Here is a 115,343-nt window from a genome sequence, read left to right as displayed (position 1 = left end):
AGAGGAAGCTTGAAGATATCCGTACGAAAATGCAGGAAGCTGTAGAAAACGAACGTTTTGAGGAAGCGGCAACTTTACGTGATGAGGCCAACCAAGTGAAACAGCAACTGTCCGATGGAGGTGATGATCAACATGTCATTTGAAAAATTCATCAAACAGGAACTGACAGGTTGGATGGTGGCGGAAGGTGAGCATGCTGACATCGTCTTGTCCACAAGAATCAGACTAGCTCGCAACTTACAGGATTATCCATTCCCTATAAGTGCCACGCAAGAAGATGCAAACGACGTAAGCAAGGCATTGAACCAAGCGGTCGAGACGATGCAGGATGATCACTTTACGAGTATTACAATGGAAGATTTATCACCGCTTGAACGGCAAATTTTAGTTGAGAAGCATTTAGTCAGTCCACAGTTGATCAATCCTAAAAAACACGGATCCGTTTTGCTGTCAGAAGACGAAACGATTAGTATTATGGTGAATGAAGAAGACCATATTCGCATTCAATGTATTTATCCAGGCTTTCAAATAGATCAGGCATATGAACAGGCTGATCAAGTAGATAGCGAACTTGAAGTGAATTTGAACTATGCTTTCGATGAAACATTTGGCTATTTGACAAGTTGTCCATCCAACACCGGTACGGGAATGCGCGCGTCAGTCATGATGCATTTACCGGCACTAACTATCACGAAGCAAATCGAAAGAATAATACCTGCGATATCCAGACTTGGAATGGTCGTGCGTGGAAGTTATGGAGAGGGCAGTGAAGCGCTAGGTAACATTTATCAGATTTCTAATCAAATCACACTCGGCAAATCAGAAGAGGAAATCTTGAAAGATTTAGAGAGTATTTCAAAACGCCTGATTGCACACGAAAAGAAGTCACGTGAATTATTATTGGCTAAGTCGGAAGTTCACTTGGAAAATAGATTATTCAGGTCACTCGGTACACTGACCCATTCGCGAATCTTGCCGTCAGCCGAAGCGGCAAAATGTTTGTCTGACGTCCGTTTGGGTATAGATTTAGGTATCATTGAAAATATTGATATGACAATTTTGAATGAATTGATGATTTTCATGCAACCAGGTTTTCTGCAACAATATGCGAAAGAAGAATTAACATCTGATGAACGAGATATCCTTCGTGCACAATTATTCCGGGATCGTCTAGGAATAGAGCGATCTGCCGCACCAGAAAAAGATAATGATTCGTTATGAGCAAAGCTTTTGCAAGAAAGTCTTATAGCATTTATAATTAATCAAAGATAGTCAAAGTCAATATGCGGATTAGGTTGTATCGCGAACTGACATGAATATATATAGTTATATGAAACAAAGCATTGATGTGTTATTTTGCATAACATAGAATATAGTCCACTGAAGAAGGAAGAGGGGAATGAATATGATGTTTAATCGATTTACACAACGTGCACAAAAAGTTTTGCAATTGGCTCAAGAAGAGGCTATTCGTTTAAAGCATGAATCTATTGGTACTGAGCATATTCTGCTTGGTTTGATTCGAGAAGGTGGCGGCATCGCAGCAAAAGCTCTTGAAGCAATAAGTGTGAATGCAGATACTATTGAACGAGAAGTAGAAATTCTAGTAGGTGTAGGTTCTAAAGATGTGGGTCCGATCGTTCATTATACTCCTCGTGCAAAACGCGTGATCGAATTATCTGTTGATGAGTCTCGTAAGTTAGGACATTCTTATATCGGTACAGAGCATATTTTGTTGGCATTGATTCGAGAAGGAGAAGGCGTAGCTGCACGGGTTCTGAATAATGCAGGCGTTAGCTTGAACAAAGCTCGCCAGCAAGTACTTCAGTTGCTTGGCAATGATGAAAGTTCTGTTGGCAACCCAGCGAATTCTACATCAGCGGCAACACCAACATTGGATGGCTTAGCGCGTGATTTAACTGAAATCGCACGTGAAGGCACGCTGGATCCAGTAATTGGACGAAGTAAAGAAATTACACGTGTTATCGAAGTCTTGGCACGTCGTACGAAAAACAACCCAGTATTGATCGGGGAACCGGGTGTAGGTAAAACAGCGATTGCAGAAGGTTTGGCACAGCAAGTCGTAAGTAACGAAGTGCCTGAGATCTTGCGTGACAAGCGTGTTATGACGCTAGACATGGGTACAGTCGTCGCAGGTACAAAATATCGCGGCGAGTTCGAAGATAGAATGAAGAAGGTAATGGAAGAGATCCGTCAAGCGGGCAATATTATCTTGTTCATCGATGAATTGCATACGTTAATCGGTGCAGGCGGAGCGGAAGGTGCTATTGATGCATCTAATATCTTGAAGCCGTCTCTTGCACGTGGTGAACTACAATGTATCGGTGCTACAACACTTGATGAATACCGTAAATATATTGAAAAAGATGCAGCGCTTGAACGGCGTTTCCAACCGATCCAAGTTGATGAGCCTTCTGTAGATGAAACAATCCAGATTATTAAAGGCTTGCGCGATCGTTATGAAGCGCATCATCGCGTGAAGATTACGGATGAAGCAGTCGAAGCAGCAGCGAAAATGTCCGACCGCTACATTTCAGACCGTTTCTTACCAGACAAAGCGATCGACTTGATTGACGAAGCTGGATCCAAAGTGCGCTTGCGTTCGTATACAACTCCACCTAATTTGAAAGAGCTTGAAGTGAAACTTGAAGCAATCCGCTCTGAAAAGAATGCAGCTGTTCAAAGCCAAGAGTTTGAAAAAGCCGCTTCTTATCGTGATAAAGAGCAGAAAATGAAAGAGGAATTGGAAACAACGAAAGCAGCTTGGAAGGAAAAACAAGGACAGACTGAGTCCGAAGTGACAGTGAATGATATCGCGTCAGTCGTAGCAATGTGGACAGGAGTTCCTGTTGACAAGATTGCGGAAACAGAGTCTGCTAAATTACTGAACATGGAAGAAATTTTGCATCAGCGTGTCATTGGTCAAAAAGAAGCTGTGTTATCTATTTCGAAAGCTATCCGTCGAGCGCGTGCAGGATTGAAAGATCCTAAACGTCCAATTGGTTCATTCATTTTCTTAGGCCCAACTGGTGTAGGTAAAACTGAACTGGGTCGTGCATTAGCAGAAGTGATGTTCGGCGATGAAGATGCGATGATTCGTATTGATATGTCCGAATACATGGAGAAGCATTCTACATCTCGTTTGGTCGGATCACCTCCAGGTTATGTAGGATACGATGAAGGCGGTCAGTTAACGGAGAAAGTTCGCCGTAAGCCGTACTCAGTTGTATTGCTAGATGAAATTGAAAAAGCGCATCCAGATGTTTTCAATATCTTACTGCAAGTATTAGAAGACGGACGCTTAACAGATTCTAAAGGCCGCACAGTTGATTTCCGTAACACAGTAATTATTATGACATCGAACGTTGGAGCGACTGAATTGAAGAAAAACCGCTATGTCGGCTTTAATATTCAAGACGGCGAATCCGATTACGATGACATGAAGGAAAAAATGCTTGCGGAATTGAAGAAAGCATTCCGACCGGAGTTCTTAAACCGTGTGGACGACATGATCGTCTTCCATTCGTTAGAGAAAGAACAATTACGTGAAATTGTCAGCTTGATGAGTGAAGAGCTAGCTAAGCGTTTGGCTGAACAAGATATCGAGTTAGTGTTGACGGAGTCGGCTAAAGACAAAATCACCGATGAAGGATATGATCCGGAGTACGGAGCTCGTCCACTACGTCGTGCGTTGCAAAAACACGTAGAAGATCGTTTATCCGAAGAGTTATTAGAAGGTAAAGTTCTAATGGGTGGAAAAGTAATTGTAGATGTAGAAGATGACAAGTTCGTTGTACGTACGGAGAAACAAACTGTAGCAACTGAAAAATAATAATAGGATAATCCGGATAGCTCGCTCGCTTAGTTTTTAAAAAGCGTAGCGGGCTGTCCTTTTCGTATTTTCAAATAAGGAGAGAGTGTATGGCTAAGCGAAAGTCAAAGTTCATGTGCCGTTCTTGTGGATATGAGTCCGCTAAGTGGATGGGACGTTGTCCTGGTTGTGGGGAATGGAACACGATGGATGAAGAAGTAGAGATTGTGCAAAAAGGACCGCGTGCTGCATTTCAGCATGGTGACAGAGTGAAGCATAAAGCTTTGCCTATTAGTCAGGTAGAAATGGCTGAAGAGCCACGGGTTAAAACGGAATTAGAGGAATTAAACCGCGTACTCGGTGGTGGGATTGTTCCGGGATCGCTCATATTAATTGGTGGCGATCCAGGTATCGGGAAGTCTACATTGTTGCTACAAGTCTCATCGTTACTTGCGAATCAACAACAGCGTGTACTATATATTTCTGGAGAAGAATCGATTAAACAAACTAAGTTACGTGCAGAACGATTAGGCGTGAAGTCAGATGAGTTATATATTTATGCCGAAACTGATCTTGCGATGATTAATGAAACTGTGGATGAAGTGAAACCGAAATTTGTGGTTGTGGACTCCATTCAGACTGTTCATCATCCTGAAGTATCATCAGCGCCAGGAAGTGTATCGCAAGTTCGTGAATGTACAGCAGAACTAATGCGTATAGCGAAAACGCAAAACATTGCCATATTCCTTGTAGGTCACGTAACAAAAGAGGGACAGATTGCAGGACCGCGACTACTTGAGCATATGGTGGATACGGTTCTGTATTTTGAAGGAGAACGTCACCATACGTACCGCATTTTACGTAGCGTTAAAAACCGCTTTGGTTCTACCAATGAAATTGCAATCTTTGAAATGTTGCAGGCTGGATTAAAGGAAGTTTTAAATCCATCTGAAATGTTCTTGCGTGAGCGATCGCAAGGTGGAGCAGGCTCTACTATTGTCGCTTCCATGGAGGGCACACGGCCTATACTTGTTGAAATTCAAGCATTGATGACAGCATCAAGTTTCAATTATCCGAAGCGTATGGCGACCGGATTGGATCAAAACCGTGTACAGCTATTAATGGCGGTATTGGAAAAACGTGCTGGGATGCTATTGCAGACACAAGATGCGTATATTAAGGTTGCAGGCGGTGTTAAGTTAGATGAGCCGGCCATTGATTTAGCAGTCTTGCTAAGTATTGTTTCTAGTTATCGCGACACGGCTGTAGGCGCGCGCGATTGTTTTGTTGGTGAAGTAGGGTTAACAGGTGAGGTTAGACGGGTATCTAGAATAGAACAACGCGTTACAGAAGCGGCAAAGCTTGGCTTTGACCGCATCATTATTCCATCATCTAATTTGGGCGGTTGGGATATTCCAGACGGGATCGAAGTGGTGGGCGTTGAGACGATCACAGAAGCGTTAGGAATGGCCTTCAGATAATGTCTATTTATATGGCGGGATAAGTAGAAAGGTAAGAAACTTTCCCGCTATTTAGATAGTCCTAGTAGGGGGAGTGAGGAATTTTCAGAAATTCCTCACTTAACCTAAGCGGCTAACTGCAATTCGTTGTATACTATTAGGAAGGAAAAGGAGGTGGAAGAATATGTTGAAAAGAGTGGTCCAAGTTTCATTCTTATTAATCGGAGGAACTCTCGGTGTTTTATTTTTACCGTACTTATTCGCTATGTTTGAGTTTACATCACGCCCTATCATAGAAAATCCTTATGTAGAGGCAATTATAGGAGCTATCATTCTATTTTTATTAAGCTTATTTTTAACTGAACCGATTGTGAATTTTATTAAATGGATTGAAGAAAGACTTCTAAAAGCGCCGATCATGGATTTATTATTCGGTACGATCGGATTAGTCGTAGGGTTAATCGTAGCCTTTTTATTCAGTTTCGGACTAAGCGCAATTGGTTTTCCAGTAGTGTCTTCTGTTGTTCCTGTCTTATTGTCTATTCTTCTCGGCTATTTAGGTTTCCAAGTAGGTTTTAAAAAGTGGGAAGAGTTTATTAATGCATTTTCTAATTTACGCATGACAACAGCAAAAAAGAAAGAATCGACAGAACCTGTTGTCGCTCCACCACAAAAAGACGTATATAAATTACTGGATACAAGTGTCATTATCGATGGACGTATTGCAGATATAGTGGCGACAGGATTTTTACAGGGAATTTTAGTGGTGCCTCAGTTTGTACTGACTGAACTACAGCATATAGCCGATTCATCCGATACGTTGAAGCGAACAAAAGGTAGACGTGGCTTAGATATTCTAAAGCGTTTGCAAAATGATGATGGTCCTCAAGTGCTCATTACGGACGAAGATATTCTGAATGTAGCCGAAGTGGATTTAAAGTTAGTTAAACTGGCGAAGAAAATGGATGGATTGGTTGTAACCAATGATTTTAACTTAAATAAAGTCTCGGATTTGCATGGTGTTGCGGTATTGAATATAAATGATCTCGCTAACGCAGTAAAACCAGTAGTCATTCCGGGTGAAGAAATGCATGTAGTCGTAATCAAAGATGGTAAAGAGCATAATCAAGGCGTCGCATATTTAGATGATGGCACTATGATCGTCATTGAAGATGGTCGGTCTCATATCGGAGATGCTATTGACGTCGTAGTCACGAGTGTATTGCAAACATCTGCAGGACGAATGATTTTTGCTAAACCAAAAGGTCGATAACCAGCATAGAAAGCAGAGTGACAAACGTGAAATATACAGTGATGATTCCTGCTGCAGGAAGCGGTAAACGAATGGGGGCTGGACAAAATAAGCTCTTTCTGAAAATTGGAGAGCATTCAATTTTGTATCATACAGTCAGTGTGTTTCAAGAAGACCCTAATTGTGAAGAAGTCATTATGGCTGTGAAGCCGGAAGAGCAAGTTGCAATTGAAGAGATTCTCAAACAGTATCAACACGTGAAACCTATTACATTTGTAAAGGGTGGTGGTGAGCGTCAAAACAGTGTTGCGGCTTGTATCTCTGCTTACAAAGGGAAAGGTATTGTTCTCGTCCATGACGCAGCTAGACCTTTTTTGAATTCATCCATCATTACGGAACTGGTGCGTACTGCTAATGAAAAAGGTGCAGCTATAGCGGCAGTTAAGGCGAAGGATACGATTAAGTACGCGGTAGATGGTACTGTAAAAGAAACCTTGGATCGTGAAAAGCTGTGGCTCGTCCAAACGCCTCAGGCATTTCAATACGAATTGCTGAAAGAAGCATCGGAGTCGGCTATTGCAGAAGGTTTCCTTGGCACGGATGAATCCATGTTAGTGGAACGTCTTGGCTACAAAGTCCAAGTGGTGGAAAGCTCGTATGATAATGTAAAGATGACGACCCAAGAAGATCTTGCTATAGGTGAAATCTTATTGGCTAGAAGAAAGTAGGAGGAATAATTACATGTTTCGAATTGGACAAGGTTTTGATGTGCATGCATTTGAAGAAGGTAGACCACTCATTATCGGTGGTATTACCATTCCGCACTCAAAAGGATTGATAGGTCACTCCGATGCGGATGTGCTATTGCATACAGTAACAGACGCTGCACTTGGTGCAATTGGTAAAGTGGATATTGGTACACATTTCCCTGACACGGATGACGCGTTTAAAGACGCTGACTCTGCTGTTTTATTGGAAACTGTATGGGCGATGGTGAAAGAAGAAGGCTACCGTTTAGGTAATATTGATTGTACAATTATTGCGCAACGTCCAAAAATGGCACCGTACATTGGAGATATTCGTGAGCGCGTGGCGGAATTGCTCGAAGCGGATCTGTCGCAAGTGAATGTGAAAGCTACGACTACGGAACGTCTAGGCTTCCCAGGGCGTGAAGAAGGAATCGCAGCCATGGCAACGATTTTACTGATGAAAAACCAGTAACTTTCAAAACGTCCCTTAGAATGCTAAAATAGATAGGAAATTATATAAGAACGTAATCAATACGAAACGGAGAGGTAAATATTATGACACAAGAAGTACGTGTGCGTTATGCACCGAGTCCAACAGGCCAACTACATATTGGCGGCGCGCGAACCGCGTTATTCAACTATTTATTCGCTCGTCACTATGGCGGAAAGTTTATTGTTCGTATTGAAGATACAGATATAGCGCGAAATGTTGAGAGTGGTGAACTTTCACAACTTGAAAACTTGACGTGGCTCGGTATCCATCATGATGAATCCATTGATGTCGGTGGAGAATACGGCCCATACCGCCAAATGGAACGTCTGGATTTGTATAAGAAATATGCAGACGAAATGCTTGAAAATGGACATGCCTACAAATGTTTCTGTACACCTGAAGAGCTAGAAGCAAAGCGTGACGCACAGAAAGAAGCGGGAATCGCAGCACCTATGTATGATGGTACTTGTCGTCATTTAACAGCAGAACAAGTAGCGGAAAATGAAGCTGCCGGGAAGTCATACAATATCCGTATGCGTGTTCCTGAAAATACTACGTATACGATTGATGATCTCGTGCGCGGTGAAGTAACGTTTGAATCAAAGGACATCGGTGACTGGGTTATGGTTAAGACGAATGGAATTCCTACGTATAACTTCGCAGTAGTAGTCGACGATCACTTGATGAAGATCTCTCATGTTTTCCGTGGAGAAGAGCATCTGACGAATACACCAAAACAACTAATGGTATTTGACGTATTTGGTTGGGATCATCCACGGTTTGGTCATATGACGCTGATCGTCAATGAGGAACGTAAAAAGCTTTCAAAACGTGATGAGTCAATTATTCAATTCATTGCACAATATAAAGAGTTAGGCTATTTGCCTGAAGCGATGTTTAATTTCTTCTCCTTGCTTGGTTGGTCCCCTGTCGGAGAAGAAGAGATTTTCTCACATGACGAACTCGTAGAACAATTCGATGAATCTAGATTGTCAAAATCTCCTTCCATGTTCGATACGGATAAGCTGACGTGGATGAATAACCAATATATAAAAAAATTGTCCTTGGAAGAAGTAATTGAGTTAACATTGCCACATCTACAAGCGGCAGGATTGGTTTCAGAAAATATGTCTGCTGAGGAACAAACGTGGGTTCACGATTTGATCGCGCTATACCACGGCCAGTTGAGCTTTGGTGCTGAAATCGTCGAGTTATCCGCCCAGTTCTTCCATGACACATTGGAATATGATGAAACAGCATCTGAAATTTTGGCGAGCGAACAAGTGCCTGAAGTGATGACGTCACTTAAGAAGCAACTAGAAGAATTGGAAACATTCGATGCACCGTCTATCAAATCGGCAATTAAAGCAGTTCAAAAAGAAACAGGACATAAAGGGAAGAATTTATTCATGCCTGTGCGTGTCGTGGCGACTGGTCAGACATCAGGACCTGAACTACCGGATGCCATTGCACTTATTGGTAAAGAGAAAATCCTCCAACGCGTTGGAAGATTCGCAAAATAAACAATATTGACATTTCGATGAGTTTCTGTAAAATGAACTTAATATACCATTGTCATATAGAAAGCGTCGAAAAGGAAAGTACGTAGTGGATACTCTATAGAGAGGGTCATCTAGGCTGGAAATGACCTGAGTCGTTCACTATCGAAATGCACCTTTGAGCGATGAGCCGAAACTAGTAGTAGGCCATACGTACAGTCTGCGTTAAAGACATTAAGCGGGGGACAATTATGTCCTCAAGCGGAGTGGAACCACGCATTTAATGCGTCTCTGTCATCATACGTGACAGGGGCGCTTTTTTTATCTTAAGAAATTACGCTATAGGGAAAGTCGCCGTCATGGGAAAGAAGAAAAAAGGGGGAAGTTCATTGTTCAAACGTATGAAAGAAGATATTCGATGCATTTTCGATCAAGATCCGGCAGCTCGCAGCACGGTTGAAGTAATCTTAACGTATTCTGGGTTGCATGCAATTTGGATGCACCGTATTGCGCATGTATTTTATAAGCGTAATCTTCGGTTTTTGGCTCGGGTAGTATCGCAAGTTAGCAGGTTTTTCACAGGTATCGAAATTCATCCTGGAGCTGTGATAGGCAGACGTCTTTTCATTGATCATGGGATGGGTGTAGTCATAGGGGAAACATGTGAGATTGGCGATGACGTGACACTTTACCAAGGGGTTACATTAGGTGGAACAGGAAAAGAAGGCGGTAAGCGACACCCGACACTTTGTGATAATGTATTGGTTGCGTCGGGTGCCAAAGTACTTGGTTCCATTACGATTGGGGAGAATAGTAAGGTTGGAGCGGGCTCGGTCATCTTGAAAGAAGTGCCGCCAAACTCTACAGTAGTGGGGATACCAGGGAAAATCGTTATTTCAAATGGTGTACGTGTAAAGAATAAACTAGATCATTCCACGCAAGATCCAATTGCGGATGAAATCAAACGATTAGAAAAGCAAATTCAAGAGTTGAAGCTGCGTACTGAGCAGTTGGAAACCGTGAATGGAGAAAAGGGAGATTTACATGAGCATTCAACTTTATAATACATTGACACGCAAGAAAGAAAAGTTCATTCCAATAGAAGAAGGAAAGGTTAAAATGTATGTCTGTGGACCCACCGTTTATAATTATATTCATATCGGAAACGCTCGTCCTGTGATTGCATTTGATACGATTCGTCGCTACTTGGAATATCGCGGCTATGAAGTGAATTATGTCTCAAACTTTACAGACGTAGACGATAAAATCATTAAAGCGGCAAATGACTTAAATGAAGAAGTAGGAGACTTGACTGAACGTTTCATTGCGGCTTATCACGAAGATGTCAGTGCTCTTGGTTGTGAAGTAGCGACAGCGCATCCTCGCGTAACGGAGCACATCGAAGACATTGTAGAATTTATTCAGGTTCTTATCGATAAAGGTTTTGCCTACGAATCTCGTGGGGACGTCTATTTCCGTACACGTGAATTCGAAGGCTATGGGAAACTTTCACACCAATCCATTGATGAATTAAAAGTAGGTGCGCGAGTAGAGGAAAATGCAATCAAAACAGACCCTCTTGACTTTGCGCTTTGGAAATCAGCGAAAGAAGGGGAAGTCTCATGGGATAGTCCTTGGGGCAAAGGTCGTCCGGGCTGGCATATAGAATGCTCGGTAATGGCCAAGCAGCTTCTTGGGGACACGATTGATATTCATGCAGGTGGGCAAGACTTAACATTCCCACATCATGAAAATGAAATTGCGCAATCTGAAGCGGCTACAGGTAAAACTTTCGCCAACTATTGGATGCATAACGGTTATATCAATATTGATAACGAGAAAATGTCGAAGTCATTAGGGAACTTTATTTTGGTACATGATATTCGTAAGCAAATAGACCCGAAGGTGTTGCGTTTCTTCATGCTTTCCGTACACTATCGTCATCCAGTTAACTTTGCACAGGATCTTGTAGAAAGCGCGGCGAATGGACTGGAACGTATCCAAACTGCGTACAGCAATTTGCAGCATCGTTTAACGATTTCGGCTGATCTAGCAGAAGACTCCGCATCATGGTTAAATAAGATTAACGAACAAATTAAGGCATTTGAAATGTCGATGGATGATGACTTCAATACGGCTAATGCGATTGCCGCCGTATTTGAACTATCTAAACAGGCAAATGTATACTTGCTTGAGAAAAATACAGACCGTCACGTACTTCAGCAATTCATCGATGCGTTAGATCAATTAATGGGTGTGCTTGGATTGCCATTTGATAGCGCGGATGAATTAGTGGATGACGAAGTAGATGCATTGATCCAAGAACGTCTTGATGCTCGAAAGAATCGTGATTTTGCACGTGCGGATGAAATACGCGATGAACTAAAAGCGCAGGGAATCATTTTAGAAGATACAGCACAGGGCACTCGCTGGAAAAGAGGGTAACGGTGTGGAGAATTTACGTGAAATAGACGTTAAACAACTCAATGCACTTGCTCTCGCATATATGGGCGATGCTGTATATGAAACAGCGGTCAGAGAGCATTTACTGCGCCATGGACGTGTAAAACCGCAAATTTTGCATAAAGAAGCTACACGCTTCGTTTCTGCAAAAGCTCAGGCGCGGATTATCCTAACGATGAGAGATCAACAAATTCTCACAGAAGAAGAATTAGCGGTAATGCGCCGTGGTCGCAATGCGAAAGCAGGGTCCGTCCCTAAAAACACTGACGTTACTACGTATAATTATAGCTCCGCATTCGAAGCGGTTCTCGGGTATGTACATTTATTGGATCGGCAAGAGCGTCTGGCTGAACTAATAGAGACGGCGATTCGACTAGTGGAGCATCCTGAGGAGGAGAAAGCATGACAGAGCTAGAAATTGAACTGATTGGTGGAAGAAACCCTGTTGTGGAAGCACTGCGTTCGGGCAGGCAATTGAATAAAATCTGGGTAGCGGAAGGTGTCAATAAGAAGAGTATAGGTGAAATAATAAAGCTCGCTAAAGAAGCAGGAGTGGTTGTGCAGACAGCTCCGAAGCAGAAACTAGATGGCATGACGGATCTGAGTCACCAAGGAATTCTCGCTTCAGTTGCTGCCTATGACTACGCGGAGTTGGAAGACTTATTCGCAATTGCTAAAGAGAGGCAGGAAGATCCGTTCTTCATTATTCTAGATGAGCTAGAGGATCCGCATAATTTGGGGTCTATCATACGAACAGCGGATGCTTCGGGTGTTCATGGCATCATTATTCCCAAAAGACGCGCTGTTGGTTTGACAGGCGTAGTAGCGAAAGCTTCGACAGGTGCGATTGAACATATACCGGTTGTGCGAGTGAATAATTTGTCTCAAACTGTGGACGAGCTTAAGAAGCAAGGGGTATGGATTGCGGGAACAGACGCTTCCAACTCCACGGATTATCGCCATATGGATGCAACGTTACCTTTAGCCGTCATAATAGGTAGTGAAGGAAAAGGAATGTCACGCATTTTGCGCGAGAGGTGTGATTTCCTTTATAGTTTACCGATGGTTGGCAAAGTTACGTCTTTAAATGCTTCAGTAGCGGCGGCGTTGTTGATGTATGAAGTTCTACGAAAGCGTCAATCCGCTCAGGCTCCGTCATGAAGAAAGATGTGCTGCTCGTTGATGGATACAACATCATCGGGGCGTGGCCTGAATTGCAGCAACTGAAACAAGAAGATTTTGCGCAAGCGCGTGATCGGCTTATCGAGAGGATGGCGGAATTCCAGGCTAATAGGGGATGGCGCGTTATTGTGATATTTGATGCCCACCTAGTGCCTGGTATCGAAAAACGAAAAAAGCAATATCGTGTGGAAGTTGTCTTTACTAGAGAAAACGAAACAGCGGATGAACGCATTGAAAAGTTGGTATCCGAATTATCCAATCGCTTGACGCAAATTCACGTAGCTACTTCTGATCTCGTAGAACAATGGGTAGTGTTTGCTCAAGGTGCACTTCGCATCTCTGCAAGAGAGCTGGAAATTGCTATGAAAGAAGTAGATCGTGTAATCGCACAAAGGTTAAAAGATTCATTAGAACAAAGGCCTCTATCAAAGATTCCTCTGACGGATGAAGTGGCAGCGGAATTTGAAAAAATGAGACGTGGTGGAAAATGAGTAGTTGACGTGAAATATTACCGCGTCTATACTGGCATATAAAACCAATTAGTACTCTGGGGTGGAGAGGTTGGTATGGGATATGGAAAATGTGAAAAGTAAAAACGGGTTTTCTAAACTATCTGATGAAGAAATGGTGGAATTGATCCATCTGGGAAATTCGGATGTATTGGATTTTCTAATTACTAAATTTCAGCCGATTGTCCGGATGAAAGCAAGAACATATTTCATTATTGGTGGAGATCGTGAAGATATCATGCAAGAAGGAATGATCGGACTTTATAAAGCCATACGTGATTTCCGTCCTGATAGATTAAGCTCTTTTAAAGTCTTTGCTGAGCTCTGTATTACGCGACAAATTATTACAGCTATCAAAACTGCCACGCGTCAAAAACATATTCCGCTTAATACGTCTATTTCATTGGACAAGCCAATGTATGATGAAGACCAAGAGAGGACGTTGCTCGATATCATAGCGGGCTCTACACTAGATGACCCTGAAGACTTGATGATCCATAAAGAAAACTTCACATTCATGGAAGAAGAGATGAATAAAGTGTTAAGTGGATTGGAAAGAGAAGTATTAACATTGTATTTAGAAGGTCAATCCTATCGTGAAATTTCTGAAGTGCTGAATCGCCAAGTGAAATCAATAGATAATGCTTTACAACGGATCAAACGCAAGCTGGAACACTCGATGGCAATGGATCTGGTACGCTAAACAAATCGAATGTAAATTGACATGTCGTTGGTTAAATGGTACTCTTTAGCAAGACTATTGTCTTGAATTAGGTGAATCAAAATGACGAAAAAAATAACTTTAAGCTGTGAGATATGTGGTTCGCGAAACTATTCTTTACCCGCTAGTAACAACAGTCGAGAGGGAAGAATGAGTATAAAGAAGTTTTGCAGTCATTGCAATGCGCATACATTGCATAAGCAAACCATTTGACCAGTTACATAGAGTTCGAATCAGAACGCTGTGTCATTCGGAAGGGTTGGAGAAGAATGGGCAAGATTACCGATTTTTTGAAAAAAGTCGTTTCGGAAATGCGGAAAGTAAGCTGGCCGAAACGTAAAGAATTAACAAAGTATACCGTAGTCGTTATTTCGACGGTTATTTTCATGGCGGTTTATTTCTTTGTAGTGGATCTAGGCATCTCCGGAGTAATGAAATGGTACACTAATCTGTAGTAAATAAAGTATGAATAGCGTGAGAATATCCCGTTTTGATGAATGAACGGGTTTTTTCAGCTTTAATTTAAGGGAGGGACGGACGCATAGTCCTCAATGTCATGGAAATGGATAAAAATTGGTACGTTGTGCATACGTACTCAGGGTATGAGAACAAAGTTAAGGCGAATCTTGAAAAACGTGTCGAGACAATGGGTATGTCAGACAAAATATTCCGTGTCGTCATTCCAGAAGAAGAAGAGACGGATATTAAAGATGGTAAAAAGAAGACTGTTATGCGTAAAACGTTTCCGGGCTATGTCTTGGTAGAATTGATCATGACAGATGATTCTTGGTACGTTGTTCGCAATACACCGGGTGTTACTGGGTTTATTGGTTCTTCGGGTGGGGGAGCAAAGCCTACTCCGTTGTTGCCGGAAGAAGTAGAATTCATCCTAAAACAAATGGGTGTAAAAGAACAGCGTGTAGATGTCGACTTCGGCGTAGGCGAAAGTGTGACGGTGCTTGAAGGGCCGTTTGCTCACTTTGAAGGTAAGGTAGAAGAGATCGAAACGGACAAAGGTAAAGTCATTGTGAGCGTCGATATGTTCGGACGCGAAACGAAGATGGAGCTTTCGTTCGATCAAGTAGAAAAAATGGATTGATGGGTAATAGGGATTTTCCTCTTGCCAAATCTGTGTAATGGTGGTATCATTTCAAAGGTCAGACTTAGTCTGTACGGATTAACCAATTCTACCGACATCGTCGGCAGGCACATATTTGAGTGGGAGGGGCAACCCAATGACCACATCACGGACTTAAGGAGGTGTGTCTCGTGGCTAAAAAAGTTACTAAAGTAGTGAAATTGCAAATTCCAGCTGGTAAAGCAAATCCAGCGCCACCGGTAGGGCCGGCATTAGGTCAAGCAGGTGTTAACATTATGGGATTCTGTAAAGAATTTAACGCTCGTACAGCAGATCAAGCTGGTCTAATTATTCCAGTTGAAATCTCAGTATTCGAGGACCGTTCATTTACATTCATCACAAAAACTCCGCCAGCAGCAGTTTTGCTGAAGGTTGCAGCAAACGTTCAAAAGGGTTCAGGTGAGCCTAATAAAAACAAAGTTGCTACGGTTAAGCGTGATAAAGTTAGAGAAATCGCAGAACAAAAGATGCCAGACTTAAACGCGGCGTCAGTTGAAGCGGCGATGGCAATGGTCGAAGGTACTGCTCGCAGTATGGGATTCAAAATCGAAGACTGATTTTGTTTTTTCATAATAAAGCAATTGTTTGAAGGTGAAGGCTGCGGTCGATTGAGATGCGCAGCCTTCATTAAGTGGGAGGTTTAATCCGTTAAAACCACAAATGAGGAGGAAAATTCTGATGGCTAAAAGAGGTAAAAAATTTGTAGATGCGGCGAAGCTTGTAGATCGCACAGCTACATACACTGCGCAAGAAGCAATTGAACTTGCTAAAAAGACAACTACTACTAATTTTGATGCAACAGTTGAAGTGGCTTTCCGTCTAGGTATTGATACACGTAAAAACGATCAGCAAATCCGTGGAGCAGTAGTGCTTCCAAACGGTACTGGTAAAACTCAACGCGTATTAGTATTCGCTAAAGGTGATAAAGTTAAAGAAGCAGAAGCTGCAGGCGCGGATTACGTAGGTGACGCAGAACTAATTGCTAAAATTCAACAAGGTTGGTTCGATTTCGACGTAATCGTTGCTACACCTGATATGATGGGCGAAGTGGGTAAGATTGGTCGCGTTCTTGGACCAAAAGGTCTTATGCCGAACCCGAAAACAGGTACAGTAACATTTGACGTAACGAAAGCTGTTGAAGAAATCAAAGCAGGTAAAGTTGAATACCGTGCGGACAAAGCTGGAATTATCCACGCGCCAATCGGGAAAGTATCTTTCGATAACGAAAAGTTGGAAGAAAACTTCTTAACAATCTTTGATACGATTCAAAAAGCTAAACCAGCAGCAGCAAAAGGAACATTCATGAAATCAGTAAACGTTACGACAACTATGGGTCCTGCTGTTAAAGTAGATCCGTCAAGCGTTACTGTTAAAAAATAATTGACAAGCACAAAGTGATCTGTTAAGATTACGCTTGTTATGATGATAACCATTTGTACCGAAGACAGCAGGTGTGGCTTGCCACTTAATGCTCCTGCCGAGGACAAGACGCTCTTTTTTAAAGATGACGACTTTTCTGCCCTCATGTCTTAGACATTGAGGGCTTTTTATATCGGTATAAGTGACCCTAATTACCAGGAGGTGTCAACATGAGCAAAATTTTAGAAGCTAAACAAGCGGTCGTTTCAGAAGTTGCAGAGAAGTTACAAGGAGCAGCATCTGTAGTAGTTGTCGATTACCGTGGTCTTACGGTTGCACAAGTTACAGAATTGCGTAAACAACTTCGTGAAGCAGGCATTGAGTTTAAAGTGTATAAAAACTCTATGGTGCGTCGTGCAACTGTAGATGCTGGACTAGAAAGCTTGAACGAAAACCTTACAGGTCCAAACGCTATAGCATTCTCCACAGAAGATGCAATAGCGCCAGCTAAAATCTTGAATGAATTTGCTAAAAAGAACGAAAAGCTTGAAATTAAAGCGGGTGTGATCGAAGGAAACGTTGCATCAGCTGAAGAGATAAAGGCATTGGCTACTCTACCGTCTCGCGATGGTCTACTATCTATGCTACTCAGCGTTCTTCAAGCGCCAGTACGAAACTTTGCACTTGCTACAAAAGCGGTTGCAGAACAAAAAGAAGAGCAAGGTGCTTAATTTCGCATTTTGACAGTGACCGGAACAAATTAGCCGGTTAAATACAATATTCCAGGAGGAACTTAAAATGACTAATGCACAAATTCTAGACGCAATTAAAGAAATGACAATTCTTGAACTAAATGACCTTGTTAAAGCAATCGAAGAAGAATTCGGCGTAACAGCAGCAGCACCAGTTGCAGCAGCTGGAGCAGTTGCAGAAGCAGCTGAAGAGCAAACTGAATTCGATGTAATCCTTGCATCAGCTGGAGATCAAAAGATCAAAGTTATCAAAGCTGTTCGTGAAATCACTGGCCTAGGATTGAAAGAAGCTAAAGCTCTTGTAGACGAAGCTCCTAAAGCTGTTAAAGAAGCAGCTTCTAAAGAAGAAGCAGAAGAAATGAAAGCTAAACTTGAAGAAGTTGGCGCATCTATAGAAATTAAGTAATTTCTATTTCCCTGAGAAAAGCCCGTCTATTTGACGGGCTTTTTTCTTCATATACAGATATTCTAACTCTACGCAGGAGGTGTATGTATGGGAGAGCATTATTATTCGAAAAATCCTCAAGTTTCAAGTGCCCCCAAGCAATGGAAAGCTGAGATTCGTAATAAAGTCTTTTCTTTTACAACGGATGCTGGCGTATTCAGTAAAGGTGGCATAGATGAAGGATCAAAATTACTCGCTGAAACGTTTAAAGAACCAACCATCAGGGGAGACTTGTTGGAAATAGGTTGCGGCTATGGGCCGATCGCGTTGTCTATTGCGTCGGAATTCCCTGAACGGCTTGTCCATATGGTGGACGTTAATGAGCGGGCATTGGTTCTATCTAAAACAAATGCGCAGCAAAACCAGATCACTAATGTACAAATTTATGAAAGTAGTGGAGTCGATCAAGTTCAATCTAACGACTTTGCTGCAATTATAACGAATCCGCCTATCAGAGCGGGTAAGCGTACGGTCTTTTCGTTCTACGACGGTGCTTATGCAAAACTGGCTTCAGGTGGGGAGTTATGGGTTGTCATTCAAAAGAAGCAAGGAGCACCGTCTACGGTGGATCACTTGAAGAAATTGTTTGGTAATGTGGATACGGTTGCTAAGAAAAAAGGCTACTTTATTTTGGTGGCCAAAAAAGATTGACAGGATCTATATCATGTAGTAGCATTATTAAATGCATAAATATTTATATTGCAGCTGTATGCCCTTTTGTGTGATATTGTAGAGGAAAAGGCATATTGATGTTTGGATAAAGATTGTGAAATCGAAAATGAGCTCTTGTCGGAACTCGTTTTCTTTTTGTTTTTTCGAAGTCACAGCGGAATTTCTGATTTTGCAAAAAACTAATATTGTCTTAATGAGGGGTGAATGAGTTGACAGGTCATTTAGTTCAGTATGGTCAACATCGTCAGCGTAGAAGTTTCGCGCGAATCAAAGAAGTACTCGATCTGCCGAATTTGATTGAAATTCAAACGGCATCTTACGAGTGGTTCTTAGAAGAGGGGTTACGTGAAATGTTCCGGGATATTTCGCCTATCCAGGATTTCACAGGTAACTTATCTTTGGAATTTATCGATTACAAACTGGGTGAACCAAAATATCCAGTAGACGAATCAAAAGAGCGCGATGTGACATATGCCGCACCACTTCGTGTAAAAGTACGTCTTCATAACCAAGAAACTGGCGATGTGAAGGAACAAGACGTTTTCATGGGAGATTTCCCACTTATGACGGAAAACGGAACATTCATTATAAACGGAGCAGAGCGTGTTATCGTTTCACAGCTCGTTCGTTCGCCAAGTGTTTACTATAATGATAAGACGGACAAAAATGGTAAGCGTGGATTTGGCGCTACTGTTATTCCGAATCGTGGAGCGTGGCTGGAATATGAAACAGATGCAAAAGACGTAGTACATGTCCGTATCGACCGTACTCGTAAGTTGCCAATCACTGTTTTATTGCGTGCGTTAGGCTTCTCTACTGATCAAGAAATCATCGACTTAATCGGTGATAATGAGTATTTACGGAACTCATTGGAAAAAGATAATACCGAGACTTCAGAAAAAGCGATGCTTGAAATTTATGAGCGACTTCGTCCAGGTGAACCACCAACACTAGACAGCGCAAGAAGTCTTTTGTATTCACGTTTCTTCGATCCGAAGCGCTATGATTTGGCGAATGTCGGTCGTTATAAAATGAATAAGAAGCTTCACTTGCAAAATCGACTGTTCAATCAAACAGCTGCTGAGACACTTGTCGATCCTGAAACAGGTGAGATTTTAGTGGAGAAAGATCAGCTGATCGACCGACGTACATTGGATAAATTACTACCGTTTTTATCTCAAGGTATCAATACTGAGTCGATCGAACATGTAGGGTCTATATTGGAAGAGCCAATGGTGATTCAAACGCTAAAGATTTACGCGCCGAAAAGTGAAGAAAAACAAGTAATAAATGTTATTTCTAATGCGGAAGTAGACGAGTCTATTAAACATATTACCCCGTCTGATATCGTTGCTTCTATTAGCTATTTCTTTAATCTTTTGCATGGTGTAGGACACACGGATGATATTGACCATCTTGGTAATCGCCGTTTGCGTTCTGTTGGTGAATTGCTTCAAAACCAATTCCGTATCGGTCTTTCCCGTATGGAACGTGTAGTTAAAGAGAGAATGTCCATCAACGACACGCAATCTATAGTGCCTCAGCAACTGATTAATATTCGTCCTGTTATTGCATCAATTAAAGAGTTTTTCGGAAGCTCACAGCTTTCTCAGTTTATGGACCAAACAAATCCATTGGCTGAATTGACACATAAGCGTCGTCTATCTGCACTAGGACCTGGTGGTTTGACTCGTGAACGAGCAGGTATGGAAGTTCGTGACGTTCACTACTCTCACTATGGTCGTATGTGTCCGATTGAAACGCCAGAGGGACCGAACATTGGTCTAATTAACTCGTTGTCTACATTTGCGAAAGTGAATCGATTTGGTTTCATTGAGACGCCTTATCGTAAAGTAGATCCTGAAACGAATCGTGTTACTTCGCAAATCGATTATCTAACAGCAGATATTGAAGATAACTATGTAGTGGCACAGGCAAACGCGCTGCTTGAAGAAGACGGATCCTTTACTAATGAAGGCGTGGTAGGACGTTTCCAAGGGGATAACACTGTATTCCGCCGCGAACAAATGGACTATATGGACGTCTCACCTAAGCAAGTTGTGTCGGCAGCTACTGCATGTATTCCATTCTTAGAAAATGATGACTCTAACCGTGCGCTAATGGGTGCAAACATGCAACGTCAAGCGGTTCCTTTATTAAATCCTGAAGCACCTCTTGTTGGTACGGGTATGGAACATATTTCTGCACGTGATTCAGGAGCAGCAGTTGTTTCTAAATACCACGGTATCGTAGAACACGTAGAAGCGAAGGAGATTCGTATTCGTCGTATTGAAGAAGTAGGCGGTAAAGAAGTCAAGGGCGACCTTGTTGTTTGTCGTTTATCTAAATTCATTCGTTCGAACCAAGGGACTTGCTATAACCAACGTCCGATTGTGAAAGTTGGCGATCGTGTAAAGCCGCTTGATATTCTCGCAGACGGACCGTCGATGGAACAGGGAGAACTTGCACTCGGTCGTAACGTTCTAACTGCATTCATGACATGGGATGGCTATAACTATGAAGATGCGATTATCATGAGTGAACGTCTGGTAAAAGATGATGTATTCACATCTGTTCATATTGAAGAGTATGAGTCGGAAGCACGTGATACAAAGCTTGGGCCAGAGGAAATCACGCGTGATATTCCAAATGTCGGAGAAGACGCTTTGCGCAACTTGGACGACAGAGGAATTATCCGTATCGGTGCAGAGGTTCGCGATGGCGATATCTTGGTCGGTAAAGTAACGCCTAAGGGAGTTACGGAATTGACTGCCGAAGAACGTCTTCTGCACGCAATCTTTGGGGAAAAAGCACGCGAAGTTCGCGATACATCATTACGTGTACCTCACGGGGCAGGCGGAATCGTTCTGGACGTTAAAGTCTTTAACCGTGAAGATGGCGATGAGTTATCTCCAGGAGTTAACCAGTTAGTGCGTGTATATATCGTACAGAAACGTAAAATCTCTGTCGGAGATAAGATGGCAGGACGCCACGGTAACAAAGGTGTTATTTCTCGGATCTTACCCGAGTCGGAAATGCCGTTCTTGCCAGACGGTACACCGATCGATGTCATGTTGAATCCACTTGGTGTTCCATCACGTATGAATATCGGACAGGTCCTTGAAATGCATCTCGGTATGGCTGCACGTAGTCTAGGTATTCACACTGCTTCTCCTGTATTTGACGGTGCGAACGAGGAAGATGTTTGGAACACAATGGAAGAAGCTGGTATGAACCGTGACGGTAAAACCATGTTGTACGATGGCCGTTCAGGTGAACCATTTGATAACCGCGTGTCAGTCGGCGTTATGTACTTGATTAAACTTGCCCACATGGTAGACGATAAGTTGCACGCGCGTTCTACTGGACCATACTCACTCGTTACACAGCAACCACTTGGTGGTAAAGCCCAATTCGGTGGACAACGTTTCGGGGAGATGGAAGTATGGGCACTAGAAGCTTATGGTGCTGCTTATACATTGCAAGAAATCTTAACAGTCAAATCTGATGACGTCGTAGGTCGTGTGAAAACATATGAAGCGATTGTCAAAGGGGATAGCGTTCCTCAACCAGGAGTACCTGAATCATTTAAAGTACTAATCAAAGAGCTTCAAAGTTTAGGGTTAGACGTGAAAATGTTGACGGAAGAATTTGAGGAAATTGAGCTGCGAGATCTAGATGATGAAGAAGATTTGCAACCAACTGACGCATTGAACTTGATGAAAGAAGATCAACCGATCGCCTAAACTAAAAGCGAAAAGCGCCGTTTAGCCTCGACAGCCGCTGGAAGGGTAGCAGTGAAAGGGACATTTTCCTTTCGAAGGCATCCTGAAACGACCCGAGAAGCTGGCACTTATAGCTAGATGTCACCTAAAGCGAAAAACATTGATCTGAAATATAAAAAACGAACAAAAACGAATAGAAGAGGGCTTCGAGCACCCTCTTCTATTCTATTCAGTAAGATGAACGTCTTACGTGAATGCACTACTACAAGTTAAGTTGACTGATAAGCCATTATGGCGATTAGACTAAAGGGAGGTTGGCTCCTTGATAGATGTTAATAATTTTGAGTATATGAAAATTGGCCTTGCTTCACCTGACAAGATTCGTTCTTGGTCTTATGGAGAAGTGAAAAAACCTGAAACTATTAATTACCGTACACTAAAACCGGAGAAAGACGGATTGTTCTGCGAGAGAATATTCGGTCCAACGAAAGACTGGGAATGTCACTGCGGTAAATACAAACGAGTTCGTTACAAGGGTGTCGTTTGTGACCGTTGTGGAGTAGAAGTAACGCGCCAAAAAGTACGTCGTGAACGAATGGGTCACATCGAGCTTGCGGCACCTGTCACGCACATTTGGTACTTCAAAGGGATTCCTAGCCGTATGGGCTTAATTCTGGACATGACACCGCGTGCGTTGGAGGAGATTATTTACTTCGCGTCTTACGTAGTTGTCGAACCGGCAGATACACCACTTGAGCGCAAGCAATTGCTCTCTGAAAAAGAATACCGTCTATACCGTGAAAAGTATGGTTCTAAATTCCAAGCTGCAATGGGTGCAGAAGCAATCGAGCAACTACTTCGTGCAATTGACTTGGATAAAGAAACGGATTCATTAAAAGAAGAGTTGAAAACAGTACAAGGTCAGCGTCGTACGCGTGCAATCCGACGTCTAGAAGTTGTAGAATCATTCCGAAACTCTGGAAATCGACCGGAATGGATGGTGTTGGAAGTACTACCTGTCATTCCTCCTGAATTGCGTCCGATGGTCCAGCTAGATGGTGGACGTTTTGCAACATCTGATTTAAATGATCTTTATCGTAGGGTTATTAACCGGAATAACCGCCTAAAGCGACTATTGGATCTGGGAGCGCCTGGTATTATCGTTCAGAACGAGAAGCGTATGCTTCAAGAAGCAGTAGATGCACTTGTAGACAATGGCCGTCGTGGAAGACCTGTAACAGGTCCAGGTAACCGACCATTGAAATCCCTTTCTCATATGCTAAAAGGTAAGCAAGGGCGTTTCCGTCAAAACTTACTTGGTAAACGTGTAGACTACTCTGGCCGTTCGGTTATCGTAGTAGGTCCTAACTTAAAAATGTACCAATGTGGTCTGCCTAAGGAAATGGCGATCGAGCTATTTAAGCCGTTTGTCATGAAAGAGTTAGTAGAACGCAACTTGGCGCATAACATTAAGAGTGCGAAACGAAAGATTGAACGCCTTCATTCTGAAGTATGGGATGTACTGGAAGACGTCATAAAAGAACACCCAGTACTTCTTAACCGGGCACCGACGCTTCACCGTCTAGGTATCCAAGCATTCGAACCGATACTGGTTGAAGGACGCGCTATTACGTTGCACCCGCTCGTATGTACAGCTTATAACGCTGACTTTGATGGTGACCAAATGGCTGTTCACGTACCGCTATCTGCTGAAGCGCAAGCTGAGGCGCGCCTATTGATGCTGGCTGCTCAAAACATTTTGAATCCAAAAGACGGGAAGCCAGTCGTTACTCCTTCACAGGATATGGTTCTTGGAAACTATTACTTAACAGTCGAGCGTAAAAACGCAGCTGGAGAAGGTTCTGTGTTCAGTGATCCAAATGAAGCGTTAATCGCTTATCAAACAGGGCACGTTCACTTGCATTCCCGCATCGCGGTTCAGGCTGGCAGTATTAACAATCCAACATTTACAGATAAACAAAATAGTCAGCTATTGCTAACGACGGTGGGTAAAATTATTTTCAACGAGATTCTACCGGAAACGTTCCCGTACATCAACGAACCGACGAATGAAAACTTACAAGTGGAGACGCCTGAGAAGTACTTCATCGACGGTACAGTTAATGTAAAGGAACACTTGCAAGAAGCAGAACTGATCACACCATTTAAAAAAGCAATCCTTGGGGAAATTATCGCGGAAATCTTCCGTCGCTTCCACATTACAGAAACTTCTAGAATGTTGGATAGAATGAAAAACCTAGGATTTAAATATTCTACTCGCGCTGGCATCACGATTGGTATTTCCGATATTGTGGTTTTACCGAATAAAGCAGAAATACTTAATGAAGCGCAAGAAAAAGTTGATAAAGTAACGCAACAGTTCCGACGTGGTTTAATTACCGAAGAAGAACGATATGATCGTGTCATCTCTTATTGGAGCCATGCGAAAGATGTGATCCAGAATAAGCTAATGGATTCATTGGATATTGAAAACCCAATCTTCATGATGAGTGACTCTGGAGCTCGTGGTAACGCATCAAACTTTACACAGCTAGCTGGTATGCGTGGACTAATGGCCAACCCGGCTGGACGGATTATTGAACTTCCGATCAAGTCTTCTTTCCGTGAAGGTCTGACGGTACTCGAGTACTTTATCTCGACACACGGTGCGCGTAAAGGTCTTGCTGATACAGCATTGAAGACTGCCGACTCAGGATACTTGACTCGTCGTCTCGTAGATGTAGCGCAAGATGTCATTGTTCGTGAAGAAGATTGCGGAACCGATCGTGGTCTGGCAATCACAGCATTAACCGAAGGAAATGAAATGATCGAAACATTGTTCGAGCGGATTGAAGGTCGACACACGAAGAAGACGATCAAGCATCCTGAAACAGGTGAAGTCATTCTTGCGAAAAACGGATTGATCACTGCAGATATAGCTAACGTAGTAATTCAAGCAGGCATTGAAGAAGTGACAATTCGTTCGGCATTTACTTGTAATACAAAACACGGCGTATGTAAAAAATGTTACGGTATCAACTTAGCTACTGGTGAAACGGTAGAAGTAGGAGAAGCAGTGGGAATCATTGCGGCACAATCTATCGGAGAACCAGGAACGCAGTTAACGATGCGTACATTCCACACAGGTGGAGTAGCCGGAGACGATATTACACAAGGTCTTCCACGTATTCAGGAGATTTTCGAATCCCGGAATCCGAAAGGTGTAGCGGTTATTTCTGAGATTGCAGGTACTGTAGTTGAAATTGATGAAATTCGCGAAGGTATGAAAGAAATCACTATTGAAGGTGAAGTGGAAACACGTAAATATCCTACGTTGTACAATGCGCGTTTAAGCGTAGAAGTTGGCGATGTGGTTGAACGTGGACAAACTATTACCGAAGGTTCTATTGATCCTAAACAATTAATCGTAATAAAGGACGTTTCAACTGTACAAGAGTATCTGTTGAAAGAAGTTCAAAAAGTTTACCGAATGCAAGGTGTAGAGATTGGTGATAAGCACGTTGAAGTAATGGTACGTCAAATGCTTCGTAAAGTTCGAGTAATTGAAGCGGGAGATACTGATCTTCTTCCAGGTTCATTACTGGATATCCACCAATTCTCTGAAGCGAACGCAAAAGTGTTGTTAGCAGGCAAAGTTCCGGCTACTTCACGTCCGGTTATTCTCGGAATTACGAAAGCTTCACTTGAAACTGAGTCATTCTTGTCGGCCGCATCGTTCCAGGAAACAACAAGAGTTCTTACGGATGCAGCGATTAAAGGTAAGACAGATGAGTTGCTAGGACTGAAAGAAAACGTCATTATTGGTAAGTTGGTCCCTGCAGGTACTGGAATGCAGAGATACCGCCAAATTACAATGGAACGTGATGAAGTAGAAGAAACTATTACAGCTGAATAAAAATAAACGGGACATCGTTCCCGTTTATTTCTTAAATTTGTTGACAAGTCATTCTAGAAATGATAATATACAAAAGGTTGATAGTTGTTGACCGTTAACTTTTCAGAAAGAAAAAATGTTCTTTTGAATAAGTGCAAGGCGATAAGCAATCATCATTATAAAATAACAGTAAGCAGAGATCTCTGGAGTTACTGTCACCCGTTTTTGTGTGTGCACGCACAAGAACTTTGTTTTTACTTAAAAATGAACCACCTGGGTGTGTGGTATTATAAAAAACTCGGAAGGAGGAACAACCTGATGCCTACAATTAATCAATTAGTCCGCAAACCTCGTAAATCGAAGTCGGAAAACTCTAAGTCACCGGCTCTAGGAAAAAGCTACAACAGCTTTAAAAAGTCTATGACTGACGTGAACTCACCACAAAAAAGAGGTGTTTGTACACGTGTTGGTACTATGACTCCTAAGAAGCCGAACTCGGCACTACGTAAGTATGCTCGTGTTCGTTTAACTAATACATTAGAAGTAAACGCATATATTCCAGGTGAAGGCCACAACTTGCAAGAACACAGTGTGGTACTAATCCGTGGAGGACGCGTAAAAGACTTACCGGGTGTTCGTTACCATATCGTACGTGGCGCACTTGATACAGCTGGAGTTACTGGCCGTATGCAAAGCCGTTCAATGTATGGAGCTAAAAAGCCTAAAGTTAAGAAGTAATACAAAACTAACAATATTGAAAGGAGGAACTAATTATGCCTCGTAAAGGTCCTGTTACAAAACGTGATGTACTACCTGATCCGATTTATAATTCCAAGCTTGTAAGCCGCCTTATCAACAAAATGATGGTAGACGGTAAAAAAGGTACTTCTCAAAAGATTCTTTATGGAGCGTTCGAAATTGTTAAAGAACGTTCTGGACAAGAGCCACTCGAAGTATTCGAAGCAGCTTTAAATAATGTAATGCCAGTTCTTGAAGTGCGCGCTCGCCGTGTAGGTGGAGCTAACTATCAAGTACCGGTTGAAGTACGCCCTGAACGTCGTTCTACTCTAGGCCTTCGTTACCTTGTAAACTATTCACGTACACGTGGGGAGAAAACAATGGAAGAACGTCTAGCGAACGAAATTCTTGATGCATCAAACAACACAGGTGCTTCTGTTAAACGCCGTGAAGAAATGCATAAAATGGCTGAAGCCAACAGAGCATTCGCTCACTATCGCTGGTAAGGTCGGATAAACAATAGCAGTAATCCGAAACGGAAGGAGATTACAAAATGGCTAGAGAGTTCTCACTAGAGAATACTCGTAACATTGGTATCATGGCTCACATTGACGCTGGTAAGACAACGACAACAGAGCGGATCCTTTTTTACACAGGTAAAATCCACAAGATTGGTGAAACGCACGAAGGTGCATCACAAATGGACTGGATGGAGCAAGAGCAAGAACGTGGAATCACGATTACTTCTGCTGCAACAACAGCAGCATGGAAAGGTCACCGCGTAAACATCATCGATACACCGGGACACGTAGACTTCACAGTTGAAGTTGAACGTTCACTTCGTGTGTTGGATGGTGCTGTAGCAGTACTTGATGCACAATCAGGTGTAGAACCACAAACAGAGACAGTTTGGCGCCAGGCGACAAACTATAAAGTACCACGTCTCGTATTCGTAAACAAAATGGATAAAACAGGTGCTGATTTCCTTTATTCAGTAGGTACACTACGTGAACGCCTACAAGCGAATGCACACCCTATCCAATTGCCAATTGGTGCGGAAGATAACTTCTCAGGAATTATCGACTTAATCGAAATGAAGGCAACTATGTATGGAAATGATCTAGGAACAGATATTACAGAGGAAGAAATTCCTGCTGAACATCTTGAACTAGCTAAAAAATACCGTGAGAGCCTAATTGAAGCTATTGTAGATTTCGATGAAGATCTTATGGAAAAATATCTTGGCGGCGAGGAACTTACAACAGAAGAAATTACAACAGCTATTCGTAAAGCTACGTTGGCAGTCGAATTCTACCCTGTTGTTTGTGGTACTGCTTTCAAAAACAAAGGTGTACAACTAGTACTAGATGCGGTAGTAGACTATCTACCATCACCACTTGATGTACCACCAATGATGGGCTTTAACCCCGAAACTGAAGAAGATGAAGTGCGTGAGTCAACTGATGAAGCACCATTCTCTGCTTTAGCATTTAAAGTCATGACGGATCCTTACGTAGGGAAGCTTACATTCTTCCGTATCTACTCAGGAGTTCTTCAGGCGGGTTCTTATGTAACAAACTCTACAAAAGGCAAGCGCGAACGCGTAGGACGTATCCTACAAATGCACGCTAACAGCCGTGAAGAGATTTCTGAAGTACACGCGGGTGAAATTGCTGCTGCTGTTGGTTTGAAAGATACAACTACTGGAGACACACTATGTGACGAGAAACAATTGATCATTCTTGAATCAATGGAATTCCCTGAGCCGGTTATCTCTGTAGCAATCGAACCAAAAACAAAAGCGGACCAAGATAAAATGGGCCAAGCCCTTGGTAAGTTACAAGAAGAGGATCCAACATTCCGTGCGCATACAGATCAGGAAACAGGAGAAGTAATCATCGCGGGTATGGGTGAACTTCACTTGGATATTATCGTCGACCGTCTACGTCGTGAATTTAAAGTGGAAGCAAACGTGGGTGCACCACAAGTATCTTACCGCGAAACATTCCGTCAGTCAGCTGAAGTCGAAGGTAAATTTGTTCGCCAATCAGGTGGACGTGGACAGTTTGGTCACGTATGGATCGAATTTGGTCCAAACGAAGAAGGAAAAGGATTCGAATTCGTGAATAATATTGTGGGTGGATCTGTTCCTCGTGAATACATCCCAGCAGTTGAAGCAGGAGTTCGTGATTCATTAGATAACGGTATTTTGGCTGGATATCCTTTAATCGATGTCAAAGCACGCCTGTTTGACGGATCTTACCATGACGTTGACTCCAACGAGATGGCATTTAAGGTCGCTGCGTCAATGGCTTTGAAAAATGCTGCATCAAAATGTGATCCTGTAATTCTTGAACCAACAATGAGAGTAGAAGTTATCATTCCGGAAGAATACATGGGCGATATCATGGGTGACATTACATCACGCCGTGGCCGTGTAGAAGGTATGGAAGCTCGTGGTAACGCACAAGTAGTTCGTGCAATGGTTCCACTTGCTGAAATGTTCGGTTATGCAACATCTCTACGTTCAAACACGCAAGGACGAGGAGTGTTCTCAATGGTGTTTGATCACTATGAAGAACTTCCAAAATCTATCGCTGAAGAAGTAATCAAGAAAAACAAAGGTGAATAATACAGTTCATCCTTGTTTCCTATAAGTAATACTTGTAAGATATGGATAGTCGAGGGGACGCTTTCGGCTTCCATGCTAAAAAAACTAAACTTGTTCAAATTAAGGGAGGACCTCTAAAATGGCTAAAGAAAAATTCGACCGCTCCAAGGAGCACGCAAACGTAGGAACAATTGGTCACGTTGACCATGGTAAAACAACTTTGACTGCTGCAATCGCAACAGTTCTTTCTAAAGCACAAGGTGGAGAAGCAAAGTCATACGCTGACGTTGATAACGCACCTGAAGAAAAAGAGCGTGGAATTACAATCAGTACTTCACACGTAGAGTACGAAACTGATAAGCGTCACTACGCACACGTTGACTGCCCAGGTCACGCTGACTATGTTAAAAACATGATCACTGGTGCTGCGCAAATGGACGGCGGAATCCTAGTAGTATCTGCTGCTGATGGCCCGATGCCACAAACTCGTGAGCACATCCTTCTTTCTCGTCAAGTAGGTGTTCCTTACCTAGTTGTCTTCATGAACAAATGTGACATGGTAGATGACGAAGAACTACTTGAATTAGTAGAGATGGAAATTCGCGAACTTCTTTCTGAGTATGACTTCCCTGGTGATGATATTCCAGTAATCAAAGGTTCAGCTCTAAAAGCTCTTGAAGGTGAGCCTGAGTGGGAAGAAAAAATCATCGAACTTATGCAAGCTGTAGATGACTATATCCCAACTCCAACACGTGATACTGAAAAGCCATTCATGATGCCAGTTGAGGATGTATTCTCAATCACAGGCCGTGGTACAGTAGCAACAGGACGTGTTGAGCGTGGAGTAGTTAAAGTCGGAGATGTTGTTGACATCATCGGTCTTGCTGAAGAACCAAAATCTACAACTGTAACAGGTGTAGAGATGTTCCGTAAACTTCTTGACTATGCAGAAGCTGGCGACAACATCGGAGCTCTTCTTCGTGGTGTTGCTCGTGAAGATATCGAACGTGGACAAGTTCTTGCTAAGCCAGGAACAATCACTCCACACACTCAGTTCAAATCTGAAGTTTATGTTCTATCAAAAGAAGAAGGTGGACGTCACACTCCATTTTTCTCAAACTACCGTCCTCAGTTCTACTTCCGTACAACTGACGTAACAGGTATCATTCAACTTCCTGAAGGCGTAGAAATGGTTATGCCTGGAGATAACGTTGAAATGACAGTTGAACTTATTTCTCCTATCGCGATTGAAGAAGGTACTAAATTCTCAATCCGTGAAGGTGGACGTACAGTTGGAGCTGGCGTTGTAGCAACAATCACAAAATAATTTTTTGATCCCGCCTTTAAGGCGGGATTTTTTTGTTTTCAGTAATACCAAAGTCAGTAACGTATATCCGAGCGTATCCCGAGCCACTGTACAGAGAAATGTAAATGGGATTCTATAAACGACCTTCAAATCACGTGCAAATTGCAAGAAAAGGTGGTAGGATAGTAAACGGATTAAAAGTTAAACTAATTTCTTCAAAAGGGTTGCGCAAACCTTTTATATTATGTATAATGTTGAATGTTGGTCTTTGACTGCGATGAAGCGAGAGGTTACCGATACACCCGGCCGCTTTGCCATGGCGCGTGTAAGGAAAATTTTCGTGGAGAATTGTCTAGAAAATAGGCGAAAGGGAGGGAAAGTAATGGCAAAACAAAAGATTCGTATTAGATTGAAAGCTTACGATCACAGAATGATCGATCAGTCAGCTGAAAAGATTGTTGAAACGGCTAAACGTTCTGGAGCTAGTGTTTCAGGTCCAATTCCGTTGCCAACTGAAAGATCAGTTTACACGGTATTGCGTTCTGTTCACGTATATAAAGATTCACGTGAGCAATTTGAAATGCGTACTCACAAACGTTTAATCGATATCGTGAATCCAACACCACAAACGGTGGATGCACTTATGAAGCTTGATTTACCATCAGGCGTCGACATCGAAATTAAACTATAAAACATAAAAAACAAACAATATTACAGGAGGTGTGACTAATGACCAAAGGAATCTTAGGAAGAAAAGTCGGAATGACGCAAGTATTTGCTGAAAACGGCGATCTAATCCCAGTAACAGTGATTGAAGCTGCTCCAAACGTTGTACTTCAAAAGAAGACAATCGAAACAGACGGCTACGAGTCAATCCAAATAGGATTTGATGATAAACGTGAAAAGCTTTCAAACAAGCCTGAGCAAGGCCACGTAGCAAAAGCTAACACGGCACCTAAGCGCTTCATTCGCGAAGTTCGCGGAGCTGACGTTAGTGCATACGAAGTTGGTCAGGAAGTCAAAGTCGATACGTTCGCAGAAGGCGAAGTAGTAGACATTACAGGAGTTTCAAAAGGTAAAGGATTCCAAGGTGTTATTAAGCGCCACGGTTACTCACGTGGACCAATGACTCACGGATCACGTTTCCACCGCGCACCAGGTTCACTTGGAGCAGTCGATGCACAACGCGTATTCAAAGGAAAGAAATTACCTGGACGTACTGGTGGCAAAACAGTAACGATCCAAAACGTTGAAATCGTTCGAGTTGACGCTGAGCGCAACTTGTTATTAGTAAAAGGTAACGTTCCTGGCGCTCGTAAATCACTTGTACAAGTGAAAAGTGCTATCAAAGGAAACTGAGTAAAACAGAAAGGAGGAAACAGGAATGCCTAAAGTATCTGTAGTAAGTCAAACAGGTTCTGCTGTCGGCGACATCGAACTAAACGATGCGATTTTTGGAATCGAGCCGAATGAAGCAGTATTATTCGAAGCAATTGTTCAACAACAAGCCTCTTTACGCCAAGGTAATCACAAGGTTAAAACTCGTGCGGAAGTGGCAGGCGGCGGTCGTAAACCGTGGCGTCAAAAGGGTACAGGTCGTGCTCGTCAAGGTTCAATCAGATCACCACAATGGCGTGGAGGCGGTATCGTATTTGGTCCATCACCACGTAGCTACAGCTATAAAATGCCTAAGAAAGTTCGCCGTTTAGCACTTCTATCCGCTCTTTCTACGAAAGTAGCAGCTGAAGAATTAATCGTTCTAGAAAACTTAGCATTTGATGCACCAAAAACAAAAGGCTTTGTAAAAGTTCTTGAAGATCTTTCAATTACTAAGAAAGCATTATTTGTTACAGCTGATCCAGAAGAAACAGTAGCGTTGTCTGCTCGTAATATTCCGGGAATCAGCGTCATTTCAGCGAATGGTATTAACATTCTTGACTTAGTCGGACATGACCAGCTAGTTATGACAAAAGCAGCAATAGAAAAAGTCGAGGAGGTGCTTGGTTAATGGAAGCACGTGATATTCTGAAACGTCCGGTCATTACCGAGCGTTCTTCTGAACAAATGGAAGACTTAAGAAAATATACATTCGAAGTTGATACACGCGCGAACAAAACGCACGTGAAACAAGCTGTTGAAGAAATCTTCGGTGTTAAAGTAGAAAAAGTTAACGTGATGAACTACAAAGGTAAGTTCAAGCGTATGGGGAAACATGCTGGTTATACGAACAAACGCCGCAAGGCAATTGTTACACTAACTACAGATTCCAAAGATATCGAACTTTTTGAAATGTAATTAACTCATACTAAATGAAGGAGGGAACACAAAATGGCGATTAAGAAGTACAAAGCTACCTCCAACGGACGTCGTAACATGACTTCTTCTGACTTTGCTGAGATTACAGCTAGCAAACCGGAAAAATCATTGCTTGCACCAGTAAAGCGTAAAGGCGGACGTAACAACCAAGGTAGAATGACAGTTCGTCACCAAGGTGGAGGACATAAGCGCCAATACCGTGTCATCGATTTCCAACGTCGGAAAGATGGCATTCCAGGACGCGTTGCTACGATCGAATACGATCCAAACCGTTCAGCAAACATCGCATTAATCAACTATGCAGATGGAGAAAAGAAATATATCCTTGCTCCTAAAGGATTGACAGTAGGTTCCACAATCATTTCAGGACCTGAAGCGGATATTCGCGTAGGAAACGCTCTACCATTAGAGAACATTCCTATGGGATCTACGATTCACAACATTGAAATGAAGCCAGGCAAAGGCGGACAACTAGTTCGTTCAGCAGGAACATCAGCTCAATTACTAGGACGCGAAGGCAAATACGTCATCATTCGTCTACAGTCAGGTGAAGTTCGTATGATTCTTGCTACTTGCCGTGCTACAATCGGTCAAGTTGGTAACGAACAGCACGAATTGATCAACATTGGTAAAGCAGGTCGTTCACGTTGGTTAGGCAAACGTCCAACTGTTCGTGGATCTGTAATGAACCCTAATGATCACCCACACGGTGGTGGTGAAGGACGTACGCCAATCGGTATGCCAAGTCCTGTTACTCCTTGGGGTAAACCAACTCTTGGATTCAAGACACGTACGAAGAACAAGAAATCAGATAAGTTTATCGTTCGTCGTCGTAAAAAATAATGTTATTGCACTGCGGTTCAGTAGATGGACCGTAGTACATACTCGGAAGGAGGTTCCAGAATGGGCCGCAGCTTGAAAAAAGGACCTTTTGCAGATGACCATTTACTAAAAAAGGTTGACGCACAAAAAAATGCAGAAAAGAAACAAGTTATTAAAACATGGTCACGCCGTTCAACAATCTTCCCGACTTTCATCGGATTAACGATTGCAGTATATGATGGACGTAAACACGTACCTGTTTATGTAACAGAAGATATGGTAGGTCACAAACTAGGTGAATTCGTACCTACACGCACATACAGAGGCCATGGTGCCGACGATAAGAAAACAAAACGCTAATTTGAGAGGAGGTTATCCTGATGCAACAAGCTAAAGCATCTGTACGCACAGTCCGTATTGCTTCTCGCAAAGTTCGTTTGGTCGTTGATCTTATCCGCGGCAAGAATATAGGTGAAGCTATGGCTATTCTACGACTTACGCCTAAAGCGGCATCTCCAGTCGTGGAAAAATTATTGAAATCTGCAATTGCAAACGCTGAACACAACTACGAAATGGATACTGAGAACTTAATCGTCAGTGAAGTATTCGTAGACGAAGGACCAACAATGAAACGTTTCCGTCCACGTGCACAAGGTCGTGCGAGTGCGATTAACAAACGTACAAGCCACATCACATTAGTGGTATCTGAAAAGAAGGAGGGGTAATTAGTGGGCCAAAAAGTACATCCTAATGGACTCCGTGTAGGCGTCATCCGTGACTGGGACTCAAAATGGTACGCGGAAAAAGACTATGCGTCCTTACTACATGAAGACTTAAAGATCCGTGAATACATCGAAAAGCGTCTTATTGAAGCATCAGTTTCAAAAGTTGAAATTGAACGTGCTGCTAAGCGTGTTAACATTACAATCCACACTGCAAAGCCAGGTATGGTTATCGGTAAAGGTGGTTCCGAAGTAGAAACACTTCGTAAGCAACTTAACGAGATCACAGGCAAGCGTGTACACATCAACATCGTAGAAATCAAACGTGCTGACTTGGATGCGAGATTAGTCGCAGAATCAATCGCTCGTCAATTAGAAAGTCGTGTATCATTCCGTCGTGCACAGAAACAAGCGATCCAACGTACTATTCGTTCTGGCGCAAAAGGAATCAAAACACAAGTGTCTGGTCGTCTCGGCGGTGCTGATATCGCTCGTGCAGAACACTACAGTGAAGGAACTGTCCCTCTTCATACATTACGTGCAGATATAGATTATGCACATGCTGAAGCTGATACTACTTATGGTAAGCTTGGTGTAAAGGTATGGATTTATCGTGGTGAAGTCCTTCCAGTAAAAGTTAAGAAGAACTCTGGGGAAGGAGGCAAATAATATGTTAATGCCTAAACGTGTAAAACATCGTCGTGTATTCCGTGGGAAAATGCGTGGTGAAACAAAAGGTGGCGCTACAGTTCAATTTGGTGAATATGGTCTTCAAGCTCTAGAAGCAAGTTGGATCACAAACCGTCAGATTGAATCTGCTCGTATTGCTATGACTCGTTACATGAAACGTGGCGGTAAAGTATGGATCAATATTTTCCCGCACAAACCATATACTAAAAAGCCTCTAGAAGTCCGGATGGGTTCCGGTAAAGGTGCTGTTGAAGGCTGGGTTGCAGTTGTGAAACCTGGTAGAGTAATGTTCGAAATTGCAGGTGTTTCAGAAGAGGTTGCTCGTGAGGCACTTAGACTTGCATCGCACAAACTTCCTGTAACAAGCAAGTTTGTAAAACGACAAGAAATTGGTGGTGAGTCTAATGAAAGCTAATGAAATTCGTGACTTAACAACTGCAGAGATCGAGCAAAAAGTGAAATCACTTAAAGAAGAGCTTTTCAACCTTCGCTTCCAGTTAGCGACAGGTCAATTAGAAAACACTGCACGCATCCGTGAAGTACGCAAATCGATTGCGCGCATGAAAACTGTAATACGACAAAGAGAAATCAGTGCAAATAACTGATGAAGGAGGTTGCAGCCATGACTGAGCGTAACCAGCGCAAAGTATACACAGGCCGTGTGGTTTCCGATAAAATGGATAAAACCGTAACGGTAATGGTAGAAACATACAAAAAACATTCTTTATACGGTAAGCGTGTAAAGTACTCTAAGAAACTTAAAGTTCATGATGAGCTAAACGAAGCGAAAATCGGCGATGTTGTTCGCATTATGGAAACTCGTCCATTATCGGCAACTAAGCGTTTCCGTCTTCTAGAAGTCGTTGAAAAAGCGATCATCATCTAATTGGTTTTTAACCCAGATTTCGGAAGGAGGTAACCTCGATGATTCAACAGGAAAGTAGAATGAAAGTTGCTGACAACTCTGGTGCACGCGAAGTACTAACAATTAAAGTACTAGGCGGATCAGGTCGTAAAGTAGCTAACATCGGTGATGTAGTTGTTGTTACGGTTAAGAAGGCAACACCAGGTGGCGTTGTTAAGAAGGGTGACGTCGTTAAAGCGGTCATTGTTCGTACGAAAAGTGGAGTTCGTCGTAAAGACGGTTCATACATTACATTCGATGAGAATGCTTGCGTTATTATCCGTGATGATAAAGGGCCACGTGGAACACGTATTTTCGGACCGGTTGCTCGCGAACTACGCGACAGCAACTTTATGAAAATCATTTCACTTGCTCCAGAAGTTCTTTAATTCTAATGACAGAGCCAGTCAAGGAGGTGCGATAAATGCACGTTAAAAAAGGCGACAAAGTAATGGTGATCTCTGGGAAAGATAAAGGCAAAACAGGTGTGATCCTAACTGCTTATCCGAAAAAAGACCGTGTGCTTGTTGAAGGTATTAATATCGTCAAAAAACACACAAAACCGAACCAAGAAAATCCACAGGGCGGAATTGTAAGCCAAGAGTCTACAATTCATGTCTCAAACGTGATGGCAATCGATCCTAAAACAGGCGAGCCGACTCGTGTAGGTTATAAAATGGAAGACGGTAAAAAAGTACGTATTGCAAAAAAATCCGGTGAATCACTGGATAAGTAAGTATTGCATGAAAGGAGGTCCGACTGATGAGTCGTTTGAAAGAGAAGTTTTTTAAAGAAATCACACCTGCTCTAATGAGCAAGTTTGAATATACATCTGTTATGCAAGTACCTAAAGTAGATAAAATCGTTATCAACATGGGTGTTGGTGATGCTGTCCAAAATACAAAAGCACTTGATGCAGCTGTAGAGGATCTTGCAACTATTTCAGGTCAAAAACCAGTCATTACTAAAGCGAAAAAATCTATCGCAGGATTCCGTTTACGTGAAGGTATGCCGATCGGAGCAAAAGTAACGCTTCGCGGTGAGCGTATGTATGAGTTTCTCGATAAATTAGTTTCAATCTCATTACCACGTGTACGTGACTTCCGTGGCGTTTCTAAAAAAGCGTTTGACGGTCGCGGTAACTATACTCTTGGTGTGAAAGAGCAACTTATTTTCCCTGAAATTGACTTCGATAAAGTATCAAAAGTACGAGGGATGGATATCGTCATCGTGACGACAGCTAACACTGATGAAGAAGCACGTGAGTTGCTTGCACAGTGTGGCATGCCATTCCAAAAGTAAAATAATAGGGAGGCGAAAACGTGGCTAAGAAATCTATGATCGCTAAACAGAAACGTACGCCAAAGTACAAAGTACAAGAATATACACGCTGCGAACGTTGTGGTCGTCCACATTCAGTATATCGCAAATTTAAACTTTGCCGTATTTGTTTCCGCGAACTTGCATACAAGGGACAACTTCCTGGCGTTAAAAAAGCCAGCTGGTAAACCCCTAATTAGGGAAGGAGGTTAATTCAAATGACAATGAGTGATCCGATTGCAGATATGCTTACACGCATCCGTAATGCGAACATGGTTCGCCACGAGAAGCTTGAGGTACCTGCTTCAAACGTAAAGAAAGAAATCGCCGAGATCTTAAAACGAGAAGGTTTCGTTCGTGATGTGGAATACGTGGAAGATAACAAACAAGGCATCATCCGCATTTTCCTAAAATACGGTCAAGATAACGAACGCGTTATCAATGGCTTGAAACGTATTTCTAAACCAGGACTTCGTGTATATGCTAAATCAAACGAAGTACCTAAAGTACTTAACGGCTTAGGTGTTGCACTAGTTTCTACATCAAACGGTGTATTAACAGACAAAGAAGCCCGCGCTAAACAAGTCGGCGGAGAAGTCGTCGCTTACGTTTGGTAATTAGCAACAATTGAATGGAGGTGCAATAGAATGTCCCGTATTGGTAATCGTCAGATCGAAGTTCCTGAGAGTGTTACTGTAACAATTTCAGATGAAAACTTCGCTACTGTTAAAGGTCCGAAAGGTGAACTTTCGAGACAATTAGATAAAGAAATTACGATCACTCAAGAAGACAACGTAATTACATTTACTCGTCCTTCTGAATCAAAAGCTCACCGTTCAATTCACGGTACTACACGCTCTGTTCTTAACAACATGGTAGTGGGAGTATCTACAGGTTTTGAACGCACACTTGAATTAGTTGGTGTTGGATATCGTGCTTCTATGCAAGGGAAGAAACTTGTATTGAACGTAGGTTATTCACATCCAGTAGAGTTCACACCAGAAGAAGGTGTAGAAGTTGAAGTTCCAGCGAACACGAAAGTAATTGTTCGCGGATACAACAAAGAACACGTAGGTGCTCTTGCTTCTAACATCCGTCAAGTACGTCCACCAGAGCCGTATAAAGGCAAAGGTATTCGTTATGAAGGCGAAATCGTTCGTCGTAAAGAAGGTAAAACAGGTAAATAATACCGCTAGAGGTATTTGGAAGGAGTGACTCCGATGATCACGAAACAAGATAAAAACGCTGTCCGTAGAAAGCGTCACGCACGTGTGCGTACGAAAATCAGCGGAACTGCAGAGCGTCCACGTCTAAACGTTTATCGTTCAAACAAGCACATCTATGCACAATTGATTGATGACTTGAATGGCGTAACAATCGTTAGCGCTTCTACAAGAGATAAAGATGTTGAGGCAGGATCTACAGGTAACACTGAATCTGCAGCTAAAGTCGGCGAGCTTATTGCAAAGAAAGCTGTTGAAAAAGACGTCAAAACGGTTGTATTCGACCGCGGCGGATATCTTTTCCACGGCCGTGTAAAAGCATTAGCTGACGCTGCACGCGAAAATGGTCTGGAATTTTAATTAAGAGGGAGGGACATATTTCATGCGTCGTAATGATCAGAACAAAAGTGAGTTTGAAGAACGCGTAGTAACGATCAACCGCGTTGCGAAAGTTGTAAAAGGTGGACGTCGTTTCCGCTTCACTGCACTTGTCGTAGTCGGAGATAAAAATGGTCGTGTCGGTTTTGGTACTGGTAAAGCACAAGAAGTTCCAGATGCAATCCGTAAAGCAATTGAAGATGCGAAGAAAAACTTGATTGTAGTGCCAATGGTCAAAGGTACAACTCCACATGAAGTAATCGGACGCTTTGGTGCAGGACAAATCCTCATCAAGCCAGCTGCTCCGGGTACTGGTGTTATCGCAGGTGGACCTGTCCGTGCGGTACTTGAACTTGCAGGCATCACGGATATTCTTTCTAAATCTCTTGGATCAAGCACACCAATCAACATGGTACGTGCAACAATCGAAGGGTTGCAGAATTTGAAACGCGCAGAAGACATTGCCAAATTGCGTGGTAAATCCGTAGAAGAACTGTTAGGTTAAGGGGGGAAATACAATGACGAACAAACTTGAAGTCACCCTTACGAAAAGTGTTATTGGTTCAAAGCCAACACAGCGTAAAACAATTGAAGCACTAGGCCTTCGAAAGTTAAATCAAACAGTTGAGCATCAAAGCAATGATGCCATCCGTGGTATGCTCACAAAAGTTAGCCACTTGGTAACCGTTAAAGAAATTTAAGTACTATTTTACAATAAGGAGGTGCCGATAAGATGAAATTACATGAGCTAAAACCAGCTGAGGGATCTCGCAGAAACCGCAAACGCGTTGGTCGTGGTATTGGATCTGGAACAGGTAAGACTTCTGGTAGAGGTCATGACGGTCAAAACGCTCGTTCAGGCGGCGGTGTACGTCTTGGTTTCGAAGGTGGACAAATTCCTCTTTTCCAACGACTTCCTAAGCGTGGGTTCACGAACATCAATCGTAAAGATTATGCCATCGTTAACCTTGATACATTAAATCGTTTCGAAGAAGGCACGGAAGTAACACCGGAATTGCTAATTGAAACTGGTGTTGTAAGCAATGCTAAGTCTGGCATCAAGATTCTGGGTAACGGAACACTTGATAAGAAGATCACAGTACGTGCTAACAAATTCTCCGCTTCTGCAAAAGAAGCAATTGAAAAAGCAGGCGGGCAAACAGAGGTGGTATAATGTTTCAGACAATCTCTAATTTCATGCGTGTGAAGGAGATCCGGTCTAAAATAATTTTCACCCTCCTAGTGCTCATCGTTTTTAGACTAGGGACATTTGTTCCGGTTCCAAACGTTGATGCAACTGCTTTACAACAATCGGATAACCAGTTTATCGGATTCTTGAACACATTCGGTGGAGGAGCATTATCCAACTTCTCGATCTTTGCAATGGGGATTATGCCGTATATCACGGCATCCATCATTGTACAACTCTTGCAGATGGATGTTGTTCCAAAGTTTACTGAGTGGTCAAAACAAGGTGATGTCGGAAGACGTAAACTTGCACAATTCACAAGATATTTCACGATCGCTCTAGCCTTTATTCAAGCACTGGCCATGTCGTTTGGTTTCAACCAAACATTTGGTGGTACACTGATTCAAGACAATAGCGTATCTACGTATATTACAATTGCGATTGTGTTGACTGCTGGTACAGCTTTCCTTTTATGGCTTGGCGAACAAATTACTGCAAAAGGCGTGGGGAATGGTATTTCCATCATTATCTTTGCAGGGATTGTTGCCGGCATTCCAAATGCTGTTAATCAGTTGTATGTAACGCAAATTCAAGACGCTGGAGATGCACTATTTATTAGAATTGCAACAATGGTCTTACTGCTAATCGTGATCGTAGCCATTGTGGTCGGAGTTATTTACTTCCAAGAAGCATTGCGGAAAATTCCGATTCAATATGCGAAACGTGTCTCGGGACGCAATCAGTCTGTTGCAAGTCAACAAACACATTTACCTTTGAAATTGAATGCTGCAGGAGTTATCCCGGTAATCTTTGCGGTGGCATTCTTCATTACGCCACAACAAATCGCTCCATTTTTCGGTGAGAACAGTGTAACTAAAACGATTATTCGGATCTTCGATTATACGAATCCAATCGGAATGATTTTATATGTAGCACTTATTATCGCATTTACGTATTTCTATGCATTCATTCAAGTGAATCCAGAAAATATGGCAGAAAATCTGAAAAAACAAGGTGCATATATTCCAGGAATTCGTCCAGGAGCAAACACTCAAAAGTACTTAACAAGTACTCTGTATAGACTAACGTTCGTCGGCTCGATTTTCCTAGCCGTCGTAGCGGTTATGCCAATCTTCTTCATCAACTTGGCGAATCTGCCTCAATCCGCTCAAATCGGCGGAACGAGCTTGCTCATTGTAGTAGGGGTTGCCCTTGAATCAATGAAGCAATTAGAATCACAATTAGTGAAGAGACATTACAGAGGCTTTATGAAATAAAAAGCAATAGCCTGACCTATTGTTAACAAATGGAGGGCAAGGACGTATGAATATCGTATTAATGGGTCTGCCTGGTGCTGGTAAAGGCACACAAGCAGACAAAATTGTCGAGAAATACGGAATCCCCCATATTTCTACAGGCGATATGTTCCGTGCTGCCATCAAAGATGGCACGGAACTTGGAGTTAAGGCAAAATCGTTCATGGATCAAGGAGCATTAGTTCCTGATGAAGTTACCATTGGTATCGTGCGTGAACGTTTAAGCAAACCGGATTGTGACAAAGGATTCTTGCTTGATGGCTTCCCTAGAACAGTTCCACAAGCTAAAGCACTAGATGCTTTACTTAAGGATTTGGGAAAAAGCATTGAGTATGTATTGGACATAGAAGTCGATACAGAGGAATTAGTTGCAAGGTTATCTGGCCGTCGAATTTGTAAAGTATGTGGCACATCGTATCACTTGATCTTCAACCCACCAAAGGTAGAAGATGTGTGTGATAAGGATGGTGGCGAACTTTACCAACGTGCAGATGATAATCCGGATACTGTCATGAATCGTCTGGAAGTAAATATGAATCAGACAGCTCCTTTACTCGACTTTTATGGCGAAAAAGGTGTACTGACTAAAATTAATGGCCAACAGGATATTAATCTTGTATTCAAGGACTTAGATGCTGTTTTGCAACAAGGTAAAAAGTAATCAATCCTTTTCGGGCACATCTTCATCATTGTTCGGAAGGTAATGGATGAAATCGAACTGCAAATACATTAAGTTCCTGTTATAAGATCAATGAGAGTTTATCATTAATTCCTTGGTAGTTCCGACATGCATTCTATTGCCAATGGCAGTATAATATATACTTGGCACTGCAACGAGGGCAATAAAGGATCTCATTCGTGATTTATGCGAAACAGCGAAATGTGGCAGACGTCTTTCGAATATCACTCATGCTAACTGGACATATGTTGAAGGAAGCCTTTTGAAGGCAACTGATGCCGCTCGATGGTGAAAGCCTTTATTGGATATAGAAGGGAGACAGGATTGATGGCGAAGGACGACGTAATTGAGGTAGAAGGAACTGTTCTTGAAACGTTGCCGAATGCGATGTTTAAAGTGGAGTTAGAGAACGGACATACTGTGCTTGCACACGTGTCAGGTAAAATTCGTATGCACTTTATTCGTATTCTGCCAGGCGACAAGGTGACATTGGAACTTTCACCTTACGATTTAACACGTGGTCGTATCACATACCGTTTCAAATAAACTTTTGCACTCCCGAAATACTGAAGGAGGTTGGGTAAGATGAAAGTAAGACCATCTGTAAAACCGATCTGCGAAAAATGTAAAGTTATTCGTAGACGCGGCCGAGTAATGGTAATCTGTGAAAATCCAAAGCATAAACAAAGACAAGGCTAAAACACAAGGAGGTGCACAACTTATATGGCACGTATTGCTGGTGTAGACGTTCCGCGCGATAAGCGCGTTGTCATTTCATTGACATATATATTCGGTATTGGTAAAACAACTGCACAATCAATTTTAACTGCAGCTGATGTTTCAACAGAGACTCGCGTTCGTGATTTAACTGACGCTGAGCTTGATAAGATTCGTGAACAAATTGACGGCTTGAAAGTAGAAGGAGATCTTCGTCGTGAAACTTCTCTAAATATCAAGCGTTTGATGGAAATCGGTAGTAACCGTGGTATCCGTCACCGTCGTGGATTGCCTGTTCGTGGACAAAACACGAAAAACAATGCACGTACGCGTAAGGGTCCTAAACGTACAATGGCTAACAAGAAAAAATAATTAGGTAAAGGAGGGTTCTTTCCAACATGGCACGTAAACAACAAACTCGTAAACGTCGTGTAAAAAAGAATATTGAGACTGGTATCGCACATATCCGTTCAACGTTCAATAACACTATCGTAACTATCACGGATAGCCACGGTAATGCACTTTCATGGTCTAGCGCTGGTGCACTTGGCTTTAGAGGTTCCCGTAAATCCACTCCATTTGCTGCACAAATGGCTGCTGAAACTGCAGCGAAAACAGCAATGGAACACGGTTTAAAATCATTGGAAGTAACAGTTAAAGGCCCAGGTGCTGGTCGTGAAGCGGCTATTCGTTCACTACAAGCTGCTGGTCTTGAAGTTACTGCAATCAGAGACGTAACTCCGGTTCCGCACAATGGTTGTCGCCCGCCAAAACGTCGTCGCGTATAATCGGTTTGAATCTATTGGATTAAGAAAGACATTTTTTGTTAATACTGTTGAAATAGACTATCTATTATCAGTGAATTCAATAAGGTTAAACCAATATAGAGACGTTTTGAGGAGGGTAAATAAATGATCGAGATTGAGAAACCAAAGATTGAAACAGTAACGATCGGTGAAGATTCACAGTTCGGTAAGTTTATTATCGAACCTTTAGAGCGTGGATATGGAAACACCTTAGGGAATTCCTTGCGCCGCATTCTCTTGTCTTCATTACCAGGAGCTGCTGTGACATCTATTCAAATCGATGGTGTACTTCATGAATTCGCTACAATTGAAGGTGTCGTCGAAGACGTATCTACAGTTATTTTGAATGTGAAGAAACTAGCTCTCAAAATTTACTCAGACGATGAGAAAGTTATTGAGATCGATGTGAAAGGTGAAGGCGTCGTGACGGCTGCAGACATCACACATGATAGTGATGTTGAAGTATTAAATCCAGATCTCCCGATTGCTACTCTCGGTAAAAATGGACATTTACGTATGCGTATGTATGCTGTACGTGGACGCGGATATGTTCCTTCCGATCAAAACAAACGTGAGGATCTAGCGATTGGTGTAATTCCAATCGACTCGATTTACACTCCTGTATCACGCGTTAACTTCCAAGTTGAAAACACTCGCGTCGGACAAAGTACCAACTTTGATAAGTTGACACTCGATGTATGGACAGATGGAAGCATTGGTCCTAAAGAGGCAGTATCACTTGGAGCTAAAATTCTTACAGAGCATTTGAATATATTCGTTGGTATGACTGACGAAGCACAAACTGCAGAAATCATGGTAGAAAAAGAAGAAGACCAAAAAGAAAAAGTTTTGGAAATGACAATTGAAGAACTTGATCTTTCTGTCCGTTCTTATAACTGCTTGAAGCGTGCAGGCATCAATACGGTTTTAGAACTTGCTAACAAGTCTGAAGACGAAATGATGAAAGTGCGAAACTTAGGCCGTAAATCACTTGAAGAAGTGAAAGCTAAATTGGATGAGCTAAACCTTGAGTTACGCTCTGAAGAATAACTGACATATATTGAAGGAGGGTAACTTCAAATGGGATACAGAAAACTTGGACGCACAAGTTCACAACGTAAAGCAATGCTTCGCGACTTAACGACAGATCTTATTATTCATGAGCGCATCCAGACAACTGAAACACGTGCTAAAGAATTACGTAAAGTAGTTGAAAAGATGATCACTCTTGGAAAACGCGGAGATCTTCATGCACGTCGTCAAGCGGCTGAATATATTCGTCGTGAAAAGGTGACTGTTGAAAACGGAGAAGGCGAAGAAGCAACAGTGTTTGCACTTCAAAAGTTGTTTGATACAGTAGCACCACGTTATGCAGATCGCCAAGGCGGTTATACACGTATAATGAAAATGGGACCTCGCCGTGGCGATGGCGCACCAGTAGTTATTATTGAACTGGTGTAATTCCAACACTTCGAGGGTGTGTCTGTCACGCACAGCACACCCTTTTATTACAACTACGAGATTTATACGACATAAAAGCTGAGTGTTATGATCCGCGAGTAATCGACTGGTCTAGCTCTACGTACCTCATCTGAGATGTCGGCATGAGCACCCGGCATTTTCGTTTTCAAAGGCGCATTCCTTAGATGAGGTACGCGCTTTTTTTTTATACATAAGAATAATTGATTACATAGAGCTTATATTGATCCATAGCAACAGCTAAGAGGAGGAATCTAAATGAAGGAAATAGCGTCGATGCACCAGGTAGAGTTCTCTTACGATATGGAGGATGAAGACTCTTCACCTGAGTCAACTAAGGCATTGAATAATGCGTCTTTCACTTTGTATGAAGGAGAATGGCTGGCAGTTGTAGGACATAACGGTTCTGGTAAGTCGACGCTAGCAAAGCTGTTGATTGGCTTGATGTTTCCTTCATCAGGTGAAGTACATCTCTTCTCGGAACGATTATCAGAAGAAAATCTTTGGGAAACACGTTCACGTATGGGTATTGTCTTTCAAAACCCCGATAATCAGTTTGTCGGATCTACGGTACAGGATGACGTAGCTTTCGCACTAGAAAATAACGGTGTACCATACGACATGATGGTAAAACGTGTTCAAGAGGCTTTAGAACAAGTGAAGATGACGGATTACATTAATCATGAGCCACATCATCTATCAGGCGGTCAGAAGCAGCGTGTAGCGATTGCAGGCGCATTAGCATTGCATCCCGAGCTACTTATTTTGGATGAAGCCACTTCCATGTTGGATCCGAAAGGACGTGAAGAGGTCATTGAGATCGTCAAGAAGTTGCGATCGGAAATTGGTTTGACTGTGTTATCCATTACACATGATTTAGAAGAAGTATTATTGGCAGATCGTATATTGGTAATGAATGAAGGACAAGTATTGATGGTAGGTACACCACAGGAAATTTTCCGCCAAGGTACTGAGCTCGAAAAGATTGGGCTCGATCTGCCTTTTGCTTTACGCGTTTCTGAGTTAGTAAGAGCAGCTGGCGTAGAGTTGCAAGGCAATCATATGACAGAAGAAGAGTTGGTGAATGAATTGTGGACATTTCACTTCAGCAAGTAGGATACTTATACGCTAAAGATTCACCGTTTGAGAAACGTGCTTTGCACGACGTGACAGCTACGATCCCTTCAGGCTCTTATACATCAATTATTGGTCATACGGGCTCAGGGAAGTCGACTCTATTGCTTCATTTGAATGGGTTGCTAAAGCCGTCTGAAGGTATCGTCCAAATAGGTGACACGATGATTACTGCCCAAACTAAAGGTAAGCAGATGAAGGAAGTACGGCACCAAGTAGGGATTGTGTTTCAGTTCCCTGAACATCAGTTATTTGAAGAAACAGTTGAAAAAGATATCATGTTCGGTCCCATAAATTTTGGTGTGCCGAAAGAAGAAGCAAGAGCTCGCGCACATGAATTAGTGAAACTGTTAGGTCTGCCGGATGATGTGTTGCAGAAGTCTCCTTTCGAACTGTCAGGAGGTCAAATGCGGCGCGTTGCGATTGCAGGTGTCTTGGCGTTCAAGCCATCTGTCTTGGTCCTTGACGAGCCTACAGCGGGGTTGGATCCTAAAGGTCGTAAGGAGATTATGGAGTTATTCCATCATTTGCATAAGACGGAGAGTCTAACGACCATTCTTGTGACCCATAGTATGGAAGATGCGGCACGTTACAGTGATCGAATCCTGGTGATGCATGAGGGGACAGCCGTGATGGAAGGGACGCCTGAAGAAATATATAGTATGGAAGACGAGCTTCATTCATTTCGACTCAGCATCCCGCGTTCCGTGCGTTTTCAGCGTGAGATTGAAAAGATGAGTGGTCAACGTTTCGATCGTATTGCACTTACGGAAGACATATTGGCACAAGAATTAGCAAAAGCTATTGCAAGAAAAGAGGAGCGGCCATGTTAGAAAAAATGATTATAGGCCGTTTTATTCCAGGTACATCCATTGTGCATCGTATGGATCCTCGTTCCAAATTGCTCTTTGTCTTTCTGTTTGTAGTAGCGGTATTCTTGGCTAATAACGTTGTGTCCTATGCCATTTTGCTTGGCTTCACAGCATTTGTTATTGCACTTGCCCGAATTAGACCGTACTTTTTGATTAATGGATTAAAACCAGTCATTTTTTTGATCATTTTTACTCTTCTATTACATATTTTCTTTACACGCGAAGGACCTATTATATTTGAATGGAAGTTTATCAAAATATATGAAGAGGGATTGCGAATGGGTATATTTATATCCATCCGATTTTTAGTTCTTGTTTTGATTACGACAGTATTGACACTAACCACTTCACCGATCTCGATTACGGATGGATTGGAAACGTTGCTCAATCCTTTTAAAAAGCTGAAATTGCCAGTACATGAGTTGGCATTGATGATGTCCATATCACTACGTTTTATTCCAACCTTGATGGATGAAACGGATAAAATTTTAAAGGCACAATTAGCTAGAGGGTCTGATTTAAGTACCGGTTCCATCAAAGAACGGGTGCAGGCAGTCATTCCGTTGCTTGTCCCACTATTTGTTAGTGCGTTTAAGCGTGCGGAAGATTTGGCGATCGCTATGGAAGTGCGTGGCTACCGTGGTGGAGAAGGTCGCACAAGGTTCCGTCAGCTGTCTTGGCACATAAGGGATACTGCTGTTCTGATCACGTTTGTGCTATTAGTAGGTGTATTGCTGTGGGTGAGGAAGTGAATAAATTGAAACGAATGAAAGCAACTGTTTCGTATGACGGGACGTATTTTGCCGGCTATCAATCGCAACCAAACATGCGGACAGTTCAAGCTGAGATTGATAAAGCCCTTGTTAAATTGCATAAAAACCCGACATCACACGCGGTAGCAAGCGGACGAACCGATGCCGGTGTTCATGCGTTAGGTCAGGTCATTCATTTTGACACACCTCTTGATTTAGGTGATCGTTGGCTGATGGCATTGAATGTATTGCTACCTAAGGACATTCGTATAACTGCGATTGAACAGGTGTCTAAAGACTTTCACGCCCGTTACGGTGCAAAAGGCAAAACGTATCGATATAAATGGTCCTATGGAGAATTGCAAAGTCCATTCGAACGTAATTTTGCTGTTCATTTAGGTAGATGGAATCCGGATATAGAACGAATGAAGGCAGGTGCTGCCTATTTAATCGGTACACATGACTTTACAAGTTTCTGTTCGGCGAAGACCGCTACTTCGAATAAAGTCCGCACGATCCGAAAACTAACACTTGAACGGCATCAGGACGAACTAGTTCTTGAAGTGGAAGGAGATGGATTTCTTTACAATATGGTTCGTACGATTGCTGGTGCTTTGTTAGCAGTCGGCATTGGTTGGGACGAGCCTGAAGATATCCAAAAAATACTCGAGGCGAAAGATCGCCAAAGAGCAGGGAAAACTGCGGCGGCACACGGTTTGTACTTACTAGAAGTCACATATTGAAGTCATGGCAACTAATCCTGGCGTATACATAAAAACGCTTGACTTTATTGGCAATAAAGGATAACATGATAAATGGTATTTCAATAACCCCACAAACAAGCCCCGGAAGTTTATTTGTGTTTAGGGATAGAGAAAACAGGGAACAGATTTGATATTTTAGGAGGAAATACAATATGCGCACAACATTCATGGCTAAAGGTCACGAAGTCGAACGTAAATGGCTAGTTGTCGACGCTGAAGGACAAACGCTTGGTCGTCTTGCTTCAGAAGTTGCAACTCTTTTACGCGGTAAACATAAACCAACGTTTACACCACATGTTGATACAGGCGATCACGTCATCATCATCAACGCTGAAAAAATCCAATTGACTGGTAACAAGTTGAAAGATAAAATGTACTACCGTCACTCTGGTTACACAGGTAGCATCAAGTCACGTACTGCTCTAGAAATGCGTACAAACTACCCTGTAAAAATGCTTGAACTTGCGATTAAAGGAATGCTTCCAAACGGTCCTCTAGGTCGTCAAACAATCAAGAAATTACACGTATTTGCTGGTCCAGAACATCAGCATGCAGCACAAAAACCAGAAGCTTTCGAGCTTCGCGGTTAATTAAGAGGAGGAAACCCACTTGGCACAAGTACAATATATCGGCACTGGCCGTCGTAAAAGTTCAGTAGCTCGTGTACGTCTAATTCCTGGCGAAGGCAAAATTGTCGTCAATAATCGTGACGTAGAAGACTACGTACCATTCGAAACACTTCGTGAAATCATTAAACAACCACTAGTTACAACGGAAACACTTGGAAGCTACGATATCCACGTTAACGTTCACGGTGGAGGTTACACAGGTCAAGCAGGCGCAATCCGTCACGGCGTTGCTCGTGCATTGCTTACTGTAGATCCTGATTTCCGTGCAGCACTTAAATCAGCAGGATTCCTAACACGTGATCCACGTATGAAGGAACGTAAAAAATATGGTCTTCGCGGCGCTCGTCGTGCACCTCAGTTCTCAAAACGTTAATATTGATTTCATATCAACCTTTACAACCTCTTTCCGAGTTTTTGGAAAGAGGTTTTTTAGAGTTTTAAATTTCTTCCCGTAATTAACACTGTAGTCTATCCTAATAGTTCATAACCCACTAATTCAAGTAGTGAGTAGTTTGTAAATGTATAGCTATGCTTGACTTTGACTGCGATATTCTAAAATGTAAAGATTTACTGAATGCCTCTAGCTTGCGATCATGGTTGCACTGAGGACGAGTTTTCTTGAGAATAGAAAACAAAGAAATTCAGAAAGAAGAGATAGTCTATCAGAAGGGTATAGAAAATAAACCAAAGTAGGTTTGTAGATTAGAAGATTATGTGTTATATTTATGAAAATTAAATAAACTAATTTAAATAAGTGCTCACATTGTGAGTTAAAAGGGAAACTAGTGAAATTCTAGTACAGCCCCCGCTACTGTAAATGCTGATGAAATTACAATACCACTGAGAAATTGGGAAGGTGTAAGAGTAAAGTGAAGCTTGAGTCAGGAAACCTGCTTATTTAAATGACACTTTACTTTTCGGTGGGAGAAGTATGGGCGGGACAATAATATTAATTGTTTTTTTTAGTATGACTTCTAATATACTTTCACGTGCCTACACTCCCCTGAAAAGGAGTGTAGGCATTTTTATTTGGAGGGAAATCATGAAAAAGGGAAAAATTTATGTCGTCGGCTTTGGTCCCGGTGCTACTGAACATATTACGGGACGGGCATTAGACGCACTGCAAGCAAGTGATTATATTATTGGTTATAAAACGTATGTAGAGCTGATTAAGCATTTGGTAACGGCGAAGTCTATTGTCAGCACAGGAATGACTGAAGAAGTTTCACGTGCACAAGATGCTGTTAAGAAAGCGGAGGCAGGCGGTATTGTCTCAGTAATTTCCAGTGGTGATTCAGGTGCGTATGGCATGGCTGGATTAGTGTATGAGGTGCTGGTCGAAAAGGGCTGGACTGAAGCAGAGGGAATTGATGTAGAAATCGTTCCAGGTATTTCAGCTATTAACTCATGTGCAAGCTTACTGGGTGCACCTGTTATGCATGATTCTTGTACGATCAGTTTGAGTGACCATCTGACACCATGGACTGTTATCGAAAAACGTATTGAAGCTGCCGGGATGGCGGATTTTGTCATTGCTTTATACAATCCAAAGAGCGGACGCCGGACGCGTCAAATTGTAGAAGCACAGAATATCTTACTAAAATATCGCTCCCCTGATACGCCTGTAGGCCTGGTGAAAAGTGCGTATCGTGAAAACCAGCGTATTGTCCTAACGACATTATCGGAAATGCTTGAGCATGATATTGGAATGCTGACGACTGTCATTATCGGTAACTCTTCCACTTTCTTTTATGATGGAAAGATTATTACACCGCGCGGTTACCAACGTAAATATACGTTGGGAGAAGGTAAACAAAGTTTAAAACCGCATCAGCGTTTGAAAAAGGAAGCAGAACCATGGGCGCTTGATCAGGAAACCGGAGAGGCGCGGTCAGGATATGAGGAAATCATAAGTAAGGTGCCCGAGCAGGCTCCTGTGCAAGAACCAGAGCCAAAAGAAAAGGTTCAGTCAATGGATATGGCATTAAAGGCTTTATCTATGGTTTCAGAAGAAGAAGTGGAAAACCCATTTTTGGTGAGGCAGCCGATCGAGAATATATTTGAATTTTCCGTTTCGCCTGGTGTTGCTAATAAAATGATCACAGCAGAACAGATGCTGGTTTTAGCTGAAGTCGTTGGTGAGAAAGGCACATTGGAATATACACCGGATCATCGTTTTATTGTAAAAGTTACAACAGATAATCCTGAAGCGATTGTTGAAAAACTTGAAAACGAACGCTTTACAGTCATGCCGGCAGGGGAAGTCTTAAAAGTTAAAGCGTGTGATTTTTGTTACGGAGAAAAGGCGGATTCTATCCCATATGCGGAAGAAATCGCAGCAAAGTTTGAAGGGATGAAGCTTCCAAAGCAGTTGCATGTCGGGTTCAATGGTTGCGGCATGGCATGTTATCGCCCTGTGTTTGACGACATTGGAATTGTTTACCGAAAGAAAAAGTTTGATTTATTTATTGGAGCGAAACCGGTTGGCCGTACTGCTCATGCTGCCCAGCCAATCGCTGAGGGAATTGAACCGGATAATTTAATCCCGTTGGTCACCAAAATTATAGAAGAATATGAACAAAATGCACACCCTAACGAACGTTTCTTTAAGTATTTTAAACGTGTTAAAAAAGTACTGAACTATGACTATTACGACATGAGCTGCAAGATTGAAGTAGAGCCGGCGCCTTGCGGGGATTAGGAGGAAGTTATGATTTTATTTTTAGCAGGTACCAGCGATGCAAGGGCCTTAGCCATTCATTTGCAGAGTCTCGGCCACTCCCTGATCGCCACAGTAGTAACCGATTCTGCTGCAGAAAGTTTAAAAGCAAATGATATCGCGTATCAGGTGGGCAGGTTAACGGCGGATGATATGGAGGAGCTGATTCGAAAGCATGAGATGACTTGTGTTGTGGATGCCAGTCATCCTTATGCGGAGGAAGCTTCGAAAACGGCTATGAAAGCGGCTAAGGCATGCGGTGTTCCATATATTCGCTATGAACGTCCGAAGGAAAAGTTTGTTTCTCCACTGATTACGGAAGTTGAAAGTTATGAAGAGGCCGCCAAGCTGGCTCAAACACATAAAGGAACGGTTATGTTGACTACGGGAAGTAAGACGCTGGAAGTGTTTGCGGACTATTTATTGCGTGATGAAATTCGCTTGATCTGCAGAATGCTCCCAAACATAGGGAACATGGAAAAGTGCGATAAGTTAGGAATCAAACAAAAGGATATTATCGCAATACAAGGACCGTTTTCTGAATCACTGAATAAGTCGTTATGCGAGCAATACGACGTGACGTTAATGATCACCAAGGAAAGCGGAAAAGTAGGATCTGTGGATGAGAAAATTACCGCCGCCTTGGAACTGGAAATACCAGTTATTTTGATTAAACGACCAAAGCTTCAATATGATAATTTTTGTACGTCTTTTGAAAAAGTTACCCAACTATTAGGAGGTTTAATACTTGAAAAATCCAAACATGAACTTTAATACGAAATTCACACCACTAACTGTAGATCCAGATAAAATTTATGATCACAGTTTCTCAATTATCAAAGAAGAGATGGGAGAACACCCATTTACAGATGAGCAGTGGATGGTAGTTCGGCGCGTAATTCACGCTTCAGCGGATTTTGAGTTAGGACGCAGCATGATTTTCACACCTGACGCACTCGAGGCGGGAATCCAATCAATTTTAGCAGGACGTCACGTAGTAGTAGACGTACAAATGATAGAGAGTGGTTCAGGCCGCAAACGATTCCAGAAGCATGGCAGCGACTTACATTGTTACATTGCGGATGAGGATGTCGCAAAGGAAGCGAAAGTTCAAGGTACAACACGTGCGATTATATCGATGCAAAAAGCAACTCGTTTGCACGAAGGCGGAATATATGCCATCGGTAATGCACCCACTGCATTGTTAGAGTTAATTCGTTTAATTAAAGAGGGGATCGCCAAACCGGATTTAATTATTGGGATGCCGGTGGGCTTTGTTTCGGCGGCCGAATCAAAAGAGGAACTGGCAGTCCTTGAAGGTATTCCGTTTATCACCAATATAGGGAGAAAGGGTGGCAGTACAGTGACAGTAGCTGCACTGAATGCCATTTCGATCATGGCAGATGAGCGCGCAAAGCAAACAAACTAAAAAAGACCCATCAAAAATGCGTCATGGCTACACTACAGGATCTTGTGCTACGGCAATGACCAAGGCAGCGTTACAAGGATTGGTGACGGGAAAAGTGCCGGAAGAAGTCACTATTTATTTACCTGTTGGCAAGTACGCCACATTCAAAGTGACGGCATTTGAAGTAGTAGATGGCGGTGTAATGTGCGAGACCATCAAAGATGCGGGCGATGATCCTGATGCGACACACAAAGCCCGGATTCAGAGTACTGTTTACTATTCAAAGGAAGAAGGTATCCATTTGGACGGAGGGATTGGCGTAGGACGGGTGACGAAACCGGGACTCCCCGTACCCGTCGGTCAAGCAGCCATTAACCCGGTACCACGTAAAATGATACTTGGGGTTGCACAAGAAGGATTCGAGCATTACCAATTGAAACGCGGAATAGATGTGGTGATTTCCGTACCTGATGGAGAAGAAATTGCTAAAAAAACATTGAATGGGCGTCTGGGTATTATTGGAGGAATTTCAATATTAGGAACCCGCGGGACAGTAGTGCCATTTTCGAGTTCTGCCTTCATGGCAAGTATTGCGCAGGCAATCAGTGTGGCAAAAGAAGCGGGCTGTGATCATGTGGTTATCACGACAGGCGGCCGCAGTGAAAAGTTTGCTTTGAAACAATATCCGCATTTACCGGAAGAAGCCTTCATAGAAATGGGCGATTTTATTGGTTTTACGCTTAAGAATATTGCGCGCAAGAAAATCGCCAAAGTTTCCCTGGTGGGAATGATGGGAAAGTTTTCAAAACTGGCACAGGGCGTAATGATGGTTCACTCAAAAAGCGCGCCGATCAACTTCGGATTTTTGGCGGAAATGGCAAATAGAGTAGGTGTCGATGAAAAAACTCAGGAGGAAATTCTGCAGGCCAACACTGCATCACAAGTTGGCGAAATACTTCAAGGAAACGATGCGTTCTTTGAAGCGCTGAGTAAAAACTGCTGCTACTATGCTCTAAATCATATGAACGCCGAGGTTGAAGTATCGACATCATTGTATGCAATGAATGGAGACTGTTTAGGAAAGGCTGAGAACATTGACAAATTGGATGAAAATGATTGGTATAGGGGATAATGGCGCGGCAGGATTGCTCCCTCAATATATAGAGTGGATCAATGAATGTGATGTGCTAGTAGGTGGAGAACGCCACCTTCAATTTTTCCCTTCATTTGAAAAAGAAAAGAAAGTAATTAAGGGCGGTTTGTCAGCATTAACAGCGGAATTAAAGGAAGAAACACGTAATACCGTTATTTTGGTGTCCGGTGATCCATTGTTTTATGGGCTGGGTGGCGTACTGTCAAAAAAACTGCAACTGGAGATCTATCCATATACAAGTTCGGTTCAACTGGCTTTTTCAAAAATGCAGGAAAGTTGGCAAGATGCGTACATTGTCAGCCTGCATGGCCGATCTATAAGAGGTTTTGCACAGAAAATAGACGGGCGTAAAAAAATAGCGATATTAACCGATGAAACGAACTCCCCACAAGCCATTGCGACGTATTTAAAACGCTTTGACATGATGGAGTACGATGCCTTTGTTGCCGAAAATCTGCAAGGAGAAAATGAACGCTGCCGTTTCCTCTCGCTAGATGAAATGGAACAAACTTCATTTTCCCCTTTAAATGTAGTGATCTTAAAGCAGCGCCATACAGTGGAACGTGCTTCTCTTGGTATTCCAGATGATGCATTTCTGCAGCGAAAACCGGATAAAGGCTTAATTACAAAAAGAGAAATTCGAACACTTTGTCTACAAGAGCTAAAACTTAAAGAAAACAGCGTGGTTTGGGACATTGGAACTTGCACAGGTTCTGTTGCGATTGAAGCAGCAAAAATAGCTCGGGACGGGGCAGTGTACGCCATTGAAAAAAATGAAGGTGACCTTGAAAACTGTTTGGAAAATCAATTGAAACATCGTACAGACTTTGTTGCGGTGCTGGGTAAAGCGCCGGAACGTCTGGAAGAATTCCCAGACCCCCATGCAATTTTCATTGGCGGTAATGGAGGGAATATGGAGCGGTTGTTGCAAACCTGTGTTTCGCGTCTGCAGCCGAATGGCCGACTTGTCATGAATATCGCCACGATAGAAAATCTGGCTGAAGCGATGAGACATTTAAAAGCGTTAGGCTGCGAAGTGTCCATATTGCAGGCACAACTCTCAAAGAGTAAACCGATTTTACATTTAACACGTTTTGAACCGTTGAACCCCATTTATATAGTGACAGCACAGAAAGGACAGAAATGATGACAATAGGAAAATTATACGGATTAGGTGTTGGACCAGGAGACCCTGAATTAATTACTGTAAAAGCATTTCGTAAATTACAAGAATGCCCGGTCATTGCGTACCCCAAAAAATTAAGAGGCAGCAAGTCTTATGCCCATCGTATCGTAGACGTTTATATTAATCCGGCTGAAAAAGAGATGCTCGGTATAGTCTTCCCCATGACCAAAGAAGAAGAAGTATTGCGTACTGCATGGGAAAAAGCAGCAGAAGAGATTTACCGTTACTTAGCAGATGGAAAAGATGTAGCGTTTGTGACGGAAGGGGACCCGATGCTGTTTAGTACATTCATTCACTTACTGGGAATAATGAAAACAAAGCATCCGGAAGTACCTATTGAAACAGTGGCCGGTATTTCGTCATTTAATGGTTCAGCGAATCGGTTAGGGATTGCATTAGCTGAAGGTGATGACCACGTGGCCATGATTCCTGCTACAGAAAATATGGAACAGATGCGTCAAGTTATTGAAAGTCACGATGCAATTGTTTTTATTAAAGTAGCCAAAGTACTGGATGAAATGTTGGATTTATTGGAGGAAATGAAATTACTAGAAAAAACGCATGTAGTGACAAAAGTTACTTCTGACGAAGAAGTGATTTGGAATACGGACGAACTTAGAGGTGCGGATTTAAATTACTTGTCATGTATGGTGGTGCGCAAATGATGAAGAAAATTTGGATTATCGGTGCAGGTCCAGGAGATCCTGATTTAATAACGGTGAAAGGCTTGAAGCTATTACAGCAAGCAGATGTTGTCATGTATACCGATTCACTTGTAAGCGAAAAGTTAGTGGAGGAAGCGAAAGAATCGGCAGAAGTTATCCGTACGGCAGGAATGCATCTTCAGGAAATGGTGGATTGTATGGTCGAACGAGTCAATGCCGGAAAAACGGTTGTACGATTACATACGGGGGATCCAGCGATGTATGGCGCAACAATGGAACAAGTGGCATTACTGAAGCATCATAATATTGGTTATGAAGTAGTGCCGGGCGTGAGTTCTGTTTTTGCTGCTGCGGCGGCAGTCGGTGCAGAGCTGACGGTCCCTGATTTAACACAAACACTTATTCTAACCAGGGCGGAAGGGCGTACTCCTGTACCTGAACGCGAAAAGTTACAGATACTTGCAAGTCATCATTGTACGATAGCTATGTTTTTAAGTGCGACATTAACAAAGAAAATTGTAAAAGAGTTGCAAGCAGCCGGATGGGCAGATGACACGCCGGTAGCTGTCGTGCAGCGTGCTACATGGCCGGATGAAAAAATTGTTCAGACAACATTGATTGAACTAGATGAAGCGATGCGTATCAATGGTATTCGTAAGCATGCGATGATTTTGGCAGGCTGGGCATTAGACCCGAATATTCATGAAAAAGAGTATCGTTCAAAGCTGTATGATAAAACATTTACCCATGGTTTCCGAAAAGGCGTGAAAGCGGATGATTAATTTACGCGAAGGTGAAATTCCCGTCATTGAAAAGCGCAAACCGTATGCTCTCGTCGCCATTACGAAACACGGAGTTGCCAATGCGAGAAGCTATACGGAAACATTTCCGTACGCAGACCTTTACTATATGAAAAAATTCGCTAAAGGTGATGAAGAAGCACGCCAAATTCAACTGTTTGACGGAACCGTACGATTATTATTGCCCGCTTTGTTCCAGCAATACAAAGGAGTCATTTGTATCATTTCGCTGGGCGCAGTTGTTCGTATGATCGCTCCAATTATGGTGGATAAAATGACAGATCCTGCTGTATTGGTTGTTGATGATCTGGGCCAATACGTCATCAGCTTATTATCAGGGCATATTGGCGGTGCTAATGCGCTGACTTACGAGTTTGCACAAGCAATCGGTGCTGTACCTGTAGTTACGACTGCTTCGGATGTGCAAAAAACTATACCGGTCGATTTATTTGGTGCTCAATTTGGCTGGATGTGGGATAGCGAAGAAAAACTGCTGCCGGTCAGTGCATCAGTTGTTAATGAAGAGCATGTGGCAATTGTACAGGAAACAGGTGAAAAAAATTGGTGGATGCATGATCGTACTATGCCGGCCAATTTGAAAATCTATGCGTCAACAACAGAAGCAATTCAGGCACAGCCTCAGGCAACCCTACTTATAACAGATCGATTAATCGATGCACATGAGGAAGTGTTGCTGGAAAACGGAGTGATCTACCGTCCGAAATCCATTGTGCTCGGCATTGGCTGTAATCGTGGAACAGCACTGGAGGAAATTGAGCAGGTCATAGATGAAACATTAGCAGAACTGTGTTTGAGTAAAAAAAGTGTAAAAGCGGTAGCAACTATAGATTTGAAAAAAGATGAGACAGGGCTGCTTGAATTGACTGCCAAGCATAATTGGTCGTTTGTTACGTATACACCTGAACAGCTAAATGAAATGCCGTTGCTTAACCCGTCTGAAACCGTATTCAAATATACAGGTGCATACGGTGTGAGCGAGCCGGCAGCATTGCGCTGTGCAAATGCAAGAGAGTTAGTATTAGAGAAAAAGAAAAGTGGCAATGTGACGGTATCCATTGCGCGTGTCAATTTTGAGGAGAGAGAACAATGAATCGATTTGTACTGGCTGGTACAGGGAGCGGTGTTGGGAAAACAACGTTCACCATTGGGATTATGCGGGCACTTATGAAGCGTGGTTTAACCGTACAAGGCTTTAAATGCGGTCCGGACTATATCGATACGGCCTATCATACAGCTGTCACCAAACGACCGTCACGAAATGTGGATAGTTACATGATGGCTCATGATACGATACGTGCGATTGTCGCAAGAGCCAGCCGAGATGCAGACGTAGCCATTATTGAAGGCGTGATGGGCTTTTACGATGGTAGATCGCCTTTGTCAAATGAAGGATCGGCTGCACACATAAGCGATATTACAAATAGTCCCGTCATTTTAATTGTCAATGCAGCAAGTATGGCGAGAAGTGTAGCAGCAATCGTTAAAGGATTCCAGTCACTGGATGAAAACTCCAACATTGTCGGTGTCATTGCGAACCAATTAGGCAGTAAGAATCATTATGACATTGTCAAAACAGCAATAGAAAAAGAATGTGGAATTCCAGTTATCGGTTACCTGCCAAAAGATGCTGTACCTACAATGCCAAGCCGTCACTTGGGCTTGGTTCCGGCCATTGAACGCGGTGATCTGGATTCTTATTTTGATAGTCTGGCAACTGCCATTGAAGAAACTGTGAACATTGAGCAGCTGATGGAAATTACAAATGCGCAAACAATAGAAGAATCCTCATCGATTTTTGATGTTCAGACAGAAAGCCAAGAAGTTCATATTGCAGTAGCTAAGGATGCAGCATTTAACTTCTATTATGAAGAAAACCTGGAATTACTGCGTGCATATGGTGCAACTTTGCATTTCTTCTCTCCGTTACGAGATGAGGAAGTTCCGAATAAAGCGCAGGGAGTATATATCGGTGGCGGTTTCCCCGAAGAGTTTGCAGAACAATTAGCAACAAATGAAAAAGTGAAGGAATCATTAAAAAATGCAATTAGTCGTGGATTACCGACATTGGCCGAATGTGGCGGTTTTATGTATCTGACAGAAGAAATCATCGATCGGCAGGAGCGAAAGTTTCCAATGCTTGGTGTGATCCCGGGGCGTGTGCTTATGCAGGATAAGCGGGCGGCACTCGGTTATAGAGAAATTACAGGTGTTACAGGAAATTTCTTAATTGATGAAGAGACACAGGCAAAAGGGCATGAGTTTCATTATTCGAAATATGAGGGAGAGCATACTAGCCCAGCGTATTTCAGTAAAAGCCGTTTTCGCGTTCAGCAGGAAGGTTATTTACATAAAAACCTTGTAGCGGGCTTTACACAATTTCATTTTGCCTCAAATCCCCAGCTTGTGCGAAATTGGCTGAAAGCATGTTTGGAGGGAGAACATTGAACTATTTTCCGCTGTTAATGAATGTGGATTATAAAAAGGTTGTCATTATTGGAGGGGGGCATGTAGCAAGTCAAAAAATAGAAGCCTTACTTCAGACGAAAGCAATGATAACCGTAGTCAGTCCATCAGTGACAGAGAAGGTACAACGGTATGTCGGAGATGGGCTTGTTACGTGGAAAGAAAAGGCATTTGAATCAGCTGACTTAGACGATGCCTCCTTGGTTTTTGCTGTTACAAATGATGTAGAAGTAAACAATGCAGTGGAAGAAGCAACACAGCATTGGCAATTACTCAGTCGTGCGGATGCAAAAGGGCGTGTTGATTTCATCAATCCGGCAGTCGTTCGCCGCGGAGAATTTGTTGTGACTGTATCAACATCAGGGGCCAGTCCTGGTTTAACGCGTAAGGTAAAGACGGATTTAGCGGAGCAATTTGGAGACCATTATGCATCATATGTTTCTTTCTTAAGGAAAGCCCGTCAGCAAGTCTTACAAGTGTTTCACGGAGAGACGAAAAAACAAGTTCTGGCTGAACTCCTGGATCCAAAACTCTTAGAGTGGATGGAGCAAGGTGAAGATCAAAAATGTGAAGAATGGCTACAACAACGGATAGGAGAACAACATTGAGCGGATTTGTATATATTGTAGGGGCTGGTCCTGGTGACCCGAAACTATTGACAATCAGAGGATTAGAATGTATTCAGCAGGCGGACGTGATCTTATATGACCGACTGGTAAATGTTGAATTACTGCAACATGCGAAAGCGGATGCTGAGCTTATTTATTGCGGCAAAGAACCAGGTAAACATGGAATGATTCAAGATGAAATCCATCGTGCGCTGGTTCAGCATGCAAGTTGTGGCAAGCAAGTGTTGCGCTTAAAAGGTGGAGACCCGTTTGTCTTCGGACGCGGTGCTGAAGAAGCCGCAGTTTTACGACAAGCCCGCATACCATTTGAAATTGTTCCAGGAATAACAGCAGGCATTGCGGCGCCAGCTTATGCAGGAATCCCGGTTACACACCGTGATCATGCTGCAAGCTTTGCCATTGTTCCAGGCCATGGTCGCGCCGAAAAAGGACAGGATTTCTTACACTGGGCGGCGCTTGCCCAGATTGACACGGTGGCGTTTTATATGAGCGTCGGAAACATCGGACATATTACGAAAAGCTTAATAGAAAACGGTAAAGATGAAACAACCCCTGTTGCGGTTATTGAATGGGGAACTACTGAAGAACAACGTACGATTACGGGGACTCTCACAACGATTTCACAAGAAATTAAGAAACATCACATCTCGAATCCGTCCATGATTTTAGTAGGTGACGTAGTAGGTGTACGTGAAGAGATTCATTGGTTTGAAGAAAGGAGCAAAAATAATGTTAGAGACATTAAAAAAACGCCGTGCGATTCGACAATTTGAAACGCGTGAAGTGGAACGAGAAAAGATTGAGACGCTATTGGAGGCAGCAACATATGCACCAAACGACCGTATGCGTGAACCTTGGCATTTTTATATATTACAAGGTGACAGTTTGAAACAGTATGAACAAGTGGCACTCGGGTATTTACAAAAACGCTTTCCGACAAAACCACATTTAGTGGAAGGTTCAATGGAAGCGATCAGACAAACACCGCTGATTATCGTGGTAACTTCCGCCATTGTGGATGGAGATGAAGGGGCTACGAAGGACAATACCTTTGCAGTAAGTGGTGCCATTATGTCGATGTGGCTAATGGCGGAACAACTAGGTTTAGGCATGGTGTGGCGTACGCGCGGTGTAGGGTTGGTGCATGAAACAGCACTACATTCATTTATCGGTGCGTCGGATCAGGAACAACTAATAGGAACGCTGTGTATTGGGTACCCGGCAGAAGAAATAACTTCTGTCAAAAAACGTACGTCATATACTGAAAAAACAACTTGGCTATAAGGGGGAATTGTAAATGGCACGACAAGGAATGTTACTAGTATATACAGGTGAAGGCAAAGGAAAAACCACTGCCTCACTCGGTGTTACTTTACGTGCAATTGGTCGCGGCATGAAGGTGAAATATTATCAATTTATTAAATCGCCTGAACGCACATATGGTGAGCAAATTGCTTTGCGAAAACTAGGGGTTGAAACCGTGCAATTAGGTATCGGATTCACATGGACAAAAACACCGGAGGAACACCGGGAAGCACTTGCAAAAGCATGGCAGACGGTAAAAGAAGAGTTGCAAGACGAAACGACAGATGTTTTGGTGCTAGATGAGCTCAATAATGCGTTATCTATCACACGTTTTCCGGTCGATGATGTGTTGCCGCTGGAAGAAGTAGTAGAGGCAATAGTGAACCGTCCAAAGTCCATGCACTTGGTCATCACAGGACGTTCCGCGCATCCATCAATTCTGGAATTAGCCGATTTAGTCTCAACCATTGATGCAACAAAACATTATTATACAGATCAAGATGTCCAGGCCATGAAAGGTCTAGAATTTTAATGAAAGCCATTATGATTCAAGGCACCGCATCGGATGTGGGAAAAAGTGTTTTATGCACTGCGCTCTGTCGTATTTTAGCTAACGACGGGTACCGGGTTGCGCCATTTAAATCACAAAATATGGCACTGAATTCCTACGTCACCCAAGATGGCGATGAAATCGGCCGGGCACAGGGTGTCCAGGCGGAAGCCGCAAAAATTCACGCCACAACCGACATGAATCCGATTTTATTAAAACCGACAGGGAATATGGTGTCGGAAGTGATTTTACACGGCAAACCATTTGCTCATATGGATGCGGTTTCGTACCGTGAAAACTTCGTTGAGCAAGTAATGCCAGAAGTGCGAAAGTCGCTGCGGCGTTTAGAGGCACAATACGATGTCTTGGTATTGGAAGGTGCGGGAAGCCCGGCTGAAATTAATTTGAAAAGCCGGGATATCGCCAATATGCGAATGGCTCATGAAACAGATGCAGCTGTTATTTTAGTGGCTGATATTGAACGTGGTGGGGTATTTGCATCGATTGTCGGTACTTTGATGTTGCTGGATGATGAAGAGCGCGCACGTGTAAAAGGGATTGTCATTAATAAATTCCGCGGCATGAAGGAATTGCTCGACAGCGGCATCGATTGGCTTGAGGACTATACAGGCATTCAAGTACTTGGTGTCATTCCGTATTTTGATGTACAAATTGAAGCCGAGGATTCGATGGCGCTGTCGAGCCTGCGTTTAAAGAGACCCCAGCGTCAAGAGTTTGATATTGACGTTGCAGTTATTCGTTTCCCTTTGATTTCTAACTTTACAGACCTTGATCCATTATTTGAAGAGCCTGACGTAGGTGTGCGCTTTGTTTCTTCCTTGAAAGATTTGAAGAACCCGGATGTCATCATTCTACCGGGGACGAAGAATACAATTGAAGATTATGTATGGCTGCAAGAAACGGGTTTGGCTCAAGAGATTCTACAGCAGTCACAAAAAGGGAAGAAAATGATAGGGATTTGCAGTGGTTACCAAATGCTTGGTGAATCGATAGTAGACAATCGGACAGTTGAAAACGAAGGTGCGACGTATTCCACACTTGACTTACTGCCAATTAAAACGATGTTAGTTGATGAGAATCAAACAACTCAAATCAAGGGGACGAACTATGCGGGCCAGAAGATGACGGGTTTTGCATTTTATCTGGGATGCAGTACACCAACCCAGCCGATCCAAAGCTTTATCTGCACGGAAGATGGCAGACAAGATGGTGTGTATACAGAGCAAGTCATAGGTACATATTTACACGGGGTTTTTCAAAATCGTCCGTTTACCCGTAAGTATTTTAACCAAATCCGCGTGGCCAAAGGCTTGGCGGAAGTAACAGGTGAAATTCATTCAGACTATGACCGGCGGGAGCAGGCGTATGAAATGTTGGAACGTCATGTGCGCAAATATTTAAATATGAATAAAATCTATGAGTTACTGGATGCGTCAACGTAGCAAATTGATTATAGAAAGCATTGAGGAGAAGGTTCAATCATGAAGGGATCCCCTTTAGAAATCGATTTTGAAAAACTCTGGAAAGAAGGCATGTTAGATTGGCACGGTAATATGCCAGAGCGTATGGTGGATGACGAGCTGGAAGAAGCATTTTGGGCGCAGTCCATGAAGAAAAAGACATATAAACAAACAGATGACTATGCAGATCAAATCTATGAAAAAATGAAACGTTATATTCCGCGGGATGCAAGCTGCCTGGAAATCGGACCGGGGTGGGGAAACTATACATTTCCGTTAAGTGAAGACGTAAAAAGTCTGACACTTGTAGATGGTTCCGAAAGTGTGCTTGCTTATTTAAGACAATATTATGAGAGCGATGCGCCGGTTCGTTTTATGAATAGCAAATGGGAAGAAGTGCAAGTTGAGCCACATGATGTAGTCGTCGGAGTAAATTGCTTTTACCGTATGTATGAAATGAAAGAAGCACTGGAAAAAATGAATGCAATTGCGCAAAAACGTGCCATCATCGGCTTAACGACCGGCCCGATTCAACCGCATTACGTTGTCTTAGATAAGCGGTATGGCTATGACATTAAATATCCGCGCCGCGATTATATTGCCATTCTCAATATACTGTATCAACTAGGCATTTACGCAGATTGTGAAATGGTCAAGCTGGAGCGTACATACCGTTACGATACATTGGAACAACTATATGAAACACAAAGCAAAAAAATCCTATCACGGCAGTTTGAAATGGCACATGTGAAAGCTTCGCTAGAACCTTTTGTTACATTGGAGGAAGGTCGTTACGTGTACCGTCACCCTTTTTATGCAGCAATCATTAACTGGGAGCCATCGATATAACATGACTAAGTTACGATTCACACTATTAACAGGAGCATTGCTGGCAGTGTTGCTTGCTTCTATGACATTTGGAGTCATGGTGGGTTCTGTTGATATCACCCCGATTATTATTTGGGAAGTCCTATTTTCGAACATCGGTTTATCGGTAGAGTCTACCGCTTCAAAGGCACAGAGCATTATTGTATGGGAAATTCGTTTGCCAAGGATTATACTTGCAGCGATAGTCGGGGCAGCCCTTGCTGTCAGCGGCGCAGCAATTCAGGCGCTTGTAAGGAATCCTATTGCGGATCCTTATATTTTAGGCGTGTCGTCCGGCGCATCAGTTGGCGCGACATTGGTCATTTTACTTGGTGCATTCAGCTTTTTAGGAACCTATGCATTATCTGTCGCTGCTTTTTTGGGAGCTATTTTTGCAGTCGTTATCGTATTTCTATTGGCACGTGTCAACGGACGGACATCTGTTATTCGTCTGCTTCTGGCAGGAATTGCAATTTCAATGGTATTTTCGGCCATCACAAATTTTATGCTTATGACATCAAAACAACAAGGCGGCATTCAAGCTGTAATACATTGGATGCTTGGTAGTTTGGCAGGCGCGAAGTGGTCAACAATTGGATTGCCGTTTTTTACATTCCTCTTCATTTTTCTCTTACTAGTATTCAATTACCGCCAGCTTAATGCGCTACTCCTCGGTGAAGAACTGGCTACTACTCTGGGCATAAATTTAGACCGTTTTCGGATTTTTATTATCCTTGTCGTCTCGTTACTGACGGGTGTTGTGGTTGCAAGCAGCGGAAGCATTGGTTTCGTTGGATTAATAATACCGCATTTTGTGCGAATGATGGTAGGTTCAAACTACAAGCTGGTTTTACCGATTAGTGTATTAATGGGTGCGGTTTTCTTAGTATGGGCGGATGTGGCTGCGCGTATTGCGATAGCGCCAGAAGAAATGCCAATTGGAATTGTGACTGCTATTTGCGGAGGTCCCTTCTTTATTTGGATGCTTAGACGCCGTCGATACACTTTTGGGGATGGTGAATAAAGATGTTGCAAGTAAAAAATATTTCATTTTCAGTGTTGGAAAAGAAAATTTTGCATGATATATCCTTTTCATTGGATCAAGGCAAGCTTATTGGCGTTATAGGCCCCAATGGTAGTGGGAAATCAACGATGTTAAAAATTATTTACCGCTATTTACAGCAAACAAGCGGAGTTGTGACGTTATATGAAAAAGACATGAATCAAATGACTCAAAAAAAGATCGCGCGAGAAATGGCTGTCGTGAGTCAGGAAACCCCTGTACTATTTGACTTTACCGTAAAAGATTTAGTCATGATGGGACGGACGCCATATAAACAATGGCTTGCAAAAGACAGCAAAGAAGATTTTGCTATTGTTGAAGAAAGCATGCGGCTTGCCAATGTACTTTATTTAAAAGATCGAACGCTCGGTCAATTATCGGGTGGCGAAAAGAAACGGGTTATGTTGGCACGCGCACTCGCACAACAGGCAGAAATATTGATTTTGGATGAACCGACCAATCATTTGGATATCGAACACCAGCTTCAGTTAATGGATTTGGTGAAAGAACTGCCTATTACCATCATAGCAGCATTGCATGATTTGAATTTAGCATCCAGTTATTGTGATGAATTACTTTTAATAAAAGAAGGGGTTCTTCATATGAAAGGAACACCGGAACAGGTGCTGACAGAGGAAACGATAGAGCAAGTTTTCCATGTACAAGCCGATATTTCAAAGAATCCATTTACACAAAAACTACATTTATTTTTCACACAGAAAATACAGGGAGAATAGTGGGCATATGAAAAAGAAATTAATCTGGACATTCATGTTTTTTAGTATGTTGCTTGTATTAGCAGCATGCTCAAATAAAGATACAGAAAATGAAGACGAGAAGGACGTTACGAAAAACGGACAAACAGAGCAGGGGGAAAAAGTCGTTATTGACAACAATGACTTTATCATTGAATACGATGAAGCACCAAAACGTGCAATTTCATTAAACCAGCATGTAACAGAAATCATGCTGGCGCTTGGTTTGGAAGATTCAATGGTCGGTACAGCCTATTTAGATGACAAGATCTACAAGCCATTACAGGAAGCATATGAGGAAGTCCCCGTATTAGCGGAACAATATCCATCCAAAGAGCAAGTGATCGAAGTGGAAGCAGACTTTCTATACGGTGGCTGGTCAAGTGCATTTACTGAAAAATCCATTGCAACACGTGAAGAGTTAAAGGAGCTGGGCATCGATAGCTATTTACAGATGTCATCTACTAAAGTAGCGCCAACTTTAGAAGACATTTATACAGATATTCGCAATATCGCGAAGATATTCAGAATAGAAGAACGTGGGGAAGAACTAGTTGGTCAGATGAATCAAGATATCAAAGAAATTACAGCTGAACTACCTGAAGTGAAAGAACCGTTGGAAGTCCTAGTATTCGATAGTGGTGAAACGGAAGTCTTCACGGCAACACAGAACTTTATGAATACACTAGTGACAATGGCTGGCGGCCACAATATTTTTAGTGATGTGGAAGGGAACTGGGCCACTGTTTCAAAAGAAGACGCGGTTGATCGTCAGCCGGAAGTGATTGTTGTAATTGATTACGGTTCAACCACAGTAGAGCAAAAAATTAATTTCCTTAAATCAGATCCGGCACTAAGCCAAACGCCTGCCGTACAAAATGAAAAGTTTATCACTTTACCATTGTCGGCAGCTTCTGAAGGTGTTCGTGTAGCAGAAGCAGTCGAAATTTTAGCAAAAGGTTTCTACCCGGACGCTTACTAATTGTATGGGAGGTTGGAAGTTATGACTACTTGGAACTTAACGCAAATGCAACGACATGTGCTCATCTGCAACGGATCTACTTGTATGGGAGCTGGAGCTGAGGAAGTCACCCAACAGATTCGTGACGAAATCCGCATAAATCGTTTAGACGAAAAAATTCATACATCGCGCACACGTTGTAACGGTCGCTGTAAAGATAAATGTGTCGTCATTGATTACCCAAAAGGGACATGGTACTCCGTGCAGCAAGAAGAAACAGCGCGTGCTATTGTTCATGAATCCGTAGCAGAGAATTCCATAATTTATTCAATGGAAAACGGTGAACGAAAACGTGGTGAATCACGCTTTAAAGGAATCAATAAATATCGAAAAAAAAGAGGGCCGAAGAAAAAAGCTGTATTATTTGTCGGACACGGGAGTCGATTGGAGGCAGGAAACGAAGAAGTCCGCCAATTTATCGACCGGATAAAAGGGCAGGTTGATCCGACTTTACTGGTAGAAACTTGCTTTCTTGAATTCGCATCCCCCACGATCGAAGACGGTATTCAATTGTGCATTGAAAAAGGTGCGGATGAAGTTCATGTGATTCCCATTATCCTGTTGCATGCAGGCCACTCAAAACTCCATATACCAGCAGAAATTGAACATGCGAAAGAGCATTTTCCGGATATTCACTTCACTTATGGCCAAACGATAGGTATTCATGAGGAAGTAATTGATATCTTACTGACAAGACTTGCTGAAGTAGGATTTGATGTGAATCAAAAGCATGAAGATACAGCCATTCTCTTTATTGGGCGAGGCAGCAGTGACATGGATGCGAAGGCAGATTTTTATAAGATCAGTAGTTTGCTGTGGGAGAAATTGCATGTGCCCATAGTTGAAAATGCCTTCATGGGAGTGACGACGCCCACGGTGCAGGAAGGAATGGAGCGTTGTATAGAATTAGGTGCAAAGAGAGTTATTATGCTGCCATACTTTTTGTTCACGGGAATTTTAATGGAACGAATGAAAAAATATGCTGGACAGTTCAGAGAGGATCATCCAAATACGACGATCGAAATTGCTGAGTACTTTGGCTATCATCCAAATTTACAGACCGTATTGCTGGAACGCATGAATCAAGCATTAGATGGTACTTCGACCGGCATGCAAGATTTAGAGAACTTCCGCAAATATGCAGAAGAACATGGATATGAGCACCATCATCATTAAACAGTCATACGGTATTTTTTAGGTATCGGCTTGAGACTCGGGATGAAGAATCTCATTTTTACTTAGGAGACGGTGAATGATAGGAATGACCATAGGCAAGAAATTTAATATAGTAGTGGAAAGAAAAACCAACAAGCATTAAAAATGCTTTAAACTCTTGCTGTACATTTTCCCCCGCTCTTTTCTGGTCGCAGACGCTGTCTGTCATGATTGGCCAGAACGGAAGCGGGGAATTCGCGTTGTTAAAAGGCATCTGCAAGATCAACAAGTATGATTGTTAAAAGATTACGTTTTATTAATAAATGTTACACAAAATATCGGTAGTCAGTCAGGGATCCCAACCAACTATAAGTTGCCTATATACGAACTTACTTATATGTACTGAAACAGAAAAAAGCTGTTACAGAACGTAGGAGGAAGTGTGGATAGAAGAATTCAGGGTAAATGGCATTCCTATCCGCCTTTGGTCAAGCAGACAAAAACAGAAGATAGGATCTTCGGATAAACAAATAGGGAGCAGCAAATAATGGAGCCTATGAACCGCTGTTACCGAAAAAACCGCCCGTACAGTGGGTTTACTACACCACCTGAGCGAGCAGTCAGGCTGATGTAAGATAACACTGAATTTGTATTGAAATCAGGTATTGGTAAAAATCTTACAGCCTATTTTTTCGTACAGAAATAGTAGCATCACGGTTGGAGATAAGTATTGTTTCATACCAGCCTTTCCATAAGCGGGAACACTTGAATCTTCCCCGAGAAACTGTACAATAAATTAGTAGCAGAAACTCCAAACTACTTTCCTTAACTTTGTGGTAAAGAAAGTAGACTATCCTTCCTTTCCAGTTGTTTGAAGTATGTAAAAGCTCACCGATCACCCCCTGACGGCATGGGTCATTAACAAACCAACTGCGAATAGACCATTAAATAAAACATCTGATTACTTTGTCGTACAATTCGAACCTATATTTGATAGAACAAATGATCTCTACGGCAATCGCTAGCTTTTTGCAGCGAAAAGTTAAACAAGGCAACGTTTATGCTAACTTGCATTAGGGTAAACTGCGAGAAGTTGTATTTATTATATGCACATGAATTAGTTCATATGTAGTATGTGATGGGAAAATGTAGAGTATAGAAGGAATCGTCATGTAATCGGAATTTTCACGCTTGAAAGAAGGTTAAGTGAATTATATAGGATTCAATTGGAGTAAAGAGCAGTACTGCAATATATTATTTTATTTTAGGAGGTTGAACCATGCGCTTACTACCGCGTGAAATTGATAAATTAATGATCGTCGTTGCTGCAGACCTTGCCAGAAGACGTAGGGAGCGAGGACTTAAGCTGAACCACCCAGAAGCAATCGCTCTTATTACATATGAGGTGATAGAAGGTGCCAGAGATGGTAAAACAGTTGCGGAACTTATGGCTTACGGCGCGACGATTTTATCCCGTGAAGATGTAATGGATGGAATTCCAGAAATGATTGATGATATTCAAGTAGAAGCAACGTTCCCGGATGGGACGAAATTAGTTACAGTGCATAACCCGATAAGATAAATGTTTATGAAATAGAAAGGGGACGTAACGATGATACCAGGCGAATATATTTTAAAAAATGAACCAATCATTTGTAATGAAGGTGCAGAGAGTATACATGTACAAGTTATTAATCATGGCGACAGACCCATCCAAATCGGTTCTCATTACCATTTTTATGAAGTGAATAATGCATTAAGGTTTGATCGAGAAGTGACATATGGTAAACGTCTCAATATTCCTGCGGGCGCTGCTGTTCGTTTTGAGCCGGGCGATGAAAAAGAAGTACAGCTAATTGACTATGCTGGAGAAAGAGAAGTGTACGGATTTCACAATAAAGTAGACGGAGCATTGGAAGGCGGGAATACAAAATGAGTTTTAAAATGGATAGAGAGCAATATGCTCAAATGTACGGACCGACAACCGGAGACTCTGTCCGACTAGCAGATACAGATTTATTTATCCAAATCGAAAAAGACTACACGAAATATGGAGAAGAAGTTGTGTTCGGTGGCGGGAAAGTCATTCGTGATGGAATGGGACAGCATCCGTACATTACGCGCGAAGAGGATGAACGCGTACCTGATACAGTCATAACAAATGTCGTTGTACTTGACTACACAGGTATATATAAAGCAGATCTTGCCATTCGAGACGGTAAAATTTCGGGTATAGGCAAAGCTGGGAATCCCCTTGTGCAAGACAAAGTGGATATTATTATTGGAACGTCCACTGAAGTTATTTCGGGTGAAGGTAAAATCATTACTGCCGGTGCAATTGATACGCACGTGCACTTTATTAATCCGGCACAAGTAGATGTCGCGCTTACTTCGGGAACGACAACACTAATCGGTGGTGGAGCTGGACCAGGAGATGGTTCTAGAGCTACGACTGCCACACCGGGTGCTTGGCATCTTCATTCCATGCTGAAGGCTTTGGATGGACAACCGATCAATATCGGTTTAACAGGGAAAGGGCATGCAGCAGCAGGAGGCCCATTAGCTGAACAAATAATTGCCGGTGCGATTGGTTTGAAAGTTCATGAAGATTGGGGCGCGACACCGTCTGTTCTCGATCATGCATTACGCATTGCTGATGAATATGACGTGCAAGTCGCACTTCACGCGGATACATTAAACGAATCCGGATTCTTTGAAGATACGATCAAAGCCATTGATGGTCGCGGTATCCATATGTACCATACAGAGGGTGCAGGAGGCGGACATGCTCCGGATTTGATTAAATCTGCAGGCATGATGAACGTGTTGCCGGCTTCTACCAATCCGACATTGCCGTATACAATTAATACAATTGATGAGCATTTGGATATGGTGATGGTAGCGCATAACTTAAATCCTTCCGTGCCAGAAGATATCGCATTTGCAGATTCACGTATTCGCAATGAAACGATTGCAGCGGAAGATATTTTACAAGACCTAGGTGTCTTTAGTATGACAAGCTCCGATTCTCAGGCGATGGGCCGTATCGGAGAAGTTGCACTTCGCACATGGCAAGTAGCTCACAAAATGAAAAAACAGCTTGGAGTTATGGAAGGCGATCATGAGCATTCTGATAATAATCGAGTAAAGCGATACGTCGCTAAATATACGATTAACCCTGCGATTGCTCACGGTGTATCCGATTATATTGGCTCAATTGAAGTCGGGAAGATGGCCGACCTTGTCCTATGGGATCCAAAATTCTTTGGCGTTAAACCGGAAATGATATTGAAAAGTGGAATGGCAGTCTTTAGCTTAATGGGAGATGCCAATGCGACGATCCCGACGCCACAACCCATGATTTATCGTCCGATGTATGCAACACTCGGTAAGGCATTGTCGCAAAGTTCTATTACATTTGTTTCCCAAATTGCATATGATCAAGGGATAAAAGAGAAGCTTGGACTTGAAAAAGTGGTACTGCCTGTTCGCAATATACGCAGTCTTACGAAAAAAGATATGAAATTAAATACAGCTACACCAGATATTGATGTAGATCCACAAACGTATGAAGTGAAAATCGATGGGAAACTTATCACATGCGATCCGATTGACGTAGTACCAATGGGTCAACGCTATTTCTTATTCTGAGGTGAAGAAAATGATTGTAGAAGAAGTCTTAATGAACGTTAGGGATTTAGATCCAAGTAAGTTGGAAAGTCTTCACAAAGAGAAAGTGTACTTAGAAAGCGCGCATTTAATGAAGAGAATTCAACGTGTGGAAACCGATCACGGGCGTGAAATTGGAATTCGATTAAAAAAACCGCGTGATTTGGAAGCGGGAGACGTTCTTTTTATGGATGATAAAAATATTATTTTGATTGATGTACTTTCCGATGATTTAATAATTATTAGCCCACGCACGATGCTTGAAATGGGAACAATTGCTCATCAGCTTGGGAATCGTCATTTACCTGCGCAGTTTGAGGATCAGGATATGCTTGTTCAGTATGATTATTTAGTCGAGGACTTGCTAAAAGAAATGGGTATTCCATTCAAGCGAGAAGAACGAAAAGTTGCAAAGGCTTTCCGTCATATCGGGCATAGCCATGACTAATAACGCACTGTCTTTGTTACAGCTATGCGATTCAAGTTTTCCTATTGGCTCTTTTAGCCAATCATTTGGACTGGAAACATATATTCAGAACGACAAGGTTACCGATGCCAATACGTTTTCTGATTGGTTGAATGTCTATGTGCATGAACAGCTTGCGTATGCAGATGGTTTGGCTGTAAGACTTGTTTATGAAGCACTTGATACGGATGATCTTGATAGGATTTGGGAATTGGATCGCATATTGACTGTGCAGAATCTTGCTCGCGAATCACGTGATGGGACACAGCGTATGGGTGACAGGATGTTAGATATTGCTGAATCTATTTACAAAATACCGGTGTTATCTATCTACGCGCAGAAAATTCATGACAAACAAGCTTTCGGCCATCCGGCTATTGTTTTTACAATGATCGGACATCACCTTCAAGTAGAAAAGAATACGACGATTTTATATTATTTATATTCGACGGTCGTTAGTCTTGTGCAAAATGCCGTACGGGCCATCCCCCTTGGACAAACTGCAGGGCAGAAGATTATTTACACGTTTCAACAACAACTTCAGCAAACAACAGAAAAAATTATGGAGTTAGATCAAGAAGAGTTTGGTGTCGTATCGCCAGGACTCGAACTTTCACAGATGCAACACGAACGTGTTGGGATACGTATTTTTAGTTCATAATAAACATAATGAAATTGACAATAAGGATGTGCTTAGAATGGGAGCAATTAAAATAGGTGTCGGCGGACCAGTGGGCGCAGGAAAAACCATGCTGGTCGAAAAGATTACACGCGCTTTAGACGGTGAAGTAAGTATGGCAGTCATTACTAATGATATATATACGAAAGAAGATGCCAAGTTTTTAGTCGCAAACGGTATACTTCCAGAAGACCGCATTGTTGGAGTGGAAACAGGAGGCTGTCCACATACGGCAATTCGTGAAGATGCATCAATGAACTTTGCAGCGATTAATGAATTGGAGGAAAAACACTCAGACGTCGAGCTGATTTTCGTAGAGAGTGGCGGTGATAATCTAGCGGCTACATTCAGTCCGGAACTCGTAGACTTTTCCATTTATATAATTGACGTAGCCCAGGGTGAGAAAATCCCGCGTAAGGGCGGACAAGGAATGATTAAATCAGATTTGTTTATTATAAATAAAACTGATTTAGCGCCATATGTCGGAGCAAGTCTTGAAGTCATGGAGTCTGATACAAAAGTATTCCGAGGAAATAAACCTTTCTTTTTCACTAATTTAAAAGATGATCAAGGATTAGATGAAGTGGTAGAGTGGGTCAGGAAGCATGCTTTGTTGAAAGGACTAGGACAAGATGTCTGAATGGACAGGCGTTCTTGACCTTGTCATGGAAAATCGCCTAGGGCGCTCCGTGGCAAAAAGTGTCTACTTTCAGGGTGCGTTTAAAGTGATGCGCCCTGTCTATTTCAATAATAATAATTATCCATGCTATTATTTATTGAATCCTGGCGGTGGCTATTTAGATGGGGATCGGTATCAAATGAAAGTTACGCTTGGTGAACAAGCGAAGCTGACATTGACAACTCAATCGGCGACAAAAGTATACAAAACGCCCACCAAGCAAGTGTACCAAGAGGCAATCTTTCATATGAAGAAAGACAGTTATCTAGAGTACTTACCAGATGCAATTATTGCATACAAAGATGCTAGTAGTTATCAGAAGAATAGTATATATATGGAAAAGGGCGCAACATTGTTATATTCCGATATTTTAACTCCTGGCTGGTCGCCGGAAGGAGAAAAATTCAGCTACGATATGCTTCGTTTGAAAACGGAGATTTATATGGAACAACAACTAGTTGCCTTTGACCATATTAAACTTCATCCAGCATCTCAGCATATGAATGGGTTAGGCTTTATGGAAGGGTACACACATTTAGGTTCGTTCATTGTCGTTGGAGAAAAAACAAGTGATGCTTTATTGGATCGGCTATATGAGACGATTCAACAAGAAGCTGGAGAATTTACATTTGGATTATCTAAGCTTGCTGTTCCGGGCTTCACCATCCGTATATTAGCAAACCAGACGCAAGTCATAGAGCGGATTATTTCAGTCTGTCACCATTTGATTAGCGACGAATGGTATCAAACGAAACCAAGTTTTTTAAGAAAGTACTAAAAACGGCCCGACAATTCTGAAGAGTTGTTGGGTTTTTTCGTAAAACAGACTACTTTTACACAAATAACTATATGACTTCTAGTTCGCGCATTGGAATGTCTTCGAACCACTTAGGTACCAGTACAACAAAATAGTTAGCGTGCCATTTCAAATGATTGAAAAACAGAAATCAGGGTATCATTAAACATGAGAGTGAAGACATTTCATAAGCTGTACCCTGATATCAATCCAAGTAGAATTATTAGTGTTTTGAGTGTATAAGCTCAACTGTGTATAGTAGTAATAGCTGTAATAAGGTCGTTACACCAGTGGGAATTTGTTATGCAGGCTAATAATGAGCAAAGTGATCATAGATCGAACGGCTATTAGGCTGACCGTGATCATCAATTTTTCACTTGATTTTGGTTTTATTTCAAGTGTCTTGGCACTATGATTGGTCTGACAACAACCTATTGCTGAGATGTATTTAAATTAACTTTTTTGAAGAGGAATTTATAAATGAATTTGAACGACTGGGAAATAAAAGTTCGGGCTAGATCACTTGAATTAGTAGTAGTGGATGAAGTAAGATGAGCTATTCTGTAGATAAAAGACTTGATACTATTTTTGGAGGTGGTTCCTGTGGTAGACGACTTTGAAGCGGAAAAGGTTTTTGAAGACAGGCATTACGAGCGAATTCAGTTTAAGCTCATCTTGGAAGGTCGTAAGTATAAGGGTGACTATCACGATGGTGAAATTCATTGGCTCCATCCACATCCCAAGCAAGATGTCGGTGAAGAAGAAATAATTGCCATAGAGGATAAAGTGTTGGAGTTGTTATCTGAGCAAGGGATTCGGAATGAAGCGGATAATATTGAAATCGAACGTTCGATTAGCAGCAATCAAGCCCGACCACTTCAGATATTTAAATTGAAGATTCAGGGTGAAGAGTTTAAAGGAACTTTTATTAATGGTGAAATTGAATGGTTTCATCCTAAACCAAGACGTAAACTAAAAGATGAACGCGTGAAAAAAATAGAAGAAGATGTTCAGAAAAAGCTAAAAGATCATCTAGAATAATAAATGAATACTGCGTGTCTCTTGTCAAAATAATCTCAATTTGTTTGACTCCTCTGACAAGATATGCCTACAATGGATATACAAATGAAATAGTCGTTACCGCTAGGGGTGCTCTACGGAGCTGAGAGAAGCATTTTGCTTTAACCCTTTAACTTGATCCGGTTCATACCGGCGTAAGGAAGTGGTGCTGATGTTACGTAGCCTATTTTCGTGCTCTGTGATGTCTCTCCGCCACTTCTGGTCAAGAAGTGGTTTTTTCATTTACTACGAAAAAGGGGAGAGTATACATGAAGTTCACTGAGCGTTTGTTAGAGAAGACATTACCGATTTGGAGACAGAATCATAGCCACCCATTTGTTCAGGAGATTGGCAGTGGCACGCTAGATCAAGAGAAGTTTCGTTTTTATATGGTGCAAGACTATTTGTATTTAATTGACTATGCGAAAGTGTTTGCTGTAGGCACGATGAAAGCGACCGACGTCGAGATGATGGGGAAATTCGCTGCGTTGCTTAACGGTACATTAAACACAGAAATGGAGCTTCATCGTAAATACGCAGCTCGTTTTGGCATTACAGAAGAAGAACTTGAGAATGCAAAGCCGTCTCCAATTGTCCTGGCATATACGCACTATATGCTGCATGTCAGTCAAAACGGTTCGTTAGCGGAAGTTGTCGCTGCATTATTGCCGTGTGCGTGGAGCTATTGGGAGATCGGCAAAGAGCTGGCTGAGTTGCCGAAAGCGTTGAATCATCCTTTGTATGGTGACTGGGTTCGCATGTACTCATCAGAAGATTTCGGAGAGTTGGCTACTTGGTGCTTAGAATTAATGGATGAAACTGCAGAAGGAAAACCTGAATCAGAATTACTTAGATTAGAGGAAATTTTCCTTAATACGACTCGTTACGAGTATATGTTCTGGGATATGGCGTATACAAAACAAATGTGGCCTGGTGTGCAGGAAGAGCAGACGATGACAACCTAAACAAGAAAAATATCAGATAACTTTTGTGATATTTATTTTTAGAATTGATTGACTATAAACAGCGCATGCTATTCTTGAAGGAGGTGTGCGCCATCTTTGCGAAAATAAGCTTGGCACTTGGCGTTTTATTGACAAGTGGCTCGGGCATTGGTGATCCGCCATTTACTGCATTTAGTAAAGTGGAAGTACCGGCATATGCCAAATGGTCAAGACTCGCTATCAAGCAAACGATGCTCAAATATCCTCATGCAGATATCAAGGATTATTTGCATCTCGCAACCGACTCAAAGCAAGTTACCAGTGTGGAGAAGTTTCAGCTCTGGTTAAAAGAGGAAGGGCGGGAGTTCGGTGTGATTGTGAGTGTCACCTATTCAGCTGAAACAGGTAAATTCATTCGCATTGACTTTCAAGAAATACCTGTTAGATAATACAACGCCCCTAGGCTATATAATCTGGCCTAGGGGCATTGTGTTATTCGGTAACTTTTGATAAAAGAAAATGTGAGTCTTGATGTCGTTAGTGAACTACCTGTAATAGACATGTGTCTGAATAGTTTAGGCGAATTGCTGACATCATACTTAATCTGAAAGTAAACGACGTATCATTTCCTGCCCTGCATCTTTAGGATAGGATCGGTACAGATGACCTGATAAGCGCACTGGATCTCCGAAGAAATACCGTTCATATTGTGTTTGTCTTGTGCCGAAAGAACTCATCGTTAAATCCCAAGCCAATCGAAACAGTTGTACACGTTCTATCGCGGTTTTTGTAGCTCCTTGTAAGTATTTTGCTAGATCAGGTTGAATAGTCGACTGGAAATCCTTATCCGTAGGTAACGCAACCATCCCGCTGGCTCCAATCAGCTGAATGATCTCACTGAAACGCGGGTAGACTTTCGGGAAAATATTGCTGGCTACTTGAAGTGGTATTGCACTTGGACACATATATCCCCATTGGTCGAATACCGCATCAGCCTCCGATTTATCTCGTAATGCCTTCATGGTTTCGAGTCCAATAATTATTTCAGACAGTTTTTCTTGAATGTGAAGATATTCCGCTATATTAATCGTTTGGACGAGCTGTTCTGCTAAATTCAGCATGAACTCCGTTTTGACGATCTGTCTCGTAATGACTTGATGTGTGGCAAACGGGTGGAACGAACTCATAGAAAAAAACTCTGATGCTACTTCGGCATTGTGATGAAAGAATACACGTTCCCACGGGACGAGAACATTATCGAAAACAACTACAGCATCCATCTCTTCAAACCTTGAACTCAGTGGGTAATTAAATGTTGAACTCCCACCTACAAATGATTCTCTACAAAGAAAGCGCAAACCTTCTGTATCGGAAGGAATTGAAAAGGCGAAAGCTTCATCAGGATCCCCAAGAAACGAGGGCGTGCTAAATACCAATACCTCATCCGTCAAGCCACCCTGTGTTGCAAGTAGCTTTGCTCCTTTAATAATAAGCCCTTCCGATGTCTTGCCTACAATTTTCGCGGAGACCGGTTCATCCGACGTATGAAAGGCACTTAGAGATCGATTGACCTGTGGCGCAATGAAAGTGTGAGTAAAAGATAAGTCCTCTTCACGTGCTCGTTCATACAGGGCTTGAATATGTTCTGGATAGCAGTTTTCCTTGCCGAGCAAATGGGGAGAAGAAGAGGCAAAGCTCATGATCACCGTATTCAGGTAATCAGGACTCCTGCCAAGTAAGCCGCAAGAAAGTCTAGCCCATTCTTCTGTCATGACTCTGCGTTTCCGTAAATCCGCTTTGGTTTTGGGCTGTAAGTAAGAAAGTCCAATTTGCTCATTTGTGACTGGCGAAACATATGTCATTAGAGACTTATGTGTGGGTGACAGCTGTAAATCATATAGAGAAGCCTTTGTTTCTATAAGCCCTTTAAAAGCCGGATGTTCAGAGATAGGTCCATTCAATTGTTGTCCATCCAGCCAAATCTCAGCGTTCTGCTCATTTATTCTACGTACAAACTCTTTACCATTTATAGCACCCATACTATTCCTCCCGAATTTTCTAGTTGGTATAGTATATTATGAAATCTTCATAAGTGATTTAGATTACCGTTGACTAGAACGCACGATAGACAAATTTGATACAATACAGAAAGAATACATAGAAAATATATCAGAATAATTGAAAGGCGTGTATATAATGAATGAAGAATTAGTACTGAAATATATTGTGGCGTGCACGAATCTGTATGGGATTGTACCTATTGAAAAAGTAATTGAGATCTACAATGACCAAAATGAAGAAAAGGTTTTACTGAATGAAGTGGAAAATTTCTTGCAGTCAGAGCAAGTAAAAGCAGAACTAGAGGGGAGTTTCGTTTATATTCAATCCAACGAATTTGTAGCTGAAGCGACTAGCGAAGAGGATGAAACAGAAATCCTAAAACGAAATGCAGCCGGTAAGCCGTATTATGTACCAGAAAAAGATGAATTACTGCGATTCATTGACGAAGAATATTTTCAAGAAACATCAGAGCAGTCAATAGTCAAGGATATGCTAAAACAGGACTTCGGTGATCAATTGGATGTAGACGAAGAAGTATCCGAACTAGTATATAATTTGCAAGTCAGTGGCGGTGACTTCATGACGGAACTTTCATTATTTATATCCGGGTTGGAACTGCCTATTAAAGAATCCGAGCGCTATATCCCGGCAATTGTTGAATTAGCCGAGACAACTAGATTATGGGAAAACCGTGGGCATACTATGAAAGAATTACAACAGCACTAATTAGTTCATTTCAATAGACAATGCTTAACTCTGCAAGATAGAATAAGGGTACATTAAACACTTTGGAGGATACTACTCATGATCTTAAAGGAATTAACTGCAAAAGAAGTACAAGAGCAACTAGAAAACGGTAAAGAACTGAATATCATCGATGTACGTGAAGACAACGAAGTAGCAGAAGGCATTATTCCAGGTGCGCAACACATCGCGCTTGGTGACCTACCTGTTGCAATGCATGACTTAAATACTGAAACTCCTTACATCCTCGTATGCCGTTCAGGCGGCAGAAGTGGTCGCGCGCAAGAGCTGATGGCAGACGAAGGATTCGATGTAACAAACATGGTAGGCGGCATGTTAGCTTGGGAAGGAGAAACAAAATAATTTGTAAAACCAAAGCTGTCATAAGAAGTGAAAATCTTCTTATGACAGCTTTTTTGTGTTTGCATTCTTCCGTAGAGTGTCTCATTTGTTGCGTAGTAACGTAGTGTGTGCTTATAACACTTCAATTACACGTTTAAAAGCTGTACGTCGTTGTGGGCGGTGACTCAGGGAAGATAAGATCTCCGGGGGCTTTCCTGAACGCATCCGCCTGGAACGCGGTGCATTGATACCTTTACCTTTGAAATTCTATTGCGTAAGCAAAGTGATCTTCACTTTATATAACTCTAAATGGTTATCATCTACTACGTAGACATAACCTTAAAAGACCAAGCGTATAGTGAAAGAAAAAGGCGGTGTCTGTATGAAAAAGTGGCTTGTGGCAGGGTTGCTAATATTTTTCTCGTTAGGTGGAGTGTTATACGGAGTCAAAGCATCTGATCGTGGCTTCTTTCTGCCCTCAGAACTCGGTGGGGTAAGTATTCTCATTGATCCTGGACATGGCGGGGAAGACGGAGGTGCTTCGGCAGGTGAACTCATTGAAAAAGATATTACATTGAACATCTCTCATGAAGTGAGTAAACTATTGAAGAAAAAAGGTGCAACTGTAGAAATGACGAGGGAGAAAAGCGGCGACGCAGTAGCGGAACATGCACCATCCGAGACGTTTACTTCAATGCGTAGCAGGAAGTTCGCAGACCTGAAACTACGTGAAAGCATGGCAATAGAGTCTAAGCCAGATCTATTTATTAGCGTACATGTTAACGCAATTCCTGAAGAACGCTGGAGAGGGGCGCAAGTGTTCTATCATCCAGGTGGTCATCCGGAAGGTAAGCAACTGGCGACATCCATACAAAATGAGTTGCGTGATCAGTTGAAAAATACAGAGCGAGAGGCCATGAAAATCACGGGGGTCTATTTATTGAAAAAAGTACCAGTGCCGGCTGTGTTGGTGGAAACAGGATTCTTATCCAATCCGGAAGAAAGAAAACTATTGGCAAAGAAATCGTATCAGAAAAAAGTGGCTGCAGCCATTGTAGATGGAATTGTGAAATACCAACTTGCTGAAGAACAATGAAGCATATGACGTTTTAGTGAATAGGGAATATGATATACTGAAAGGGAGTGAATGAATTCAGTTAGGAGTGTTACATGTGATTAATGAACAACAAGTCCGTGAACTGATTGGCGCATTGGAAGATCCGTTTTTACATAAAACATTGGCAGAAACGAATGGTATTGTCGGTGTAACCATTAAACCGGAGAAAGAACATGTCAGTGTTAAAATCGCGATTGCGAAAGTGAATACCGGAGAGCAATTGACGCTACAATCAAAAATAGTCGAAACGTTGAAAGAAGCAGGAGCCGACTCGGTGGGCATTCGATTTGAAGAGCTACCTAAAGAGGTGTTAGAACAATTCCGTGGTACAGAAACGGAAGCAATAACTCAAGATATCTTATCGCCTTTATCCAATATTGAGTTTATCTCGATTGCATCTGGTAAAGGCGGCGTAGGAAAGTCTACGGTGTCCGTCAACTTAGCAGTAGCTTTAGCTAGACGCGGCAAAAAAGTTGGGTTGATCGATGCAGATATTTATGGATTCAGTGTTCCCGATATGATGGGTATTACTGCTATGCCTGAAGTCAAGGAAAATCGTATCATACCAGTGGAACGTTTTGGTGTCAAAGTGATATCAATGGGCTTCTTCGTTGAAGATAACGCACCCGTTGTATGGCGTGGACCTATGCTTGGGAAAGTGTTGGATCAGTTCTTCCGCGACGTGGACTGGGGCGAATTGGATTACTTGTTGCTTGACTTACCACCAGGAACAGGTGACGTGGCGCTTGATATTCACCAAATGATTCCAGCTTCAAAAGAAATTGTCGTTACTACTCCACACCCAACCGCAGCATTCGTTGCAGCACGTGCAGGGGCAATGGCGTTACAGACTGAACATGAATTGCTCGGTGTGATTGAAAACATGTCTTGGTTTGCATCGAAAGCAACAGGTGAGAAAGAGTATGTCTTTGGACAAGGCGGCGGTATTCGTCTTTCTGAAGAACTGCGTACGGAATTATTAGGTCAAATCCCTCTCGGTCAGCCTGACTGGAATGAAACGGATTTTGCACCTTCCGTCTATGCAGAAGATCATCCGATAGGAAAAATCTATTTAGACGTTGCCGATACAGTAATCGAGAAAAGGCAAAAATAAAATGTAACAGACGAAGAAAGGATTACTTGCCTTCTTCGTCTGTTTTTTCTTCTTTGCCGCCCCCCTCCTTAGAGGATTCTTCTGCAGTACCTTTACCTGCCTTCATAATTAGTTCTTGCCACTTCGCTTGCATGAGGGGGCTATTCATCGTGTCCTCTATGGCCTTCTCCATTTCCTTCTTGAGCGTAGCCGAATTCACAATGTTTTCCATCTGTTTCATCATGTCTGGTTGACCAAAAAACTTCTCCATTTCTTTTTGAAAAGAAGCATCTCCCATCAAATCTTTCATGATATCCGCTTGTTGTTTTTTCATGCTTTTTGCAATGGACTCCGTGAATTTAGGGTCTTCAAAAGCCGTTTTCCAAAAACGTTCACCTTCTTTAGAAAGCAATACATTCTCAATACTCTGCTTGACTTCGGGCTGTTCGAGTACTAATAGCTCCCTGAACTCAGGATCAGTCATCAATTTACGGAGTGCCTTTTTTCCGTCTTCCGTTTGGATTGCATCTGTCATCATCTTTTTCATTTCATCATAGCTTGGCGCTGCCTGATGACCTCCGCTGCAACCCGTAAGGAATAGAAGGAATAGAAAAAGAACTGCAAATTTTTTCATTCCACTCAACCTTCCACTTGTATTTTCATTTATTGTTCACAATATAAGAAGGAATATGCATGAATCGTTCAATGAAATAGATTTTTTAGTCGATCGTTGATACACTAGGATGGACATGATAAAAAGGGGAACAGTACTGTGACAATACGAAATTGGGTTAAATTTTTCTTGCGCGCAATGGCAATTGGCGGAGCGATTACAGCGGTTGTCGGTCTAATTGTACGTTGGGACTTTTTCTATGGATACTTACAGGCAGGCGAGATATGGCAATTTCTTGGTGCTTTCTTATGGATGATTTTCTTAGGATTTACAATGAGTGTAGTTGCACAGATGGGCTTCTTTGCTTATTTAACCGTCCATCAATTTGGCGTGAATATGTTCCGTACGCTAACATTATGGAATTGGGTGCAGATGCTGATCATAGTAGTCGTACTGTTTGACTTAGTCTTTTTCCGTTTTCAATTAACGAAAGCAGACACAAGTCGTACGTTTTTGTATATTTTCTTACTCATCACCTTAATTGCAGTATCCGTAGTGACGGCATACTTTAAAGCACAGTGGACAAAAAAACATGCATTAATTTCTGCATTATTCTTCATGGTGGTCATCACGACGCTTGAGTGGTTACCGGCGCTAATGGTCACTTCAGGGAACAAAGATGAATGGGTAACGATTCTTTTATTTCCGCTACTTGCAGTGAATGCGTATCAGTTATTAATATTGCCTAAATACAACAAACAATCCGATGTTGATAAAGCAAAGCTGGATCAACGCAGAACTGAAAGAAAAAACGCGAAAAAACAAGCGAGTAAGTCCCAAAAAAACTGACTGGAGATTTTTTTCCAGTCAGTTTTTTATTGTGGAATTTTTTTGGTTTTTACAGATGATCGAAATAACAGGTCCTCTACGGATTGAAAAGTGCGGCTGGCAATTAATCGTTGAATTTCAGCTGTGGCTACGTGTTCGTTACGGGCATACGGCACGACAATAATTTCACCCTTAGAAGCTTTCGGTAATGTGCCGCCAGACCACCGGACAGTAGATCCAAGGGCATTGATTTCTGCTTCGCTTAATTCTTGCAACAGTACTAAGGGGAATTCTTCATCGGCTGTACGAAACCAAAGAGGTCGCTTGCTAAACAATTCTTCAAACGTATGGAGTTGCTTGCTCAACAAATTGGGATCACTTTCATAATCTTTCCCTTCCGTCCCGAGTAATGCAACAGGTAAAGAACGCTGTTTAATTTGCTCTGTAATGTGAGGGAAGCGTGAAGCCCAGTCACTATCGATAAACAATAAAGGATAGGGTTGTGATAACTTTTCAAGAAGTTCCTCCACTTCTTGATCACCGAATGAAATATTGATGGTCAATGCAGAACCTTGTGTACCTTTCACTATCACCGCAGGTTGTTCGGTCAATCGGAAAACCGTCTTCAAGGTAGAAGAGGGCTTGGCCAATTGAGGAATAAAAGCTAAGAATAGTGCAATCAATACAAGAAGGAAGAGAAGTTTTTTTATCATGCCAATCTCCTTAACTATGTGAAGTCTAAACTATTATATGAAAAACCCTTGACGTATATGACTATGCCCACTATAATTAAAAAAGCTTGAGTGATTTAAAAGTATTTGTTGCAGAGACTTAGAAAACATGCTATAATGGTTTTTGTCGTCAAACGTATTACATTTATTATTATTCCGCAGTAGCTCAGTGGTAGAGCAATCGGCTGTTAACCGATCGGTCGTAAGTTCGAGTCTTACCTGCGGAGCCATTTTTTATGCTTCCATAGCTCAGCAGGTAGAGTGCTTCCATGGTAAGGAAGAAGTCGCCGGTTCGAGTCCGGCTGGAAGCTCCATGAACACTTTCATGGCCCCTTGGTCAAGCGGTTAAGACACCGCCCTTTCACGGCGGTATCACGGGTTCGAATCCCGTAGGGGTCACCATTTAACATGTTAAAGTTATGCAAGGAAGCAAGTAAGAGAAAGAAGGAGCGTACTCAGGTACGTGACTGATTGAGCGAATGAAGCCTGACGCAGCAATGCGAAGCTTATCGCAATTTTAACACGGTGGGGTAGCGAAGTGGCTAAACGCGGCGGACTGTAAATCCGCTCCCTCCGGGTTCGGCGGTTCGAATCCGTCCCCCACCACCATGTTTGTCTTACCTTTAGAAAAGAATAACTAACTATTCGTTGGGGTATAGCCAAGCGGTAAGGCAACGGACTTTGACTCCGTCACTCGTTGGTTCGAATCCAGCTACCCCAGCCATTTTACTAATGTGTGAACAATTCTATATTTTACATGTCGATTCCTTTTATTTTAAAAATAAAGGGTTTTTTTGTTGACTAAAATCCCCAATCATATAGAACAATTTGAATAATCATGTATAATGAACTGTATCACATATAGGTAGTTTATCTTGTATGCATGATGAAAAATAACTAGGTATAGGGATAGTGGTATAGCTATGCAAGAGTTTCTAAACGGTATGGATGCATTTGTTGAGTCTAGTAGTGAAAAAGAATTACATAAGGTTCTTAGTGATATTGCCTATACATTAGAACAGGCAGCTATTGTCGCAATCACCGACTCAAAAGGAACAATTCAATACGCCAACGAACATTTTGAAAAGATTTCCAAGTATTCAAGAAAAGAATTAATTGGTGCTAATCAACGTATTGTCAACTCGGGTTATCATAATGCAACATTCTTTAAAGAGATGTGGGCCACGATTGGGAGAGGCAATACTTGGCGTGGCGATATATGTAATCGTGCCAAGGATGGTTCAACTTATTGGGTAGACACGACAATTGTCGCATTTTTAAATGATAAAGGGAAACCCTATCAATATATTGCGATTCGCTATGATATTTCCGTGAGAAAGAAAATGGAATTAGAAATTCGAAAAAATGCAGATCTTTATGAAATTATTACAGACAATGCATCTGATTATATTGCCGTCATTGACCGGCAAGGGAAGTTTTACTACGTTTCCCCATCCTTTCAGAAGCTTCTTGGGCATTCGGTTGATGAACTATATTCCAACTCATTCTATTCATATATCTATAAGCAAAATCGCCAAAAGGTAGAAAAGAAGATTTTACAATTTGGAAAATATCAACACCAAGCACTTAATTTGGAATATTCTTTTTTAGATAGTAAAAATGGGTTACACATCATGGAAGCAAAAATTGATGAAGTAAAAGATTCGGTTGAATATAAAGATAAACTTTTAGTCGTCATGCGAGATGTCACAGAACGTGTGAGATCAGACGAGAAAATTAGATATCTTGTCTACAATGACCAATTGACATCCTTAATGAACCGAAATTCATTTAGAGAACAGTTGGCACTAGCATTTGAAAGAGCACGTACCCGCAAGCAAGTATTTGCTCTCGTGCATATGAATATTGATCGTCTACGCTATGCAAATGATTTACTTGGACATGAAGCAGGAGACTATTTATTAGCAATGGTTGGAGAAAGGCTGAAAAAGAGAACAGGTCCTGAAAGCCTGTTAGCTCGTATTGCAGGAGATGAATTTGCGTTCATTATATCAGGATTGCCAGACGCAGAAGAGTTTTATCATCATGCGGAAAATATTCGTAGCTTCTTAGAACAGCCTATCCAAGTTGGAGAACAAACCTACACATTGTCTATAAGTTGCGGTGTATCTATGTATCCTGAACATGCAGACCACCCTTCTGATTTGATCACTAAAGCTACATTGGCATTAGGCAAGGTCAAGATGCACGGTGGTGGAGACACGGTTATGTACCAACCAGGAACTTCAAAGGTGTCATTAGAGCGAATTTTGCTGGAAAATGAATTACGTAAAAGTGTGCAACAACGACATTTTTATCTTGAGTATCAGCCAAAAGTGTTGCTGGACACTGGCGAATTGACAGGCGTGGAAGCACTTGTACGTTGGAATCATCCGGATTTAGGAGTGATTCCTCCTAATAAGTTCATTCCGCTTGCTGAGGAAACGAAAATTATCATACCGCTCGGGGAATGGATTTTACGTGAAGTGTGTAAGCGCGCAGAGATAGAGGTGGCGGCTGGTGAGACATGCCGATTCGCTGTGAATGTCTCCACAGTCCAAATGAAAGAAGAGGGATTTGTTGACACTGTCTTGAATATCATTAAAGAATACCATGTACCACCTGAGATGCTGGAGCTGGAACTGACGGAAAGCTCATTTATGGATACAGAAGGTATGAAAGAGTCCATTCAACGACTTCGGAGTACAGGTATTACTGTTGCAATTGACGACTTCGGTACAGGGTATAGTACGTTCAGTTATATTAAAGAACTTCCAGCCGATACGTTGAAAATCGATATGGCGTTTGTACGAGATATATTGGAGAATGAAAACAGTCAGGCCATTGTCAAGGCAATTGTAACACTTGCTGATACAGCAGGTTTAAATGTAGTAGCGGAAGGAATAGAATTACCAGAACAAGCAAAAATGCTCTACAACTTAGGATGCCGTGAAGGTCAAGGTTACTACTATGGTCGACCGATGTCATTAGAAGGTACGAAAGAAATGAGAGATTTTCTTTCTACTTTTAAATAAAGAATACAGATGGGAGGATTAGCTATGCGCGAGTTAGATATTTCTCTAATTGGAGTACCTGTAGATCTTGGTCAGAGTCGACGTGGAGTGGATATGGGACCAAGTGCGATTCGATATGCAGGAGCGATAGAGCGTTTGAAAGCATTAGGTCATCACGTAACAGATGTAGGGAATATTTCTGTTTCTCCTATCCACGATGTATCATGTAATGAAGTTGGGTTGAAGAACTTAACAGAGGTGACAGAAGCGACTGAAGAACTTGCTAAGACAGTTTCGACCATTGTAGGAAACAACAAGTTTCCATTAGTACTTGGCGGTGATCACAGTATCGCAATAGGCACGCTTGCGGGGTTGGCGGAACACTATAAAAATCTTGGCGTTATTTGGTATGATGCGCATGCAGATATGAATACAAGCGAAACGTCTCCTTCAGGAAATATCCATGGTATGCCACTCGCGGTCAGCATGGGGCTAGGACATGAGCAATTGGTGAATGTGCATAAAGAAGGTGCGAAAATCAATCCAGAAAACGTGGTAATTATCGGAGCGCGTTCAGTAGATCCTGGTGAACGGCAATTGATTAAAGAAAAAGGCGTGAAAGTGTTTACCATGCATGAAATCGATCGTTATGGTATGTCAGCGGTCATACAGCAAACGCTTGAATATTTTGCTTCAAGACAGGTAGATGGTATTCATTTGTCATTAGACTTGGACGGTTTGGACCCCCTTTATACCCCTGGGGTTGGAACACCGGTACCAGGTGGGATCACATACCGTGAAAGCCATCTAGCTATGGAATTGCTAGAAGATGCAAATGTTATTACATCCGCGGAATTCGTCGAAGTAAACCCTGTACTGGATGAGTATAATAAGACGGCAGATGTGGCAGTCGGACTTATGGGATCGCTATTCGGTGAAAAACTACTATAATCTATTGAAGTGATTAAAGCCTACTGGTTTTAATCACTTTTTTCTATTGAGGAAGCCGCTAGCATTGGCAGGAGGAATAATGATAAAATAGTTATGGACATAATAAATGAAAAAAGTGAAACTAAATGAAGCTTCTAACGTATATAAAGGGACAGCCGCATAGGAGCGGGAGTGAAGCCTATTGGACGAATTAATTAACAAACGAGTAAAAGAAGTTTTACATGGTAATCAGGAAGCTTTTGAGGAAATTGTCATCCATTTTCAGCACCGTCTATATCAAGTGTGTTACCGGATGTTAAACAATGCAGCGGAGGCGGAAGATATTGCACAAGAAGCCTTTGTGCGCGCCTACGTAAACTTGGAAACCTTTGATCAAAAGCGGAAATTTTCTACTTGGCTGTACCGTATTGCTACTAATTTATGTATTGATCGCATTCGGAAGAAAAAGCCTGATTACTACTTAGATGCAACGGTACCAGGGACGGAAGGCTTGAATATGTATTCGCAAATCGCAACGAATCAACAGTTACCGGAGGAAGAAGTAGAAAAGATGGAAATGAAAGATCGTGTTCAGTACGAAGTAAACAGGCTGCCCGATAAATACCGTACGATTATTATTTTGCGATATATGGAAGACCTACAGTTGCAGGAAATCGCTGATATTTTGGAGATGCCACTCGGCACGGTAAAAACACGAGTGCATCGAGGAAGAGAAGCGCTTCGGCAACAAATGGGGAGTATGTAGGAGGTTGGATTCATGGAAAAATGTCCTAAACATGTTGTCCATTATATGCATGCGTTTTTTGATGGTGAGATCACCAATGAAGAAGAGCAGATCATGAATGAACATTTGAAACTATGTGGAGAGTGCAGAGAAACATTTGAAGAACTAGAGCAAACCGTTACTCTATTTAAGGGAATAGATGTAGTGGAAGCACCAGTAGGATTTGTCGATGGCGTGACAGCAAGATTGCCAAAACAAACGATGAAGAAAGGTCCGAATAAGTGGTTCCGACAGCATCCATTTATGGTGGCGGCTGCGATGTTTTTACTACTAATGAGTGCATCTTTCTTCTCGAGTTTTGAAAATGAACAGCAGTTTTCATTTACGAAGCAGCCTAATTTAGTTGTTGAAGGGGAAACAGTTGTTGTTCCAGCAGGTAAAACGGTTGTAGGAGACTTAGTCGTGAAGAATGGAGACCTTCGAATTGAAGGAGAAGTGGATGGCAATGTCACAGTCATTAAAGGGTCTAAGTATATGGCTTCAACAGCCGTTATAACAGGATCAAGTGAAGAAATCAACGAAATCTTTGATTGGCTGTGGTATAAGATGAAATCCGTTGCAAAAGATATTATTCCTACATCAAAGGAACAAAAGCTTGAAGATGAATGAAGAAATAGAATGTAAAGTGATGCGGCTTCTGAGCTTACGCATCACTTTTTTACTTTTCATTCAGATGTACAATACCTTTTAGTTGGGCATGTTAGTTGGGAATTATGTTATACTAGATGCATAAGAACTTTTTAAAGGTAGGGGAAGCACATGCCGGGTTTGGAGCAAGTAACAACATTAGCACCAATAGAAATACTGAAAAATATTGTGGATGTGCTTCTTGTTTGGTTCGTACTCTATAAGTTAATTACTATTATTAAAGGAACAAAAGCTGTTCAATTATTGAAAGGTATTTTCGTGATTTTAATAGGCCGCTATATAACGGAATGGCTCGGTTTGAAGACCCTTCAATGGATGATGGAGGAAGTACTTCGATTCGGTTTTTTGGCTGCAATTATCATATTCCAGCCTGAATTACGTAGAGCCTTGGAGCAACTAGGCCGGGGGAGGCTCTTTGCGCGGACTGCCATGCAGGAGGAGGAAGAGCGTGATCGCTTAATTGAGGCATTCGTTAAATCCGTTAGCTATATGGCGAAGCGGCGAATTGGTGCGTTAATCACCATTGAAAAAGAAACAGGTCTTAGTGAATATATTGAAACAGGTACCCCTATGAATTCACATATTACTTCCGAACTTCTTATTAATATTTTTATTCCAAACACGCCATTGCATGACGGTGCGGTCATTGTGACGAAAAACCGTATTGCTGCTGCGGGTTGTTATTTACCATTGTCAGAAAGTGCGTTTATCTCCAAAGAACTTGGAACACGACATCGTGCTGCGCTTGGTATCAGTGAGGTCACTGATTCGGTAACTATCATTGTTTCAGAAGAAACCGGTGCCATCAGCCTAGCCGTAGAAGGGGAAATCAATCGTAAATTAGATATCGAGGAGTTCGAAAAACTATTACGTATTTCCTGGTTCGGTAACACTACAGGACAAACAGATACTTCTCTATGGAAGTGGGGGAAGAGAAAAAATGGATAAATTCATGGATAGCCCCTGGTTTTTACGACTGACTGCTCTTTTTTTAGCCATTATGCTGTTTTTATCAGTAAAAGCTGAGGATCAATCTAGTCGTAATACAATAGGTGATATGTTTGATCTTATGCAAGATGTACCCGTAGAAGTATATTACGATACGGAGAATTTGGTAGTAACCGGAGTACCTGACATGGTCAATATGACAATTGAAGGACCAGCCCAAATTGTCCAGACTACAAAATTGTTAAAGGATTTTACACTGAAATTAGATTTGCAAAATTTGACACTCGGTGAACATAATGTACGTATACAAGCAGAAAACTTATCAGACAAACTGGATGTTCGACTTGACCCTGCAACAGTGAGTATCAATATTGAGGAAAAGGTAACTCAATCATTCCGTGTCGATCCAGAGATGAATACCAGATTACTAGCAGAAGGCTATGAAGTGAAAAGCATGGGAGTTCAACCCTCTTCGATTAATGTTACAGGTGCGAAAAGTGTTGTGGATGCAATTAGTTTCGTAAAAGCTTCTATTACAAACGAGGGTAGCCTGGATAAGCCTTTTGAGCAAAAATCTCGTGTTCGCGTATTGGATCGTGACTTAAATAAGCTTTCCGTTTCATTGGATCCAGAAGAAGTCACGGTCAAAGTAGATATTCAGGAATATAGTCGTGAAGTTCCGTTAACGTTGCAACAGAAAGGACAATCACCGACTGGAATAACCGTTGAAAGTGCTGCACCCGTAGATCAATCAGTTCGCATTCACGGTCCAAAGAGTGCAGTAGATGCAATCAAAGAAATTCCAGTAGAACTGGATATCACTAAAATAACTAAATCCGGAAAAGTGGAAGCAGACATAAAGAAACCTGAAGGGATTACTAAAGTGACACCTTCCAAATTAAAAGTTCAGGTGAAGGTTTCAGGTGAAACTTCTGATGTTTCAAAAAAGACGGATGATAGTAAAGAATCGTAATGCTCGTACCAAATGTGATCTACTAAGATCAGATCGAAAGGAAGAATACAACATGACACAGTATTTTGGAACAGATGGCGTCAGAGGTGTAGCAAACAAGGAGCTTACACCTGAACTGGCATTTAAATTAGGCAGAATCGGTGGATACTTATTCACTAAAGATGCAGAAGAAAAAGCAGAAGTGCTAGTAGGAAGAGATACACGGATTTCTGGCTTAATGCTTGAAAATGCCTTAATCGCAGGCCTATTATCTGTTGGTGTGGAAGTGATGAAGTTAGGCGTAATTAGTACACCAGGCGTAGCCTATTTAACACGTGTCATGAACGCTCAGGCAGGCGTTATGATTTCAGCATCACATAATCCCGTTGAAGATAATGGAATTAAGTTCTTCGGAGATACTGGCTTTAAATTAACTGATGCACAAGAAGAGGAATTCGAAAAACTATTAAATGCAGAAGAAGATACATTACCCCGTCCGGTTGGAGGGAACGTTGGAACCATTACGGAATATTTTGAAGGCGGTCAAAAATATATTCAATACTTGAAACAAATTGTCGATGAGGACTTCGAAAATATCCATGTAGCGCTTGATTGCGCACATGGAGCAACATCGGTCTTGGCAACCCATGTATTTGCAGACTTGGATGCAGATCTGACTACAATGGGTGCTTCTCCAAACGGCTTGAATATCAATGATGGCGTTGGATCTACACATCCCGAAGCGCTTGCAACACTTGTAGTAGAAAAAAGTGCAGATATCGGTCTAGCATTTGATGGTGATGGCGATCGTCTAATCGCAGTTGATGAAAAAGGTAATATCGTCGATGGCGATCAAATTATGTTCATTGTAGCTCGATACTTACATAGCAAAGGCAGATTAAAATCAGATACAATTGTCTCCACTGTGATGAGTAATTTGGGCTTCTATAAAGCTCTAGAGGAATTTGGCATGAAGAGTGTTCAAACAGCTGTAGGCGATCGTTACGTTGTAGAAGAAATGCGTAATAATCATTATAATCTTGGCGGTGAGCAATCAGGCCACATTATCTTCATGGATTACAATACAACGGGAGATGGCTTGCTAACGGCATTGCAACTTGTTAACATCATGCAGCAAACAGGAAAAAAATTATCGGAACTAGCTAGTGAAATGAAAGTGTATCCACAGAAACTTATTAATATTCGTGTAAAAGATAAATATGCGGTCATGGAAAATATGCGTATTGTCGGAGTGATTAATGAGGTAGAGAAAGAGATGAATGGCCAGGGAAGAGTACTAGTGCGTCCTTCGGGTACGGAGCCTCTCGTCCGTGTAATGGTCGAATCTGAAACAGAAGCACAGTGTGTAGATTATGCAGATCGGATCTCACAAGTAGTAAAAGAAGAAATGGGTCTAGAGTAAATATGGATTTGAGCTGGTAATAGATATTCTATATTACCAGCTCTCTTTTTATAGAGATAGAATACCGGGGAATCAGAGGTATAGGCTGAAATGGGGATGCTTCCGCTGAACGGAGAGGAAAATTGTGAGTCAAAAAAAATACCAGAATATGCTAGCACAACGAACAGAGAATATCTTTGAAGAGTGGAAAGCGCGTGGTAGTTTAACGGAAAGGGAATTATATTATTTTCTTCATAAATTGAAGGGAACGTCCGGGACAATCGGATTGCAACAGTTGTCTCTCTTTTGTGCGTCACAATTAGAGATTTTGACGTCATCCAACGATCAAAAAATACCTGTTTCTTCATTAGAAAATTTGAAGAATCGTATTCGTTCGCATTTTGATAGTACGATTGACGTGAAAAAAGAAGAATTTCAATTACCTGATCGCTATATCAATCGTCTGGATACAGAAACGTTCGTTCTCATTATTGATCAAGATTTAGAATTCGTGTCTTACTTAAAGGAATTGCTTGAGAAGCTTGGAGCTCAAGTAATTATTTCATTGAATGGGAAGCGTGGAATTGAACAGTTCTACTCTATGAGACCAAGTATTGTCATCATAGATGCAAAATTACCTGATATGACAGGCTTTGAAGTGCTGGATCAAATTGCAGAACCTGCGCGACAAAAAAACACGACTTTAGCCATCTCAAGTGAAGAAGTGACGAAAGAAATTCTTATTGAAACGTATCGTAGAGGTGCTATGGATTTGATTTCAAAACCTTTTGATATGGATGTCTTTTTCCCTTATTTGTTCAATCGGCAAATGCGTCAGCATGCGATTAGTAGCAGTATGATTACAGATAGCTTGACGGGTGTGGGGAATCGACGCTACTTCGATGAAACCATTAATATATTGGCTAAAAAAGCCGATCAATCTGAAACGACTTTTTCACTGGTCATAATAGATTTGGATCATTTTAAACAAGTAAATGACCTGTATGGACATCCTGCAGGCGATGAAGTACTGCAAAGGTTTGGGGAAATTATTAAAGAAGAAAAGCGCGAAGGTGATTATGGCTTCCGTTATGGCGGAGAAGAATTTGCTTTATTATTCGATAACATCCATGCAGAAGATACAGTGCATGCCGTTGAGCGAATTCGAGAAAAGTTCAATGACGCTATATTTACTTCTAATGAAGAGACGTTCGAGGTGACCTTCTCAGCAGGCAGTGCAACATATGAAGGAAATACTGCCAACTTGGTATCTGCTGCTGATCAGGCACTTTATGAAGCAAAGCGTTCAGGACGAAATCAAACGGTGATTTACGACCAGAGTAAACGAAAAGTCAAGCGTAAATTGATCGTCATTATCGTTGACGATGATTCATTCATCAGGCAAATTCTTCAGCAAACGTTGCTAGGATTAAAGTCTTCGGATATTGATATTACAGTGAAAACGTATGCTGATGGACCTTCGTTTCTAGAAGATGACTGGTATAGTCCAGACGCTTATTTTATCGTACTACTCGATGGTGTCATGCCAAAAATGGACGGTCTTGAAGTATTAAGTCGATTAAAGAGTGACCATGCCAAAACAAATGTCACGGTATCCATGATGACGGCTAGAAAAAGTGCAAATGATATTAAGGCTGCGCTCTGGCTTGGAGCAGACGACTATATTATTAAGCCATTCCAACCAGCAGAAGTACTCGGACGAATCGATAAATTAGCTAATCGGTTATTTGATAAAAGAGAATAGAAGGAGGTGCCCACTTTGACACATGTAGGAAAAAAAGTGTTAGTTGTAGATGATGAAGATATTTTGCGTATGTTGCTCACGGACACTTTGGAATTTGAAGGATTTCAAGTAGAAGAAGCTGAAGACGGAGTAGAAGCTTTAGAAAAGATCGGAGGCAAGCAATACGACGCCATTCTTTTAGATTACATGATGCCACGTATGACAGGTTTGGAATTATTAGAGCATCTACAACCGCTAAAACTGACAACGCCTATTATTATGCTCACTGCGAAAGCGCAGCAAGCGGATCAGGACGTTGCTCTAGCTAAAGGGGCCTCTTATTTTGTACCCAAACCATTTAGCCCGAATGAACTGGCCGAATTAGTTAAATCACTATTTTGATTAAAGTGCATATCTATATAGACAAACAGAACGTCCTCTCCATTATGGAGAGGACGTTCTGTTTTAGTCGTTCTGTGGATATAAAATCAGTCCATCCGATCGTTCCATAGTCTCCATGATAATGGATGATAAATTGCTGAGAGGATAAGGTTTCGTCAAAAATTCACTAACATGAAATTTCTCCATCAGTAGCGGTTCTTTTTCTAGTGAAGAAGATATAACAATAGGAATTGATTCCGTTTGAGTATGATCTTTCATTTTACTAATCAGATCCCAGCCACTTTCACCTTCGTCTAGCATTAGATTAACGACGACTGCGGCAGGTTTCCTTTTTTCTATACATGCAAATGCTTTGCTTACTTTGGAATGATGAATGACTGAAAAATCTTTGCTTGACAGCTCTTCACCAAGTAATAAGGGAATACTCACATCATCTTCCACTATCACCACCAAAGGTTTATCAAAGTCGATTTTTTCTGTTGATAATTGCTGTTTTAAAGGAAGGGAAAAGAAAATAGTCGTACCTACATTTTCTTCAGAATCGGCCCAAATCTTTCCATTATGATCTTGTATAACCTCTTTACAAATAGATAGACCGAGACCTGTACCACCAATTTTTCTACTATAACTATTATCGAATCGATAAAATTTCTCAAAAAGATGTCCAATAGTATCTGAAGGAATTCCAATGCCTTCGTCCGCTATGGAAACAGTAACAGCGTCTTGTTGATTGAACAGAGTGATGTTCACACTTCCACCGTCAGGAGAGAATTTAATGGCATTTCCCACTAAATTCGTGAATACTTGCAAAATGCGATTATAGTCGGCTCTGACCATGGATGAATAAGTTAGATCTTGCACTTTTATCGTATGGTGAGGTGATTGAATGAGTAAATTAGCCACAGCCTTTTCGACCACTTCATTGATTGATATATCCTCTATCGTGTACGATTGACGACCAGCTTCCATCCGCTGAAGATCTAAGAAATCATTAATAAGGGCAGTTAGGCGGTTTGCCTCGCTATGAATCGTCTCAAGATACCGTTTCTTGCGGGTATCATCCATATCTTTGTTTAGTAAAAGTTCAGAGAATCCAAGGATGCTAGACAAAGGTGTGCGTAATTCATGACTGACAGTCGAAACCAATTCTGTTTTCATTTTATTGACTTCGTGTTCATGAGTAATATCACGGTGTACGAAGATTGTACCGACTTTTTCATCTTGAATAATAATAGGGACACTATACACATTCATGACCCGAGATTGTTCAGAAGGTAGTGAAAGTACATATTCGTTAGTAATGAATTTCGTGGATTCGGATTGAATTGCCTCATCTAGAAATGCTTTGTAACGGACAGGATCATGGATTTGTTTTAGAAAATTCTCCGTCCACTCTTCTCGAGACCATGCGTTATGCTCGGTTTCAGGCTCCATGCCCAGTAAATCGAATAAGGCTGCATTATACTTATCTTTCTCATCTCTATTTGAAACAAAACGGATGCCTTCATTGATGCTATCTAGGATGTTTCGATTCAACTGACGTTCGTGACTAATGAGTTCATATTGCTCAATTCGGTCCACTGCAATGGCAATTCGCTTAAGCAAACCGTATAAATCTTTTTGATCGTCTTCCGTAAACGGTTTGCCAATACGTGAGAGGACGGACACGACGCTTAATTCATTATCGACATTATAGATACCTACCACAAAGTCATAGACATATGTAATACTGCTAGCTATGCCTTTTTCATATTCCGCTTCCCGCTTGATAATGAAATAGGACTCTGTTTCAAGTCGGGTTCTTATATACTCTAGCCGTTCGTATTTTATTTCATCAAAAAATTCTTGTGAAATTCCTTTTAATGCATGAATTCCGCTGCTAGGAAGCCAAAGAAAACCTAAATCGGATTGATAGACTTGATTTAAATAGTCGAAAGTTTGATCGCATACTTCTTGCTTATCCAGTGAGAATGAAAGGATATGACTCAAGCCATTGTAACGTTCCAAACGAACTCGGGAAAAGCGAGCTTCTGATAAAGCGAATTCCATTTTAGTCTGGCGATTGAATAATTCATCTTGCTGTGTAATTAATTCTTCGTTTTGAGAAAGGAGATCTTGCTCATTCATTTGAATGCGCTCCATCATTTTATGGATAGATTGTGAGAGTGCGCCGATTTCATTCTCTGTCTGAATGGGGTGGAATAGTACTGTGCCTTCTGTTTCATACTGATCTGCTGCATGTGTGATTTCTTCTATTGGCTTAACCACACGGTGGATAACGTTCCAAACCATATAGATTGGAATAAGTAAGAAGATGAAGCCGAATATGGTGATGATTAAAAAGAAATATTTAGTTTGTTGCATCGTATGATCAGTTGCCAGTCTTTGCTTATCCTTTGAAGAGTCTTTGTATTCATTGGCATATTTAATGAAGCTATTGACGGTTAGATTAGCACCACTATTTGCCAGGTTCCGTAAGCTGTCATAATCATTTTCTTCAACAAATTGTATGGCTTTCGGGAGGATGACCTTTTCGTATTCGATTAAGAAGCTATCAATTTCCGCAATGATTTGTTGTTCTTCTGCGTTCAGTTGAAACGATCTAAATTCCTTGGAATGAGAATGAATATCTTCGATTGCTTGATAAGCATGGTTTAATTCATCCTCAATTTGAAACGCATAGTAACCCCGGATCCGAAAGAATAGATCTTGAATTGAATCAGATATTTCCTCTATTTGTTTCGATTTTGCATAAGAGTTTTGCTGTTGATCTTCTAGTTCATCCCAAGTGTTACTTGCATAGAAGTACATACTAGCCATTCCGACAATCGCGATGACTATTGAAACGATAAATACTTTTATGTATTGTTGGCGTATTCCTTTTTTTTGCACGACCCACTTACCCCTTCCTACTATCTCAACTACTTCTATTCTACCATTTGCTCGGCTATATACGTATAGAATTTTCAGTCAGGAGATTTTATTTGATGGTATGATAGGACGAAAATAGTATGTGTACATACTAGCCCAAATAAATGGTGTTTCAAGTGTAGACAAAAAAAGACAAGCCGATAAATGATAGGCTTGTCCTCTAGTAAGTAATTTACATAATTACTCAAAAATATATTTCAATGCTAAGACTGCTTGATCAACTGATTCTACGGTAACATGTGCTTTGCGAGATAGCTCTTTTAAAGGGTGATGATGATTTTCCTGACGAATCAGAATAAGTGGTTTTCCGAAAGCGACTGCTGCACTGGCGTCCATTGCGGTATTCCACTGTTTGTATTGTTCACCAAATAACGCGATAACAACATCTGATTTTTTCATTAAAATTTCCGTTCGTAAGTTATTAAAGCTAGAAGCTGCGGCATCTTTAAATAGTTTACCGGGTTGTTCGCCTAGAATTTCTTCGCCGATGTTGTCTGAGCGGTCATGATCTTCCATGGGGCCGACAAAATCGACAGGTAATTGTAGATCTTTTGCTTGTTGTTTGACTTCATCTCTCCAAGATGTGTGAATTTCCCCAGCTAAGTATACTGTTAATCGCATGAAAACCCCTCCTAGTTTGATAGTCTTTATTGTATCATGCATTATGTCTTCCTTCATCAGATGTACTTGAGAAGAAAGAGTTCATAAATGTGGTACACTGAATAAAAACAGGGAGAGTGGAATATATGAATGGACAAAATCGAGCAGATGTAAAACCTGGATTACGAGTAGCCGTTATTTTAAAGAAAGATCAGCGAAGCGGTGTAAAAACAGAAGGCATCGTTAAAGATTTGCTGACCAATTCCAGTTTTCATCCGCACGGGATTAAAGTACGGCTTGAAGATGGACAAGTTGGTCGTGTAGCAGAAATATTAGCATAATACAAAAAGAGAGGGGGATTCCCTCTCTCTTTTTGTATATACGATTACTCTCCATCGCGATACGTAACGGCTGTACCCGTTGCGATACACATCATCATACCTTCCCGTACCATTTCGAAATCCAAATCGACACCGATGACAGCGTTCGCCCCCATGGCATTTGCTTTCCGGGACATTTCATCCAGTGCTGTTTGACGTGCTTCAGTTAGTTTGCTTTCATAGGCAGCACTACGTCCCCCTACAATATCCGTCACGGATGCAAAAATATCCCGTACGATATTTGCCCCCATAATGGTTTCTCCTGATACAATCCCGTGATACGTTTCAATAGTCCGGCCTTGCAGCATGTTAGTTGTCGTGTGTAACAATTTGATCTCCCCCTTTGGTTTGTATATATACGTTATGATGGAAAGAATGGTTTCAATATATATGTAGAGTGTGAAAATAAAACGCGTACCTGTTCTATGTCAAATGAAGTAATTTCCCGGGGAATTGTATCGAAAAATAGTCATATTCTACGAGTCTCGAAATAAAGGTTCAAAGCGCGCTACCTATCAGGTAGTATGAGTACATAGATAGAAAAAAGGAGATGATAGTATGACAGAACAAATGTATCAGCTTATTTCCATAATCGTGTACATGGCGGCTATGCTGTTCATTGGTTGGTATGCGTTCAAACGTACATCGAACCTGACGGATTATATGCTTGGTGGACGATCGCTTGGGCCGGCTGTTACAGCACTAAGTGCCGGAGCTTCCGATATGTCCGGCTGGCTATTGATGGGACTGCCGGGTGCAATCTATTTAAGTGGATTAGGTGAAGCTTGGCTCGCGGTTGGCTTAACGGTAGGTGCTTATTTGAACTGGTTGTTTGTGGCGCCGCGTTTACGTGCATACACACAAGTTTCAAATAACTCTATCACGATTCCGAGTTTCCTTGAAAACAGGTTAAAAGATACTTCTCGTTTATTGCGGGTAGCTTCAGGTATCATTATTTTAGCATTCTTCACGTTCTACGTATCCTCAGGTATGGTAGCAGGAGGGAAGTTCTTTCAAAGTTCATTCGGTTTAGACTATCATACAGGACTCATTATTGTATCGGTAGTAGTGTTAGCGTATACCTTATTCGGTGGGTTCTTAGCGGTGAGTTATACGGATTTCATCCAGGGATTGATTATGTTTTTAGCGCTCATTTTAGTGCCTTCATTTGGTATTTTCATTACAGGTGGATTTTCAGAAACTGCAGCGAGTATAAGAGAAGTCGATCCTTCGCTCTTTAACTTTGTATCGGGTGTGAGTGTGGTAGGAATCATTTCCTCACTAGCATGGGGACTAGGTTACTTCGGACAGCCGCATATTATCGTTCGCTTTATGGCGATCAGTTCTGTTAAAGAGACGAAAAGTGCTAGACGGATCGGTATTGGCTGGATGTTACTGAGCTTGATAGGTGCAATTGCTACCGCATTAATTGGTATCGCGTATTTTCAGCAAAACAGCGCAGACTTGGCAGATCCAGAAACGGTCTTTATCGTTCTCGGACAGCTCATCTTCCATCCGTTAATTGCAGGTATCATGCTAGCAGCTGTCTTGGCGGCTATTATGAGTACAATATCATCTCAATTGATCGTGACATCATCTGCTTTGATTGAAGACTTGTATAAAGCAGTTTTCAAAACAAACGCTTCAGATAGTCGCTATGTATTTTTAGGCCGCCTGGCAGTTCTGTTCGTGACGATTGTCGCTATATTACTGGCTTGGCCAAATAAAGAATCTGTCTTGAAATTGGTTTCATTCGCTTGGGCAGGGTTTGGTGGAGCTTTCGGTCCTATTATACTCTTATCATTATATTGGAGAAAGCTAACGGCTAAAGGTGCACTATACGGCATGATCGCTGGTGCTATTACAGTCGGTGTTTGGGGTAACGTCAAGTTCTTATCGAGTACATTATATGAAATTGTTCCAGGGTTTGCGATTTGTCTCCTTGTGGCGGTTGTAGTAAGTAAAGCAACGTATACACACAACTCCATAATTGAAAAAGAATACGATGAAACAATGGAATTGCTTGAAGAAGAAAAGTAAATGAAAAGGGCGATCTTGCACTGTTTGTGCATGGATCGCCCTTTTCATTGTGCTTATAATGCATCGGTGAATTCATCACCATCTGGTAGATACTCGTACAATCCAATTTCCTTCAAACCCTTTTTAATCTTCGTCGTATAGCCAAGTTTTTCATTGGATAGGAAAGTAGCCTTTGAAATAATCAGTTGCTTCAGCGTAGGCAAGTAGATAGGATCAATTTGCTGCCAAAGCTGATAAGATTCAATCAAATCTTCTAGTGTTAGGTGTTTATAATCATCACCCTCGAAATGAAATTCCGGAGAGACCTTGTACCAAATATCTCCGTTATCTCGAATCCATTGATCTTTTTGGTAGACAATGGCTCTTTGAATAGTACGCGCAGTGTGAAGATATCGCCAATCTCCAAATTCCTGGTAAGACCGGAGTAGGATATTCATGCCACCGAGTGCATGGTTCATAGATGTATGGGTAGTTACTTTCTGTTTGATTGGAAAGTAATCCGCAATATAATATGCATCGCTAGCTACTCGATTAATATTACCTTTTTGTTGCTGTGAAACGAGCAGATCCGCATAATTACGCAATGGTTCATTCGCTGAAGGGATCCCAAACTCACTGCCGCTATTATAATAGAATAAAGCGATTTGTTCGTTGAAACGCGTATCAATGAATGGTGCATGAATATCATATAAATGTTTGAGATACGTACTGGTTACTTCTGTTTCCCAGTAGGCTTTATCTTGTTTGAAGTTTTTCAAGTTGACGAAAGCATTATAGACTAGATTCTCAAAATAACGCCCTTTATTTTCGTGATAAAGTGTCAATGCGCGATCCTCTTTCAGCATCAATAAAGTACGTCCATAGTTTTGACCTGTAACGGGCATGGGCTCTGTCGAGTCAGCCAGTTTATTATACGAACCATCTGCAGTGTACCAATTATTCCGCTTCTTGTGGTTCTGACTAGTTTCTCTCATCCACTTAAATATATCATCCTTTGAATTAAACAACGGTTCGTCCGAATCGACATACCAATGATCAGCAATTTCCCCTGAATTGGCTTGAAGTGTATAAGAGGATAATAGTGTTTTTCCAGCTAACGCATAGGAAAAATTCTCTTGCTCTTCAAGAAGTTCACGCGAAATACTTTGCTCGCCATTATCATAGCGGAGCGATAATGGTTTGGAGAGATAAGCTTGCCCAATCATTCGCTCTTCTACTGTGCCATCTGTCTTGATGAAACGTAACAGTCCTGTCGGATACGTTGTCATGTCAGCATCGGTCCGATCTTTGTTTTCACGCATGAGTGGATAGCGGTCATAGCGGAATACATTAAAACGTGCAATATCTTCTTCTTTTTGGAGCACTTCTACGGTAATAGGCGTGTCGGTTGGATTGTTTAGTTCCGAGAAAACAAATACATCTTCATTAGGTAATTGACGAACAGTTAGTTTAACTTCTGCCCCATCTGTTCCAACTGCATACCTATACGTACTATCTCGTGAGAAGTCATAATTGGTTTGTGTAAAGTCTATATATTCAAATGCTTCCTTAGAACGTAAATAAAGAGGATGTGTACTGAACGGTACACTACCTAAATGGTTTTCGGGCACACTTTCACTATAGGTAACGGACTCTTCTGGAGCGGTAAGTGTAAATTGCTTCGGTTGTTTTATACGATTGGTTTCCACTAGTATCCGGTGCAAGGCTTTTGAAAAGTATGCTCGCGATACGACCGAGTCTCCATACTGAAGAAACTCCTCTACTTGAGGAAATGTGTAGACAGGAATGTTTTGTACCGTAGCTCGATCCGAACTAGAAGGCCAACTAGTAGATAACACTTTACCAAAGTCCTTTTCCATATCAAAAGCTGTAATGAGTGAATTCCATAGCTCTGTCTTCGTCAATGGTTCATTAAAGCCAAAAACTCCACGTTTGCTTGGTTGGATCCAGCCGTTTTCGACAGCAGTCAAAGCAAAACGTGCTTTATCCGATCCCCATGCGATATCTGAAAAACCGAAAGATTGATCAACGAATTTTGATCCGAATATTTTAGATAAAGATACAGCAGCTTGCCCCCTTGTTAGTGGTGTTTCAGGATGGAACTGCATATCGAAATTGCCTGTGATGATTTTCATTTCATCTAGCTGCATAATTTCATTTTTTGCCCAGTGGTGATTAGAGACGTCTATATATTTTACGTCTGTCGTTTGTGCGCTGGCAGACTGAATGGAACACATGAAAAGTAATGCCAGTAAAACTAGTGCGGTATTCCATTTTCTCACTTCATGACCTCCAACTAAATGTTGCTTCAATACTCTAGTATACCCCAAAATAAATCTTAACGACAACAGAGCAAGCAAAAGGGTACATATGATACAATCGGAATAGAATGACTACTATGAAATGAATAACAGTGGAGGTTTCTATATGAATAAAGAAGAGTTTTTGGAACGCTATGCAATTGATCGAAAGGGTACGAATTCACTGAAGTGGGACAAGTTGGAGGAACGTTTCGGTGATGCAGACTTACTCGCGGCTTGGGTAGCAGATATGGAATTTAAAGCACCAGAGCAAGTGATCGAAGCGTTAAAAGAAAAAGTAGATTTTGGGGTGTTTGGCTATACATATGCACCTGAATCATATTTCGAAGCATTCATTAATTGGGAACGCGAGCACCATGGTTATGAAGTGAAGGAGGAATGGATGCGTTTTTCAACGGGTGTTGTGACAGCGTTATATTGGTTTGTTAATGCATTTACAAAACCTCGGGATGCAGTAATCATTCTATCCCCGGTCTATTATCCTTTTGCCAATGCAGTGAAAGATACTGACCGCACACTAATAAACAGCGAACTCATTAATACTGCTGGCGTTTATACAATTGATTTTGAAGACTTCGAAAAGCAAATAATCGACAATGACGTGAAATTATTCATTCATTGTACACCGCATAATCCCGTTGGCCGTGTATGGACAGCGGAGGAAGCAGAGAAGCTTTTGTCAATCTGTGAAAAGCATGACGTATTGGTCGTGTCGGATGAAATCCATCATGATATGACGTTTGGTGATCATACACATATACCATCTGCGATTGTAGCCAACGGGAAGTACGCTGAGCGTGTCATTACAGTAACTTCCGCTTCAAAAACATTCAACTTGGCGGGCTTGTTAACATCTCAGATCATCATTGAAAATAAAGCATTGCTAGAGCAGTTCGATACGTTTGTGAAATCTGTTAATCAAACGGAAGTGAATATGCTAGGTATGACGGCTGCAGAGGCGGCGTATAATCATGGCGCAGACTGGCTTGAAGGATTACGGGAAGTCGTGAGGTCGAATGAACGCTATGCAGTCGAACAGTTCGCAGAGCATGCACCAAAGTTAATCGTTACACCGTTAGAAGGAACGTATTTACTATGGATCGACTTGCGTGCACATATCCAGCCAGACGGTGTCAAAGAATTTGTGCAAGATACATGTAAACTGGCAATCGACTACGGAGAGTGGTTTGGGGAAAACTCGAAAGGTTTCATACGTTTAAATCTTGGGACAGAACCGAGCTATATTAAACAAGCAGTAGATCGCATCATCGAACACTTGCCCCAATCATAAGTTAGAGTAAAAAGATCACCGTAATTGTCAAAGAGACGATTGTCCACAAGACGTTACGGTGATTTTTTATGCTCTTAAGTAGTCTGATTGTTATTTGCCGGTGGAAAACTGAGCAAAGGTTGCAGTTCTTTCTCTAAGAAAGGCTTTGCTTGCAACATATTCCTAAATGCAACGTAACGATCAATTTGTGCTGGAGTTGGTTTCTTAGTAGTGCGGTAAGCGCGTATCAAGATGTTCTTCGGTGTATGTTCCATATCGATGAATTCCACAAGTTGTGCTTCATATCCAACTAATGTTAGCAACTCTGCGCGGATGGAGTCGGTTGCGAGTGCAGCTAAACGTTCTTTTACTAGGCCGTGCTGCAACATGATGTCGAGCGCAGGAGCTTGAACTTGTGAAAATAGCTCATGCTGACAGCAAGGAACCGATAGAATGACCGAGGCTCCCCAGTTGACGGCTTTAGCCAATGCCATATCTGTTGCTACATCACATGCGTGAAGCGTGACGACCATATCGACTGCGGTATCGCCATCATATTCATTAATATCTCCTACTAGAAATTCTAGTTGATCATAGTGCAAATCACGTGCGATTTCCTGGCACTCTTCAATGACTTCTTTTTTTAGATCTAATCCTGTTACTCGAATATCCAATCCTTTTTCGATTCGCAAGTAATGATACAGTGCAAACGTCAAATAGGATTTACCCGATCCGAAATCGAGTATGCGAATCGGACGGTCTTTTGGCAAGTGTGAAAGCGTGTCATCAATCAGTTCGACGAAGCGATTGATCTGACGAAACTTATCATGTTTTTGATTTTTCACTTTACCTTCAGGCGTTTGAACACCGAGACGAATGAGAAAAGGGTAAGGTGTCCCTTCATTTAAAGCGTAATTCTTTGTACGATTATGCGCATAGTCGACAGTCTTTTCGGTATTGAGGAAAATGCGTTTAATCGAAACTTTCATCTTCTTGGATATTTGAATCTGCATCGTTTCATCTGATAAATCAATATGGAATTGCTTAAAGGTTTCTAAGGCATCGTGCAGAGGTTGCGCTACGTCCTCTAGTGCTACATTGTCATGCTTAAGAATACGTTCATGCTGATATTCAAATTGAATGTAAAATTCACCTTTAAGTTCAAGCGGTTTTAATTTAATTCGCTTCACATCATTGGATTTCATTCGTGGTCCACTAATTGTTGCACGGATGAATGTTCCATCTGTCATGCGTCGCTGGAGTAGTTCCAGCACGTCATCTACTGACATCGTTTGACACTCCTGTCTGTCTTCAGTTCAATAGGAATCCTTGTTTTTTCAAGAATGCCTGAAGATCTGTTCTTCTTGGGGATTCAAGGAAATCAGCCATTTCTTTTGTCCACATCGCATCACGCTGATTGGAATCACGGCTCGCATAGTATTCTTTCATGATTTCATCATATGCTGGTAATAGATCAGTATACTTTTCTTCGTTATACGTATTTTCATGCAACACAGCTTCTACAGGTAAACGTGGTTTGACACCATTGGATTCATTTGGAACACCGATCGACAATCCAAACAGAGGGACAACGCCTTTAGGCAATTCCAGTACTTCGGAGATTTCTTCCATCGCATTTCGTACGCCGCCGATATAGCAAATGCCATAGCCTTTTGATTCGGCAGCAATGACGACATTCTGTGCGAATAGACCGACATCGATTGCGCCTACTAATACATTCTCTACTACCGTGTAGTCAATTTCCTGACCATGTAAACGGGCAGCGTGAGATAACCGGTTATAGTCCATACAAAATACTAATACCGCGCCAGCTGTATAGAATTGACGACGGTTTTTGGACAGTTCAGCCAATTGGCCGCGTTTTTCAGTATCCGTTACATACATTACCGAGCATGCTTGCACGAAGTGTGAACTTGCTGCGTGCTGACCTGCTTTAACTAGTTCCATAATTGTCTCTCTTGAAATCGGTTCATCTTTGTAACGTCGAACCGATGAGTGAGATTTTAATAATTCGATTACCATACAATCCCTCCGCATTCGTTTTCATCAGAACATATATCTTCCTGAAACTCTCCTTTTATCCTACACTATTCTGACCTTTCGGGAAACACTCAAGCTTATTTTGCCTGTTGCCGATCTTATGTTATAAAAGGTTTGCTGGCATCATAGTTCCATATCGTGTATTCGTCGCGCAAACATATTACGAAAGAATCGAAACCTTCAGTTAAAAGAAAGGACGAGGAACCCCGATTGGCAAGACAGATTTGATATGATAGAAGGAAACCATCTATTTAGAAGGGCGTGCTTACTATGAAAATCAATCACGTTGTCTTGCGCTTCATAAAAAAGTGAAATAGTACAACGTTTGGCGGAGATTCATTTTACATCGAACGATTAGTAAACAGAACGAAGGGTAAACTATATATAAAGATGTCGGGGGGATGCTAGCATGGATGTGTTAATTGAAAAGGCCATAATAGTTGGCGTACATGAGCAGAAGGATTTGCATTTCGAATATTCGATGGAAGAACTGAAGAATTTGGCAGAAGCCATCGATGTGGAAGTACTAGGTGAAGTGACACAGAATTTAGAACGGAAAAATCCATCTACTTATATTGGAAGAGGGAAGATCGATGAAATTCGAGATGTGTATGAAGAAACCGAAGCAAATTTACTCATCTTCAATGATGAATTATCACCTTCGCAATTACGAAATCTGGAAAGAGATCTAGAATGTAAAATCATTGACCGTACCATGCTAATACTGGATATCTTTGCGAGGCGGGCACGCAACCGAGAGGCGCAAATGCAAGTTGAATTAGCGCAACTGCAATATACGTTGCCACGACTTGTTGGACTACGTGCTTCACTGAGCAGGCAAGGTGGCGGTACGGGAGGTGGCTTACAGAATAAAGGCGCCGGTGAGACGAAGCTTGAGCTCGATCGTCGGAAAATTGAAGATCAGATCGCGAAGCTTCGCCGTGAACTAGAGCATGTAAGTGATCAACGTGAAACGCAGCGAAAACAGCGTGTCAGGAGCGGTATACCCGTTGTGTCGATCGTGGGTTATACGAACGCTGGGAAATCCACGTTGATGAATCGATTGTTGCAATATACGGATGTGGATGAATCTAAAGAAGTCCGTGAAAAAGATATGCTATTTGCAACGCTCGAAACCGCAGTTAGAAAGATCAAGCTGCATGATAAAAAAGAATTTATTTTAACGGATACCGTAGGATTCGTTTCCAAACTCCCACACCATCTTGTCCAAGCATTCCGTTCGACGCTAGAAGAAGCCAAGAATGCCGATTTATTGTTGCATGTTGTGGACGTTTCCGACGAAGAGCATGGTCATATGATGGATGTTACGAATGAAACGCTAGGAGATATTGGTGTGAAAAGCATCCCTACTATCAACATATATAATAAATCGGATTTGACTGAAGTCTCTTATCCGCGTATAAAAGATCAGAGTATTTGGATGTCAGCTGGCGAAGATCAAGGAATTCCCGAATTGCTGACATTGATTCAACAAAGCTTATTCCGCCAATATGTCACGTGTAAATTATTGATTCCATACGACCGGGGAGAAATCGTTGCACATCTCAATGAAAATGCATCGATTAAAGATACAGCCTATGAAGAAGAAGGTACAATGATGACTGTAGAGATGCCAGAAAGTGAATATGAACGTCTACAAGAATTTATTTTAAAGTGAACATAAAAAAGGGCTGCATGCGCGATGCATGCAGCCAAATCCTTTTATCTTTATTAGAAGAGAAAGGGGGTGGGATGCTTTTAGTTTGCCCGATTACTCAGAATCTAAACCTCTTGATGAAAATTTTTATAAAAGGATTACTATATTCATTTTCGGCATTACATTATTTGTCCTTTAATTTTGATATAAAAAGATGAAACTGAAGAACTTCTAAATCAATCGTACGATTAAGCGGAAACACTATATAAGGAGTGATGGACTATATGAGAAAATGGATAACCATTCTCACGGCAGGAATGTTAGTATTGATCTTAAGTGCTTGTGGCCAAACTGCAGAACCAAAAGAAGATCCAATGACAGGGGAAAAAGAAGAAGTGGTCGTAAAAAGTGAACTGACAGCCAGTGAAGTAATGGAAAAAGCCAATGCGGCGTCTGAAACACAACGAAGTATGCATTCTGATATGGAAATAATGCAAACGTTAGAAATGGGCGATGAGAAGCAAGACATTAATTCAACGATTGATATGGATATGATTATTGAACCGCTCGCCATGCGCCAAACAATGAACATGCAAGTTGGCGATGAAGAAATGGCGATAGAACAGTATATGACAGAAGAAGGCTTCTTCATGAAGGATCCACAATCAGGTGGTTGGATCAAACTGCCGAACGAAATGTATGAGGAAGTCACTGGTCAAATGGCAGGGATGACTGAATCACCTGTTGATTTCACTATGTATGAAGAATACGCTGAAGACTTTACATTTGAAGAGACCAACGATGAATACGTTTTAACTTTAATAGGTTCTGGTGAAAAGTTTAGTGAGCTTATGCAAGAGATGCTGGAGAAGAACATGCCAGCAGGAGCAGATGAAGCCATGTTGGAAGAAACCGATATGAAAGTAGAAAAAGTCGATCTACAATTCACTATCGATAAAAAAACTTTCTTCACAAAAAACTTTGACATGGATATGATCATGACAATGGATGAACAAGGCCAGCAAGTTAAAGTTACGCAGAACATTAAGGGGACCATGACAAAAATTAATGAGATTGATGAAATTAAGATACCGAAGGAAATACTGGACAACGCACAAGAATTGGATAAAAAATGAACCAGCAGTAAATGAATATACCGTTTTCCGTTTCGTACGGAAAACGGTTTTTGTCGTGAAATTTCATTTGAATGAACGAATAACGATATACAAGTCCCGTAATGAGTATTTTTTAAAAAGTATTGATAACGATTTTCAGTTAGTTATTGACATCAGATGCAAAACGCGTTAATGTTGTTCTTGAGCGAATGATAATCATTTTCATTTAAGTGAGAAATGCTCAAATATTCGATATCGGAGTTCTTCATGAAGAAACGTTACTTACTTACAGCCGTTATACTATTATCACTTCTTTCGCTGTTTGTCGGCGCAAGCCGAATCACACCAGTGGACCTATTGGATTGGCGTTCAGAAACAACAGAAATCTTCTTAATTAGTCGAGTTCCTCGATTAGTCGCGATATTACTGGCGGGTGCAGGGATGAGTATTGCAGGTTTGATTATGCAACAACTGAGCCGCAATAAATTTGTATCTCCTACTACGGCAGGAACGTTGGATGCGACGAAACTTGGAATTTTAGTGTCTATGTTGATCTTTACTAACGCAACACTATTAGAAAAAATGGCGGTGTCGTTTACATTCGCCTTACTTGGTACCTTCTTGTTTATGCAAATTCTTGATCGTATTAAATTCAAAGATGCGATTTTCATACCGCTCGTTGGATTAATGTTCGGGAGTATCTTATCTTCCATCACCACATTTTTTGCATTTAAAGCGAACGTGATCCAGAATATGTCTGCATGGCTTCAAGGAGACTTTTCCATGATCATGAAAGGCCGTTATGAACTTTTGTATATTAGTATACCTGTGTTGATCATTACATATTTATATGCGAACCGATTTACAGTGGCAGGTATGGGAGAAGACTTTTCCAAGAACTTAGGACTAGCTTACAAGAGTATTGTCAATATCGGGTTGATCTTAGTCGCTTTGATTACGACAACCGTCGTATTGACAGTCGGACTGATTCCTTTCCTAGGGTTAATCATTCCGAACATCGTCTCGATTTTCAAAGGAGACCATTTGCAAAAGACGTTGCCGCATACTGCATTGCTAGGTGCAATCTTCCTTCTGATCTGCGACATTCTAGGCAGGGTTATTATTTTTCCGTATGAAATTTCGATCAGTTTAATGGTCGGTGTCATCGGAAGCGCAATCTTCCTATTCTTGCTGTTTAGGGGGAAAGCCTATGCGTAACTCAACCAAATTACTGATTTTGTTGGCATTTTCATTAGTATTTTGCGGATTATACCTATTTCAAGATTTGAACGGCAGCTATGATTATGCACTTCCTAGAAGAGCAGTTAAAGTGGTAGCGATGATTTTAACTGGTGTAGCAGTGGCATATTCCACAGTCATTTTCCAGACCATCACGCATAACCGTATTTTGACACCAAGCATCATGGGATTGGATTCACTCTATATCTTGCTGCAAACTGTTCTCATATTCTTTTTCGGGTCCACTTCATTTGTCCTGATCAACCAGCAGTTTAACTTCATGCTATCGGTAGGCGCGATGATATTGTTCGCCTTACTGCTTTATCACTTTTTATTCGGAAAAGGGAACCGGCCAATTTATTTCTTATTGCTAGTCGGTATCATCGTCGGTACATTTTTCGGTAGTATTTCAACATTCTTGCAAGTGATGATTGATCCAAATGAATTCATGCGTGTGCAAGATAAGATGTTTGCGAGTTTCAACAACATCAATGGGGACCTCGTTTGGTGGGCATTGTCCATATTGGTTATCACACTAATTATCGGTTGGCGCTATATCAATGAACTCGATGTTTTATCATTGGGACGCGATACAGCAATCAATCTAGGTGTGCCATACCAGTCAGTCGTCAAGATCATGCTGATTTTATCCGCAGTATTGATTGCGGTGTCCACAGCACTTGTAGGTCCGATCACATTCTTCGGGCTAATCGTAGCCAACTTGTCTTACCAATTCTTCAACACATTCAAGCATTCAGTGTTAATCGCAGGTGCTGCGTTGATGAGTGTCATTGCATTAGTTGGCGGACAGTGGGTCGTTGAACGTCTATTTTCTTTCTCGACCACACTCAGTGTAATCATTAACTTTGTCGGTGGCGTTTACTTTATCTACTTACTATTAAAGGAGAGTCGATCCTCATGATTCAAGTTCGTGAGCTAACGAAGTTCTATGGAAAAAAAGCAGTCGTCGAAAAGGTCAGTGTAAATATTCACCGTGGAAAAATCACATCTTTCATTGGACCGAATGGGGCTGGTAAATCTACTCTCCTGTCAATGGTAAGTCGATTAATGGATGCTGACACAGGCGAAGTATTGCTCGATAAAAGTAAAGTGAAAAGTATGAAGTCCAATGATTTTGCTAAGCGCGTCGCGATATTAAAACAATCTAACTTCATGAATGTCAAACTTACCATCCGTGAACTTGTTTCGTTCGGCCGTTTCCCGCACTGTAAGGGCCGTCTGCGAGAAGAGGATGAGCGGATGGTAGATCAAGCGTTGGAGTACATGGGTCTGATAGACATGCAAGAAGCATACTTGGATGAGTTATCCGGCGGTCAGCGTCAGCGAGCTTTCATTGCGATGACAATTGCACAAGACACCGATTATATTCTGCTCGATGAACCACTGAATAACCTGGACATGAAACACTCCGTGCAAATCATGAAAATCTTGCGTCAGCTTGTCGACGATCTTGGCAAAACGGTTGTCATTGTCTTGCATGACATCAACTTTGCCTCTGTCTATTCAGACCGCATCGTTGCGTTAAAGAACGGAAAAGTTGTCAAGGATGGTATAACAAACGATATTATTACTTCAGATTCATTACGCGAAATTTATGATATGGAAATCCCGATTCAACAAATGAAAGATTGCCGTATTTGTGTGTACTTTAACTCTTAAACTACATTATTCAAAGTGAGGAATTAGACAAAAATGAAAAAGTTAACCCTTTCTCTATTCGCAATAATCTTAATGCTTGCACTAGCTGCCTGTGGCGGTACGACAGACGAAGAAAAGCCTGCAGACAATGCAACACCTGAAGACAAGCCAGCTGAAGAAAGCAAAGAAGTGACAATCACACATGAACTTGGTGAAACAACACTTGAAAAGAACCCAGAAAAGGTAGTAGTGTTCGACTTTGGAACATTGGATACGTTGGATGAGCTAGGAATTGAAGTAGCGGGTCTTCCACAATCAAGCGTACCGGGTTACCTTTCTAAATACGAAGACGAAAAGTATGAGAATCTTGGTAGTCTAAAAGAACCTGACTTTGAAGCAATCAATGCGATGAAGCCAGACGTGATTTTCATCTCTGGACGTCAAACAGACTTGTATGACCAGTTATCTGAAATTGCTCCAACAATCTACATGGGTGTTGATACAGCGAACTACATGGAATCATTCAAAGAGAACATGGGGAAAATTGCTACAATCTTCGATAAAGAAGATGAAATGAACTCAGAACTAGCAGACGTAGATGCAAGTATTGAAGATATCAAAACTAAAACTGAAGGTATCGATAGCAATGCATTGATCATCCTGGCAACTGAAGGAAAAGTAAGTGCATACGGCCCAAGCTCACGTTTCGGCATAGTCCATGATGTATTCGGTTTTGAACCTGCCGATAAGAACATCGAAGTTTCTACACATGGACAAAATATTACATTTGAATATATTTTAGAAACAAATCCAGATATTCTATTCATCATTGACCGCGACGCAGCAATCGGTAACGGTGCAACAGCGAAAGATTCTGTTGAAAACGATCTTGTGAAGAAAACAAATGCATTCAAGAACGATAAAATGGTCTATTTGAACGGTGAATACTGGTACCTATCTGGTGGCGGTCTTCAATCAATCAAAGAAATGATCAAAGAAGTAGAAGTTGGACTATAAGAACGAATGAAATCCCGGGAGACTCTGTCTTCTGGGATTTTTTCATCTTCAAAAATGTTCTTTAGCTTTAAATTGTTGGGTTGTGTTCAATATACTTGAAGGAACGCTCTATCACGTTGCTTGTCCGCTCATACTTGCGGCGAATCCGCTCATACTTGTAGCACAACCGCTCTATCGGGTCGGGTGTTCGCTCATACTTGTAGCGTATCCGCTCAATCAGGTCGCGTGTCCGCTCATATCGATAGCCCACCCGCTCAATCACCACCTGCAAAACCCACAACCACAAAAGCCCACAAACATCCAAAAAACAAAACTAGTCAAATACAACTAAAAAGTGCTATAATGACAACTGTAAAGACACCTAAAGATTGCACAATAGAAAGGTAGAAGCCCTGTGAAAAAGAAAGAACTATCACGAAATAAATTATTAGGCATAGCAGGTACAGGTTGGATGTTCGACGCGATGGATGTTGGAATCTTGTCATTCGTCATTGCAGCATTAGCTGTAGAGTGGAATCTAACGTCGACTGAGATGGGTTGGATTGGTAGTGTTAACTCTATTGGTATGGCGATAGGTGCATTCGGATTCGGGTTATTGGCTGATCGGATTGGACGTAAGCAAGTATTTATGATGACATTGATCTTATTTTCCGTAGCGAGTGGCCTATCTGCTTTGACGACGACGTTATGGGCGTTTTTAGCTTTGCGTTTCTTAGTAGGAGCAGGGTTAGGGGGAGAGCTGCCTGTTGCGTCTACTTTAGTTTCGGAAAGCGTATCCGCAAAAGAGCGGGGGCGTGTGGTGGTGTTACTCGAAAGCTTCTGGGCGGCGGGCTGGCTTATAGCGGCTTTAATAGCGTATTTCGTTATCCCGGAATTCGGCTGGAGAGTCGCTCTGATCATCACGGCACTACCGGCATTTTATGCGATTTACTTACGTCGTAATTTGCCGGACTCCAAGAAGTTTGAAGAACAAGAAAAAACTTCACAAACGACAGGACAGAAGCTTAAGCAACTACTGGCTCCGGTGTTTAGAAAACGGACAATTATGTTGTGGATCGTTTGGTTTGCTGTGGTCTTCTCTTACTATGGCATGTTCCTTTGGTTACCGAGCGTCATGGTGATCAAAGGTTTCAGTCTAATTAAAAGTTTTGGCTATGTATTATTGATGACACTAGCGCAGTTACCAGGCTATTTTAGTGCCGCATGGCTAATTGAGCGCATAGGACGTAAATTTGTCCTCGCTACCTTTTTAATTGGAACGGCACTCAGCGCTCTAGCTTTCGGCAATGCGGATACATTGACAACTTTGATGGTAGCCGGTGCATTTTTATCCTTCTTTAACTTAGGGGCATGGGGGGCACTCTACGCTTATTCACCCGAACAATATCCTACCGCGATTCGAGCGACAGGCTCCGGGGTTGCCGCTGCAGTGGGGCGAGTGGGAGGAATTTTCGGACCACTTCTCGTTGGCTCATTATTAACGGCAGGATACGGTTTCGGAGTAGTCTTTGGTATTTTCTGCGGAGCAATCATGGTAGGGGTACTAGCTGTTATTTTCCTCGGAACAGAAACAAAGCAAACAGAGTTAACGTAGTATAAAATAAGTCGTTTCCATTTTACATAAATGGAAGCG

The 115,343-nt window shown here is 41.7% G+C and carries 126 protein-coding genes, 5 tRNA genes, 2 riboswitches and 2 other annotated features (1 of these 135 only partly in view); of the genes, 121 read left to right on the top strand and 10 right to left on the bottom strand.

The features are described 5' to 3' along the window. The 92 genes from CSV61_RS05185 to CSV61_RS04730 form a co-directional block, all read left to right on the top strand. A protein-coding gene (locus tag CSV61_RS05185; protein WP_083034280.1) for a UvrB/UvrC motif-containing protein crosses the window boundary here: on the top strand, positions 1 to 143 show its 3' end. 409 nt of this gene lie to the left of the window's left edge; the window shows 143 of its 552 coding nt (coding positions 410-552); its start codon lies off the left edge, out of view; it ends in the stop codon at positions 141 to 143. Then, entirely contained in the window at positions 133 to 1,221 is a 1,089-nt protein-coding gene (gene mcsB / locus CSV61_RS05180; protein ID WP_099638317.1) for a protein-arginine kinase McsB, read from the top strand. Before CSV61_RS05185 ends, mcsB begins: the two co-directional genes overlap by 11 nt. Positions 1,222 to 1,405: 184 nt before the next feature. Then, positions 1,406 to 3,853 (top strand): ATP-dependent Clp protease ATP-binding subunit, encoded by a 2,448-nt coding sequence (locus CSV61_RS05175; protein WP_083035978.1) that lies wholly within the window; start codon positions 1,406 to 1,408, stop codon positions 3,851 to 3,853. 89 nt (positions 3,854 to 3,942) lie between these two features. After that, positions 3,943 to 5,313 (top strand): DNA repair protein RadA, encoded by a 1,371-nt coding sequence (radA, locus tag CSV61_RS05170; RefSeq protein ID WP_083034278.1) that lies wholly within the window; start codon positions 3,943 to 3,945, stop codon positions 5,311 to 5,313. Between the two features lie 163 nt (positions 5,314 to 5,476). Next, positions 5,477 to 6,565: a PIN/TRAM domain-containing protein gene (locus CSV61_RS05165; protein WP_083034277.1), complete on the top strand. Its 1,089-nt coding sequence runs from the start codon at positions 5,477 to 5,479 to the stop codon at positions 6,563 to 6,565. A 26-nt stretch (positions 6,566 to 6,591) separates the two neighbouring features. After that, positions 6,592 to 7,272, top strand: a complete 681-nt coding sequence (ispD, locus tag CSV61_RS05160; RefSeq protein ID WP_099638316.1) for a 2-C-methyl-D-erythritol 4-phosphate cytidylyltransferase — start codon at positions 6,592 to 6,594, stop codon at positions 7,270 to 7,272. A gap of 13 nt (positions 7,273 to 7,285) precedes the next feature. Then, positions 7,286 to 7,765 carry a 2-C-methyl-D-erythritol 2,4-cyclodiphosphate synthase gene (ispF, locus tag CSV61_RS05155; RefSeq protein ID WP_083034275.1) on the top strand — a complete coding sequence of 160 codons (480 nt, stop codon included), beginning with the start codon at positions 7,286 to 7,288 and terminating at the stop codon, positions 7,763 to 7,765. 83 nt (positions 7,766 to 7,848) lie between these two features. Further along, positions 7,849 to 9,309: a glutamate--tRNA ligase gene (gene gltX / locus CSV61_RS05150; RefSeq protein WP_083034274.1), complete on the top strand. Its 1,461-nt coding sequence runs from the start codon at positions 7,849 to 7,851 to the stop codon at positions 9,307 to 9,309. A 57-nt stretch (positions 9,310 to 9,366) separates the two neighbouring features. Next, positions 9,367 to 9,581 (top strand) — a binding site (T-box leader). A gap of 93 nt (positions 9,582 to 9,674) precedes the next feature. Beyond that, positions 9,675 to 10,349, top strand: a complete 675-nt coding sequence (cysE, locus tag CSV61_RS05145) for a serine O-acetyltransferase (protein ID WP_083034273.1) — start codon at positions 9,675 to 9,677, stop codon at positions 10,347 to 10,349. Continuing rightward, positions 10,330 to 11,730: a cysteine--tRNA ligase gene (cysS, locus tag CSV61_RS05140; RefSeq protein WP_083034272.1), complete on the top strand. Its 1,401-nt coding sequence runs from the start codon at positions 10,330 to 10,332 to the stop codon at positions 11,728 to 11,730. The genes cysE and cysS overlap by 20 nt, the downstream gene beginning before the upstream one ends. Positions 11,731 to 11,734: 4 nt before the next feature. Next, positions 11,735 to 12,154, top strand: a complete 420-nt coding sequence (locus CSV61_RS05135; RefSeq protein ID WP_099638315.1) for a Mini-ribonuclease 3 — start codon at positions 11,735 to 11,737, stop codon at positions 12,152 to 12,154. Continuing rightward, on the top strand, positions 12,151 to 12,909 hold the full coding sequence (rlmB, locus tag CSV61_RS05130; protein WP_083034271.1) for a 23S rRNA (guanosine(2251)-2'-O)-methyltransferase RlmB: 759 nt from the start codon (positions 12,151 to 12,153) through the stop codon (positions 12,907 to 12,909). Before CSV61_RS05135 ends, rlmB begins: the two co-directional genes overlap by 4 nt. Continuing rightward, positions 12,906 to 13,421, top strand: a complete 516-nt coding sequence (locus CSV61_RS05125; protein WP_099638314.1) for an NYN domain-containing protein — start codon at positions 12,906 to 12,908, stop codon at positions 13,419 to 13,421. The genes rlmB and CSV61_RS05125 overlap by 4 nt, the downstream gene beginning before the upstream one ends. 82 nt (positions 13,422 to 13,503) lie before the next feature. Further along, positions 13,504 to 14,142 carry an RNA polymerase sporulation sigma factor SigH gene (gene sigH / locus CSV61_RS05120; protein ID WP_083035973.1) on the top strand — a complete coding sequence of 213 codons (639 nt, stop codon included), beginning with the start codon at positions 13,504 to 13,506 and terminating at the stop codon, positions 14,140 to 14,142. Between the two features lie 81 nt (positions 14,143 to 14,223). Next, positions 14,224 to 14,373, top strand: a complete 150-nt coding sequence (gene rpmG, locus CSV61_RS05115; RefSeq protein WP_083034269.1) for a 50S ribosomal protein L33 — start codon at positions 14,224 to 14,226, stop codon at positions 14,371 to 14,373. A 56-nt stretch (positions 14,374 to 14,429) separates the two neighbouring features. Then, the gene (gene secE / locus CSV61_RS05110) at positions 14,430 to 14,615 is read left to right on the top strand and encodes a preprotein translocase subunit SecE (protein ID WP_029053291.1); all 186 of its coding nucleotides are present in this window, start codon (positions 14,430 to 14,432) and stop codon (positions 14,613 to 14,615) included. Positions 14,616 to 14,722: 107 nt separating this feature from the next. Then, a complete protein-coding gene (gene nusG / locus CSV61_RS05105; protein WP_083035971.1) occupies positions 14,723 to 15,259 on the top strand; it encodes a transcription termination/antitermination protein NusG in 537 nt (178 codons plus the stop codon). 170 nt (positions 15,260 to 15,429) lie between these two features. Continuing rightward, a complete protein-coding gene (gene rplK / locus CSV61_RS05100; protein ID WP_029053289.1) occupies positions 15,430 to 15,855 on the top strand; it encodes a 50S ribosomal protein L11 in 426 nt (141 codons plus the stop codon). Between the two features lie 121 nt (positions 15,856 to 15,976). Further along, positions 15,977 to 16,678, top strand: a complete 702-nt coding sequence (gene rplA / locus CSV61_RS05095) for a 50S ribosomal protein L1 (protein WP_083034268.1) — start codon at positions 15,977 to 15,979, stop codon at positions 16,676 to 16,678. A gap of 40 nt (positions 16,679 to 16,718) precedes the next feature. Beyond that, positions 16,719 to 16,857 (top strand) — a sequence feature (ribosomal protein L10 leader region). A gap of 30 nt (positions 16,858 to 16,887) precedes the next feature. Then, positions 16,888 to 17,388 carry a 50S ribosomal protein L10 gene (gene rplJ / locus CSV61_RS05090; RefSeq protein WP_099638313.1) on the top strand — a complete coding sequence of 167 codons (501 nt, stop codon included), beginning with the start codon at positions 16,888 to 16,890 and terminating at the stop codon, positions 17,386 to 17,388. Between the two features lie 67 nt (positions 17,389 to 17,455). Next, the gene (gene rplL, locus CSV61_RS05085) at positions 17,456 to 17,815 is read left to right on the top strand and encodes a 50S ribosomal protein L7/L12 (RefSeq protein ID WP_029053286.1); all 360 of its coding nucleotides are present in this window, start codon (positions 17,456 to 17,458) and stop codon (positions 17,813 to 17,815) included. 87 nt (positions 17,816 to 17,902) lie between these two features. After that, complete coding sequence (locus tag CSV61_RS05080) at positions 17,903 to 18,505, top strand: class I SAM-dependent methyltransferase (protein WP_099638312.1); 603 nt, start codon at positions 17,903 to 17,905, stop codon at positions 18,503 to 18,505. 221 nt (positions 18,506 to 18,726) lie between these two features. After that, positions 18,727 to 22,272: a DNA-directed RNA polymerase subunit beta gene (gene rpoB, locus CSV61_RS05075; RefSeq protein ID WP_199173589.1), complete on the top strand. Its 3,546-nt coding sequence runs from the start codon at positions 18,727 to 18,729 to the stop codon at positions 22,270 to 22,272. 301 nt (positions 22,273 to 22,573) lie between these two features. Next, positions 22,574 to 26,167 carry a DNA-directed RNA polymerase subunit beta' gene (gene rpoC, locus CSV61_RS05070; RefSeq protein WP_099638311.1) on the top strand — a complete coding sequence of 1,198 codons (3,594 nt, stop codon included), beginning with the start codon at positions 22,574 to 22,576 and terminating at the stop codon, positions 26,165 to 26,167. Positions 26,168 to 26,464: 297 nt separating this feature from the next. After that, positions 26,465 to 26,884 (top strand): 30S ribosomal protein S12, encoded by a 420-nt coding sequence (rpsL, locus tag CSV61_RS05065; RefSeq protein ID WP_083034263.1) that lies wholly within the window; start codon positions 26,465 to 26,467, stop codon positions 26,882 to 26,884. 35 nt (positions 26,885 to 26,919) lie between these two features. After that, a complete protein-coding gene (rpsG, locus tag CSV61_RS05060) occupies positions 26,920 to 27,390 on the top strand; it encodes a 30S ribosomal protein S7 (RefSeq protein ID WP_083034262.1) in 471 nt (156 codons plus the stop codon). 47 nt (positions 27,391 to 27,437) lie between these two features. After that, entirely contained in the window at positions 27,438 to 29,516 is a 2,079-nt protein-coding gene (gene fusA / locus CSV61_RS05055; RefSeq protein WP_083034261.1) for an elongation factor G, read from the top strand. 118 nt (positions 29,517 to 29,634) lie between these two features. Further along, positions 29,635 to 30,822, top strand: a complete 1,188-nt coding sequence (gene tuf / locus CSV61_RS05050; protein ID WP_029053279.1) for an elongation factor Tu — start codon at positions 29,635 to 29,637, stop codon at positions 30,820 to 30,822. Positions 30,823 to 31,183: 361 nt separating this feature from the next. Then, on the top strand, positions 31,184 to 31,492 hold the full coding sequence (rpsJ, locus tag CSV61_RS05045; RefSeq protein WP_029053278.1) for a 30S ribosomal protein S10: 309 nt from the start codon (positions 31,184 to 31,186) through the stop codon (positions 31,490 to 31,492). 38 nt (positions 31,493 to 31,530) lie between these two features. Beyond that, positions 31,531 to 32,160: a 50S ribosomal protein L3 gene (gene rplC / locus CSV61_RS05040; RefSeq protein ID WP_083034259.1), complete on the top strand. Its 630-nt coding sequence runs from the start codon at positions 31,531 to 31,533 to the stop codon at positions 32,158 to 32,160. Between the two features lie 25 nt (positions 32,161 to 32,185). Continuing rightward, positions 32,186 to 32,809 carry a 50S ribosomal protein L4 gene (gene rplD / locus CSV61_RS05035; protein WP_083034258.1) on the top strand — a complete coding sequence of 208 codons (624 nt, stop codon included), beginning with the start codon at positions 32,186 to 32,188 and terminating at the stop codon, positions 32,807 to 32,809. Then, the gene (gene rplW, locus CSV61_RS05030) at positions 32,809 to 33,096 is read left to right on the top strand and encodes a 50S ribosomal protein L23 (RefSeq protein ID WP_083034257.1); all 288 of its coding nucleotides are present in this window, start codon (positions 32,809 to 32,811) and stop codon (positions 33,094 to 33,096) included. Before rplD ends, rplW begins: the two co-directional genes overlap by 1 nt. 33 nt (positions 33,097 to 33,129) lie before the next feature. Next, positions 33,130 to 33,960: a 50S ribosomal protein L2 gene (rplB, locus tag CSV61_RS05025; protein WP_083034256.1), complete on the top strand. Its 831-nt coding sequence runs from the start codon at positions 33,130 to 33,132 to the stop codon at positions 33,958 to 33,960. A 60-nt stretch (positions 33,961 to 34,020) separates the two neighbouring features. Then, positions 34,021 to 34,299, top strand: coding sequence for a 30S ribosomal protein S19 (gene rpsS / locus CSV61_RS05020; RefSeq protein WP_083034255.1), 279 nt, complete (start codon positions 34,021 to 34,023; stop codon positions 34,297 to 34,299). 20 nt (positions 34,300 to 34,319) lie between these two features. Beyond that, on the top strand, positions 34,320 to 34,664 hold the full coding sequence (rplV, locus tag CSV61_RS05015) for a 50S ribosomal protein L22 (protein ID WP_037561627.1): 345 nt from the start codon (positions 34,320 to 34,322) through the stop codon (positions 34,662 to 34,664). A gap of 3 nt (positions 34,665 to 34,667) precedes the next feature. Further along, positions 34,668 to 35,330, top strand: coding sequence for a 30S ribosomal protein S3 (gene rpsC / locus CSV61_RS05010; RefSeq protein ID WP_029053271.1), 663 nt, complete (start codon positions 34,668 to 34,670; stop codon positions 35,328 to 35,330). A 1-nt stretch (position 35,331) separates the two neighbouring features. Then, the gene (gene rplP, locus CSV61_RS05005) at positions 35,332 to 35,766 is read left to right on the top strand and encodes a 50S ribosomal protein L16 (RefSeq protein ID WP_029053270.1); all 435 of its coding nucleotides are present in this window, start codon (positions 35,332 to 35,334) and stop codon (positions 35,764 to 35,766) included. Beyond that, positions 35,756 to 35,956, top strand: coding sequence for a 50S ribosomal protein L29 (gene rpmC / locus CSV61_RS05000; protein ID WP_025783856.1), 201 nt, complete (start codon positions 35,756 to 35,758; stop codon positions 35,954 to 35,956). The genes rplP and rpmC overlap by 11 nt, the downstream gene beginning before the upstream one ends. A 17-nt stretch (positions 35,957 to 35,973) precedes the next feature. Continuing rightward, positions 35,974 to 36,237, top strand: coding sequence for a 30S ribosomal protein S17 (gene rpsQ, locus CSV61_RS04995; RefSeq protein WP_029053269.1), 264 nt, complete (start codon positions 35,974 to 35,976; stop codon positions 36,235 to 36,237). Positions 36,238 to 36,275: 38 nt separating this feature from the next. Next, positions 36,276 to 36,644 carry a 50S ribosomal protein L14 gene (gene rplN / locus CSV61_RS04990; RefSeq protein WP_029053268.1) on the top strand — a complete coding sequence of 123 codons (369 nt, stop codon included), beginning with the start codon at positions 36,276 to 36,278 and terminating at the stop codon, positions 36,642 to 36,644. Positions 36,645 to 36,679: 35 nt separating this feature from the next. Next, positions 36,680 to 36,991: a 50S ribosomal protein L24 gene (gene rplX / locus CSV61_RS04985; RefSeq protein WP_083034254.1), complete on the top strand. Its 312-nt coding sequence runs from the start codon at positions 36,680 to 36,682 to the stop codon at positions 36,989 to 36,991. A 26-nt stretch (positions 36,992 to 37,017) separates the two neighbouring features. Next, on the top strand, positions 37,018 to 37,557 hold the full coding sequence (gene rplE, locus CSV61_RS04980) for a 50S ribosomal protein L5 (RefSeq protein ID WP_099638310.1): 540 nt from the start codon (positions 37,018 to 37,020) through the stop codon (positions 37,555 to 37,557). A 20-nt stretch (positions 37,558 to 37,577) separates the two neighbouring features. Continuing rightward, positions 37,578 to 37,763 carry a type Z 30S ribosomal protein S14 gene (locus CSV61_RS04975; RefSeq protein WP_008298870.1) on the top strand — a complete coding sequence of 62 codons (186 nt, stop codon included), beginning with the start codon at positions 37,578 to 37,580 and terminating at the stop codon, positions 37,761 to 37,763. A gap of 30 nt (positions 37,764 to 37,793) precedes the next feature. Then, positions 37,794 to 38,192: a 30S ribosomal protein S8 gene (rpsH, locus tag CSV61_RS04970; RefSeq protein WP_029053265.1), complete on the top strand. Its 399-nt coding sequence runs from the start codon at positions 37,794 to 37,796 to the stop codon at positions 38,190 to 38,192. A gap of 30 nt (positions 38,193 to 38,222) precedes the next feature. Continuing rightward, positions 38,223 to 38,762, top strand: a complete 540-nt coding sequence (gene rplF, locus CSV61_RS04965; RefSeq protein WP_083034253.1) for a 50S ribosomal protein L6 — start codon at positions 38,223 to 38,225, stop codon at positions 38,760 to 38,762. Positions 38,763 to 38,795: 33 nt separating this feature from the next. Continuing rightward, positions 38,796 to 39,158, top strand: coding sequence for a 50S ribosomal protein L18 (gene rplR / locus CSV61_RS04960; RefSeq protein ID WP_083034252.1), 363 nt, complete (start codon positions 38,796 to 38,798; stop codon positions 39,156 to 39,158). A gap of 22 nt (positions 39,159 to 39,180) precedes the next feature. Next, on the top strand, positions 39,181 to 39,681 hold the full coding sequence (gene rpsE, locus CSV61_RS04955) for a 30S ribosomal protein S5 (RefSeq protein ID WP_083034251.1): 501 nt from the start codon (positions 39,181 to 39,183) through the stop codon (positions 39,679 to 39,681). A gap of 13 nt (positions 39,682 to 39,694) precedes the next feature. Then, the gene (rpmD, locus tag CSV61_RS04950) at positions 39,695 to 39,877 is read left to right on the top strand and encodes a 50S ribosomal protein L30 (RefSeq protein WP_083034250.1); all 183 of its coding nucleotides are present in this window, start codon (positions 39,695 to 39,697) and stop codon (positions 39,875 to 39,877) included. Positions 39,878 to 39,909: 32 nt separating this feature from the next. Then, positions 39,910 to 40,350, top strand: a complete 441-nt coding sequence (rplO, locus tag CSV61_RS04945; protein ID WP_083034249.1) for a 50S ribosomal protein L15 — start codon at positions 39,910 to 39,912, stop codon at positions 40,348 to 40,350. After that, a complete protein-coding gene (gene secY, locus CSV61_RS04940) occupies positions 40,350 to 41,642 on the top strand; it encodes a preprotein translocase subunit SecY (RefSeq protein WP_083034248.1) in 1,293 nt (430 codons plus the stop codon). The genes rplO and secY overlap by 1 nt, the downstream gene beginning before the upstream one ends. 46 nt (positions 41,643 to 41,688) lie before the next feature. Then, positions 41,689 to 42,342 (top strand): adenylate kinase, encoded by a 654-nt coding sequence (locus tag CSV61_RS04935; RefSeq protein ID WP_083034247.1) that lies wholly within the window; start codon positions 41,689 to 41,691, stop codon positions 42,340 to 42,342. 345 nt (positions 42,343 to 42,687) lie between these two features. Continuing rightward, complete coding sequence (infA, locus tag CSV61_RS04930) at positions 42,688 to 42,906, top strand: translation initiation factor IF-1 (RefSeq protein WP_029053257.1); 219 nt, start codon at positions 42,688 to 42,690, stop codon at positions 42,904 to 42,906. A gap of 39 nt (positions 42,907 to 42,945) precedes the next feature. Continuing rightward, complete coding sequence (gene rpmJ, locus CSV61_RS04925) at positions 42,946 to 43,059, top strand: 50S ribosomal protein L36 (RefSeq protein ID WP_076758849.1); 114 nt, start codon at positions 42,946 to 42,948, stop codon at positions 43,057 to 43,059. Between the two features lie 24 nt (positions 43,060 to 43,083). After that, positions 43,084 to 43,449: a 30S ribosomal protein S13 gene (rpsM, locus tag CSV61_RS04920; protein WP_083034246.1), complete on the top strand. Its 366-nt coding sequence runs from the start codon at positions 43,084 to 43,086 to the stop codon at positions 43,447 to 43,449. A gap of 26 nt (positions 43,450 to 43,475) precedes the next feature. Next, entirely contained in the window at positions 43,476 to 43,865 is a 390-nt protein-coding gene (rpsK, locus tag CSV61_RS04915) for a 30S ribosomal protein S11 (RefSeq protein WP_009499031.1), read from the top strand. 123 nt (positions 43,866 to 43,988) lie between these two features. Beyond that, positions 43,989 to 44,933 carry a DNA-directed RNA polymerase subunit alpha gene (locus CSV61_RS04910; RefSeq protein WP_029053255.1) on the top strand — a complete coding sequence of 315 codons (945 nt, stop codon included), beginning with the start codon at positions 43,989 to 43,991 and terminating at the stop codon, positions 44,931 to 44,933. 30 nt (positions 44,934 to 44,963) lie between these two features. Then, positions 44,964 to 45,344, top strand: coding sequence for a 50S ribosomal protein L17 (rplQ, locus tag CSV61_RS04905; RefSeq protein ID WP_029053254.1), 381 nt, complete (start codon positions 44,964 to 44,966; stop codon positions 45,342 to 45,344). A gap of 276 nt (positions 45,345 to 45,620) precedes the next feature. Next, positions 45,621 to 46,478, top strand: coding sequence for an energy-coupling factor ABC transporter ATP-binding protein (locus CSV61_RS04900; RefSeq protein ID WP_083034245.1), 858 nt, complete (start codon positions 45,621 to 45,623; stop codon positions 46,476 to 46,478). Next, positions 46,454 to 47,329: an energy-coupling factor ABC transporter ATP-binding protein gene (locus CSV61_RS04895; RefSeq protein WP_083034244.1), complete on the top strand. Its 876-nt coding sequence runs from the start codon at positions 46,454 to 46,456 to the stop codon at positions 47,327 to 47,329. Before CSV61_RS04900 ends, CSV61_RS04895 begins: the two co-directional genes overlap by 25 nt. Next, complete coding sequence (locus CSV61_RS04890; protein ID WP_083034243.1) at positions 47,323 to 48,120, top strand: energy-coupling factor transporter transmembrane component T family protein; 798 nt, start codon at positions 47,323 to 47,325, stop codon at positions 48,118 to 48,120. Before CSV61_RS04895 ends, CSV61_RS04890 begins: the two co-directional genes overlap by 7 nt. A gap of 5 nt (positions 48,121 to 48,125) precedes the next feature. Then, positions 48,126 to 48,863 (top strand): tRNA pseudouridine(38-40) synthase TruA, encoded by a 738-nt coding sequence (truA, locus tag CSV61_RS04885; protein ID WP_099638490.1) that lies wholly within the window; start codon positions 48,126 to 48,128, stop codon positions 48,861 to 48,863. 173 nt (positions 48,864 to 49,036) lie between these two features. Further along, positions 49,037 to 49,474 carry a 50S ribosomal protein L13 gene (gene rplM / locus CSV61_RS04880; RefSeq protein WP_029053249.1) on the top strand — a complete coding sequence of 146 codons (438 nt, stop codon included), beginning with the start codon at positions 49,037 to 49,039 and terminating at the stop codon, positions 49,472 to 49,474. 19 nt (positions 49,475 to 49,493) lie between these two features. Then, positions 49,494 to 49,886 carry a 30S ribosomal protein S9 gene (gene rpsI / locus CSV61_RS04875; protein WP_029053248.1) on the top strand — a complete coding sequence of 131 codons (393 nt, stop codon included), beginning with the start codon at positions 49,494 to 49,496 and terminating at the stop codon, positions 49,884 to 49,886. 362 nt (positions 49,887 to 50,248) lie between these two features. Next, positions 50,249 to 50,425, top strand: a riboswitch (cobalamin riboswitch). A gap of 130 nt (positions 50,426 to 50,555) precedes the next feature. After that, a complete protein-coding gene (cobJ, locus tag CSV61_RS04870; protein ID WP_099638309.1) occupies positions 50,556 to 52,214 on the top strand; it encodes a precorrin-3B C(17)-methyltransferase in 1,659 nt (552 codons plus the stop codon). A 9-nt stretch (positions 52,215 to 52,223) separates the two neighbouring features. Further along, positions 52,224 to 53,006 carry a precorrin-6A reductase gene (cobK, locus tag CSV61_RS04865; RefSeq protein ID WP_099638308.1) on the top strand — a complete coding sequence of 261 codons (783 nt, stop codon included), beginning with the start codon at positions 52,224 to 52,226 and terminating at the stop codon, positions 53,004 to 53,006. Further along, complete coding sequence (locus tag CSV61_RS04860; protein ID WP_083035966.1) at positions 52,996 to 53,661, top strand: precorrin-8X methylmutase; 666 nt, start codon at positions 52,996 to 52,998, stop codon at positions 53,659 to 53,661. Before cobK ends, CSV61_RS04860 begins: the two co-directional genes overlap by 11 nt. A gap of 16 nt (positions 53,662 to 53,677) precedes the next feature. Next, positions 53,678 to 54,772, top strand: a complete 1,095-nt coding sequence (locus CSV61_RS04855; protein WP_369824311.1) for a cobalt-precorrin-5B (C(1))-methyltransferase — start codon at positions 53,678 to 53,680, stop codon at positions 54,770 to 54,772. After that, complete coding sequence (cbiE, locus tag CSV61_RS04850) at positions 54,747 to 55,940, top strand: precorrin-6y C5,15-methyltransferase (decarboxylating) subunit CbiE (protein WP_099638489.1); 1,194 nt, start codon at positions 54,747 to 54,749, stop codon at positions 55,938 to 55,940. The genes CSV61_RS04855 and cbiE overlap by 26 nt, the downstream gene beginning before the upstream one ends. Then, positions 55,940 to 56,644, top strand: a complete 705-nt coding sequence (gene cobI, locus CSV61_RS04845) for a precorrin-2 C(20)-methyltransferase (protein ID WP_083035959.1) — start codon at positions 55,940 to 55,942, stop codon at positions 56,642 to 56,644. Before cbiE ends, cobI begins: the two co-directional genes overlap by 1 nt. Next, positions 56,644 to 57,426 (top strand): precorrin-4 C(11)-methyltransferase, encoded by a 783-nt coding sequence (gene cobM / locus CSV61_RS04840; RefSeq protein WP_099638487.1) that lies wholly within the window; start codon positions 56,644 to 56,646, stop codon positions 57,424 to 57,426. The genes cobI and cobM overlap by 1 nt, the downstream gene beginning before the upstream one ends. Continuing rightward, on the top strand, positions 57,419 to 58,555 hold the full coding sequence (locus CSV61_RS04835; RefSeq protein WP_083034239.1) for a cobalt-precorrin 5A hydrolase: 1,137 nt from the start codon (positions 57,419 to 57,421) through the stop codon (positions 58,553 to 58,555). The genes cobM and CSV61_RS04835 overlap by 8 nt, the downstream gene beginning before the upstream one ends. Then, on the top strand, positions 58,552 to 59,910 hold the full coding sequence (locus CSV61_RS04830) for a cobyrinic acid a,c-diamide synthase CobB (RefSeq protein WP_099638307.1): 1,359 nt from the start codon (positions 58,552 to 58,554) through the stop codon (positions 59,908 to 59,910). Before CSV61_RS04835 ends, CSV61_RS04830 begins: the two co-directional genes overlap by 4 nt. Further along, entirely contained in the window at positions 59,907 to 60,536 is a 630-nt protein-coding gene (locus CSV61_RS04825) for a precorrin-2 dehydrogenase/sirohydrochlorin ferrochelatase family protein (RefSeq protein ID WP_099638306.1), read from the top strand. Before CSV61_RS04830 ends, CSV61_RS04825 begins: the two co-directional genes overlap by 4 nt. Further along, positions 60,533 to 61,330: a uroporphyrinogen-III C-methyltransferase gene (gene cobA, locus CSV61_RS04820; protein ID WP_099638305.1), complete on the top strand. Its 798-nt coding sequence runs from the start codon at positions 60,533 to 60,535 to the stop codon at positions 61,328 to 61,330. Before CSV61_RS04825 ends, cobA begins: the two co-directional genes overlap by 4 nt. Further along, on the top strand, positions 61,287 to 61,841 hold the full coding sequence (locus CSV61_RS04815) for a nitroreductase family protein (protein ID WP_099638304.1): 555 nt from the start codon (positions 61,287 to 61,289) through the stop codon (positions 61,839 to 61,841). Before cobA ends, CSV61_RS04815 begins: the two co-directional genes overlap by 44 nt. Positions 61,842 to 61,854: 13 nt before the next feature. Continuing rightward, positions 61,855 to 62,394, top strand: coding sequence for a cob(I)yrinic acid a,c-diamide adenosyltransferase (locus tag CSV61_RS04810; protein ID WP_099638303.1), 540 nt, complete (start codon positions 61,855 to 61,857; stop codon positions 62,392 to 62,394). Then, positions 62,394 to 63,875 (top strand): cobyric acid synthase, encoded by a 1,482-nt coding sequence (locus CSV61_RS04805; protein WP_099638302.1) that lies wholly within the window; start codon positions 62,394 to 62,396, stop codon positions 63,873 to 63,875. The genes CSV61_RS04810 and CSV61_RS04805 overlap by 1 nt, the downstream gene beginning before the upstream one ends. A gap of 39 nt (positions 63,876 to 63,914) precedes the next feature. After that, a complete protein-coding gene (locus CSV61_RS04800) occupies positions 63,915 to 64,742 on the top strand; it encodes a class I SAM-dependent methyltransferase (protein ID WP_233193518.1) in 828 nt (275 codons plus the stop codon). Position 64,743: 1 nt separating this feature from the next. After that, positions 64,744 to 65,784 (top strand): FecCD family ABC transporter permease, encoded by a 1,041-nt coding sequence (locus tag CSV61_RS04795; protein ID WP_099638300.1) that lies wholly within the window; start codon positions 64,744 to 64,746, stop codon positions 65,782 to 65,784. A gap of 2 nt (positions 65,785 to 65,786) precedes the next feature. Next, entirely contained in the window at positions 65,787 to 66,560 is a 774-nt protein-coding gene (locus CSV61_RS04790) for an ABC transporter ATP-binding protein (protein WP_083034230.1), read from the top strand. 7 nt (positions 66,561 to 66,567) lie between these two features. Beyond that, positions 66,568 to 67,560 (top strand): ABC transporter substrate-binding protein, encoded by a 993-nt coding sequence (locus tag CSV61_RS04785; protein ID WP_099638299.1) that lies wholly within the window; start codon positions 66,568 to 66,570, stop codon positions 67,558 to 67,560. A gap of 21 nt (positions 67,561 to 67,581) precedes the next feature. Then, positions 67,582 to 68,775, top strand: coding sequence for a CbiX/SirB N-terminal domain-containing protein (locus CSV61_RS04780; RefSeq protein ID WP_099638298.1), 1,194 nt, complete (start codon positions 67,582 to 67,584; stop codon positions 68,773 to 68,775). Between the two features lie 1,258 nt (positions 68,776 to 70,033). Further along, positions 70,034 to 70,336, top strand: a complete 303-nt coding sequence (locus CSV61_RS04775; protein ID WP_083034227.1) for an urease subunit gamma — start codon at positions 70,034 to 70,036, stop codon at positions 70,334 to 70,336. 30 nt (positions 70,337 to 70,366) lie between these two features. Then, positions 70,367 to 70,690 (top strand): urease subunit beta, encoded by a 324-nt coding sequence (locus CSV61_RS04770; protein ID WP_099638297.1) that lies wholly within the window; start codon positions 70,367 to 70,369, stop codon positions 70,688 to 70,690. Next, on the top strand, positions 70,687 to 72,405 hold the full coding sequence (gene ureC / locus CSV61_RS04765) for an urease subunit alpha (RefSeq protein WP_083034225.1): 1,719 nt from the start codon (positions 70,687 to 70,689) through the stop codon (positions 72,403 to 72,405). Before CSV61_RS04770 ends, ureC begins: the two co-directional genes overlap by 4 nt. Positions 72,406 to 72,415: 10 nt before the next feature. Further along, entirely contained in the window at positions 72,416 to 72,871 is a 456-nt protein-coding gene (gene ureE, locus CSV61_RS04760; protein WP_099638296.1) for an urease accessory protein UreE, read from the top strand. Continuing rightward, a complete protein-coding gene (locus CSV61_RS04755) occupies positions 72,864 to 73,550 on the top strand; it encodes an urease accessory protein UreF (RefSeq protein ID WP_083034223.1) in 687 nt (228 codons plus the stop codon). Before ureE ends, CSV61_RS04755 begins: the two co-directional genes overlap by 8 nt. Positions 73,551 to 73,587: 37 nt before the next feature. After that, complete coding sequence (gene ureG, locus CSV61_RS04750; RefSeq protein ID WP_083034222.1) at positions 73,588 to 74,208, top strand: urease accessory protein UreG; 621 nt, start codon at positions 73,588 to 73,590, stop codon at positions 74,206 to 74,208. Next, positions 74,201 to 75,025: an urease accessory protein UreD gene (locus tag CSV61_RS04745; protein ID WP_083034221.1), complete on the top strand. Its 825-nt coding sequence runs from the start codon at positions 74,201 to 74,203 to the stop codon at positions 75,023 to 75,025. The genes ureG and CSV61_RS04745 overlap by 8 nt, the downstream gene beginning before the upstream one ends. A 621-nt stretch (positions 75,026 to 75,646) precedes the next feature. Beyond that, a complete protein-coding gene (locus tag CSV61_RS04740) occupies positions 75,647 to 76,084 on the top strand; it encodes a YheE family protein (RefSeq protein ID WP_233193517.1) in 438 nt (145 codons plus the stop codon). A gap of 94 nt (positions 76,085 to 76,178) precedes the next feature. Then, a riboswitch (TPP riboswitch) is annotated at positions 76,179 to 76,281 on the top strand. Positions 76,282 to 76,371: 90 nt separating this feature from the next. After that, entirely contained in the window at positions 76,372 to 77,067 is a 696-nt protein-coding gene (gene tenA, locus CSV61_RS04735) for a thiaminase II (protein WP_099638295.1), read from the top strand. 83 nt (positions 77,068 to 77,150) lie between these two features. Next, positions 77,151 to 77,495, top strand: a complete 345-nt coding sequence (locus CSV61_RS04730) for a DUF3889 domain-containing protein (RefSeq protein ID WP_233193530.1) — start codon at positions 77,151 to 77,153, stop codon at positions 77,493 to 77,495. Between the two features lie 150 nt (positions 77,496 to 77,645). Here the strand turns inward: CSV61_RS04730 and hpaB are convergent, their stop codons facing one another. Then, positions 77,646 to 79,085 carry a 4-hydroxyphenylacetate 3-monooxygenase, oxygenase component gene (gene hpaB / locus CSV61_RS04725; protein WP_083034218.1) on the bottom strand — a complete coding sequence of 480 codons (1,440 nt, stop codon included), beginning with the start codon at positions 79,083 to 79,085 and terminating at the stop codon, positions 77,646 to 77,648. Positions 79,086 to 79,242: 157 nt separating this feature from the next. Here hpaB and CSV61_RS04720 point away from each other — a divergent pair, with 157 nt between their 5' ends. The 4 genes from CSV61_RS04720 (at position 79,243) to CSV61_RS04705 (ending at position 82,424) form a co-directional block, all read left to right on the top strand. Continuing rightward, entirely contained in the window at positions 79,243 to 79,833 is a 591-nt protein-coding gene (locus tag CSV61_RS04720; RefSeq protein WP_083034217.1) for a hypothetical protein, read from the top strand. A gap of 78 nt (positions 79,834 to 79,911) precedes the next feature. Continuing rightward, the gene (locus CSV61_RS04715; RefSeq protein WP_099638294.1) at positions 79,912 to 80,214 is read left to right on the top strand and encodes a rhodanese-like domain-containing protein; all 303 of its coding nucleotides are present in this window, start codon (positions 79,912 to 79,914) and stop codon (positions 80,212 to 80,214) included. 361 nt (positions 80,215 to 80,575) lie between these two features. Then, positions 80,576 to 81,289 (top strand): N-acetylmuramoyl-L-alanine amidase, encoded by a 714-nt coding sequence (locus tag CSV61_RS04710; RefSeq protein WP_083034215.1) that lies wholly within the window; start codon positions 80,576 to 80,578, stop codon positions 81,287 to 81,289. A 76-nt stretch (positions 81,290 to 81,365) separates the two neighbouring features. After that, positions 81,366 to 82,424 carry an Mrp/NBP35 family ATP-binding protein gene (locus CSV61_RS04705; protein WP_099638293.1) on the top strand — a complete coding sequence of 353 codons (1,059 nt, stop codon included), beginning with the start codon at positions 81,366 to 81,368 and terminating at the stop codon, positions 82,422 to 82,424. Positions 82,425 to 82,446: 22 nt separating this feature from the next. Here the strand turns inward: CSV61_RS04705 and gerD are convergent, their stop codons facing one another. After that, positions 82,447 to 83,037, bottom strand: coding sequence for a spore germination lipoprotein GerD (gene gerD / locus CSV61_RS04700; RefSeq protein ID WP_099638292.1), 591 nt, complete (start codon positions 83,035 to 83,037; stop codon positions 82,447 to 82,449). Positions 83,038 to 83,175: 138 nt separating this feature from the next. On the opposite strand from gerD, the gene CSV61_RS04695 reads away from it, so the two are divergent. Beyond that, positions 83,176 to 83,865: a KinB-signaling pathway activation protein gene (locus tag CSV61_RS04695; RefSeq protein ID WP_099638291.1), complete on the top strand. Its 690-nt coding sequence runs from the start codon at positions 83,176 to 83,178 to the stop codon at positions 83,863 to 83,865. Between the two features lie 26 nt (positions 83,866 to 83,891). On the opposite strand, the gene CSV61_RS04690 is transcribed toward CSV61_RS04695, so the two are convergent. Then, positions 83,892 to 84,557: a polysaccharide deacetylase family protein gene (locus CSV61_RS04690; RefSeq protein ID WP_099638290.1), complete on the bottom strand. Its 666-nt coding sequence runs from the start codon at positions 84,555 to 84,557 to the stop codon at positions 83,892 to 83,894. A 173-nt stretch (positions 84,558 to 84,730) separates the two neighbouring features. On the opposite strand from CSV61_RS04690, the gene CSV61_RS04685 reads away from it, so the two are divergent. The 14 genes from CSV61_RS04685 to CSV61_RS04620 all read left to right on the top strand — a co-directional run bounded on the left by CSV61_RS04685 (position 84,731) and on the right by CSV61_RS04620 (position 95,420). Further along, positions 84,731 to 84,805 (top strand) — tRNA-Asn (locus tag CSV61_RS04685). Between the two features lie 8 nt (positions 84,806 to 84,813). Then, positions 84,814 to 84,889: transfer RNA gene (locus CSV61_RS04680), tRNA-Thr, on the top strand. A 13-nt stretch (positions 84,890 to 84,902) separates the two neighbouring features. Next, positions 84,903 to 84,977, top strand: a tRNA-Glu gene (locus CSV61_RS04675). Positions 84,978 to 85,099: 122 nt separating this feature from the next. Continuing rightward, positions 85,100 to 85,184 (top strand) — tRNA-Tyr (locus CSV61_RS04670). Between the two features lie 40 nt (positions 85,185 to 85,224). Continuing rightward, a tRNA-Gln gene (locus CSV61_RS04665) sits at positions 85,225 to 85,299 on the top strand. Positions 85,300 to 85,498: 199 nt separating this feature from the next. After that, entirely contained in the window at positions 85,499 to 87,610 is a 2,112-nt protein-coding gene (locus tag CSV61_RS04660; protein ID WP_099638289.1) for a sensor domain-containing protein, read from the top strand. Between the two features lie 24 nt (positions 87,611 to 87,634). Further along, positions 87,635 to 88,540, top strand: coding sequence for an arginase (gene rocF / locus CSV61_RS04655; RefSeq protein WP_099638288.1), 906 nt, complete (start codon positions 87,635 to 87,637; stop codon positions 88,538 to 88,540). Between the two features lie 181 nt (positions 88,541 to 88,721). Next, positions 88,722 to 89,285 (top strand): RNA polymerase sigma factor SigW, encoded by a 564-nt coding sequence (sigW, locus tag CSV61_RS04650; protein WP_083034208.1) that lies wholly within the window; start codon positions 88,722 to 88,724, stop codon positions 89,283 to 89,285. 12 nt (positions 89,286 to 89,297) lie between these two features. Beyond that, on the top strand, positions 89,298 to 89,933 hold the full coding sequence (locus tag CSV61_RS04645; protein WP_099638287.1) for an anti-sigma factor family protein: 636 nt from the start codon (positions 89,298 to 89,300) through the stop codon (positions 89,931 to 89,933). 150 nt (positions 89,934 to 90,083) lie between these two features. Further along, positions 90,084 to 90,920, top strand: coding sequence for a diadenylate cyclase CdaA (gene cdaA / locus CSV61_RS04640; protein WP_029053226.1), 837 nt, complete (start codon positions 90,084 to 90,086; stop codon positions 90,918 to 90,920). Beyond that, a complete protein-coding gene (locus CSV61_RS04635; protein WP_083034206.1) occupies positions 90,913 to 91,893 on the top strand; it encodes a CdaR family protein in 981 nt (326 codons plus the stop codon). The genes cdaA and CSV61_RS04635 overlap by 8 nt, the downstream gene beginning before the upstream one ends. A gap of 52 nt (positions 91,894 to 91,945) precedes the next feature. After that, complete coding sequence (gene glmM / locus CSV61_RS04630) at positions 91,946 to 93,295, top strand: phosphoglucosamine mutase (protein ID WP_083034205.1); 1,350 nt, start codon at positions 91,946 to 91,948, stop codon at positions 93,293 to 93,295. Between the two features lie 124 nt (positions 93,296 to 93,419). Continuing rightward, positions 93,420 to 95,039, top strand: a complete 1,620-nt coding sequence (locus tag CSV61_RS04625; protein ID WP_099638286.1) for a diguanylate cyclase — start codon at positions 93,420 to 93,422, stop codon at positions 95,037 to 95,039. Positions 95,040 to 95,054: 15 nt separating this feature from the next. Continuing rightward, the gene (locus CSV61_RS04620; protein WP_099638285.1) at positions 95,055 to 95,420 is read left to right on the top strand and encodes a response regulator transcription factor; all 366 of its coding nucleotides are present in this window, start codon (positions 95,055 to 95,057) and stop codon (positions 95,418 to 95,420) included. A 63-nt stretch (positions 95,421 to 95,483) separates the two neighbouring features. Here CSV61_RS04620 and CSV61_RS04615 read toward each other — a convergent pair whose 3' ends face one another. Both CSV61_RS04615 and CSV61_RS04610 read right to left on the bottom strand, forming a co-directional pair. Beyond that, a complete protein-coding gene (locus CSV61_RS04615) occupies positions 95,484 to 98,312 on the bottom strand; it encodes an ATP-binding protein (RefSeq protein WP_099638284.1) in 2,829 nt (942 codons plus the stop codon). Between the two features lie 219 nt (positions 98,313 to 98,531). Then, positions 98,532 to 98,972 carry a YtoQ family protein gene (locus tag CSV61_RS04610; RefSeq protein WP_083034201.1) on the bottom strand — a complete coding sequence of 147 codons (441 nt, stop codon included), beginning with the start codon at positions 98,970 to 98,972 and terminating at the stop codon, positions 98,532 to 98,534. A 125-nt stretch (positions 98,973 to 99,097) separates the two neighbouring features. Here CSV61_RS04610 and CSV61_RS04605 point away from each other — a divergent pair, with 125 nt between their 5' ends. Further along, entirely contained in the window at positions 99,098 to 99,292 is a 195-nt protein-coding gene (locus tag CSV61_RS04605) for a YwbE family protein (RefSeq protein ID WP_083034200.1), read from the top strand. Between the two features lie 44 nt (positions 99,293 to 99,336). On the opposite strand, the gene CSV61_RS04600 is transcribed toward CSV61_RS04605, so the two are convergent. After that, entirely contained in the window at positions 99,337 to 99,660 is a 324-nt protein-coding gene (locus CSV61_RS04600) for a YbjQ family protein (protein ID WP_083034199.1), read from the bottom strand. Between the two features lie 229 nt (positions 99,661 to 99,889). On the opposite strand from CSV61_RS04600, the gene putP reads away from it, so the two are divergent. After that, positions 99,890 to 101,371: a sodium/proline symporter PutP gene (gene putP / locus CSV61_RS04595; protein WP_099638283.1), complete on the top strand. Its 1,482-nt coding sequence runs from the start codon at positions 99,890 to 99,892 to the stop codon at positions 101,369 to 101,371. Between the two features lie 53 nt (positions 101,372 to 101,424). Here the strand turns inward: putP and CSV61_RS04590 are convergent, their stop codons facing one another. After that, positions 101,425 to 103,653: an S-layer homology domain-containing protein gene (locus CSV61_RS04590; RefSeq protein ID WP_099638282.1), complete on the bottom strand. Its 2,229-nt coding sequence runs from the start codon at positions 103,651 to 103,653 to the stop codon at positions 101,425 to 101,427. A 145-nt stretch (positions 103,654 to 103,798) separates the two neighbouring features. Between CSV61_RS04590 and CSV61_RS04585 the strand changes: the two genes are divergently transcribed. Further along, positions 103,799 to 104,983 (top strand): MalY/PatB family protein, encoded by a 1,185-nt coding sequence (locus CSV61_RS04585; protein ID WP_099638281.1) that lies wholly within the window; start codon positions 103,799 to 103,801, stop codon positions 104,981 to 104,983. A 74-nt stretch (positions 104,984 to 105,057) separates the two neighbouring features. On the opposite strand, the gene CSV61_RS04580 is transcribed toward CSV61_RS04585, so the two are convergent. After that, positions 105,058 to 106,251 (bottom strand): class I SAM-dependent methyltransferase, encoded by a 1,194-nt coding sequence (locus CSV61_RS04580; protein ID WP_099638280.1) that lies wholly within the window; start codon positions 106,249 to 106,251, stop codon positions 105,058 to 105,060. A 22-nt stretch (positions 106,252 to 106,273) separates the two neighbouring features. Next, the gene (gene nfsA, locus CSV61_RS04575; protein ID WP_099638279.1) at positions 106,274 to 107,005 is read right to left on the bottom strand and encodes an oxygen-insensitive NADPH nitroreductase; all 732 of its coding nucleotides are present in this window, start codon (positions 107,003 to 107,005) and stop codon (positions 106,274 to 106,276) included. A 427-nt stretch (positions 107,006 to 107,432) separates the two neighbouring features. On the opposite strand from nfsA, the gene hflX reads away from it, so the two are divergent. The 6 genes from hflX (at position 107,433) to CSV61_RS04545 (ending at position 113,710) form a co-directional block, all read left to right on the top strand. Further along, complete coding sequence (gene hflX, locus CSV61_RS04570; RefSeq protein WP_083034193.1) at positions 107,433 to 108,701, top strand: GTPase HflX; 1,269 nt, start codon at positions 107,433 to 107,435, stop codon at positions 108,699 to 108,701. A gap of 263 nt (positions 108,702 to 108,964) precedes the next feature. Further along, the gene (locus CSV61_RS04565; protein WP_099638278.1) at positions 108,965 to 109,816 is read left to right on the top strand and encodes a DUF6612 family protein; all 852 of its coding nucleotides are present in this window, start codon (positions 108,965 to 108,967) and stop codon (positions 109,814 to 109,816) included. A gap of 246 nt (positions 109,817 to 110,062) precedes the next feature. After that, a complete protein-coding gene (locus tag CSV61_RS04560) occupies positions 110,063 to 111,013 on the top strand; it encodes an ABC transporter permease (protein WP_099638277.1) in 951 nt (316 codons plus the stop codon). Next, positions 111,006 to 111,956: an iron chelate uptake ABC transporter family permease subunit gene (locus tag CSV61_RS04555; protein WP_083034190.1), complete on the top strand. Its 951-nt coding sequence runs from the start codon at positions 111,006 to 111,008 to the stop codon at positions 111,954 to 111,956. Before CSV61_RS04560 ends, CSV61_RS04555 begins: the two co-directional genes overlap by 8 nt. After that, complete coding sequence (locus CSV61_RS04550; protein ID WP_099638276.1) at positions 111,953 to 112,714, top strand: iron ABC transporter ATP-binding protein; 762 nt, start codon at positions 111,953 to 111,955, stop codon at positions 112,712 to 112,714. The genes CSV61_RS04555 and CSV61_RS04550 overlap by 4 nt, the downstream gene beginning before the upstream one ends. A gap of 33 nt (positions 112,715 to 112,747) precedes the next feature. Further along, a complete protein-coding gene (locus CSV61_RS04545) occupies positions 112,748 to 113,710 on the top strand; it encodes a siderophore ABC transporter substrate-binding protein (protein WP_099638275.1) in 963 nt (320 codons plus the stop codon). Positions 113,711 to 113,777: 67 nt separating this feature from the next. On the opposite strand, the gene CSV61_RS16540 is transcribed toward CSV61_RS04545, so the two are convergent. Then, positions 113,778 to 113,960, bottom strand: coding sequence for a hypothetical protein (locus tag CSV61_RS16540; RefSeq protein WP_143561056.1), 183 nt, complete (start codon positions 113,958 to 113,960; stop codon positions 113,778 to 113,780). Between the two features lie 201 nt (positions 113,961 to 114,161). Here CSV61_RS16540 and CSV61_RS04540 point away from each other — a divergent pair, with 201 nt between their 5' ends. Beyond that, entirely contained in the window at positions 114,162 to 115,304 is a 1,143-nt protein-coding gene (locus CSV61_RS04540) for an MFS transporter (RefSeq protein WP_199173595.1), read from the top strand. Positions 115,305 to 115,343: the final 39 nt, after the last annotated feature.

The sequence above is a fragment of the Sporosarcina sp. P3 genome, from assembly GCF_002743415.1.
GTDB lineage: Bacteria > Bacillota > Bacilli > Bacillales_A > Planococcaceae > Sporosarcina > Sporosarcina ureae_A.
The sequence above is the reverse complement of the archived record's forward strand: the minus strand, read 5'-3'. Positions and strand labels throughout refer to the sequence as shown.

Bases quoted from the DNA above. Each gene is read 5' to 3' on its own strand.
- mcsB (WP_099638317.1), top strand. From the start codon at position 133: ATGTCATTTGAAAAATTCATCAAACAGGAACTGACAGGTTGGATGGTG.
- CSV61_RS05175 (WP_083035978.1), top strand. From the start codon at position 1,406: ATGATGTTTAATCGATTTACACAACGTGCACAAAAAGTTTTGCAATTG.
- radA (WP_083034278.1), top strand. From the start codon at position 3,943: ATGGCTAAGCGAAAGTCAAAGTTCATGTGCCGTTCTTGTGGATATGAG.
- CSV61_RS05165 (WP_083034277.1), top strand. From the start codon at position 5,477: ATGTTGAAAAGAGTGGTCCAAGTTTCATTCTTATTAATCGGAGGAACT.
- ispF (WP_083034275.1), top strand. From the start codon at position 7,286: ATGTTTCGAATTGGACAAGGTTTTGATGTGCATGCATTTGAAGAAGGT.
- gltX (WP_083034274.1), top strand. From the start codon at position 7,849: ATGACACAAGAAGTACGTGTGCGTTATGCACCGAGTCCAACAGGCCAA.
- cysS (WP_083034272.1), top strand. From the start codon at position 10,330: ATGAGCATTCAACTTTATAATACATTGACACGCAAGAAAGAAAAGTTC.
- rlmB (WP_083034271.1), top strand. From the start codon at position 12,151: ATGACAGAGCTAGAAATTGAACTGATTGGTGGAAGAAACCCTGTTGTG.
- CSV61_RS05125 (WP_099638314.1), top strand. From the start codon at position 12,906: ATGAAGAAAGATGTGCTGCTCGTTGATGGATACAACATCATCGGGGCG.
- sigH (WP_083035973.1), top strand. From the start codon at position 13,504: ATGGAAAATGTGAAAAGTAAAAACGGGTTTTCTAAACTATCTGATGAA.
- rpmG (WP_083034269.1), top strand. From the start codon at position 14,224: ATGACGAAAAAAATAACTTTAAGCTGTGAGATATGTGGTTCGCGAAAC.
- secE (WP_029053291.1), top strand. From the start codon at position 14,430: ATGGGCAAGATTACCGATTTTTTGAAAAAAGTCGTTTCGGAAATGCGG.
- nusG (WP_083035971.1), top strand. From the start codon at position 14,723: ATGGATAAAAATTGGTACGTTGTGCATACGTACTCAGGGTATGAGAAC.
- rplA (WP_083034268.1), top strand. From the start codon at position 15,977: ATGGCTAAAAGAGGTAAAAAATTTGTAGATGCGGCGAAGCTTGTAGAT.
- rplJ (WP_099638313.1), top strand. From the start codon at position 16,888: ATGAGCAAAATTTTAGAAGCTAAACAAGCGGTCGTTTCAGAAGTTGCA.
- rplL (WP_029053286.1), top strand. From the start codon at position 17,456: ATGACTAATGCACAAATTCTAGACGCAATTAAAGAAATGACAATTCTT.
- CSV61_RS05080 (WP_099638312.1), top strand. From the start codon at position 17,903: ATGGGAGAGCATTATTATTCGAAAAATCCTCAAGTTTCAAGTGCCCCC.
- rpsL (WP_083034263.1), top strand. From the start codon at position 26,465: ATGCCTACAATTAATCAATTAGTCCGCAAACCTCGTAAATCGAAGTCG.
- rpsG (WP_083034262.1), top strand. From the start codon at position 26,920: ATGCCTCGTAAAGGTCCTGTTACAAAACGTGATGTACTACCTGATCCG.
- fusA (WP_083034261.1), top strand. From the start codon at position 27,438: ATGGCTAGAGAGTTCTCACTAGAGAATACTCGTAACATTGGTATCATG.
- tuf (WP_029053279.1), top strand. From the start codon at position 29,635: ATGGCTAAAGAAAAATTCGACCGCTCCAAGGAGCACGCAAACGTAGGA.
- rpsJ (WP_029053278.1), top strand. From the start codon at position 31,184: ATGGCAAAACAAAAGATTCGTATTAGATTGAAAGCTTACGATCACAGA.
- rplC (WP_083034259.1), top strand. From the start codon at position 31,531: ATGACCAAAGGAATCTTAGGAAGAAAAGTCGGAATGACGCAAGTATTT.
- rplD (WP_083034258.1), top strand. From the start codon at position 32,186: ATGCCTAAAGTATCTGTAGTAAGTCAAACAGGTTCTGCTGTCGGCGAC.
- rplW (WP_083034257.1), top strand. From the start codon at position 32,809: ATGGAAGCACGTGATATTCTGAAACGTCCGGTCATTACCGAGCGTTCT.
- rplB (WP_083034256.1), top strand. From the start codon at position 33,130: ATGGCGATTAAGAAGTACAAAGCTACCTCCAACGGACGTCGTAACATG.
- rpsS (WP_083034255.1), top strand. From the start codon at position 34,021: ATGGGCCGCAGCTTGAAAAAAGGACCTTTTGCAGATGACCATTTACTA.
- rplV (WP_037561627.1), top strand. From the start codon at position 34,320: ATGCAACAAGCTAAAGCATCTGTACGCACAGTCCGTATTGCTTCTCGC.
- rplP (WP_029053270.1), top strand. From the start codon at position 35,332: ATGTTAATGCCTAAACGTGTAAAACATCGTCGTGTATTCCGTGGGAAA.
- rpmC (WP_025783856.1), top strand. From the start codon at position 35,756: ATGAAAGCTAATGAAATTCGTGACTTAACAACTGCAGAGATCGAGCAA.
- rpsQ (WP_029053269.1), top strand. From the start codon at position 35,974: ATGACTGAGCGTAACCAGCGCAAAGTATACACAGGCCGTGTGGTTTCC.
- rplN (WP_029053268.1), top strand. From the start codon at position 36,276: ATGATTCAACAGGAAAGTAGAATGAAAGTTGCTGACAACTCTGGTGCA.
- rplX (WP_083034254.1), top strand. From the start codon at position 36,680: ATGCACGTTAAAAAAGGCGACAAAGTAATGGTGATCTCTGGGAAAGAT.
- rplE (WP_099638310.1), top strand. From the start codon at position 37,018: ATGAGTCGTTTGAAAGAGAAGTTTTTTAAAGAAATCACACCTGCTCTA.
- rpsH (WP_029053265.1), top strand. From the start codon at position 37,794: ATGACAATGAGTGATCCGATTGCAGATATGCTTACACGCATCCGTAAT.
- rplF (WP_083034253.1), top strand. From the start codon at position 38,223: ATGTCCCGTATTGGTAATCGTCAGATCGAAGTTCCTGAGAGTGTTACT.
- rplR (WP_083034252.1), top strand. From the start codon at position 38,796: ATGATCACGAAACAAGATAAAAACGCTGTCCGTAGAAAGCGTCACGCA.
- rpsE (WP_083034251.1), top strand. From the start codon at position 39,181: ATGCGTCGTAATGATCAGAACAAAAGTGAGTTTGAAGAACGCGTAGTA.
- rpmD (WP_083034250.1), top strand. From the start codon at position 39,695: ATGACGAACAAACTTGAAGTCACCCTTACGAAAAGTGTTATTGGTTCA.
- rplO (WP_083034249.1), top strand. From the start codon at position 39,910: ATGAAATTACATGAGCTAAAACCAGCTGAGGGATCTCGCAGAAACCGC.
- secY (WP_083034248.1), top strand. From the start codon at position 40,350: ATGTTTCAGACAATCTCTAATTTCATGCGTGTGAAGGAGATCCGGTCT.
- CSV61_RS04935 (WP_083034247.1), top strand. From the start codon at position 41,689: ATGAATATCGTATTAATGGGTCTGCCTGGTGCTGGTAAAGGCACACAA.
- infA (WP_029053257.1), top strand. From the start codon at position 42,688: ATGGCGAAGGACGACGTAATTGAGGTAGAAGGAACTGTTCTTGAAACG.
- rpmJ (WP_076758849.1), top strand. From the start codon at position 42,946: ATGAAAGTAAGACCATCTGTAAAACCGATCTGCGAAAAATGTAAAGTT.
- rpsM (WP_083034246.1), top strand. From the start codon at position 43,084: ATGGCACGTATTGCTGGTGTAGACGTTCCGCGCGATAAGCGCGTTGTC.
- rpsK (WP_009499031.1), top strand. From the start codon at position 43,476: ATGGCACGTAAACAACAAACTCGTAAACGTCGTGTAAAAAAGAATATT.
- CSV61_RS04910 (WP_029053255.1), top strand. From the start codon at position 43,989: ATGATCGAGATTGAGAAACCAAAGATTGAAACAGTAACGATCGGTGAA.
- rplQ (WP_029053254.1), top strand. From the start codon at position 44,964: ATGGGATACAGAAAACTTGGACGCACAAGTTCACAACGTAAAGCAATG.
- CSV61_RS04900 (WP_083034245.1), top strand. From the start codon at position 45,621: ATGAAGGAAATAGCGTCGATGCACCAGGTAGAGTTCTCTTACGATATG.
- CSV61_RS04890 (WP_083034243.1), top strand. From the start codon at position 47,323: ATGTTAGAAAAAATGATTATAGGCCGTTTTATTCCAGGTACATCCATT.
- rplM (WP_029053249.1), top strand. From the start codon at position 49,037: ATGCGCACAACATTCATGGCTAAAGGTCACGAAGTCGAACGTAAATGG.
- cobJ (WP_099638309.1), top strand. From the start codon at position 50,556: ATGAAAAAGGGAAAAATTTATGTCGTCGGCTTTGGTCCCGGTGCTACT.
- cobK (WP_099638308.1), top strand. From the start codon at position 52,224: ATGATTTTATTTTTAGCAGGTACCAGCGATGCAAGGGCCTTAGCCATT.
- CSV61_RS04860 (WP_083035966.1), top strand. From the start codon at position 52,996: ATGAACTTTAATACGAAATTCACACCACTAACTGTAGATCCAGATAAA.
- CSV61_RS04855 (WP_369824311.1), top strand. From the start codon at position 53,678: ATGCGTCATGGCTACACTACAGGATCTTGTGCTACGGCAATGACCAAG.
- cbiE (WP_099638489.1), top strand. From the start codon at position 54,747: ATGAAAATGATTGGTATAGGGGATAATGGCGCGGCAGGATTGCTCCCT.
- cobI (WP_083035959.1), top strand. From the start codon at position 55,940: ATGACAATAGGAAAATTATACGGATTAGGTGTTGGACCAGGAGACCCT.
- cobM (WP_099638487.1), top strand. From the start codon at position 56,644: ATGAAGAAAATTTGGATTATCGGTGCAGGTCCAGGAGATCCTGATTTA.
- CSV61_RS04835 (WP_083034239.1), top strand. From the start codon at position 57,419: ATGATTAATTTACGCGAAGGTGAAATTCCCGTCATTGAAAAGCGCAAA.
- CSV61_RS04830 (WP_099638307.1), top strand. From the start codon at position 58,552: ATGAATCGATTTGTACTGGCTGGTACAGGGAGCGGTGTTGGGAAAACA.
- CSV61_RS04815 (WP_099638304.1), top strand. From the start codon at position 61,287: ATGTTAGAGACATTAAAAAAACGCCGTGCGATTCGACAATTTGAAACG.
- CSV61_RS04810 (WP_099638303.1), top strand. From the start codon at position 61,855: ATGGCACGACAAGGAATGTTACTAGTATATACAGGTGAAGGCAAAGGA.
- CSV61_RS04805 (WP_099638302.1), top strand. From the start codon at position 62,394: ATGAAAGCCATTATGATTCAAGGCACCGCATCGGATGTGGGAAAAAGT.
- CSV61_RS04800 (WP_233193518.1), top strand. From the start codon at position 63,915: ATGAAGGGATCCCCTTTAGAAATCGATTTTGAAAAACTCTGGAAAGAA.
- CSV61_RS04795 (WP_099638300.1), top strand. From the start codon at position 64,744: ATGACTAAGTTACGATTCACACTATTAACAGGAGCATTGCTGGCAGTG.
- CSV61_RS04790 (WP_083034230.1), top strand. From the start codon at position 65,787: ATGTTGCAAGTAAAAAATATTTCATTTTCAGTGTTGGAAAAGAAAATT.
- CSV61_RS04785 (WP_099638299.1), top strand. From the start codon at position 66,568: ATGAAAAAGAAATTAATCTGGACATTCATGTTTTTTAGTATGTTGCTT.
- CSV61_RS04780 (WP_099638298.1), top strand. From the start codon at position 67,582: ATGACTACTTGGAACTTAACGCAAATGCAACGACATGTGCTCATCTGC.
- CSV61_RS04775 (WP_083034227.1), top strand. From the start codon at position 70,034: ATGCGCTTACTACCGCGTGAAATTGATAAATTAATGATCGTCGTTGCT.
- CSV61_RS04770 (WP_099638297.1), top strand. From the start codon at position 70,367: ATGATACCAGGCGAATATATTTTAAAAAATGAACCAATCATTTGTAAT.
- ureC (WP_083034225.1), top strand. From the start codon at position 70,687: ATGAGTTTTAAAATGGATAGAGAGCAATATGCTCAAATGTACGGACCG.
- ureE (WP_099638296.1), top strand. From the start codon at position 72,416: ATGATTGTAGAAGAAGTCTTAATGAACGTTAGGGATTTAGATCCAAGT.
- CSV61_RS04755 (WP_083034223.1), top strand. From the start codon at position 72,864: ATGACTAATAACGCACTGTCTTTGTTACAGCTATGCGATTCAAGTTTT.
- ureG (WP_083034222.1), top strand. From the start codon at position 73,588: ATGGGAGCAATTAAAATAGGTGTCGGCGGACCAGTGGGCGCAGGAAAA.
- CSV61_RS04745 (WP_083034221.1), top strand. From the start codon at position 74,201: ATGTCTGAATGGACAGGCGTTCTTGACCTTGTCATGGAAAATCGCCTA.
- tenA (WP_099638295.1), top strand. From the start codon at position 76,372: ATGAAGTTCACTGAGCGTTTGTTAGAGAAGACATTACCGATTTGGAGA.
- hpaB (WP_083034218.1), bottom strand. From the start codon at position 79,085: ATGGGTGCTATAAATGGTAAAGAGTTTGTACGTAGAATAAATGAGCAG.
- CSV61_RS04720 (WP_083034217.1), top strand. From the start codon at position 79,243: ATGAATGAAGAATTAGTACTGAAATATATTGTGGCGTGCACGAATCTG.
- CSV61_RS04715 (WP_099638294.1), top strand. From the start codon at position 79,912: ATGATCTTAAAGGAATTAACTGCAAAAGAAGTACAAGAGCAACTAGAA.
- CSV61_RS04710 (WP_083034215.1), top strand. From the start codon at position 80,576: ATGAAAAAGTGGCTTGTGGCAGGGTTGCTAATATTTTTCTCGTTAGGT.
- gerD (WP_099638292.1), bottom strand. From the start codon at position 83,037: ATGAAAAAATTTGCAGTTCTTTTTCTATTCCTTCTATTCCTTACGGGT.
- CSV61_RS04690 (WP_099638290.1), bottom strand. From the start codon at position 84,557: ATGATAAAAAAACTTCTCTTCCTTCTTGTATTGATTGCACTATTCTTA.
- CSV61_RS04660 (WP_099638289.1), top strand. From the start codon at position 85,499: ATGCAAGAGTTTCTAAACGGTATGGATGCATTTGTTGAGTCTAGTAGT.
- rocF (WP_099638288.1), top strand. From the start codon at position 87,635: ATGCGCGAGTTAGATATTTCTCTAATTGGAGTACCTGTAGATCTTGGT.
- CSV61_RS04645 (WP_099638287.1), top strand. From the start codon at position 89,298: ATGGAAAAATGTCCTAAACATGTTGTCCATTATATGCATGCGTTTTTT.
- cdaA (WP_029053226.1), top strand. From the start codon at position 90,084: ATGCCGGGTTTGGAGCAAGTAACAACATTAGCACCAATAGAAATACTG.
- CSV61_RS04635 (WP_083034206.1), top strand. From the start codon at position 90,913: ATGGATAAATTCATGGATAGCCCCTGGTTTTTACGACTGACTGCTCTT.
- glmM (WP_083034205.1), top strand. From the start codon at position 91,946: ATGACACAGTATTTTGGAACAGATGGCGTCAGAGGTGTAGCAAACAAG.
- CSV61_RS04610 (WP_083034201.1), bottom strand. From the start codon at position 98,972: ATGCGATTAACAGTATACTTAGCTGGGGAAATTCACACATCTTGGAGA.
- CSV61_RS04605 (WP_083034200.1), top strand. From the start codon at position 99,098: ATGAATGGACAAAATCGAGCAGATGTAAAACCTGGATTACGAGTAGCC.
- putP (WP_099638283.1), top strand. From the start codon at position 99,890: ATGACAGAACAAATGTATCAGCTTATTTCCATAATCGTGTACATGGCG.
- CSV61_RS04585 (WP_099638281.1), top strand. From the start codon at position 103,799: ATGAATAAAGAAGAGTTTTTGGAACGCTATGCAATTGATCGAAAGGGT.
- CSV61_RS04580 (WP_099638280.1), bottom strand. From the start codon at position 106,251: ATGTCAGTAGATGACGTGCTGGAACTACTCCAGCGACGCATGACAGAT.
- nfsA (WP_099638279.1), bottom strand. From the start codon at position 107,005: ATGGTAATCGAATTATTAAAATCTCACTCATCGGTTCGACGTTACAAA.
- hflX (WP_083034193.1), top strand. From the start codon at position 107,433: ATGGATGTGTTAATTGAAAAGGCCATAATAGTTGGCGTACATGAGCAG.
- CSV61_RS04565 (WP_099638278.1), top strand. From the start codon at position 108,965: ATGAGAAAATGGATAACCATTCTCACGGCAGGAATGTTAGTATTGATC.
- CSV61_RS04560 (WP_099638277.1), top strand. From the start codon at position 110,063: ATGAAGAAACGTTACTTACTTACAGCCGTTATACTATTATCACTTCTT.
- CSV61_RS04555 (WP_083034190.1), top strand. From the start codon at position 111,006: ATGCGTAACTCAACCAAATTACTGATTTTGTTGGCATTTTCATTAGTA.
- CSV61_RS04550 (WP_099638276.1), top strand. From the start codon at position 111,953: ATGATTCAAGTTCGTGAGCTAACGAAGTTCTATGGAAAAAAAGCAGTC.
- CSV61_RS04545 (WP_099638275.1), top strand. From the start codon at position 112,748: ATGAAAAAGTTAACCCTTTCTCTATTCGCAATAATCTTAATGCTTGCA.
- CSV61_RS04540 (WP_199173595.1), top strand. From the start codon at position 114,162: ATGTTCGACGCGATGGATGTTGGAATCTTGTCATTCGTCATTGCAGCA.